The following is a 113298-nucleotide window of genomic DNA, read 5'->3' on the forward strand; positions in this document are numbered from 1 at the left end:
CTTGCCCTGTGCGTCCTCGCCGTTGTCCCAGGAGTCGGTGACGTAGACGATGTAGCCATCGGCGCGGCGGTCCACCCACAGGCCGTAGGGCTTGCGCAGGTCGTCGGCACCGAAGGTGGCCAACGGCGTGAAGTCCGGCAGCGAAAGCACCTGCACACGGTGGTTGTCGCGCTCGACGATCCACAGCAGGTCATCGATCACCGCGATGCCATTGGGGCGATCGAACTGGCCCAGATCGGTGCCGGTGCTGCCGACATCACGCAGGTGCTGGCCAGTGCTGCCGTCGTAGACCACCAGCTTGTCGGTGGCCTTGGCCGTGGCGATCAGCCAGGTCTTGCCATCCGGTGCCTGCCAGGAAGCCGGCGAATCGATGTTGTCGGCCGGGGTCATCGGAGTCAGGAACGCCTCGGCGATGGTCGCCACCTTGCGCTCGACCGGTGCCACAGCGCCCGTCGCTGCAGCCACGGCCGGCGCCTTGTCCGCTGCCGGCGTGCAGCCGGCGGCAAGAACGGCGGCCAGAGAGGCGGCCATCAGGGTCATGCCGCGCACCATCACAGTGCCACCTTCAGGCCTACGGCGTAGGTACGGCCATACTCTTCCAGCTGCAGGGTGCGCGAGCGCGTGCCCTGGTACAGCTCCAACGGCTTGTCCAGCAGGTTCTGCGCTTCGAAGTACAGGCTCACGTTCGCGTTGAACTTGTAGTCCAGCGAGAAGTCGAGCTGGGTGTTGGGTGCCACGTAGATATCGAATGCACGGCCCTTGCCGATGGTGTCCAGGTACTCGCTGCGGTACACCGCCGCAAGGCGCGTGCTGAGGCCGTACTTTTCATAGCCGATGTGTGCGCTGTACACGTGCTTGGAGGCGCGCGGCAAGGTGAAGTCCTCTCCGGCGCGATCCTCGATGCCCGCGTCGAATTCGGTGTCCAGCCAGGTGCCGCTGGCGCCCACCAGCAGGCCGTCCAGGCCGGCGGGCAGGAAGGCCAGCTGCTGCTGCCAGTTCAGCTCCGCACCACGCACCGTCGCCTTGCGGCCGTTGATCGGCTGGGTCACGTCGAAACCGCCGTACGCCGGATCGTTGGTGCGTACCGTCTCGACGATGTAACCGTCGATGGACTTGTGGAACAGACCGAGCGAGACGATGCCGGTGCTGCCGAGGTACTTCTCCACCGACAGATCGATGTTCTTCGACTCGTACGGGTCCAGCTCCGGGTTACCCAGGCGCACTTCCTCGTCACCACGGCTGTAGCCGACGCGCGGCGAGATATCGCCGAAGGACGGGCGCGAAACAGTCTTGTTGGCCGAGGCACGCAGCACCCAGTCATCGGCCGCGTCGTAGCGCAGGTGCAGGCCCGGCAGCACGTTGGTGTAGCTGCTGTTGGCAACGCGCGGGGTTACGGTGTAGCTGCGGCCGTTGGCAGCCACATCGACCTGGTTGCCCTCGGCCTTGAAGCGGGTGTTCTCCACGCGCACGCCGCCGATGATGCGCAGCGCACCGACATCCCAGGTGCCCATGGCGTAGCTGGCGAAGATGTCTTCGCTGGCGGTGTAGTCCTCTTCCAGCGAGGTCATCGCATTGGCACCGACGTCCTGAGGACGGGCACTGAACTGGCCGCCGTTGGCCGCCCAGTACGCGCGCATGGCATCCGAATCCATGCCATCGCCCAGCGTGCCATGACGGTAGTCGGGCGAGCCGGTGGTCCAGCTCGACAGCGCGACCTTCGGGCCGACACGCAGTTCGCTTTCGTCGACGTTGACGTCGCGGTCGCGCCAGCGCCCCAGCAGGCCGAACTTGATGCTGCTGTTGTCGCCGTCGAAGCGCACGTTGACCTGCGCGCTGTGTTCCTTGTCGTTCACCTGCTTGGGCGAGATCACGAAGCGATCGAACGCGTAGTTGCCGTTGTCCAGCCACTGCGGATTGTCGAAGCTGTAGCTGGGCAGGCGGCTGCTCTGGTCCAGCGTGCCGTTGAACGCCTTGCCGTTGAGCTTGAAGCGCGCCTCCATCTCATCGTTCACCCGCTCTTCGGTCCGGGTGAAGCCGAGCTTGTAATCGACCACGGCGTTGGTCAACTTGTTCTCGCCGCCCACGCTGGCCGCGAAGGTGTTCTCTTCCTTGGTGCGGTAACGCATGCGCTTGTCGATGGAATCCTTCGGCATGCCGTCCAGGCGGTACTGGTCGGCACCGGTCTTGACCATCTTCGCGTCGTCGAAGTTGAAGATCACGCGCTGGCGGGTTTCGGCGTCGTCGAACTGGCTGTACAGCGCACGCAGGTAGTACTTGCTGTCCTCGTTCGGGCGCCAGTCCAGGTTGAGGTTGGCGCCGATGCGCTTGCGCTCGATCTCATACTTGCGGTGCTGCAGGTTGATCGCGGTGACGTCGCCCGGCGCGGCATCGTCTTCGCCGTCGTACTCCACTTCGGTGTTGTCCGATTCGAACTTGCGCTTCTGGTAGTTCACGCCCAGCGCCACGCCGAAGGTGTCATTGAACACTTCGCTGTAGTTGAAAGCGGCCTTCGGGCTGGTTTCGCCGGACAGTTGCTGGTGGCTGGCTTCGATCTTGCCGCGCAGGCTGCGGCCGTCACGATCGAAGGCCGAGGCCGATTCAACCAGGATCGCGCCGCCGATGGCGTCGCCCGGCATGTCCGGGGTCGGCGACTTGACCACGCGCAGGCGCTCGGTCGAATCGGACGGAATCACATCCAGAGGCGCGGCACGGCTGGAATCTTCCGGGGTGCCGATGGCGATGCCGTCGACGCTGACGCTGTTGAGGTTGGCATCCAGGCCACGCACCACCACGAAACGGCCTTCGCCCTGGTCGCGGGTCACGCTGATGCCCGGCAGGCGCTGCAGCGACTCGGCCACGTTCTTGTCCGGGTACTGGCCCAGCGCGTCGGAGGACACGGCGTCTTCGATGGCGTCGCTGCTGCGCTTGAGGTCAACCGCGCGCACCTGCGATTCCAGCTGCGCACGTACTTCGATGCGGTCCAGATCGGTCGCCGCAGCGCCGCCGCCGGTCGCTGCAGCAGTTTCGGCTGCCAGTACCGACGGGCTGGCCGTCACCAGCAGCGAGAGGCTGATTGCCAGGCCCAACGTGTTCTTCTTCTGCACAGCTATCCCCAACGGTGTAAAGATTGGGTCAGCACGGTATGTCCGCGAGGTTTCATGGGCATGACACCGGTGGAGCCTGGCCTGCCGGCCCCGGCTCGGCACCATCGCGCATTCCGCTTAAAATGGGGCTCTCCCCTTCTGCCAGACCCTCCCATGAAGATCGTCGAAGTGCGCCACCCGCTGGTGCAGCACAAGATCGGCCTGATGCGCAACGCCGCGCTCAGCACCAAGGATTTCCGCGAACTGGCCAACGAACTTGGCACGCTGCTGGCCTACGAGGCCACCGCCGACCTGGAAACCGAGCCGCACACCCTGCCGGGCTGGTCCGGCCCGGTCACCGTGCAGCGCATCGCCGGCGCCAAGATCACCGTGGTGCCGATCCTGCGCGCCGGCCTGGGCATGCTCAGCGGCGTGCTGTCGCTGATCCCGGCCGCCCGCGTCAGCGTGGTCGGCCTGCAGCGCGATGAAGAAACCCTGCAGCCGGTGCCCTACTTCGAGCGCCTGACCGGCCGCCTGGAAGAGCGCGACGCGCTGATCCTCGACCCGATGCTGGCCACCGGCGGCACCCTGATCGCCACCATCGACATGCTCAAGCGCGCCGGTGCCCGCCGGATCAAGGGCATCTTCCTGGTTGCCGCGCCGGAGGGCATCGAAGCAGTGAAGGCCGTGCACCCGGACGTGGAGATCTACACCGCCGCGATCGACGCGCAGCTCAACGACAAGGGCTACATCCTGCCGGGTCTGGGTGATGCCGGCGACCGCATCTTCGGTACCCGCGTGGGCTGAGATCAACCCAGGTCGGAGCGCTTTCGAAAGGAAGTGCTCCACCTGCTCCAGGCACCTTCACGCCGGCTTTGCGGCGACGGGCGAATGCTCCGCGCACCCGCCCTGCCCTGGAGCCACCATGAAAGCATCATTCCTGCTCGCCGCCGCCCTGCTGCTCAGCCTCCCGCTTGCCGCCAACGCCGGCACCCCGCAGCAGCAGCGCATGGCCGACTGTTCGGCCAAGAACAAAGGGCTGAAAGGCGACGCCTACAAGTCCGCGCAGAGCACCTGCCTGAGCTCGCACGCAGCCGCCCCGGCAGCCCCCACCACGCCGCAGGAACGCATGAAGAAGTGCAACGCCGACGCCGCCACCAAGAAGCTAGCCGGCGACGCCCGCAAGACCTTCATGAGCAGCTGCCTCAAGGCATCGTAAAAGCAGCGAAGAAAGGCCCATCCACGCATGGCGTGGATCTACTGACCGTCGTTGAACGGGATCAGAGCCCGATAGATCCAGCGGGTGTCCCATCCGTCACCTGGAACCTGTCGAAGGCGGGGCGGTGTCGGATTGCGGGGCATCCGCGCCATGGATGGCGCGGCTGAGCCTACAAGGACGTACTTGCGGCGTCCCCGCAATCCGACACCGCCCCGCCACCCCACGGATAGCCCGCTGTTGCTGTTGCTGTTGCTGTTGCTGTTGCTGTTGCCGTTGCCGTTGCCGTTGCTGCTGCCGTTGATTCGGCAGGTGCAGGGCGCAGCCCTGCCGGCAAACCTCACCCCAACGCCCGCGCCTTCAGCTCGCCCTGCTCATGCAGCGTAACGAAACGCCCCTTCTCATCCCGCCCGACCTGCGCCAGCGCCACCTGCGGATCATGGGTAAAGAACAGATGCACGTTGCGCGCCAGCTTGTCTTCCAGGAACTGCCGCTTCTCGTCGATCAGCAGCTCGGCATTGCGGTCGTAGCCCATCGTGATCGGCACGTGCACCCACGAACGACCGGGAATCAGATCGGCGCAGAACACCACACCGCCGTGCGCCCCTGCGCCTGCGCGCCCCTGCCCTACGATCTCGGCCAGCATCAGCCCCGGCGTGTGGCCGTCGCTGTAGCTGAAACGCACGCTGTGGCCGAGCACTTTCGAATATTCACCGTCCACCACTTCCAGGCGCCCACTGGCCTGCAGCAGGCCCGGCAGTTCCGGAATGAAGCTGGCACGGTCGCGTGGGTGCGGCTGCAACGCGCGCTGCCAATGCTGCGCACCGACCACGTACGTCGCATTGGGGAACAGCAGTTCCGGTTCACGGCCTTCGCGCCACGCCGCCAGCAGGCCACCGGCATGGTCGAAATGCAGATGGCTGAGCACCACCACATCAATGTCTTCGTGCTCGAAACCGGCTTCGCGCAGTGAATCGATCAGCACATGCTGGCTTTCCTGCACGCCATAGCGCTCGCGCATGCGCGGATCGAAAAACGCACCGATGCCGGTTTCGAACAGCACCGTTTTGCCCTCAAGCGGGCTCGCCAACAACGCACGACAGGCCAGCTCGATGCGGTTGAGCTCGTCCGGTGCTGCCCATTTCTCCCACAACGCACGCGGTGCATTGCCGAACATCGCACCGCCATCCAGGCGCTGGGTATTACCGCGGATCGACCATAGTTTCATGGCGCAATTATCGGTCGCTGCTCGTTAAATAATCGCTAGCCGGGAAATGAAAAACCCCGCCGTTGCGGGCGGGGTTCTCAGGTCTGCGTCCGCTGGGCATGGCCCGGCGCTACAGCCGGATCAGGGAGCCGGCACGACCTGGGCGCTGCCGACCGGGTTGCGCGGATCGCTGCCGCCAAACAGCTTGTTGGCCTTGCGGTCCCACTCCACCGTCTGCAGGTTGCCCCACACATGGCTGGAACCACGACCACCGGCGGCGACCTCGCCCGGCAGGTCGATCTTGTGGCCCATCGCCTGCAGCTGCTTGATGGTGCCAGCGTCGAATGCGTTGCTCTCGGCCTCGATCAGGTCCGGCAGCCACTGGTGGTGGTAGCGCGGCAGCGCGGCGACCTGCTGCGCATCCAGGCCAGCGTCGTAGCCGAGGATGCCCAGCAGCACCATGGTGATGATGCGGCTGCCACCAGGCGTGCCCAGCACGATCACCTTGTCGTCGTTCTCCATGAACGTCGGCGTCATCGAGCTGAGCATGCGCTTGCCCGCTTTCGGTGCATTGGCGGCGTAGCCCATCACGCCAAAGGCGTTTGGCGTGCCCGGCTTCAGCGCGAAGTCGTCCATCTCGTTGTTCAGCAGCACACCCGTTCCCTTCGGAATCAGGCCCGAGCCGTACAGCAGGTTGACGGTCTGGGTGGCGCCGACACGGTTGCCGTCACGGTCGATGATCGAGAAATGGGTGGTCTCGTCATCTTCCAGCGGCGTCGGGTTGCCCGACAGCAGGTCGCTGGGGGTGGCCTTTTCCGGGTGGATGGTCGCACGCAGGCCCTGCGCGTAATCCTTGCTGGCCAGCACCTTCTGCGGGATCTGCACGAAATCCGGATCACCGAGGAAGAAGGTGCGGTCGCGGTAGGCACGGCGCATCGACTCCACCACCAGATGGGTGCGGTGCGCCGCATCCATCTGCTTGATGTCCCAGCCTTCCAGGATCTGCAGCATGCTGGCCAGGGCGATGCCACCGGAGGACGGCGGCGGCGCGGTGGTGATCTTCCAGCCGTTGTAGTTGAAGACGATCGGCGCGCGCTGCTTGACGCGGTAGCCGGCCAGTTCCTCGGCAGTCCACTTGCCACCGGCCTGCTTCACGCCGGCCAACAGCAGCTTGCCGGTCTGGCCCTTGTAGAAGCCATCGAAGCCACCGGCTGCCAGGCGCTCCAGGGTCTGCGCCAGTTCCGGCTGCTTGAACAGGTCACCGGTGGCGATCGGCTTGCCGTTGCGCAGGTAGACCTCGCGCGTACCGGGATAACGTTCCATCACTTCGCGGCGCGAGGCATAGCCCTTGGCCATGCGCTCATAGACCGGGAAGCCTTCACGCGCGATGCGGATCGCCGGCTGCAGCGAGGCCGCCAGCGGCAGCTTGCCGTGCTTGGCCGACAGTTCGACCAGCGCCGCCGGCAGGCCGGGAATGCCGGCCGACCACGGGCCGTTGACCGAACGATCGCGGTCCAGGTCGCCCTTCTTGTCGAGGAAGGCCTGCGGCGTGGCCGCGGCCGGTGCGGTCTCGCGCGCGTCCAGCATCACGTCCTTGCCGGTGGCCGCATCGTGCAGCAGGAAGAAGCCGCCGCCGCCCAGTCCAGAACTGATCGGCTCCACCACGGCCAGGGTGGAGGACACCGCCACCGCCGCATCGAAGGCGTTGCCGCCCTGGGCCAGGATGTCGACACCGGCCTGGGTGGCCAAAGCGTGGCCGCTGGCGATCGCGGCGCCATCAGGGCGCTCGGCGCGGACCGGGGCATCAGCCCAGGCAAAGGGGCTCAGCAGCAGGCCGAGCAACAACAGGGGGCGGGCGAACGGCTTCATTCGGATGGGGGCTCCGCATAGAGTTCGGGATGATCGTGCTGCAGTTGGCGCAACTTGGCCAGCAGCTCGATTTCGGTTTCGACGATGTCCGGATCGGGGTCGATGCATTCGACCGGGCACACGACCACGCACTGCGGTTCGTCGAAATGGCCCACGCACTCGGTACAGCGGGCGGGGTCGATCACGTAGATGGTTTCACCCATCGTGATGGCCTGGTTCGGGCAGGCCGGCTCGCATACGTCACAGTTGACGCAGAGCTCATTGATTTTCAGCGACATGGCGATACTCCACGCCCGCGCCTTGGGACAAGGACCGGCCTGCGCGGGCGCGCGGGCCGGTCAGGTCATCAGCGGCGCCCATCGCAGGGCGCCGCCCGGGTCGTGCCGAAGCACGACCGCCTCGGCTCGGTCTTACTTGGCTTCGACGAAAATGTACTCGGCACCGGTCGGCTGGACCACGGCCTGGACGCGGGCGTTGTCGGCGGACTGGCCGATGAACACGACGCGCACGCCCTTCATCGAATCCGGCGAGACGTCCTTGAACACGACCTGGATCATGTCAGCCATCTTGCCCGAGGCCGATGAACCGAAGGCCAGCATGTTGCCCGGCTGCACGCCACGGGCCACGGCCTGGGTCGCGCTCTCGGTCTGGCGCTCGTACTTGGCCTGGAAGTCCGGGTCGGTTTCCGGCGAGAGGTAGTACAGGAACGGGCTGTTGGTGATGTTGCCCATGTTCTGGATGGCCACTTCCTGCAGGTACTTCTTCCAGCCTGCGTCGTCTTCCTTGGCCGGGGCGACCAGCGCCTGCTTGGCTTCGTCGACCGGAGCGGCTTCTTCCTTCTTGCAGGCGGTGAAAGCCAGGGCAAACGAGGCGATCAGCATCGCGCGCATGGTGTTGTTCATGGGTTTCCTCCCGGAATGTTGCGTGTTGGTGTGCGTAATGGGGTGCGTGGTACTACAGGATCTACTGCTGGGCAGGGCTTACGACTGCGCCGACTTCGCTTCGCGGACCTTGCGCAGCGCCTCGAGCACGGCGGCCGGCACGAAGCCGGACACATCGCCACCCAGGCGTGCGATCTCGCGGACCAGCGAGGACGAGATGAAGCTGTGCTGCTCGGCCGGGGTCAGGAACAGGGTCTCGACCTCCGGAATCAGGTGGCGGTTCATGCTTGCCATCTGGAACTCGTATTCGAAATCGGACACCGCGCGCAGGCCGCGCAGCAGCACCCCGCCCTGCACCGAACGTACAAAATGGGCCAGCAGCGTATCGAAGCCGATGACCTCGACGTTGCTGTGGTGGCCCAGGGCGCCACGCGCCAGCTGCACGCGCTGTTCCAGCGGCAGTGCCGGTCCCTTCGAGGGGCTCTGCGCCACGCCCACCACGACCTTTTCAAACAGCGGCGCGGCCCGGCTCACCAGGTCGATGTGACCGTTGGTGATGGGGTCGAACGTGCCGGGATAGACGGCGATGCGGCGGTTGGCCACGGTCATGGGCGGTTGCAGATGTTCAGATGAGGTCAAAGTGTAGCAGCGGCACGGCGGTACAGGGCAAAGCGCACCTCGCGGGTGCTGCCCTCGCGGTGCAGCAGCCATTCCGGGGGCAGCACCGGCACGTGGCTGGCTGGCGACTCCAGGTACAGCCAGGCATCGGCGGCCAGATGCCGCGGCAGCTGGGCCAGCACGTCCTGCCACAGGCCGTCGGCGAACGGCGGGTCGATGAACACCAGATCGGCCTGCTGCGCCGGCGCGGCCTGCAGCCAGCGCAGCGCGTCGGCTTGGGCGACCGTGACGCTGTCGCCTGCCTGCAGTTTGGATACGGCCGCGGACAGATTGCGCGCGAGCTGCGGATCGCGTTCGACCAGGGTGGCATGCGCGGCACCGCGCGAGACGGCTTCCAGGCCCAGCGCACCGCTGCCGGCGAACAGGTCCAGCACGCGTGCCCCGCCCAGCTTGGGCGTCAGCCAGTTGAACAGGGTTTCGCGCACCCGATCGCTGCTGGGCCGCAGGCCCGGCAGCGTCGGCACCGGCAGCCGGGTATTGCGCCAGCGCCCGCCGATGATGCGGACCTGGCCGTCATTGCCACCACGGCCGCTCATCGGCGCCCCGGGCGGGAGGTATTCGAGAATTTCAGCATGAGCGGGATTGTAGTTCGGCCGGGCTGCGCCCGGCACCCACAGAAGCCACAGCAACGGCCGAAGCAACGGCAAAAGCCTGCTATCCGTGGGTTGGCGGGGTGGGTCCGGTTGAGGGGGCCGCTGCAAGTACGTCCATGTAAGCTCGGTCGCCGCATCCATGCGGCTCACGCCCCCTCAACCGGACCCACCCCGCCTTCGACAGTTTCCTGCGATCTGCAGTAGATCCACGCCATGCGTTGATGAACATCTGTCAGGTATCGAAGGAATTGATGAAATCAGATGCCCAGCCGTTGTCACCGTCACCGGGAAACTGTCAGAGGCGGGGCGGTGTGGGTTGGCAGGACCGTTGGCGCTATGGGCCCGAGGCATGCCTCGGGCGGGTTGGGCAGGATGCCCAACCCCGGTCTTGCCGTGTGCGCAGGACAGCGCACACGAGCAAGGCGCCATCGAGCCCCCATGGATGGGTTTACGGCGTGTCCTGCCCACCCACACCGCCCCGCCATCCCATGGAATGCCCGCTGTTGCTGTTGCCCTGGCCTCTGCGGGTGCAGGGCGCAGCCCTGCCAGAACAACCCCTTGATTTCGGGACAATCACCCTTACCCCTTGGCGAGGCCGCACGCGCTGACGCGGCACCGCACATGGAGCCCTACCCGATGACCGAAACCGTCCAGACCGAAACCCTTGGCTTCCAGACCGAAGTCAAGCAGCTGCTGCAGCTGATGATCCACTCGCTGTACTCCAACAAGGAGATCTTCCTCCGCGAGCTGGTCTCCAATGCCGCCGACGCTGCCGACAAGCTGCGCTTCGAAGCCCTGACCCAGCCCGAGCTGCTGGAGGGCGACAGCGAACTGCGCGTGCGCGTCAGCTTCAATCCGGCCGCCCACACCATCACCATCGAAGACAACGGCATCGGCATGAGCCGCGCCGATGCCATCACCCACCTCGGCACCATCGCCAAGTCCGGCACCGGCGACTTCCTGCGCCAGCTGTCCGGCGACCAGAAGAAGGATTCGCAGCTGATCGGCCAGTTCGGCGTCGGCTTCTACAGCGCCTTCATCGTCGCCGACGAAGTCGAAGTCACCTCGCGTCGCGCTGGCCTGGCCGCCAATGAAGGCGTGCGCTGGACCTCGCGTGGCGAAGGTGATTTCGATGTCGCCACCATCGACAAGGCCGAGCGCGGCACCCGCATCGTCCTGCACCTGAAGGATGGCGAGCACGACTTCGCCGACGGCTGGCGCCTGCGCAGCATCCTCAAGAAGTACTCCGACCACATCGGCCTGCCGATCCAGATGCCCAAGGAAGGCGGCGAAGAAGGCGCCGCGATCGAGTGGGAAACCGTCAACCGCGCCAGCGCGCTGTGGACCCGCCCGCGCACCGAGATCAGCGATGCGGAGTACACCGAGTTCTACAAGCACGTCGCCCACGATCACAGCGATCCGCTGGCGTGGAGCCACAACAAGGTTGAAGGCAAGCTGGAGTACACCTCGCTGCTGTACGTGCCGGGCCGTGCGCCGTTCGACCTGTACCACCGCGATGCGCCCAAGGGCCTGAAGCTGTACGTGCAGCGCGTGTTCGTGATGGACCAGGCCGAGCAGTTCCTGCCGCTGTACCTGCGTTTCATCAAGGGCGTGGTCGATTCCAACGACCTGTCGCTGAACGTCTCGCGCGAAATCCTGCAGTCGGGCCCGGTCATTGATTCGATGAAGGCCGCGCTGACCAAGCGTTCGCTGGACATGCTGGAGAAGCTGTCCAACGACAAGCCCGAACAGTACGCCACGTTCTGGAAGGAATTCGGCCAGGTGCTGAAGGAAGGCCCGGCCGAGGACTACAACAACCGCGAAAAGGTCGCCGGCCTGCTGCGCTTTGCCTCCACCCGTGGCGAGGCCGATGCACAGACCGTGTCACTGGCCGACTACATCGGCCGCATGGCCGAAGGCCAGGACAAGATCTATTACCTGACCGGCGAGAGCTACAGCCAGGTACGCAACAGCCCGCACCTGGAAGTGTTCCGCAAGAAGGGCATCGAAGTCCTGTTGCTGACCGACCGCATCGACGAGTGGCTGATGGGCTACCTGACCGATTTCGACGGCAAGGGCTTCGTCGACATCGCCCGTGGCGACCTCGACCTGGGCGCGCTGGAGAGCGAAGCGGACAAGCAGGAACAGGAAGCAGCAGCGAAGGACAAGCAGGGCCTGGTCGAGCGCCTGAAGAACGTGCTCGGCGATGACGTGGCCGAAGTGCGCGTGTCACACCGCCTGACCGATTCGCCGGCGGTGCTGGCCATCGGCGAACAGGACCTGGGCCTGCAGATGCGCCAGATCCTGGAAGCCAGCGGCCAGAAGGTGCCCGACAGCAAGCCGGTACTGGAGATCAACCCGGGTCACCCGCTGATCGCCAAGCTGGATGCCGAAGCCGATGGCGCACGTTTCGACGACCTGGGCCGGGTGCTGTTCGACCAGGCTGCACTGGCCGCCGGTGACAGCCTGAAGGATCCGGGTGCTTACGTGGCGCGTCTGAACAAGCTGCTGCTGGAGCTGTCGGCCTGATTGACGCCGGTATCGCCCAGACTGGTGGGTGCCAACCCCGGTTGGCACCGCCATTGCCCTGGTAGGTGCCAACCTTGGTTGGCGCTTGGTTCGACTGCAAATGCGTGCCAACCAAGGTTGGCACCTACCAGAGCGGATCGCGGTTGTCCCCCGAAGCACGGCGAGGTTGATATTCCGCAGGAGCACGCCACGGTTGCCCAAGGCCAGCCACCGGGCCCGCCCAGAGCCGGTCGGATCAGGCCTGCCGGTCCAGCAGCGAGCCCACCATCTGGTCCTCGCGGCGGATCAGCGCAGCGTTGGCAGCAAAGGCCACCACCTCGGCCTTGGCAGCCAACAGGTCACCCAGCGGCGCGGACGGGTCGGTGTCACTAGTGGAGATCACGCGGGAGTCCACCCCGCCCTGCGCTGCGGCTTCGCGCTGCAGCTGCAGGCGCGGTGCATCCGCGGTCGCCAGGTTGGCCACGTTGTGCGCGGCCACCTGCACGCCCCGCTGGGCCGCACGCATCCCGCTGAGGGCAATACCGGTCACATCGTTCATCGGGGGGTCTCTCAGGCCACCCAACGCAGCCTTCCGCACCGGTTAACGGCCGCGCGGCTGCGACCTTGAGTCCACGCCGGCCAGACAGGCCCGGGTGGTAGCATATCCCTCTGATTTCAGCGCCTTTTGCCAATGCTCAGTTTTTTCCGCCGCAAGAAGCCCCAGGACGCCGCCACACCGGACGCGCCCAAGACCCAGCACTACTCGGCTGAAGAGCTGGCGGCGGCATTCCCGTCGGCCGCGCCGCCCGAGCAGGCCCCGGCCGCACCGGTAGCCCCGCCCGTGGCGGAAGCGCCGGTGCCAACCGTCACGCCAGAAGTCGTCGCGCCCGCAACGTCAGCAGCGCAGGCAACGCCGGACGCGCCGCAGGAAACCACTGCCGAAGCCCTGCCGGAACGCGTGCTGGCACCGGAGAACTTCGCCGCCGAAGCGGCCGCCGCCGCTGCGGTCCTCGCTCCGCTGGCCCCGGTCATCCCCGCGCAGGAACCGGCCGCCCCGGCCGCCGACCTGCCGGTGCTGGTCGATGCCCCGCCTGCCCCGGCCGACAAGCCCGGCTGGCGCGAGCGCCTGCGCAACAGCGCATTCGCCCGCAGCTTCGGCGGCCTGTTCTCGCGCAATCCCAAGCTCGATGACGACCTGCTGGACGAGATCGAGACCGCGCTGCTGACCGCCGACGTCGGCGTTGCCGCCACCACCGACCTGATCGCCGACCTGCGCAAGCGCATGAAGGCGCGCGAGTTCATCGATGCCAATGCCCTGCTGGCGGCACTGCGCGCTGACCTCATCGCGATCCTGCAGCCGGTGTCAAAGCCCCTGGTCATCGACCGCAACGCCAAGCCCTTCGTGGTGCTGACCGTCGGCGTCAACGGCGTCGGCAAGACCACCACCATCGGCAAGCTGGCCAAGCGTTTCAAGGACGAGGGCCACAGCCTGATGCTGGCCGCCGGCGATACCTTCCGCGCCGCTGCCGTGGCCCAGCTGCAGATCTGGGGCGAGCGCAACGGCGTGGCCGTGGTCGCGCAGGGGCAGAACGCCGATGCCGCCTCGGTTGCCTACGACGCGTTGCAGGCCGGCAAGGCCCGTGGCACGTCGGTACTGATCGCCGATACCGCCGGCCGCCTGCACACCCAGTCCGGGCTGATGAACGAGCTGGGCAAGATCCGCCGCGTGCTCGGCAAGATCGACGAAAACGCGCCGCACGAAGTGCTGATGGTGATCGACGGCACTACCGGCCAGAACGCACTTTCGCAGCTGCGCCAGTTCAATGCCGCGGTCAAGGTGACCGGTCTGGTGGTGACCAAGCTGGACGGCACCGCAAAGGGCGGCGTGGTGTTCGCACTGGCCCGTGAGTTCGGCATTCCGATCCGTTTCGCCGGCATCGGCGAGCGCCCGGAAGACCTGCGCGTGTTCGATCCGGAAGCGTTCGTCGACGCCCTGTTGCCCGAAGCGCTGGGCGCCTGATACACCGTGCAGCCACGCATGGCGTGGCTCTACTGCAACCCGGTAGAGCCACCCCATGGGCCACCGGCCGCTGCCGTAGTAGAGCCACCCCATGGGTGGCTGCCTTTTGGAGTACCAATGCCCCGCCAGCCGAACGCCAGCGCCATGCCAGCCCCCGAGCACGGCTTCGTCGCCCGCCTGCTGCACTGGTTTGACGACCACGGCCGCCACGACCTGCCCTGGCAGCATCCGCGCAGCCCGTATCGGGTCTGGTTGTCGGAAATCATGCTGCAGCAGACCCAGGTGGCAACGGTCATTCCGTACTTCCACCGTTTCCTGCAGCACTTCCCCACCCTGCCCGACCTTGCCGCCGCCAGCAACGACGCGGTGATGGCGCAGTGGGCCGGGCTGGGTTACTACGCCCGTGCGCGCAATCTGCATGCCGCCGCCAAGCGCTGCGTGAGCGAGCATGGGGGCGAGCTGCCGCGTGATTTCGATGCCCTGCACGACCTGCCCGGCATCGGCCGCAGTACCGCCGGCGCGATCCTCAGCCAGGCCTGGAACGACCCGGTCGCGATCCTCGACGGCAACGTCAAGCGCGTGCTCAGCCGCTATCACGGCGTCGAAGGCTTTCCTGGCCTGCCCGCCGTCGAAAAGCAGCTGTGGGCCATCGCCGAAGCGCAGGTCGCGCAGGTGCCGGCGGGGCGCATGGCGGACTACACCCAGGCGCAGATGGACCTCGGTGCGACGGTCTGCAGCCGCGCCAGACCAGCCTGCGTGATCTGCCCGCTGCAGGCCGATTGCGTGGCCCGTCGCGAAGGCCGCACGGCCGAGCTGCCAACAGCAAAGCCGAGCAAGGTGCTGCCCGAACGCGAGGCGGTGGCCCTGCTGCTGCGCGACAAGCAGCAGCGCGTGCTGCTGCAGAAGCGGCCGGATACCGGCATCTGGGCGCAGCTTTGGACGCTTCCGCAGGCAGATGCGGGCAGCGAGCTCCAGGACTGGTTCGACGTGCACGTCGATGGTTCACTGGAAGATGCCGAGGAACTACCGGTGCTGCAGCACACCTTCAGCCACTACAAGCTGCATCTGCAGGTATTGTCACGGCAGGTGCACGGCCTGCGCGTGGAAGAACCCACGCTGCGCTGGGTCGGCGCCGCCGAACTGTCTGCACTGGGCCTGCCGGCCCCCATCCGAAAACTGCTTGATGGCACGCCCATCAAGGCCCCGAAGCGAACCTCCGCAAAATCCCGCAACCACGAGTGAGTGCCATGCCCCGAACCGTCTTCTGCCAGTACGAACAACGCGATGCCGAGGGCCTGGACTTCGTGCCTTACCCGGGTGAGCTGGGCCAGCGCGTGTTCAACCACATCGGCAAGCCGGCGTGGACCGCATGGCTGGCACACCAGACCATGCTGATCAACGAGAACCGCCTCTCCCCGCGCAAGCCGGAGCATCGCGCATTGCTGGAAACGGAACTGGTGAAGTTCCTGTTCGAGAAGGACGCGGAGAAACCTGCTGGTTTCACCCCGGAAGCCTGATCTGGAGGTAGCGCCGGGCCATGCCCGGCGTTCCCGCATCCGCCGGGCATGGCCCGGCGCTACCGGCCTAGTTCGTGGACTCTTCGCGCTCCTGCACCTGCGCCTGGCGCATCTCCTTCTCCTCCGCCCGCAGCGACTTCACGTCCAGCTTGCGGATGGTCTTGATGAAGCACGGCATGCGCGGGCCGTTGGTCGGGTCGCGCACCAGCACCTTGTCGAACGGTGCCGAGACACGGCCCATGTGGCTGGTCAAGCCGATCGCTGGCGCGTAGGACAGATCCGGGCACGGCCCGCTCAGCTCCAGCAGGTAGGCCTCGCTGGGCTTGGTCCAGACCGCCAGCGCGCTGTCGCCCAGTTCGGTCCAGCCATTGAGGCTGCCGAAGAACTGCATGTCCTTCTGGGGGGCCCCGGCGTGGGCACGATACAGCTCCAGCTTCTCGGCACTGCCCAAACGGCCAGTGGTTGCACAGCCAGCCAGAGCCAGGCACAGCCCGGCGATCAACAACGGGGTCTTCATGGCGATCTCCACGGGAACTGTGCCGATCATGCACCCGCCGGGGTGGTGCCGGCGCAACGGCCGGCAGCCCAGTTCAGCCGTTGGTCGGCGGCATCCCAACCGACCAGGGCCGGCATCCAATTCGGTAGCCGCCAACCTTGGTTGGCGCTTGGCCTGCGTGGGCCATCCGCAGCCGACCAAGGTCGGCATCTACCAAAGCAGATCCCGCGCCGGACTCCGGTAGTCGCCAACCTTGGTTGGCGCTCAGACGTCGGCGTGGGCCAGCGCGTGCAGGCGCCCTTCGCGCAGCTCCAGCACCCGGTCCAGGCGCCGCGCCAGCGAGCGGTCATGGGTGACCAGCACCAGGCTGGTGTGACGGGCACGGTTGAGCTCGAGCATCAACTCGAACACGGTCGCCGCCGTGCGGTCATCCAGGTTGCCGGTCGGCTCGTCACCCAGCACGCAGGCCGGGTGATTGACCAACGCGCGCGCCACTGCAGCACGCTGGCGTTCGCCACCGGACAATTCGCCGGGCTTGTGATCCAGGCGATGGCCGAGGCCGACCGATTCCAGCAGCGCAGTCGCACGCGTGCTGGCCTCCGCCACTGCGGTACCGGCCAGCATGACCGGCATCATCACGTTTTCCAGCGCGGTGAATTCCGGCAGCAGGTGGTGGAACTGATAGACAAAGCCCAGCGCCTGGTTGCGCAGCAGGCCGCGCGAAGTGTCCGACAGCGCAGACATGCGCTGGCCGGTGACATAGACCTCGCCTGCGGTGGGCGTATCCAGCCCGCCCAGCAGGTGCAACAGCGTGCTCTTGCCGGCACCGGAGGCGCCGATGATCGCAACCGTCTCGCCTGCGGTCACCGTCAGGTCCAGGCCATCGAACACCGGGGTCTGCATGCGCCCTTCAGCGTAGGTCTTGCCCAGCGCTTCGGCACGGATCACTTCATCGCCGCGATTGAAGACCTTATTCATAGCGCAGGGCCTCCGCCGGCTGGGTGCGTGCTGCCCGCCAAGCGGGGTACAAAGTGGCCAGGAAGCTCATCAACAGCGCGATCAGGGTGATCACCACGATGTCGCTGGTCTGCATGTCGGTAGGCAGGCCGGTGATGTAGTACACATCCTCCGGCAGCAGCTTGATCTTGAACACCGCTTCGATCGCGCCGAGGATGCGCTCCAGGTTCAAGGTCAGGGTAATGCCGCCGATCAGGCCTGCGAGGGTGCCGAAGATGCCGATCAGCGAGCCCTGCACCATGAACACCTGCATCACTCCGCCCGGGGTCAAGCCAAGGGTACGCAGGATCGCGATGTCGGCCTGCTTGTCGGTCACCAGCATCACCTGCGAGGACACCAGGTTGAACGCGCCCATGGCGATGATCAGCGAGAGCAGGATGCCCATCACCACTTTTTCCATGCGCAGCGAGTGGTACAGGTTGGCGTTCTGCTGGGTCCAGTCGCTGACCCGATACGCGCCGCCGAGGTTCTGCGCCAGGTCCACGCCCACCTCCAGCGAGCGGTCCATGTCATGCAGTTTCAGGCGGACGCCGGTGGCGCCATCGGAACGCAGTACGCGCTCCAGGTCTTTCATGTTGGCAAAACCCACACCGCGATCGACTTCGTTGTAACCGGCCTCGAAGATGCCGCTGACGGTGAAGCGTTTCATCCGCGGCACCGCGCCGGCCGGCGTGCCCTGCACTTCCGCGAAGGTCACCAGTACCTGGTCACCGACGTCCACGCCCAGCCAGACGGCCAGTTCCTTGCCCAGCAGCAGGTTGAAGCTGCCCGGGGTCAGGCTGCCGTAGCTGCCTTTGGTGACCTTCTTGTCGATCACCGACACCTTCGGCTCCAGCGCCGGGTCGATACCCTGGATGATCGCACCCTGCACGCGCGGGCCACTGATCATCGACTGGATCTCGATATACGGCGCAGCACCGGCCACGCGCGGATCCTTGCTGGCCACATCGACCACGCGCATCCAGTCCGGCATCGGTTCGCCGTCGCGGCTGATCGTGGTGTGCGCGGTCATCTGCAGCAGGCGGCTGCGGATCTCCTTCTGGAAACCGCTCATCACCGCCAGTGTGGTGATCAGCACCGTCACCCCGAGCGCGATGCCCAGGATCGATGCCATCGAAATGAAGGAGATGAAGCCGTTGCGGCGCTTGGCGCGCAGGTAGCGCAGGCCAATGGCCACGGGAATGGGTTTGAACATGCAGGCACGCCAGTCGATTCAGCCTATGGTGCCACCGACCGGGGCTGACGGGAAACGCCGCGTGCGGATACGGCCAGTCGCAGTTCACGTCGCTGCCCGCGATCGAGCACGTCCGGCCAGAACAACAGCCGTCGACGGTGCCAGCCCTCGCGCCACTGCAGCAGCAGCCAGGGCCCGCGCACCACCAGTCGCGGCTCGGCAATGTCCTGCCCGTCCACGCGCAGCGGCTCAGGCAGGGGCGGCAGCTGCAGCAACGCGCGGGGCCGCCGCAGGCGCCAGGCCAGTTCGGCCAGGCCCAGCACCCAGACCCCGATCAGTACGGGAACGAGGTGCTCCGGCGGCAGATCCGAGGCGCGCAGCAGCCACGGCGCGGCGAGCAGTACGGCCAACTGAGCACCGGCCTGAAGCCGCGACGGGCGCCACTCAAGGCTTGAGGGCGAGGATCTTGTGCATGAGGGGGATGGCGTGCGCATGCGGGCAGGCCTCGTAGCCCATGAACCAGCGCCACAGCTTATCGTCCTCGCAGTCGAGCAGGAACAGGAAAACCTCGCGCTCTTCGGTCGGCGCACTGCTCCATTCGCGGTCCAGGTAGCGACCGAACAACTGGTCCAGTTCGCGCATGCCGCGCCGGCAACGCCAACGCAGCTTCTTCAGCAGAACATCTTCTTCCATCGTGTTTCTCCAGATACAGCAAAGCCACGCATGGCGTGGCTTTGCTGGGGTCATGCAGCTACCCGGCGCCGTATCAGGCGCGGCGTTCCATCATCAGCTTCTTGATCTCGGCGATCGCCAGCGCCGGGTTCAGGCCCTTCGGGCAGGTCCGGGCGCAGTTCATGATGGTGTGGCAGCGGTACAGCTTGAACGGATCTTCCAGATCGTCCAGGCGCGCACCGGTGTCCTCGTCGCGCGAATCGATGATCCAGCGGTAGGCCTGCAGCAGGATCGCCGGGCCCAGGTAACGCTCGCCGTTCCACCAGTAGCTCGGGCAGCTGGTCGAGCAGCACGCGCACAGGATGCACTCGTACAGACCATCAAGCTTCTTGCGGTCTTCCGGCGACTGCAGGCGCTCACGGTCCGGCGGTGCCGGGGTCTGTGTGCGGATCCACGGCTTGATCGAGGCGTACTGCGCATAGAAGTGGGTCAGGTCCGGAACCAGATCCTTGACCACGTTCATGTGCGGCAGCGGGTAGATCGGCACTTCCTTCTTGCCGCAGTCCGAGATGGCTCGGGTGCAGGCCAGGGTGTTGGTGCCGTCGATGTTCATCGCGCACGAACCACAGATGCCTTCGCGGCAGGAGCGGCGGAAGGTCAGGGTCGGGTCGATCTCGTTCTTGATCTTGATCAGCGCGTCCAGGACCATCGGGCCGCAGGCGTCCAGATCGACATCATAGGTATCGGTGCGCGGATTGCTGTCGTCGTCCGGACTCCAGCGGTAGATCTTGAAGGTGCGCACGTTCTTGCCGCCGGTCTTGGCGGGGAAGTGCTTGCCCTTCGTGATCTTGGAATTCTTGGGGAGTGAAAACTCGGCCATGGCTGCTCTCGTTGGCTCAGGCGGCCCGCGCCCGAGGGCGCGGATTGCATGTTAGGCGGGGTCGGATCAGTACACGCGCGGCTTCGGCGGCACCACGGACACGTCATCAGTCAACGTGTACATGTGCACCGGACGGTAGTCGAAGCTGCACTTGCCCTTCTCGTCCACGCTGACCAGGGTGTGCTTCTGCCAATTGACGTCGTCGCGGTCCGGGAAGTCCTCGTGCGCGTGTGCGCCGCGGCTTTCCTTGCGCTGCTCGGCCGAGTTGATCGTCGCCACCGCATTCAGCAGCAGGTTGTTCAGCTCGTAGGTCTCGATCAGGTCCGAGTTCCAGACCAGCGAACGGTCGGAGACCTTCACGTCCTGGAACGAGTCGAAGATCTTGTCCATCTTCTCGCAGCCTTCCTTCAGCGTCTGGCTGGTACGGAAGACCGCCGCGTCAGCCTGCATGGTGCGCTGCATGCGATCGCGGATGACCGACGTCGGCGTATCGCCGTTGGCGTGACGCAGCTTATCCAGCAGGCCCAGCGCCTTGTCGCAGGCGTCGGCCGGCAGGGTCTTGTGCGCCGCGCCCGGGGTGATCGTCGCAGCGCAACGATTGGCCACCGCACGCCCGAACACCACCAGATCCAGCAGCGAGTTCGAGCCCAGGCGGTTGGCACCGTGCACCGAAACGCAGGCCGCTTCGCCGATGGCGTACAGGCCCGGCACGACCGCATCGGGGTTCTCGCCGTCCTTGCGCACCACTTCGCCGTGGTAGTTGGTCGGAATGCCGCCCATGTTGTAGTGCACGGTCGGGATCACCGGGATCGGCTGCTTGTGCACGTCGACGCCAGCAAAGATGCGGGCGCTCTCGGCGATGCCCGGCAGCTTGTCGTCGATCACGCCCGGGCCGAGGTGGGTCAGGTCGAGCAGGATGTGGTCCTTGTGCTCGCCGACGCCGCGGCCTTCGCGGATTTCGATGGTCATCGAACGGCTGACCACGTCACGCGACGCCAGATCCTTGTAGTGCGGTGCGTAGCGCTCCATGAAGCGCTCGCCGCTGCTGTTGCGCAGGATGCCACCTTCACCGCGGACACCCTCGGTGATCAGGCAGCCGGCGCCGTAGATGCCGGTCGGATGGAACTGCACGAACTCCATGTCCTGCATGGCGATGCCGGCGCGCATGGCCAGGCCGCCACCGTCGCCGGTGCAGGTGTGCGCCGAGGTGGCGCTGAAGTAGGCACGGCCGTAGCCGCCGGTCGCCAGCACCACGCCCTGGGCGCGGAACAGGTGCAGCGTGCCGTCGGACATGTCCAACGCCAGCACGCCGCGGCAGGCACCTTCGTCATCGAAGATCAGGTCGAGTGCGAAGTACTCGATCATGAAGCGTGCGTCGTGCTTCAGCGACTGCTGGTACAGCGTGTGCAGCATCGCGTGGCCGGTACGGTCGGCCGCCGCGCAGGTACGCTGCGCCGCCGGGCCTTCGCCGTACTGGGTGGTCATGCCACCGAACGGACGCTGGTAGATCTTGCCTTCGGCGGTGCGGCTGAACGGCACGCCGTAGTGCTCGAGCTCGATGATCGCCGGAATCGCTTCACGGCACATGTACTCGATGGCGTCCTGGTCGCCCAGCCAGTCCGAACCCTTGATGGTGTCGAAGAAGTGGTAACGCCAGTCGTCCTCGCCCATGTTGCCGAGCGCAGCGGAGATACCGCCCTGGGCGGCGACGGTGTGCGACCGGGTCGGGAAGACCTTGGTCAGGCACACGGTCTGCAGGCCCTTGGCGGCCAGGCCGAACGTGGCACGCAGGCCGGCGCCGCCGGCGCCCACCACGACCATGTCGTACTTGTGTTCGGTAATCTTGTAAGCGGACATCTAGTCTGGATTCCTGTCTTGGCGCCTGGGCTCAGGCAACGCCGAGGGCGATGCGGCCCACCGCAAACACACTGACGATCATGCCGAGCACGGCGACGAACTTCACCGCGGTCTGCAGCACCAGGGCCAGCAGCGATTCGTGGATGTAGTCCTCCAGCACGACCTGCAGGCCGAGCTGGGCGTGCCAGAACATGGCGATCAGCAGGCCGATCATCGGAACGGCGTTCCACGGCTTGGCGATCGCGGCAGTGGCGGTCACGTAATCCGAGCCCAGCAGGCCCAGAACGAACACCAGGAACCAGATGCCCAGCACCACCAGTGCGGCGGCAGTCAGGCGCTGATGCACGAAGTGCTCGGTGCCGGTCTTGGCTGAACCGAGACCACGCACGCCCTTCAACGGGGTACGGAACTTGCTCACGCGGCACCTCCGAACATCACATAGGCCCACACCGCCAGGGTGATCAGCAGGCTGCCGATCACCGACATCCAGCTGCTGCGGATGAAGGTGGCAATGCGGAATCCGATCGCGAAGTCCTGCACGATATGGCGGATGCCATTGCACAGGTGATAGGCGAACGACCATGTCCACGCGAACAGGAACACGCGGCCATACCAGGCCCCGGCATGGCCGGTGAAGCAGTTCCAGGATTCGGGCCCCATCATCAGAGCCAACAGGCCTCCGGCGATGATGAGGGCACCAACAGACAGAAAGACGCCAGTGGCTCGATGCAGGATCGAGGTGGCCATCTGAATCTGCCAGCGATACACCTGAAGGTGCGGAGAAAGGGGACGTTGTCTGGTCGCCATTCGCTGGGCTCGTTGTCTCGGCTGGGCGGCATAAGGCCGCGTTGGCTCAATGCTGGATCAGAAATCGATGCAGCGTCCGTTTTTTTCCCAATCGCCATACCGCACCGGATCGAGTCCGCCGCGGCCACCGAATTCTTCTTCCACCTCTGGTTGTTCCACGGGCACAGGGACCGGGGGAACCAGCGGGGCTTCAGCTTCGGCGTCGGGAGTGGGGGTTGTTTGGCCTATCATGATGGGTCTCGCAACGCACAAATTTTAGACCTCGTTCACGTGCCTGACAACCTTCCCCCTGCTTTCGTCGCATATCCGCGCCTGCCCGGCCATCAATTGCTGAGCCTGCAGGGCGTGGATGCGGCGGCTTTTGCCCATGCCCAGTTCAGCAGCGATGTGACCGCCCTGCCCCTGCTGCACTGGCAGTGGAGCGCGTGGCTGAGCGCCAAAGGCCGCACCCTGGCAGTGTTTCAGCTGCTGCGGCTGGCCGATGACCATGTGCTGCTGGTGCTCGCCGACGGCGATGCCGATGCGATTGCGTCGCAACTGCAGCGTTTCGTGTTCCGCCGCAAAGTGAAATTGCAGGTGCATGCCGACCTGGCAGTGGCCGGGGCCTTTACTGCGCCGGAAGCCGCTACCGGCGCTGCCATCGCGCTGGCCGGCAGCCACGGCTGGGAGCTGGACCTGGGCAGCGACGCACTTCCCCGCACGCTGCGCATCGGTCCGGTCGAGGCCTTCGAGGCCAGCGACGAAGCCGGGGACGCCGCCTTTGCTCTGGCCTGGCGCCAGGCCGACCTGCGCTTTGGCCTGCCGCGACTGGAAGCGAGCCAGCGCGAGGTGTGGACCCCGCAGCAGCTGGGCCTGGACCGCCTCAACGGCTACAGCGTGAAGAAGGGCTGCTACCCCGGTCAGGAAATCGTCGCGCGCACCCATTTCCTCGGCAAGGCCAAACGCGCGGTGCAGCTGCTGCACACCGCAGCACCGGCGCAGGCCGGCGATGGCGTGCAGCAGGACGGGGTCGCGCTCGGCACCCTGGCCAGCGTGGCCGGCGACCTGGCGCTGGCCGTGCTGCCGCTGGAGACCGGCGACAGCGAATTGCAGGTGGGTGATGCGCCCGCACAGCGGATGCCGCTGCTGGACGGGTTGGCGCGCTGAGGCGTCTATCCGGCACGTCATCCACGCATGACGTGGATCTACTGAACCCTTAGGGAAAGGTAGTGCCGGCCGCTGGCCGGCACCACCGTTTACAGGCGCTCGCCGGTTTCCGGGTTGAAGAAATGCAGGCCCTGCGGGTGGATCGCCACCCGGATGTCCTCGCCCACGCCCGGCAGCGACTGCGGCGCCACGCGCATGGTCAGCGCGTGCTGGCCGCTGCTCATGTTGACGAAGATCTCGTTGCCGACCGGCTCGATGCCTTCGATGCGCGCGGTGAACGCATGCGTGTCTTCGCTGCCTGCCGGCTGCAGGTGCTCGGGACGCACGCCCACCGCGATCGGCTTCTGCAACCACGCCGGATCGATCGTCGCCTGCCCCAGCGGAGCCTGCCACGCGCCATCAACCACGGTCACGCCACCGGCATCGCCCTGCAGCGTACCGCGCAGCACGTTCATCGCCGGGCTGCCGAGGAAGCCGGCCACGAACAGGTTGGCCGGACGGTCGTACAGCGCCATCGGCGTATCGATCTGCTGGATGATGCCGTCCTTCAGCACCACGATGCGCTGGCCCAGGGTCATCGCTTCAACCTGATCATGGGTCACGTAGATCATGGTGGTGCCCAGCTTGCGGTGCAGCTGCGCGATCTCGGTGCGCACGCTGTGGCGAAGCTTGGCGTCAAGGTTGGACAGCGGCTCGTCGAGCAGGAACACCGCCGGCTCACGCACCAGCGCACGGCCCAGTGCAACACGCTGGCGCTGGCCGCCGGACATCGCCTTGGGCAGCTTGTCCATCATCTCGGTCAGGCCCAGCGTCTGCGCGGCTTCGCTGATGCGCTTGTCGATGGTCGCCTTGTCATGCCCGCGCAGCTTCAGGCCAAAGGCCAGGTTCTCGGCCACGGTCATGTGCGGGTACAACGCGTAACTCTGAAACACCATCGCGATGTCGCGATCTTTGGGCGCCACGTCGTTGACCACGCGATCACCGATGGTCAGCGTGCCGCCGCTGATCTCTTCCAACCCTGCCACCATCCGCAGCAGAGTCGACTTGCCACACCCGGACGGGCCGACCAGCACCATCAGTTCGCCGTCGGCCACCTCGAACGTGGCGTCCTTCACCGCGACCTGGCCGTTGTCGTAGACCTTGCGCACACCCTGCAACTGCACTTTTGCCATTTCACTCATCCAGTCCGCCCGACGCCGGGCTGTCTTTTGGGACTGCCTCGGCCCTCCCGATGGCAGTGATGATTGCGCGGTTGCCGCATGACGGCGACCACTGCAATCGAATACAGTTGCCCATTCTGCCATGTAAACGTTTTCACGTGGCACTATCCGAACGTCGGTGCGCGCCGACCTGCATCGTCGACCGAACGAAGGGTTGCCGCTGTAGTGGTTTCGATTGGAACGGTGCTCCGGCAACCCGGAAAGCCGATCCAGATGAGCCTCGGACAGGCAGTTGCGCGGATGTCCCCCGAACCCAGCCATGAAGCGATTGACAACGATGTCACCCGGATCTGAAACTCGAGCGATGCACGACACACTCTTCCTGTTTGGTGCCACAGGTGATCTGGCCCAGCGCTACCTGTTCCCTTCGCTGCTGCGCCTGCTCGGCGACGGCCTGCTGCCGGAGGATTTCCGCATCCGTGCGCTGGCCCTGTCCGGCCACGACACCGAAGCCTTCCATGACATCCTGCGGCCACGACTGCAGCAGGCGATGCCGATGGCCAGCCAGGAGGACATCGCCTCTCTGCTGCGTCGCATCGACTACCGCTCGGTCGACCTGCGCGACGTCGACTCGGTCGCCGCCGCGGTATCCGACCTCGTCGACCGCCGCTGCGTGAGCTACCTGGCGATCCCGCCGGGCCTGTACATCTCCACCTGCGAAGGCCTGGCCAAGGGCGGCGCATTGGCCGCACCGGCGCGCCTGATGCTGGAAAAGCCGATCGGCAGCGACAGCGAAAGCGCCGAGGAGATCATCACCACCATCGGCCAGTGGATCGACGAAGACCGCGTGTTCCGCCTCGACCACTACCTGGGCAAGGCGGCGGTACAGAACCTGATCGCGCTGCGCTTCGGCAACACGCTGCTGGAAGCGGTGTGGAACCGCAACTACATCGAATCGGTGCACATCCTGGTCGCCGAAAGCGAAGGCGTGGATGGCCGCGATGCTTACTACGCGCGCTCCGGCGCCCTGCGCGACATGGTGCAGAGCCACATTCTGCAGCTGCTGTGCATGGTGGCGATGGAGCCGCCGGCGTCGTTGGAAGCCGACCGCATCCGCGACGAGAAGGTCAAGGTGCTGCGTGCGCTGCGCCCGCTGGATGCCAAGCACGCAGCGCGTGACAGCGTGCGTGGCCGCTATACCGCCGGCAGCATCAACGGCCAGCCCGCACAGGCCTACCAGCCACCGGAAGGTAGCGATGTGGAAACCTTCGCAGGCGTCACCGCGCACATCGACAACTGGCGCTGGAGCGGCGTGCCGTTCCACCTGGTCACCGGCAAGCGCCTGCCCGAGCGCACCACCCGCGTGGTGGTGACCCTCAAGCCGGTCACGCACTGGTTGTTCGAGCGTCCGCAGCGTGCGCAGGCCGCACCGAACCGTCTGGTGTTCCAGCTGCAGCCGCAGGAGAACATCGAGCTGGGCCTGATGAGCAGCCTGGCCGGCCCGGAATGGGGCGCGCTGGAACTGCAGCCGCTGGAACTGGAACTGTCGGTGCCGACTGGCCTGCATCGCCGTATCGCCTACGAACGCCTGTTCCTGGACGCCTTCAACGGCAACCACACCCTGTTCGTGCGCGATGACGAAGTGCGCGCCGCCTGGGCCTGGATCGACAGCGTCGCCGATGCCTGGAAGGCGGCCGACCTGCCGCTGGAACCCTACCCTGCCGGCCAGTGGGGCCCGGCCAACGCGGTCGACTTCCTGCCGCAGGGCGTGGATGCGCCGGATAGCGGAGCGTCGGAATGAGCGCCAGCTCGCAGCCGGTGCTGGTCGCCGACATCGGTGGCACCAATGCCCGCTTCGCCCTTGCCGACACCTCGCAGGACGCCCCGCTGCTGAAAGAGAGCATCCGCGAGTACGCAGTGGCGGAGTTCCCGTCGCTGGGTGATGCCGCGCGCCACCATCTGGAACAGATCGGCGCCACCGCAAGCCGTGGCGTGTTCGCAGTCGCCGGTCGTGTCGATGGTGACGAAGCCCGCATCACCAACCATCCGTGGGTGATCTCGCGCAGCCGCACAGCCGCGATGCTGGGTTTCAACGAACTGCACCTGATCAACGACTTCGCCGCGCAGGCGATGGCGATCTCGCTGCTGCAACCCGATGACGTGGTCCAGGTCGGCGGTGCCGCCTGGGTCCCAGGCAAGCCGGGCCAGCCGCGCAACTACGCAGTGATCGGGCCGGGTACCGGCCTCGGCGTCGGCGGCCTGATCCTTCGCCACGGCCGCTGTTACCCGCTGGAAACCGAAGGCGGCCATGTCAGCTTCCCGCCGGGAACGCCGGAAGAGATCCGCATCCTGGAGATCCTGTCCGAGCAGTTCGGGCGCGTCTCCAACGAGCGGCTGATCTGCGGCCCCGGCCTGGTCAACATCCATCGCGCAATCTGCGAGATGGCGGGTATCGACCCGGGCCAACTGCAACCGGTGGACGTGACCGCCCGCGCCCTGCACGGCGATCCACAGGCGATGCGTACCGTGGATGTGTTCTGCGCGGTGTTCGGCGCCATTGCCGGTGATCTGGTGCTGACCCAGGGCGCCTGGGACGGCGTGTTCCTGACCGGCGGGCTGACTCCGAAGATGCTCGATTCATTGCAGCACTCCGGTTTCCGCCAGCGCTTCGAACACAAGGGCCGGTTCTCTTCGATCATGGCGCGGGTGCCGTCGCTGGCCGTGATGCATCCCCACGCCGGACTGCTGGGCGCCGCTGCCTATGCCGCCGACGCCGAACGTGACGCACCAGGAGTTGCCGCATGAGCCCCACCTTCCACGACGACCGTATCGAGTTCATCAACCATGGCGATGCCGATGGCTGGATCGAAGCGGTCGCTGCCGAAATGGCACAGGCGATCAACCACGACATCAACGAGCTGGGCCGCGCACGCATCCTGTTGTCCGGCGGTACCACGCCGGCACCGGTGTACCAGGCGCTGGCCGAGTTGGACGTGCATTGGGACCGCGTTGAAGTGAGCCTGGCCGACGAGCGCTGGTTGTCGCCGCAGGATCGCGACAGCAATGCATGGCTGGTACGCGAGAACCTGCTCACGCGTGCCGAAGGCGCGCACTTCGATCCGCTGGTGCGGATCGGCAAGCCGCTGCCCGAGTGCGTGTACACCGCCAACCTGCAGGCCCAGCACAGCCAGCGGCCAAGCCTGGTCGCACTGGGCATGGGCAATGACGGCCATACCGCCTCGTTGTTCCCGGGCTCGAAGGACCTGACCCGCGCGCTGGAAAGCACCCTGCCGTATGCCGCGCTTGATGCCACCGGCTGCCCCGGTGCCAACCAGTGGCCGCTGCGCATCACCCTGACGCCGCGCGGCCTCGGCCAGTGCCGCCAGCGCCTGCTGCTGCTGCGCGGCAAGCAGAAGCTGCAGGTGCTGCGCCAGGCATTGGACAGCAACGACCCCCAGCAGTATCCGATCCTCAACGCGATCAACCTGGACGGCGCGCGCCTGCGCGTCCACTGGGCTGATTGATGTCGGCGGCGGCGCCCTGCCGTCGCCCGCCTCTCGCCACCTCGAACGCCGGTAGCCAATGAGCCTCCATCCGCAACTGCAAGCCATCACTGAGCGCGTCATCCGCCGCAGCGCCGCCTCGCGCGCCGCCTATCTGGCAGCGATCGACGCCTCCCTGCGCGATGGCCCGTTCCGCAGCCGCCTCAGCTGCGGCAACCTCGCCCACGGTTTCGCCGCCTGCGGTGGCACCGACAAGAGCCGCCTGCGCGGCGGCGTGACGGCCAACCTGGGCATCATCACCGCCTACAACGACATGCTGTCGGCACACCAGCCGTTCGAGACCTATCCCGAACAGATCCGTGCGGTGGCCCGCGAACTGGGCGCGACTGCACAGGTGGCCGGTGCCGTGCCGGCGATGTGCGACGGTGTCACCCAGGGCCGTGGCGGCATGGAGCTGTCGCTGTTCTCGCGTGATGTCATTGCCCAGGCCACCGCGATCGGGCTCAGCCACGACATGTTCGATACCACCGTGTACCTCGGTGTGTGCGACAAGATCGTGCCGGGCCTGCTGATCGGCGCCCTCGCCTTTGGCCATCTGCCCGCCGTGTTCGTGCCGGCCGGCCCGATGACGCCGGGCATTCCCAACAAGCAGAAGGCCGAAGTGCGCGAGCGCTACGCCGCCGGCGAAGCCACCCGCGAAGAACTGCTGGAAGCCGAATCGGCCTCCTACCACGGCGCGGGCACCTGCACCTTCTACGGCACCGCCAACTCCAACCAGGTGCTGCTGGAGGCGATGGGCGTGCAGCTGCCGGGCGCGTCGTTCGTCAATCCGGACACCGCGCTGCGCGATGCACTGACCCGCGAAGCCACCGAGCGTGCGCTGGACATCACTGCGCTGGGCGACGATTTCCGTCCGCTGGGCCGGATCATCGACGAGCGCGCGATCATCAACGCGATCATCGCGCTGATGGCTACCGGTGGCTCGACCAACCACACCATCCACTGGATTGCCGTGGCCCGTGCGGCCGGTATCGTGTTGACCTGGGATGACTTCGACGAGCTGTCGCAGCTGATTCCGCTGCTGGCGCGCGTCTATCCGAACGGCGAAGCCGACGTGAACCGCTTCGCCGCTGCGGGTGGCCCGGCGTTCGTGTTCGGCGAACTGATCAAGGCCGGCCTGATGCATGGCGACCTGGTCAGCGTGGCCCGTGGCGGCATGGCCGACTACGCCCGCGAACCGCAGCTGCGCGAGGGCAAGCTGGTGTATCTGCCGGGCCTGGAACGCAGCGCAGATGAAGAAGTGGTGCGCGGTGTCGACAACCCGTTCGAGAGCCAGGGCGGCCTGCGCCTGTTGCGCGGCAACCTCGGCAAGTCGCTGATCAAGCTGTCAGCGGTGAAGCCGCAGTACCGCACCATCGAAGCCCCGGCCGTGGTGGTTGATGCACCGCAGGTATTGAACAAGCTGCACGCCGGCGGCCTGCTGCCCGAGCATTTCGTAGCCGTGGTGCGTTATCAGGGCCCGCGTGCGAACGGTATGCCGGAACTGCATTCGCTGGCACCGCTGCTGGGCCTGCTGCAGAACCAGGGCCGGCGCGTGGCACTGGTCACCGATGGTCGCCTGTCCGGCGCGTCGGGCAAGATTCCGGCGGCGATCCACGTGACCCCGGAAGCCGCACGCGGTGGTCCGCTGGGCAAGGTGCGCGAGGGCGACATCATCCGCCTGGATGGTGAAGCCGGCACGCTGGAAGTGCTGGTGGACGCGGCCGAATGGGCGGCGCGTACGCATGCGCCGAATACGGCGCCGGCCGCCAATGACCTGGGCCGCAACCTGTTCGCGATCAACCGGCGCGTGGTGGGTCCGGCGGATCAGGGCGCAATCTCGATTTCGTGTGGTCCGGCGGCGGCTGACGGTGGGCCGTGGGATTACGACGCGGAGTATGAGCTGGGGCACGATGCGGCGGCGGCGGCGGCGCCGCATGAGGCGAAGGACGCCTGAGGGATTGAAGAGCGTTGCGGGTTTGTCGCAGCGGTAGATTTCCTGGCTGAGGGCGCGGTCAGCCCCAGCCGGGGCACGCCGTAAACCCATCCATGGGGGCTCGGTCGCGGCATCCATGCCGCTCACGGTCCCGTCTGGGGCTGACCGCGCCCTCCTGACACTCTCCGGCGCTTCAACGCCGCGAAGTGATCATTGAAAGCACAACAAGAGCGAAAGCAAAGGCAGAAGCAGAGCTATGGGTATCGAACAACATCAGGTGCGGGCGGCGGAGTTGCTGCATGCGGCCGGCATCCTGCCGGTGGTGACGATTCATACGCTGGACCAGGCGCGTGCGGTCAGTGCGGCGTTGCTGGAAGGCGGATTGCCGGCCATCGAGCTGACCCTGCGGACGCCGGTGGCGATGGAAGCGCTGGCGATGCTCAAGCGCGAGCTGCCGGATGTGGTGGTCGGCGCCGGTACGGTGCTGACGGTGGAGCAGATGCAGCAGTCCATCGATGCGGGCGCGGATTTCCTGGTGACCCCGGGTACGCCGCCGGTGCTGGCCGATGCACTGGCTGCGGCACCGCTGCCGGTAGTACCGGGTGCGGCAACGCCGACCGAGCTGCTGTCGCTCTACGCGCGCGGCTTCCGTGTCTGCAAGCTGTTCCCGGCCACGGCCGTGGGTGGCCTGGCCATGATCAAGGGCGTGGCCGGCCCGATTGCCGATCTCAAGCTGTGCCCGACCGGTGGCATCACCGAGAACACGGCGGCCGAATACCTCGAGCAGAAGAACGTGGTCTGCATCGGTGGCTCGTGGATGGTGCCGGGCAACTGGATCGACGCCGGCCAGTGGGACAAGGTGCGCGAAAGCGCGGCGCAGGCCGCGAAGATCGTCAAGCGCGTACGCGGCCACTGATGCATTACGGGGTCAGAGCCCTTTCCCGCCGGGAAAGGGATCCGACCCCAGTCTACGAGCGCGCAAAGCGCGCGACCTGCTCCTGCCGTTCTTTTCTTCATTCCGCGGTTGCGGTGCACGGAACCTGTCCGTGGCCGGGCGGATGGGTTGCGCAGGGGCGTGAGCCGCATGGATGCGGCGACCGAGCTTACAGGGACGTACTTGCAGCGTCCCCTGCGCAGCCCATCCGCCCGGCCAACTCCATGAAACCAACCGCACACCGCGAGGGGCTCAGCCGTTGGCCGAAACCCTTACAGCGGCCGTGCCGGATCCACCAACCCATACTGGCTGGCCATCCGCGCCAACGCGATGTTGTCGTGGATTCCCATCTTCTCGAACAACCGCGCCTTGTGCGTGTTCACCGTCTTCGCACTCAGGCTCAGGCGCCGCGCGATGTCTTCCTGGCGCAGGCCCTGGGTCAGCAGCAATGCCACTTCCAGCTCACGCGGCGACAGGTTGTCGAACGGCGAGCCGTTGCCTTCCACGGTGGACAACGCCAGGTTCTGCGCGATGCTCGTGCCCAGGTAGCGCCGTCCGGCGGCCACGTCGCGCACCGCGCGCAGCAGTTCCTGTGCATCGCAGCCCTTGCCGATGTAACCGGCAGCGCCCGCTTCGAGCAGGCGCTTGGGCAGCGGACCGTCCTCCAGCACCGACACGATGACCACCCGCGTGCTGCGGTGGCCACGGACGATGCGCTCGGTCACTTCCATTCCGCTCACCCCGGGCAGATGCAGATCACACAGCACCACGTCCGGTTGCAGCTGGCGGATCGCGGGCAGCGCGTCTTCGCCGGTCTCGGCCTCGCCCACCACTTCAATGTCGGTTTCACTCGACAGTATCATCTTCATCCCGGTGCGGACCAACGCGTGGTCATCCACCAGGTAGACTCGAATCGTCATTCACGTACCTCTTCGAATGCGGCCAATACGGGTCAACCTAGGCAGGAGCACCTGACCACTGCAAGCGCGGATGTTGCGCAATTCCGGCGTTCTGCCTTGCGCATCACATTCTTCACGCACTGATCGTGCCCCTTGCCCTGCAGAACCCGTTACAACGAAACAACCCGTCCCTCAGGTAGACGCCCTTGGGAGGGCATCCACGTCACTCCCCTTGCGTGATCGCTTCGCTGGCCGTCGCTGGCGGCGAACCGTGCCGTCGCCATGGATGACGGCGGCTGAACATGACCAGATAGCACCCTACCACCCAAACCAGCGCGGCACACCATCCGGCCAGGATGTCCGAGGGGTAATGCACCCCCAGATAGACCCGGGAAACGCTTACCAGCAGGCTGAACGACGGCGCCAACAGCAGCACCGGCCAGCGCCAGCGGGTATTCCAGGCCAGCAGCACCAGGGTGACCGCCAGGGTCATCGAGCCCATCGCGTGGCCGCTGGGGAAACTGAACGTGGATTCCGGCGCGATCGATTCCCACAGGCTGGGCCGGTCGCGCTGGAAGAAGTGCTTGCTGCCCATGTTCAGCAGCGCCGACCCGACGAAGCTCACGGCCACGAAGGTCGCTTCACGCCAACGCCGGTGCCAGGCCAATGCGCCGACAATCAGCACGTCGGCCGGGATCAGGAACCACTCGTAACCCAGTTTCGACAGCAGCACGAAGATGCGGTCCAGCCACGGCGAATGCAGGCCGTGCATCTGCCACAGCAGCGGCGCATCGAAGTGGAAGGACTCGAACTCGTGCACTTCGTCGGCCAGGGCGACGAATCCGGCCAGCGGCAGCAGCACACCGGCAAACAGCAACAGCAGCCGCCAGGCATTGCGCGCCATCCAGTGGCGGAAACCGGAGGCTGGCTCCGGCGCAGCGAGGATCGTCGGCTTACCCGGCGCTTCGGACATAGGTGCGTTCAACGTAATCATCGATCAGGGCGACGAATTCCTGGGCGATGTTCTCACCACGCAGGGTCACCTTCTTCTCGCCATCGACGAACACCGGTGCCGACGGTGCTTCGCCGGTACCCGGCAGCGAGATGCCGATGTTGGCATGCCGCGACTCACCGGGCCCGTTGACCACGCAGCCCATCACCGCCAGGGTCATGTTCTCCGCACCCGGGTGCTGGATCTTCCACAGCGGCATCTTTTCGCGCACGTGGTTCTGCACCACCTTGGCCAGTTCCTGGAAGAACTCCGAGGTGGTACGGCCGCAGCCCGGGCAGGCCGTGACCAGCGGGGTGAACGCGCGCTGGCCGGTGGTCTGCAGCAGTTCCTGGGCGACGATCACTTCCTGCGTACGCGACTGGCCCGGTTCGGGCGTCAGCGAAATGCGGATGGTGTCGCCGATGCCTTCCTGCAGCAGCACGCTCAGCGCCGCCGCCGAGGCGACGATGCCCTTGCTGCCGATACCGGCTTCGGTCAGGCCCAGGTGCAGGGCGAAGTCCGAACGCTGGGCCAGGTCGCGGTAGACCGCGATCAGTTCCTGCACGCCGCTGACCTTGGCCGAAAGGATGATGCGGTCGCGCGGCAGCCCCAGCTCGACGGCCTGCTCGGCCGAATCCAGCGCCGAACGGATCAGTGCCTCGCGCAGCACGCGGCCGGCATCCCAGGGCTGCTCGCGATGGTTGTTCTCGTCCATCAGCTTCGCTGCCAGGGCCTGGTCCAGCGATCCCCAGTTGGCGCCGATGCGCACCGGCTTGTTGTAGCGGATGGCGAACTCGATCAGCTGGGCGAACTGCAGGTCCTTCTTCTTGCCGAAGCCCACGTTGCCCGGGTTGATGCGGTACTTGGCCAGCGCTTCGGCACAGGCCGGTTCGGCCGTCAGCAGCTGATGGCCGTTGTAATGGAAGTCGCCGATCAGCGGTACATCGATGCCCATCATCGCCAGCTTGTCGACGATGCGCGGGATCGCCGCGGCCGCTTCGACCGTGTTGACGGTCAGGCGCACCATTTCCGAGCCGGCGCGCCAGAGCTCGGCGACCTGCTTCACGCTGGACGCCACATCGGAGGTGTCGGTGTTGGTCATCGACTGCACCACCACCGGCTTGCCACCGCCCACGGTGACTCCACCGATCTGGACCGATTGGGTCAGGCGACGGGGCCAAGCAGTGGCATCGGAGGGGGCTGTAGGGCGGGTGACGGCGTCATGCATGCGGGCATTCTAACGCCCGCCCCGACCTTGCGGGTGTGTCGCATTCAGGCGGCAGTGCGGCTGCGGCCGATTGTCGCAGGCAGGCTTGCCTGCGAACGCATACGATGGGCGCGAATGACCGGTCCCGACGCCCCGTTTCTCCGAACCCTGTGCAGCCTGCGCTGGTTGGCCGTGGCTGGCCAGGCGGCCACCATCCTGGTCGCCACCTGGGTGCTGGGACTGCCCTTGCCGCAACTGCCGTTGTGGTCGGGCGTGGCCGTGCTTGCCGTGTTCAACCTGTATACGCAGCTGCGGCCGGAGCCGGCCGATACCGCGCCGCTGACCGCCTTCGGCCACATCCTGGTTGACGTGATCATCCTCACCTGGATGGTCAGCTGGAGTGGCGGCATCGCCAATCCGTTCGGCTCGCTGTTCCTGATCCTGATCGCCCTGGCCGCCTTCGCCCTGCCCCTGCGCTGGGCCCTGGCCGTGGCCAGCGCCTGCCTGCTGGGCTATGCCGCCAGCGGACTGTTCGGCCAACCGCTGCCGGCCGGCTACTTCAACGCACTGGACCTCAATCGCTGGGGCATGATCGCCACCTTCCTGCTGTCCGCTGCGGTGGTGCTGATCTTCTCCACCCGGCTGGCGATCGCCCTGCGCGAGCGCGAGCTGGAACTGTCGGCGCTGCGCGAACGCTTCGCGCGCAACGAAGGCATCGTCGCCCTGGCCACGCATGCGGCCTCGGTGGCGCACGAACTGAACACGCCGCTGGCGACGATGACCCTGCTTGCCGACGACGTGGCCGAGCGCAGCGAAGAGCCGGAAGTACGCGAGGACATGGAGACCCTGCGCGAGCTGCTGGTGCAGTGCCGCGAGCGCGTGCTGGCACTGGCCGCGCCGGCTTCCAACGACCGCCCCGGGCGCGCCCACTCCACGGCCCAGCAGGTGCTGGAGCAGTGGCGGCTGGTGCGCCCGACCATCGACCTGCATCGCAACGACGACGCACCGCTGCGCCTGCCGCTGGACCCGGGCGTCGGCCACCTGCTGATGGTGCTGCTGAACAATGCTGCCGATGCCGGCGAGCAGGCTGGACGACCGCGCGTTGACCTCAGCCTGCGCATCGAAGGCGACGACTTGATCGGCGAAGTACGCGATTACGGCCATGGCTTCGATGCCCGCGCCGCCGTCCTGCCGGGCAAGCTGTTCGGCAGCAGCAAGAGTGAAGGCATGGGCGTCGGGCTTGCCCTGTCCCATGCCACCATCGAACGCCTGGACGGCGAGATGTGGATGCGCCCGGCCCAAGGGGCCGGTAGCCGCGTCGGCTTCCGCCTGCCGTTGGCCCCCCGCGAGGAATGACCATGACTGCTTCTACCCTCGGCCTGCTGGTCGACGACGACGAACTCTACCTGCGCACGCTGCAGCGCAGCCTGGCCCGCAAAGGGCTGGAGACGCAGACCGCACAGGATGCCGCCAGCGCACTGGCATTGGCGCGCCAGCGTCCGCCAGCGTTCGCACTGATCGATCTGAAGCTGGGCAGCGATTCCGGCCTGGCGCTGATCCAGCCGCTGCGCGCGCTGCGTGCGGACATGCGGATCCTGCTGGTGACCGGCTATGCCAGCATCGCCACCGCGGTGGAGGCGATCAAGCTCGGCGCCGACGACTACCTGCCCAAGCCGTCGACGGTGCCGATGATCCTGCGCGCGCTGGGCGAAGAAGACGATGGCCCGGCCGATGACGGAGAGATGGAAGTGCCCGATGCGATGACCCCGATCAGTCGCCTGCAGTGGGAGCACATCCAGCAGGCGATGCATGAAACCGGCGGCAACGTGTCGGCGGCCGCGCGCCTGCTCGGCATGCACCGGCGTTCGCTGCAGCGCAAGCTGGCCAAGCGGCCGAGCCCGGAGCGCGATCCGAGCCGGTAACGCGGCGTCATATCCGCCGGGCATGGCCCGGCGCTACCGGCGTAACGAAGGGTAGCGCCGGGCCATGCCCGGCGGCATTCCCCGCCCGCGTCAGCCCTTCAGCTGGGCCAGCAGCTCACGGGTCAGCGGGTCGTTGACCTCGACATCCTCACCCTGCAGAGCGGGCAGCAGGCCGCTGGCCAGCTGCTTGCCCAGCTCGACGCCGAACTGGTCGAAGGCGTTGATGTTCCAGATCACCGACTGCACATACACCGCGTGTTCGTACATCGCGATCAAGGCGCCCAGCGCCTGCGGGGTCAGCGCGTCGAGCAGGATCATCGTGCTCGGGCGGCCACCCGGGTAATCGCGGTGCGGATCGTCGCTGCCCTGGCCGTTGGCCAGCGCTTCGGTCTGCGCCAGCAGGTTGGCCATCAACGCCTGGTGGTTGACCGTATACGGATCGTCGTTGTGCACGCAGCCGATGAAATCGGCCGGAATGATGCTGGTGCCCTGGTGCAGGGCCTGGAAAAAGCTGTGCTGCACGTCGGTGCCGGCACCGCCCCACCACACCGGCACGGTGTCGGTGGTGACCGGCTGGCCATCGCGCTGCACGCGCTTGCCCAGGCTTTCCATCACCAGCTGCTGCAGGTACGCCGGCAGCAGCGCCAGGCGCTGGTCGTAGGTCATCACCGCGTGCGTGGCATGGCCCAGCAGATTGCGGTTCCAGATGTCGGTCAGGCCGTGCAGCACCGGCAGGTTGCGCTCCAGCGGCGCGTCCAGTGCATGCGCATCCATTTGCGCGGCACCTTCCAGCAACTGCTCGAAGCGCTCAAAGCCGATGGCCAGTGCGATCGGGAAACCGACGGCCGACCACAGCGAATAGCGGCCGCCCACCCAGTCCCACATCGGCAGCACGCGCTCGGCGGCAATGGCGAAGGCCTTGGCGGCGCGTTCCGGATTGGCGCTGACCGCGTACAGGCGTTCGCTCCCCCCCAGCCAATCGTGCAGGATCTGGCCGTTGAGCAGGGTTTCCTGGGTACCGAAGGTCTTGGAAATGAGGATGCCGGCGGTCTTCGCCGGATCCAGCGTGGCCAGCGTGCGCTGCATGGCGGCGCCGTCCACGTTCGACACGAAATGCACGCGCAGGCGTGCACCCGTGACCGGACGCAGCGCGTCGGCGACCAGGCGCGGACCGAGATCGGAACCGCCGATACCGACGCTGACCACATCGGTCACGCCACTGTCTTCCAGCGCGCGCACCAGCACACCCATGCGCTGGCGGATGCCGCGCGCGGTGGCATAGGCCTCGGCCGCCACCGGCGCATCGACCACATCACCGCGCAGCGCGGTATGCAGCGCGGCGCGGCCTTCGGTCAGGTTGACCTGCTCGCCACGGAACAGGCGCGTGATGGCACCGCCGACATCACGTTCGGCAGCCAGCGCCAACAGCGCCTGCAACGCCGCGGCATCGTATTTCTGCCGGGCGAAGTTGACATACAACGGACCGACCCGCAGCGCCAGATCCTGTACACGACCGGGTTCGGCGGCGAGCAGGTTGGGAATGCTTGCGCCCTTCAGGCGCTGGGCGTGGGAATGCAGCGAGTCGAATCCGTTGTTCGTTGTCATGCGGCCTGGGTCGGGATCGTGTCGTTGGTGTGGGAGATCTGGTTGTTGCCATCAACGTACACCAGCTTCGGCTTGAAGCTGTCGGCTTCCTGCTCGGTCATGCTGGCGAAGGCGGCAATGATGATGATGTCACCGACCTGCACGTGGCGCGCGGCGCCACCGTTGAGCGAGACGATGCCGCTGCCGGCTTCGGCGCGGATCGCATAGGTCGAGAAGCGCGCACCGTTGGTCACGTCCCAGATGTGCACCTGCTCGAATTCACGGATGCCAGTGGCGGCCAGCAGGTTGTCATCGATGGCGATCGAGCCTTCGTAGTTCAGCTCGGAATGGGTGACGGTGGCGCGGTGGATCTTGGTCTTGAGCAGGGACAGGTGCATGGGGGCGCTGCAACGGCAAAGGAAAGAGCGGATTCTAGCACCCGCTTGGCCGTCATCAGGGGGCTGGGACGGGACGCTGAAGACCGTTCAGGCGCCCTCGACCGGTAGCGCTGACGGGGCATGCCCGCAGGCGCCCTGCAGTGATAGGCCGAACACCGTATGGAAGGCCAGCCCGGCGACCAGGCCGAAGCCGCCCGCGGCCAGCACCGACAGGCCGTAGCTGATCACGTCGAAGGTATCGACATAGCGCAGGCGCTGCAGCAGCGGACCATTGTCCGCGCCCGGCCAGGCACAGGTCGCCATGGCAAGCGCGCCCAGACCGAACCCCACGAGCAGGAAGGCGGTCCGGCGCAGACGCCGCTGGGACTGCAGGATCAGCGCCATCGGCAGCAACACCGCGATGGCGTTGCACACGCCCAGCACGAACATCAGCGCACCGCCGGTGAGTGCCGGTACGGGCGTACGCGCGAAGTCGAGCGCGAACAACAGGCCGCCCATCAGCTGGGCAGGCACCATGCCGGCGGCCAGTACCGCCAGGATCGAGGCCCGGGCAAGACAGCCGGTAGTGGTGGGGGTATTCATTTCCGGTCTCCCGTCCATGGGAAGGTGAGAGGCGCCCGCTGCGGGCGCCCCTGAGCCGCATGCGGCTCAGAACTCCAGGTTGTCGATCAACCGGGTGGTGCCCAGGCGGGCGGCGATCAGGGCCACGCGGCCACCGCCATCAAAGGTCGGTTCAGCCAGCTCCGGGGTGCGCAGCACCGCGTAATCCACCTGGAAGCCGGCCGCCTGCAGCGCCGCCGTGGCTTCGGCCTCGATCTGCGTGCGCGTCTGCCCGGCCACGTAGCCTTCGCGCATGCCCAGCAGGGTGCGATGAAGGGTGGTCGCCAACGGGCGCTGCTCGGCGCTGAGGTACTGGTTGCGCGAGCTCTTGGCCAGGCCATCCTCATCCCGCACGATCTCGGCACCGACGATCTGGATCGGGAACGACAGCTCGGCCACCATCTGCTTGATGACCGCCAGCTGCTGGTAGTCCTTGCGACCGAACACGGCGACGTCCGGCTGCACCTGCAGGAACAGCCGCGCCACCACCGTACACACGCCATCGAAATGGCCCGGGCGGCTGGCGCCTTCCAGCACTTCACTGACGCCGGGCGCATGCATCCGCGTGGTCTTGTCCACGCCCAGCGGGTACATCGCTTCGACGCTGGGTAGCCACACTGCATCGCAGCCTACCTGCTCCAGCCCGGCCACATCGGCTTCGGGGGTGCGCGGATAGCGGCTGAAATCCTCGTTCGGCCCGAACTGCGTCGGGTTGACGAAGATGCTCGCCACGACCTTGTCGGCGTACTGCTTTGCCAGGGTGATCAGCGCATGGTGCCCGCCATGCAGGTTGCCCATGGTCGGCACCAGCGCCACGCGCAGGCCCTCGCCCTTCCATTGCGCGATCTGCGCGCGCAGTGCACCGAGTTCGTTGAAGGTCTGGATCATTGGGCGTACGCGTGCTCTTCGTCGGGGAAGCTGCCATCGCGCACGGCATCGGCGTAGGCGCGGGTGGCACCGGCCACCGAGCCACCTTCGGCCAGGAAGTCCTTGACGAACTTCGGACGACGGTGGCCACTGTCCAGGCCAAGGAAGTCGTGCAGCACCAGCACCTGGCCATCGCACTGCGGGCCAGCACCGATACCGATGGTCGGCACGGGAACGGCAGCGGTGACGGCAGCGGCAACCGGCGTCGGCACGCATTCGAGCACCATGATGCTGGCGCCCGCCTCGGCAACGGCCTTGGCGTCTTCCACCAGCTGGCGCGCGGCATCGCCACGGCCCTGGATCTTGAAGCCACCCAGGCGCAGCACCGACTGCGGGGTCAGGCCCAGGTGCGAGCAGACTGGAATCTCACGCTCGACCAGGTAACGGATGATGTCGACCTTGAAGCCTGCACCTTCGATCTTGACCATCTCCGCGCCTGCCTGCAGCAGCTGCAGCGAAGCATCCAGCGCGCGTTCCGGGGTCGCATCGGCACCGAACGGCAGGTCAGCGATCAGCAGCGCGCGCTGCAGCACGCGAGCGACCGCGCGGGTGTGGTAGACCATGTCGGCGACGGTCACCGGCAGGGTCGAATCGTGGCCCTGCACGACCATGCCCAACGAATCGCCGATCAGGATCAGGTCGACACCATTGGCATCGAACGTGCGGGCGAAGCCTGCGTCGTAGGCGGTCAACATGACCAGCTTCTGACCATTGCGCTTGGCCTCGGCCAGGGCGGGAACGGTCCAGGGCTTGCTGTCTGCGTGGGTGCTCATGTGCTGATAACCGGGGGAGATAACCCGGGCATTATCACCCTAACGGCGCGATCCCGCAGGCATCCACCCGCATCACTGCATCCCGCACGCGGCCATGGCCGGGAATGGCCAGATCGGCGGCGATTTCGGCCAACGGCACCAACACGAACGCCCGCTCGTGCAGGTAGGGATGCGGCACTTTCAGCTCGGGCAGGTCCAGCACCTGCTCGCCGAACAGCAGCAGGTCCAGATCCAGCGCACGCGGGCCCCAGTGCACGGCAGGGTCGCGTACGCGGCCGAAGCGCTGCTCCAGCACGAGCATGGCCTGCAGCAGTTCGACAGCGGAAAGATCAGTGTCGACCGAGGCCACCGCGTTGACGAAGGGTGGCTGGTCCTCGTTTCCCCATGCCGGCGTCGCGTACAACCGCGACGCCTGCGTCAGCCGGGTTCCGGGCAGGTCGCCCAGCGCGGCGATGGCCGCGCGGACGGTGTTGGCTGCCTCGCCAAGATTGGCGCCCAGCCCGATCCAGGCACCGGTCATGGATTACTCGGCAGCACCGGCAGCTGCGCCGTCCGGACGACGACGGCGACGACGACGCTTGCGCGGCGCCCCACCCTCCTCATCGCCGGCCTCGCTATGCAGCGAATCCAGCGACGAATCCAGCTCATGCCCGGACTGCGCCTGCGCTTCGCGCCAGAACGCGACGTCGGCTTCGTGCTCTGCCGATGCCACCTGGCGCAGGGCCAGGAAATCGAAGGCGGCACGGAAACGGGGATGGCTGAGCGTGCGCATCACGCGCTTGCGCTGGCGCGAACTGAAGCGCGCCTGCAGCAGCCAGATCTCCTGCATCGGCAGCGAGAAACGGCGCGGCAATGCAATGGTGCTCAACTGCTGCACGGTGACGCGGTCGGCGGCGCGACGCTGCGCCTCTTCCGGTGCCACGCCCTGCTTGAGCAGGGTTGCCTGCGCGCGGCAATAGGCCGGCCACAGCAACAGCGCGAACAGGAACGCCGGCGACACAGGCTCGTCGTTGGCCACGCGTGCGTCGGTGTTGGCCAGGCCCTCGATCAGCATGCGGCGCAGCGCGCCGGTACGGTTCGACTTCAGCGCCTTGGCGCTTTCCGGGAACAACACGTCGAACAGGCCATAGCGTTCCAGTCCTTCGAAGCTGGCCACGCCGTGCCCGGACAGGAACAGCTTCAGGACTTCTTCGAACAGGCGCGCCGGTGCGGCTTCATTGAGCAGGCCGGCCAGCTGCGGGATCGGTGCAGCGGTGCCCTCTTCGATCTGGAAGCCGAGCTTGGCCGCCAGGCGGACCGCACGCAGCATGCGCACCGGGTCTTCCTGGTAGCGCTGCACCGGGTCGCCGATGAGCTTCATCAGGCGTGCCTGCACGTCTTCGAAGCCGCCGGTGTAGTCACGCACCGAGAAGTCCTCGATGGCGTAGTACAGGGCATTGCAGGTGAAGTCGCGGCGGATGGCGTCGTCTTCGATGCTGCCGTACACGTTGTCGCGCACGAGCATGCCGTTTTCCATCTCGCGGTCGCCGCTGCCGTCATCGATGTTGGCACGGAAGGTGGCGACTTCGATGATCTCGCGGCCGAACACAACATGGGCCAGGCGGAAACGGCGGCCGATCAGGCGGCAGTTGCGGAACAACTGCTTGACCTGTTCGGGCGTGGCATCGGTGGCCACGTCGAAATCCTTGGGTTGGCCATTGACCAGCAGATCGCGCACCGCGCCGCCGACAAGGTAGGCGCCGAAGCCGGCATCGCGCAGTCGATAAAGCACGCGCAAAGCGTTCGGGCTGATGTCCTTGCGGGAGATCGTGTGCTGGTCGCGCGGGATGACGCGCAGGCTGAACGGTGATGTAGCAGAGGAAATGATGTTGGCGCTTCCGGTTGAAGTTTCGGGATTGCCCAATGGCATCGAGGTGCATATACTAGCGCTCCTGCACCGGCAGCGACACACTGCTCCCTTCGTCTAGTGGTTAGGACGTGGCCCTCTCAAGGCTAAAACAGGGGTTCGAGTCCCCTAGGGAGCACCAGTCGCCGCAGCAGGAACCGAAAAAGCCCGCCTTGTGCGGGCTTTTCTGTTTTCCGGATTCTCGATTCCAACCGGCGTGGTCGCTTTTGCGCCTCCCTGTTCCTGCGCGGGAGGGGGCGGGCCACCCTTTCCTGGACACGCCAAAGCCCATCCATGGTGCTCGATGGCGCCATCCTTGGCGCCAACGGTCCAGGAAAGGGTGGCCCGCCCCCTCCTGACAATTTCCCGCGACGGCGGCAAGAACAGCCTCGCTCCTCCGAAACAAATTCAACCCCGACGCGCTTGCCTGCGTCCGCTATCCGCTATCCGCTATCCGCTATCCGCTATCCGCGATCTGTCGAGAGGCGGCAGGCCGGCCGCTCCAGGACCGTTGGCGCCATGGATGGCGCCATCGAGCCCCCATGGATGGGTTTACGGCGTGTCCTGGAGCGGCTGGCCTGCCGCCTCCCCTCGGAACAGGGAGGCGCTGAAACCCAGGCCGAGCCGTCAGCCTTCCATCTGCTCCAGTTCCTTGCCCTTGGTCTCGCGCACGTGGCGGATGACGAAGATGATCGAGAGGATCGCGGCGACGGTGTAGATGCCGTACGCACCGGCCAGGCCGATGCCGGCCAGCAGCATCGGGAAGGTCACGGTGATCGCGAAATTCGACGTCCACTGCGCCGCACCGGCCACCGCCAACGCTGGGCCGCGGATCTGGTTCGGGAACATCTCGCCCAGCATCACCCACATCACCGGGCCCCAGGACATGTTGAAGAACACCACGTAGACGTTGGCCGCTACCAGCGCCAACCGGCCCATGCCGTCGGACAGCTGCAGGCGACCATCGGCCAGGCTGCCACTGGCGAAGGCGACCACCATCAGCACCAGCGCCACCGACATGCCGACCGACCCGACCCACAGCAGCGGCTTGCGGCCGATGCGATCGATCAGCACCACCGTCAGCAGACAGGCACCGATGCTCAGCGCCCCGGACAATACGTTGATCAACAGCGCGTCGCTTTCCGAGAAACCCACCGCCTGCCACAGCACGGCGCCGTAATAGAACACCACATTGATGCCGACCAGCTGCTGGAACATCGCCAGGCCGATGCCGACCCAGACGATGGGACGCAGCTTGCCGGTGGCCTTGTTGAGCAGGTCGCCGAAACGCGGCTTGTGCTGGTCCTGGGCCAGGCTCGCTTCGATCTCGGCCTGCTTGTTCACCGCGGCGCGTTCACCGTACAACCGGCCAAGCACCACCCTCGCCTGCGCCGGCCGGCCCTTCATCACCAGGAAGCGCGGGCTCTCCGGAATCACCAGCAACAGCAGCAGGAACAGCAGCGACGGCAGTGCCTGCATCCAGAACATCCAGCGCCATGCCTGCTGCCCCAGCCAGAGCGGCTCGGTCGAGGCGCCTGCGGTCCTGGCCAGCAGATAGTTGCTGAGGAACGCCGCGAACAGGCCGCAGATGATCGCCATCTGCTGCACGGTCGCCAGCCGGCCGCGATAGCGCGCCGACGCGACCTCGGCGATGTAGGCCGGCGACATCACGCTGGCCGCACCGACGGCGAATCCGCCGAGCACGCGCGCGCAGACGAACAACCAGGACGCATGTGCGGCGCCGGCACCCAGCGCGGACACCAGAAACATCACGGCCGCCCCGATCAGCACGCCACGACGTCCCAGCCGATCACCCAGCCAGCCGGCTGCGAACGCGCCGATCGCGCACCCCAGCAGCATCGAGGCCACCTCGAAGCCGAGCGCGGCCTCGCTGGAGTTGAAGGCCTGGCGCAGACCGTCGACGGTGCCATTGATGACGCCACTGTCGAAGCCGAACAGGAAACCACCAAGAGTGGCGGCGCAACTGATCAGGACGATGAAGGCCGTGTTCTCACCGCCATTGGAGGCGGCACCGGGCTGGACTGGCGACATGAAGGATCCTGCAAGGAAGGGGGCCGACCGAAGCGGGCCGGCGGCCTTGGCAGCGTCGCACAGGGCGGGCATGCCGCCAAATGGGCATTAGGGGCGCCAATCTGCCCCACTTTCACACGGCAACCGACACCGGGGGCCAACCTGTTCTAGAATTGGCAGGTTCAGAAAGCGATTCGCCCCCTACCCATGCCCTTTGTCGTCACCGAAAACTGCATCAAGTGCAAACACACCGATTGCGTGGAAGTGTGCCCCGTGGATTGCTTCCACGAAGGCCCGAACTTCCTGGTGATCGACCCGGACGAGTGCATTGACTGCACCCTCTGCGAACCCGAGTGCCCGGTCAACGCGATCTTCCCGGAAGACGATGTTCCCGCTGGCCAGGAAGGTTTCGTCGCCCTCAATGCAGAACTGGCGAAGGAGTGGCCGGTACTGACCGTGCGCAAGGACCCGCCGGCCGATGCCGGTGAGTGGGACGGCAAGCCCGACAAGCTGAAGCTGCTGGAGCGCTGAGGCGCCGGCAACGCTGCTTTGGTAGCTGCCAACCTTGGTTGGCATGCAGGCGCCGACCAAGGTCGGCCTCTTCCACGACAGGCACCAACCAGCAGGCAATGAAAAGGGCGCCCAGGGCGCCCTTTTCCGTTCTTGCCTTGGTAGCTGCCAACCTCGGTTGGCACAAAGCGCCGACCAAGGTCAGCCTCTACCACGGCAGGCACGAACCCGCAGGTCCGTACCCACCGGCCCAGCCATTACGGGGCCAGCTTCGCCTTCAGTGCGGCAATCAGCTTCACCGGCGCTGCGGCGGTGGCCGGCAGGCCACGCGGGTCGACTGCGGAGATGTACGCACCGGCGTCGACGGCGACCACGCGGACCAGGAAGTTGCTGCCTTCATAGGCCACGTCGTACGAGCCCAGCAGCTGCGCGCGGGTGGCAATGGTCAGGCCTTCCACGCCTTCCAGCGCGGTACCGACCTTGGCGAAGGCGTCTTCCTTGGTGCCGGCAATGGTGAAGCCGGTGGCGCTGACCGCCGGAGCGGCGGCGGCCGGAGCGGCCGGCTTGGTCGCCGAGCTCAGGGTCGGCACCTGGTTGTTGCCGGCGCCTGCCGGCAGGTTCAGGTCCGGCGGCACTTCCAGCGGACGCACTTCCGGGGCCAGGGCGTAGTCGCCCTTGACGCCACGCTTGAAGCAACCGGTGGTGCCGGCAGCAGTGGCGACGGCAAGGAGCGCGAAGGACAGCACGCGGACGGCAGAAACGGATTGGCGCATGTGAATCTCCTGGATCAGACCAAGACGGAAGGTCAGTGGCTGGAAAGGGCTTCGAGGGCGGCGATATCGCCGGCGAGATGGTCGGCGGCAGGCGTGTGTGCAGCCGAAAGCGGCAGCAGCGGCAGGCGCAGATCGTGACCGATGCCGATCCGACGCAACAGCGCCTTGACCGGAATCGGGTTGGATTCGACACCGCAGAAGTCATGGAACGGCTGCAGGCGCGCATCCCAGGATTCGACGGCTTCATGGTCGCGGGCAGCGGCCAGGTCGCACATCCGGCGGTAGGCGCCGGGCAGCACGTTGGAACCGACCGAGATCAGGCCGTCCATGCCGGCCTGGATCGAACGTGCGGCAGTGCCGTCATCACCGGTGAGCACGGCGAAGGTCGCGCTGCGCAGGTCCAGCAGCGCGCGCACGCGGCCGGTATCACCCACCGCTTCCTTGATGCCGACGATGTTCGGATGGCTGGCGAGCTCGGCCACGGTCTCCGGCAGCATGTCGCAGCCGGTACGGCCGGGCACGTTGTACAGCACCACCGGCAATCCGGCCTGGTCAGCGACCGCGCGGTAATGCGCGATCAGGCCAGCCTGGGTCGGCCGCACGTACGGCGGGGTGACCACCAGCGCATGGGTGGCACCGAGCGCGGCGGCGCGGCGGGTCTGCTCGATGGTCTTGGCGGTGCCCGACAGGCCGGTGCCGGCCAGGACCGGAACGCGGCCGGCGATGCGTTCGACCGCGCTGGCCAGCAGCTGGTCGTACTCCGCATCGGACAGGGTGGCTGCCTCGCCGGTGGAGCCGGCAACGACAACGCCTTGGACGCCGCCCTCCAGCTGCAGGTGCAGCAGGCGCTGCCAACCGTCGGGGTCGAGTGCGCCGTCGGCCCGGAAGGGGGTCGCCAGCGCGGTGATGAGGCCGGAAAGGGACAAGGACGTGCTGCTCTTGGCTGGGGAGGGAAAACGCCCGCCACGAAAGGCCGGGGGCGATCTGAATGTTACTTGCGGCGCGAAAGCACGGGCAAGTATGCTGGACACCGGTGGATCCCCGCCTCTGGCGGGCATTCAGACTAACGCATGCATTACCCGGAATCGCCTTGACCGACACCACCCCGCGCCCAGCGCCGAGCGAAAACCACCTCCTGATCAACGCCTATACGACGCATCCGGAGTCCCCCCTGTTGTCCGTCACCCGCCGCATCGCCGACAGCGGGTGCAATCTGGTGGATGCACGCCTGGCCACCGTGGGCCGCGATGTCTCGGTGACCGCGCTGGCCACCGGCTCCTGGGATTCGGTCGCCAAGCTGGAAGCGATGCTGACCCGGCTCGAGCGCGAGGAAGGCCTGAAGCTGGTCTGGTACCGCACCGAAGCCAAGCAGGCGCAGTCCAACCTGCTGCCGTACATCGTCGAGGTGATCGCCGCCGACAAGCCGGGCATCCTGTTCCAGCTGGCCGATTTCTTCGATCGCCAGGGCATCACCATCGAGACCCTGCAGAGCACGCGTTACCGCGCCATGCAGACCGGTGCGGAGATGTTCAGCGCACAGGTCACCATCGGCGTGCCGGCCAACATGCACATCGCTGCCCTGCGCGACGATTTCCTCGAGTTCTGCGACCACTTGAACCTGGACGCGATCATGGACCCGATGAAGTTCTGATTGAAACCCGGATTTTTCGCGCGCTCCTCACGGGCGCGTGGCGTTTCATGCAATTGTCGTAGAAAGAACCCAGGCTCGACAGAAGGACCTCATGAACAACGGCGATACCCTGGACAGCACCACCCTCTCCCTGCCGCTGGCACTGTCCGGCGGCGCCCAGGCCACCCTCGGCGATTACGCCGGCCAGTGGCTGGTGCTGTACTTCTACCCCAAGGACAGCACCCCGGGCTGCACCACCGAGGGCATCGACTTCAACGCACTGCTGCCCGACTTCAGGAAGGCGGGCGCGGCCGTGCTTGGCGTCTCCCGCGACTCGGTGAAGTCCCACGACAACTTCTGTGCCAAGCAGGGCTTCGCGTTCCCGCTGGTCAGTGATGCCGACGAAGCGCTGTGCACCGCCTTCGACGTCATCAAGATGAAGAACATGTACGGCAAGCAGGTACGTGGCATAGAGCGCAGCACCTTCCTGATTTCCCCCGACAGCCGCATCGTGCATTCATGGCGCAAGGTCAAGGTCGCCGGCCATGCCGACGCCGTGCTTGCCGAACTGAAGGCCCATCCCTCCAAGTGAGTCCCATCGCCCACTTTGTCCGCCACCACCCTGCCCTGCAGCAGGTCGTGGTGGTTTTTCCCTGTCCGTAACCAGGAACCGATGATGACCCGAGGCAAGCGCATCTACGTGCTGGATACCAACGTGCTGATGCACGATCCCACCGCGCTGTTCAAATTCGAGGAGCACGATGTCTACCTGCCCATGCAGGTGATCGAGGAGCTGGACAACGGCAAGAAGGGCACGACCGAAGCGAGCCGCAATGCGCGTCAGGTCAGCCGCTTCCTCAACGAGCTGGTACAGGCTTCGGGCCTGGACAACCTGGCCGAGGGCATTCCGCTGCAGCGGCCGCAGGGCCTGCAGCTGCGTGGCAAGCAGAGCGTGGGCAAGCTGCGCTTCCAGACCAGTCATTTCGACGCGGGCAAGAGCTTTGGCAAGGTCATCCCGGACAACGCCATCCTCGGCGCGATCCTGGCGCTGAAGGAAGAAACGCCGGAAATCCCGGTGGTGTTCGTCTCCAAGGACATCAACCTGCGGATCAAGGCGGCCATCGCCGGCATCGTTTCGGAAGACTACGAGAACGACCGTGCGCTGGACGATTTCAGCCTGCTCTACACCGGCGCCACCGAGCTGCCGGAAGACTTCTGGAAGCGCCACGGCGAGGATCTGCGCAGCTGGAGCGACAAGGGCCGCACCCATTACGAAGTGCTCGCCCAGGACGGCGAAGAGTGGTACCCGAACCAGTACGTCTACCTGCCGGGCGAAGACGAAGTCGAGCTGCGTGTCAGCAAGATCGTCGGCGATGGCAAGGTGGTGCTGTCCCTGGTCGATGACTTCCGCCATGGCAGCCACGCCGTGTGGGGCATCAGCGCGCGCAACCGCGAACAGAACTTCGCGCTCAACGCACTGATGGACCCGGAAATCGACTTCGTCACCCTGCTCGGCACCGCCGGTACCGGCAAGACCCTGCTGGCGCTGGCCGCCGGCCTGGCGCAGACGATGGACCAGCAGCGCTACCGCGAGATCATCATGACCCGCGCCACGGTCAGCGTCGGCGAGGACATCGGCTTCCTGCCCGGTACCGAGGAAGAGAAGATGACGCCGTGGATGGGCGCGTTGACCGACAACCTGGAAGTGCTGACGCACAACCAGGAAGGCGGCACCTGGGGCCGCCAGGCGACCAACGACCTGCTCGCCAGCCGCATCAAGATCCGCTCGATGAACTTCATGCGCGGCCGTACGTTCCTGTCGCGTTACCTGATCCTGGACGAGGCGCAGAACCTGACGCCCAAGCAGATGAAGACGCTGATCACCCGTGCTGGCCCCGGCACCAAGATCGTCTGCCTGGGCAACGTCGAACAGATCGACACCCCCTACCTGACCGAAACCACGTCGGGCCTGACCTACGCCGTGGACCGCTTCAAGAACTGGCCACACAGCGCGCACATCACGCTGCGTCGCGGTGAACGCTCGCGGCTGGCCGATTACGCGTCGGAGGTGTTGTGAACCGTTGCACCCGTCTGCTGCTGCCATCGATGGCGGTCGCCATCACCACGCTGCTCGGTGCCTGCGCGACCACGCAGGGACCGGCCAGCGTGCCGACCACCGAACGCAGTGGCCAGTCCTGGGTGGTCACCCGCCCGATCATCGCCGCGCAGGTGCTCGACACCTGCTCGCGCCCCAGCCCCGGCCGCGAGGCCGGGCGGGTCAGCGGCTACTGGGCACCGAGCCGGCAGCAGGTGGACCAGCTGGAAGCGAAGCTGTCAGCGCTGGAAACGCAGGTGCCGCATGTCATGGACTTCGATCGCCAGTACGTCGGCATCGAACTGGACGGAAAGCGGGTGATCTACATCAACGCGTTCCACCTGCCTGAAGACAACCGTCTGCGGCCCGCCCGCGAAGCGGTGCGGGTCTGCGATGGTGGCGCGCAGTTCTGGGGCGCGGTCTTCGATCCGGCCAGCGGCACCTTCAACGAGCTGCAGTTCAACGGCGGCTTCGGCGGGCCCTGAGGGCCTGCCATGGGAATCCGCCTGCCCACCTGGGTCTGGATCGGCGCGGTCGCGCTGTCGTGCGTGGCCGGCATGGTCAATGTGGTCGGCTTCCTGGGTTTTGAACACCAGGCGGTCAGCCACATGACCGGCAGCACCAGCCAGCTTGGCATGGCGCTGGCGCAGGGGGATTGGCGCGCGGTCGGCCACCTGTGGGGTCTGCTGATCGCGTTCTCACTGGGCGCGATGGTCAGCGGACTGCTGATCCAGGACAGCGCACTGCAGCTCGGCCGCCGCTACGGCGTCGCGCTGGCGTTGGAATCACTGCTGCTGCTGGCGGCCATTCCGCTGTTCAAGCAGCATCAGATCTGGGGCGCACTGGCGGCCGCGATGGCCTGCGGACTGCAGAATGCGATGGCCACCACCTTCAGTGGTGCCGTCGTACGCACCACCCATCTCAGCGGCATGTTCACCGATCTCGGCATCGGCCTCGGCCACCTGCTGCGCGGACTGCCGCTGCAGATACGACGCCTGACCCTGAGCGGCCTGATCATCAGCGGCTTCCTCGCAGGCGGCGTCATCGGCGCCTGGCTGTTCGTGCGCTGGCAGTACGACGCCCTGCTCGCCCCTGCCCTGCTGACCGGATTGACCGGCCTGGGCTATGTGTTCTACCAGCAGTGGGCACGCTGGCGGCGCTGAGCATGGCGTCACCCACGCATGGCGTGGATCTACGTTGTCCCTCCGATCATTTCCGCGATATCCACGCATGGCGTGGATCTACTGCAGGACGCCGTCAGAGGCGGGGCGGTGTCGGATTGCGGGGTGTCCGCGCCATGGATGGCGCGGCCAAGCCTACAGGGACGTACTTGCGGCGTCCCCGCAATCCGACACCGCCCCGCCTCCCGCGCAGAAATCCAGAGCCGCTGTTGCTGTTGCTGTTGCTGTTGCTGTTGCCCCGGCTTCTGCGGGTGCCGGGTGCAACCCGGCCGGCACTACCCCCACACTGGGCAGCACGGCACAATCACCGCATGAGCCCGACCACCCCCGCTTCCGCCCTCACCATCGCCGGCTCCGATTCCGGCGGCGGCGCCGGCATCCAGGCCGACCTGAAGGCCTTCGCCGCGCATCGCGTGCACGGCCTGTCGGTGATCGCCGCACTGACCGCGCAGAACACCCGCGGCGTCAGCGCCGTGCACGTACCACCGATCGACTTCCTGCGCGCGCAGATCGAGGCCTGCTTTGACGACTTCGACATCCACGCAGTGAAACTGGGCATGCTGGCCAACGCCGAGGTGATCCACGCCGTGGCCGATGCACTGGAACGCCATCGACCACCGCACGTGGTGCTGGACCCGGTGATGGTCGCCACCAGCGGCGCTCGCCTGCTGGAGGACAGCGCGCTGCAGGCAATGCGCGAACGGCTGCTGCCATTGGCCACCCTGGTCACCCCCAATGCACCGGAAGCGGAGCTGCTGGTCGGCCGCAGCATCACCAATGGCAACGACGCAGAGCAGGCCGCCGCCTCACTCCTTGATCTGGGTGCCGGCGCGGTGCTGCTGAAGGGCGGCCACCTGCATGAAGGCAACCGCGTGGTCGACCGTTACTTCGATGGCGTCAGCAGCGAAGAATTCATCCATGCGCGCCTGCCATTGGATGCGCACGGCACAGGCTGCACGCTGGCCTCGGCCATCGCCGCGCAGCTGTGCAACGGGCTGAGCCTGGCCAACGCCTGCGAAGCCGGCATCGATTACGTAGCGCGCGGCTTGCAGCAGGGCTACGCGCCCGGCCGCAGCGAGGTGCTGGTACTCGACCACTTCGGCGCGGCACCGCACGCATGAGCGATTCGCCACGCGCACTCGCCGTGGACAGCGGCGATGGCCACCGTTACGAGGTCATCGCCTGCGTGCCTGCACAGCCGCTGGCGCGGTTGTTGTGGCTGCCGGCGCTGGGCGTGGCCGCACGCCATTACCTGGCCCTTGCGCAGGCACTGGCCGCCAGGGGCGTGGCGGTCTACCTGCACGAATGGCGCGGCAATGGCAGCAGTTCGCTGCGCCCGTCACGCGCCCAGGATTGGGGCTACCGGCAGATCCTCGACCACGACCTGCCGGCCAGCCAGGCACTGCTCGCTGATGCCGATGCTGGCCAGAACGCGCTGCCATGGATCATCGGTGGTCACAGCCTGGGCGGCCAACTGGCCTGCGTGCACGCCGGGCGCCAGCCGCAGGCATTCGATCGATTGTGGCTGGCCGCCAGCGGCACCCCGTTCTGGCGCACGTTCCCGCCACCACGCGGCTGGTTGCTGCCACTGATCTATCGCTTCCTGCCATGGATCGCGCGACGTCAGGGCGTGCTTCACGGGCGCCGATTGGGCTTCGGTGGCACCGAAGCACGTGGATTGATCGCCGACTGGGCGCGCGTAGGGCTGAACAATCACTACGCTGCCGTCGGCATGGACGAGGATCTGGACGCGCAGATGGCGCGTGTGCATGGCAGTGCGCAGGCGGTGCTGATGGAACACGATTGGCTGGCGCCTATCGGATCGATGCAGGCGCTGCTGGCGAAACTGCCGAATGTCGCCTCACAGCTGCGCGTGCTTTCTGCGCAGGACCTGGGTACGCGAGCTGACCACTTCGCGTGGATGAAACACCCGGAGGCTGTCGCAGAGGCGTTTTTCATTCAGTTGGGTGAAAATTTTCACAAAAGCGTTGACGACTCGCGCCGACATCCGCATAATTCCGCTCCTGTCGCAGGGCGCCCGTAGCTCAGTTGGATAGAGTACCTGGCTACGAACCAGGCGGTCGGGAGTTCGAATCTCTCCGGGCGCACCACTCGACAGACCTTCAGCATCCGCCGCTGGAAGTGCAGTAAAATAGAGAAGCAAGTTGATTGTGTACCGCGCGCCCGTAGCTCAGTTGGATAGAGTACCTGGCTACGAACCAGGCGGTCGGGAGTTCGAATCTCTCCGGGCGCACCACACACGATCAACACAACAAGTTTATGTAATTGGCGCCCGTAGCTCAGTTGGATAGAGTACCTGGCTACGAACCAGGCGGTCGGGAGTTCGAATCTCTCCGGGCGCACCATTACACCGAAACAGCAGGCCTCGGCCTGCTGTTTTTTTTTGTGTTTTTTGGCAGGGCTGCGCCCTGCACCTGCAGAGGCAACAGCAACTGCAGAAGCTGGCATTCCGTGGGGTGGCGGGGCGGTATGGGTAGGCAGGACACGCCGTAAACCCATCCATGGGGGCTCGATGGCGCCATCCATGGCGCCAACGGTCCTGCCTACCCATACCGCCCCACCTCTGACAGTTTCCCGCGATCTGGTAGATCCACGCCATGCGTGGATGACTCCATCAAATTCGAATACTTCGACAATTGAACGAAGAGCATCCACGCATGGCGTGGATCTACGTGTCGACCAAGGTCGACACCTACCAGCCGCACAGAACGCCATCCCGACAGATTGCGGAAATCTGTCGAAGGCGGGGTGGGTCCGGTTGCGGGGGTGTAAGCGCCATGGATGGCGCGCCCAAGCCTACAGGGACGTACTTGCGGCGTCCCCCGCAACCGGACCCACCCCGCCATCCCACGGAATACCCGCTGTTGCTTTGGCTTTGGCTTTGGCTTTGGCTGTTACCGTTGCTGTTGCTGTTGCCTCGGCGGGTGCAGGGCGCAGCCCTGCCGAACCCTACCCCTCTGCCATCGTCTGCCACCACTGCGCCAGCAGCTCCGGCCGTCGCAGGCGTTCGCGCCACCAGCGCAGGGCCGCGCCATCTTCGCCGGTGCGCCACGCCAGCCAGAAGGTCTCTTCCGGCTTGTGCTCCTCGACCTCACGGATCACCAGCTGGCCACGTGCCACCGCCGCGCGCGCGCAGGGCTCGGGCAGGAAACCGAATCCCAGCCCCTGGCACTGCAGCTTCAACTTGCTGGCCATGTCCGGCACGGTCAACGTCTCCTGGCCCATCAACAGGCCCACCGTTCGTGGCAGCAGCCGCCGTGCCGAATCGGATACCGCGATCGCGCAGTACGGCGCCAACTGCTCGCGGCCCAGCACACCCGGCACGGTCGCCAGTGGATGCTCCGGCGCCACCGCAAACACGAAACCCACGCTGCCCAGCGGCTCGACCACGTAGCCCCCGCCACTGGGACCCTCGCCCGGTGCACCGACCAACAGGTCGGCGCGCCGGTCCAGCAGTGCTTCCCAGGTTCCGGACAACGCCTCGCCAAACAGGCGCAATCGGGTCGGCGCCGCCACCTCACGGAATGCAGCAATATCCGGCCCCAACAGCCAGGTCGGGAACACCGAATCCACCGCCAGGGTCAATTCCGCCTCCCAACCCGAGGCTACGCGCCGTACCCGCAGTTCCAGCTCCCGGGCCGCACGCAGCAGGTGCCTGCCCTCCTCCAGCAACGCGCGCCCGGCCTCGGTCGGCTCCGCCCGTGGGCCGATCCGGTCGAACAGCTGCACCCCAAGGTCCTCTTCCAGCTTGGCCACGGTGTAGGAAATGGTCGAGGGCACCTTGTGCAGGGCCTTGCCGGCGCCGGCGAATGAGCCTCGGCGGTCGATCGCGTCCAGGATCTGCAGGGCATCGAGGCTGAGCTTGAGCATTCGAAATTTTCGATGATGACTTTCAAAACTATCCGTTTTTCAAACCCAAGGTGCAAGCGGATACTTCTCACCAACGGGGAAACACAGGGGTTACCAACCCACCCCGCCCCATCGAAACCATCGAACAAGGAGATTCCATCATGCTGCAGATCCGCAAGAGCGCTACCCGTGGCCTGGCCGAGCATGGCTGGCTGTCCTCGCGCCACACCTTCTCATTCGCAAACTACTACGACCCCCGTTATGTGAGCTTCGGCCCGCTGCGGGTCATCAACGAAGACAAGGTGACCGGCGGCCAGGGCTTCGGCACCCACAGCCACAGCAACATGGAGATCGTCTCCTACGTGCTGGGTGGCGCGCTGGAGCACAAGGACTCGATGGGCACCGGTTCGGTGCTGCGCTACGGCGACGTGCAGCGCATGAGCGCCGGCAGCGGCGTCAGCCACAGCGAGTTCAACCATTCGGCCACCGATCCGGTGCATTTCCTGCAGATCTGGATCTTCCCGCAGACCGAGAACATCACGCCGTCGTATGAAGAGACCCACTTCACGCCGGAGAGCAAGCGCGGCCAGCTGCGCCTGATCGCCTCGCCAGATGGCGCCGATGGCTCGCTGCACATCCACCAGGATGCGCGCATCTTCGCCACCATCCTCGATGGCGAGCAGAAGCTGCATCACGCCCTGGCTGCCGGCCGCGGCGCGTATGTGCAGGTGGCGCGTGGCCAGCTGCAGGTCAACGGCATCACCCTGGAAGCGGGTGACGCGCTGCAGGTCAGCGACGAGGCACAGCTGACCCTAGAAAACGGCAACGACGCCGAAGTGCTGGTGTTCGACCTGCCGCTGTAACCCACACGCCCGCGATGCCGTCCGGCATCGCGGGCGTGTCAGGTCGCAACGCGATCAGAACTTGTACGTCACCGCCAGCCGCACGTTGCGCGGCTCGCCCCAGGTGTAGGTGCTGTACCAGCTGAAGATCGTGTAATAGCGCTTGTCCAGCAGGTTGTTGACGTTGACGGTGGCCGACAGGCGATCATTGAACTGGTAGCGCGCCATGGCATCCAGCAGCCAGTACGGCTGGGTGCGATGGACCACCGACGCACCATTGGCCGGGTTGGTGATGGTGCCGAACGTGGAATCCTGCCAGCGCGCGCCGCCACCGACGGTCAGCCCCTGCCAGTCGCCGCGCAGGCGGTAGCTGGTATGCAGGCTGAACTGGTTTTCCGGCTCCAGCGTGGACACCTTGGTCCCGGCCTGGCGGGCGATCTTGTGCGCAAAGCCGCCCTGCACCTGCCAGCCCTCGGCCAGCTGTCCGGACAACTCCAGTTCGTAGCCCTTGGTGCGCACGCCCATCAATCCGCGGTAGGCGATATCGCCGGTCGGCGTCTTGCCACCGGTAGGCTGGGCGAAATTGTCCTGGTCAAGCTGGAACAGCGCCGCGCTGGCATTGAAGCGGCCGTCGAAGAACTCCGCCTTCAGACCCATTTCATAGCTGCGGCCCTCCAGCGGATCCAGCGTCCTGCCCTGTTCGTCGCGCTCACCCTGCGGCTTGAAGATGGTGCTGTAGCTGGCATACACCGAATAGTGCTCGCCGAGGTCGTAGACCACGCCGGCATACGGCACGAACACGCCGGTCTCGCGCGTCTGCGGCGAACGGTAGCTGGCCAGGCGGCTGCCGACGATCACCTTCAACGGGTCGGCCACATCGAAGCGACCGACCACGTACAGGCCGTTCTCGCGGGTCACTTCATTGTTGCCGTAACCGCGCTGCCATTCCGGTTCCGGGATATCACCCTTCCAGCTGTTGTAGTCGGCAACGGCGGTCGGATAGCCGGGCTGCGGCGAATAACCGGTGTTGGTCCAGCGCTTGCGCGACGCGCTGCCGCCGACCACCAGTTCATGCTGACGACCGAACAGGCCGAAGTTGCCGCTCAGGTAGAAGTCGGCAGCGTTGCTGACCGTCTTGCCGACGTACTTGCCCAGCCACAGCGAGACGCCTTCGCCGGTGACCGGATCGGGATTGCCACCGGCCGCACCCGCCAGCGCTGCATCGTAGCCGTTGACCTGGTGGTTGAGCTGCAGCTTGGCCACCCAGTCGTTGTCGAACGTGTGTTCCAGCGTGGCAAAGCCGGTGCGCACGTACTGGCGCCAGCCACTCCAGCGGGTACCGTTGTTGAACGAGCGCGGCATGTCATTGAAATCGCCCTGGCTGTCCAGCAACGGAATACCGCCCCAGGTCGAGCCCTTGGGATCGCTCTCCAGCACGTCGCCACCCACGGTCAGCAGCGTGCGTTCGCCCAGATCGGCTTCCAGCACGGCATAGCCGACCTTGCTGGTGCGCTGGTAGAAGTCCAGATTGGAATGCTTGTCCTGCCAGGCACCTACCGCACGCCCACGCACGCGGCCATCGGCGGTCAGCGGGCCGCCGACATCGACTTCGGCGCGGTAGTCGTCCCAGCGGCCGACGCCGAGCGTCGCACTGCCGGCAAATTCCTTGCCCGGCTTCTTGCGCACCAGGTTGATGGTCGCGCCGGGATCGCCCATGCCGGTCAGCAGGCCGGTGGCACCCTTGAGCACTTCGATGCGGTCGTAGATCGCGGTATCGCTGAGCGTATTGCCGGCCGAGTAGGCCGAGTCGCGCGACATCGGAATACCGTCGTACTGGAAGTTCTGCACGGCAAAACCACGTGCGTAGTACTCGGTACGCTCACTGTCGTAGGTAACGATGCTGATGCCCGGGGTCACCCGCATCACATCATCGATGCCGTCCAGGCCGAAGTCATCCATCTGCGCACGGGTGATCACGCTGATGGTCTGCGGGGTCTGCCGCGGCGTCAGTACCAGGCGGGTAGCGGTGGCGATGGTGCCCGGCGTGTAGGCGCCGCTGCCTTCGGTGATGGTGCCCAGCTGGTTGGCGGTGACCTGCACGGTCTGCAGTGTCTGCGAGGGCGTTTTGCCCTCTTCTTCAGCCGGTGCGGATTGCGCCGAGGCGGCGCCGGCAGCGGCCACTGAGGTCAGCAGAAGACCATGGGCAAGAGCCCTCGCCAACGGGCGACGACGCAGGGAGAGGACGGAAAAACGAACAGGCACGGACGACACGACGGGACCTCCACGAAGGGGTGGGATCCTCTGGCGGCGGCTCGAGGGAAAGGGGGAATGGCGGCCAAGGGCCGCAGGCGCAGGAGTTTACTCTCCTGCGCTTCCGCTGTCGTGGGTGGCGCCCGGGCCTGAGCAGGCGCTGCCCCGTGGCAAACGTCAGCCGTCGACGGACGCCACCGCCTCCAGGATCAGTGCCGCCACCTCGGCCGGATGCGAGGCCAGCGAGGCATGGCTCGCTTCCAGCTGCAGCAGGCGCTTGGGCTGCAGGCGTTCGGCCATGGCCTTCTGGTTCTGTGGCGAGATCATCCGGTCCTGGCTGGAAAGCTGGTACCAGCTCGGCTTGTGCTTCCACGCCGGATCGCTGATTGCATCGCCGAAGGTGCTGGCCAGCGGCGCCTTCTGGGTCACCGCCATCACCCAGCCTTCGTCGGCGCTGAGGTCCTGGCAGAAGCTCTCATGGAACTTGTCCGCGCGCAGCCACAGATAGCCATCGCTGTCCGGGGCAAGGTTCGGTGCCGCTTCGGGCAGGTGCTGCTGGGTAATGCCGCCCGGGCTCTCACCGCTGTCCGGCGCAAATGCAGCGATATAGACCAGGCCCTGCACGTTGGGCTGGTTGCCGGCTTCGGTGATCACCGCGCCCCCGTAGGAGTGCCCGACCAGCACCACCGGGCCATCGATCTGGCGGATCATCCGGCGCGTCCGCTCGGCGTCGTTGACCAGCGAGGTCAGCGGCAGCTCGACCGCCTTCACCTGGTCGTGGCCCTTGCGGTGCAGTTCCAGGATCACCTTGGCCCAGTGTGCGGCCCCGCCCCAGAAGCCATGGACGAGGAGGATGGTCGGTGTGGTGCTCATGCGCTGATCTCCGGCAGCGGCCGGGCGGAATGCCGACCGTCGGGCTACTCTCCACCGATGGCGTTAATCAACGGTGACGCATCCGGCCCACTGCAATCGTATGCGTCGCCCGATGTCACGCATGGCACTTGCCCGGCGCGTCTGAAAACGTTTTCATGAGGGCGATCCTCTGGAGCCTTCCTCGCGCATGACGCCTTCTTCTCCCCGCGCCCAGCAGCACGCGACCCGCGCTGCCTTCTTCATTCCCGGCTTTGCCACTGCTGCCTGGGCACCGATGGTGCCGTTCGCCAAGGCCAAGGCCGGGTTGTCCGATGCCAGCCTCGGCGGGCTGCTGCTGTGCCTGGGACTGGGCTCATTGCTGGCGATGCCGCTGGCAGGTGCGTTGACCGCGCGCCTGGGCTCACGCCGCTTGATGATCGCCACCACGGCGTTGATTCTGCTCGCCCTGCCACTGCTGACGCTCGCCCCCACGCCGCTGGCACTGGGGGCGACGCTGTTCGTGTTCGGTGCGGGTGTGGGCGCGATGGACTGCACGATGAACATGCAGGCGGTGGCCGTCGAGCGCGATGCGGGCCGCCCGATGATGTCCGGCTTCCACGCGTTCTACAGCATTGGTGGCTTCGTCGGCGCAGGCTGCATGACCGGCCTGTTGGTGCTCGGCACTCCGCTGTGGCTGGCGTCACTGATCGCCGTGGCGGCCATGCTGCTGGTGGCCCTGCTGTCGGCCCCGCACTGGCGCCCGCAGCGCATCCTGCATGATGGCCCGATGCTGGCCGTGCCGCACGGCGTCGTGCTGTTCATCAGCGTGCTCGCCTTCGTGGTGTTCCTGGCCGAGGGCTCGATGCTCGACTGGAGCGCGGTATTCCTGGCCGAAGTGCGCCAGGTGCCGCGCGACCAGGCCGGTGCCGGCTTTGCGGTGTTCACGCTGGCGATGACCGCGATGCGCCTGTTCGGCGATGGCATCGTCGAGCGCCTTGGCCGCACCCGCACCATCGTCATTGGCGGCATCACCGCAGCAGCCGGTTTCGCACTGGCCACGCTGGTGCCCTCCTTCGCGATGGCACTGGTCGGCTACGTGCTGGTGGGGCTGGGCTGTGCCAACATCGTGCCCGCCCTGTTCTCGATGGCCGGCCAGCAGCGCGCGATGCCGGAGAGCATTGCGATCACCGCAGTCACCACGCTGGGCTATGCCGGCATCCTTGCGGGCCCCGCAGCGATCGGCGCGCTCGCCCACGCCACCAGCCTGGGCTTTGCCTTCCTGTGCGTGGCGGCGATGCTGCTGGGCGTGGCGGCGTCGGCGCGTTCACTGGCCCGCCGCCTGCCCTGAGGGCTCAGCTGCGCGCTGGGGTCTTTGCCGGAGCATCGACGCCGTGCACCAGCCACTCGGCCTGAGCCGGCAATTGGGGCGCTGGGCACGCGGACTTCGGGTGGTGTTCGTCGCGCGCCATCCAGTCATCGACCACCCCGGCCAGCAGGTCCAGCCGCAGCGGCAGGGTGATGTGATCTTCGCCGCGCATCTCGATGTAGTGCGCACGCGGGTTGGCCTGTGCCAGCGCACGCCCCTGGCTGACCGGAATGTGCTGGTCGCCCTGTCCGTGCAGCAGCAGCACGCAGGCACGGGTATCGGCCAGCGCGCGTGCCACGTCCACCTGGTCCAGGTCCACGTCGATGCGGCGGCTGGCGGCGGCCACCACCTGGTTGATGTCCTGGCCGCCGTAGCGCCAGCGTGCATACGAGGCGATGGCCTGTGCCTTCAACCCTTCCGGCTGCAGCGCCATCAGATGCGGAATCATGGTGCGGATCGCTACGCCGGCATTGGCGAACGATTCCATCGCCACCACGCCGGCCACCTGGTCGCCCAGCTTGTCGGCGGTGAACAGTGCGGTGGCCGCGCCATAGGAAACACCGAACAGGTACAGCGGGCCAGTCACTTCGCCGCGCGCGCGCAGCGCAGCGATGACATCCACCACATCGTCCGATTCATAGGTGCCGTAGCCGGAGGGGCCGGCGCCGGACTGGCCATGGTTGCGCAGGTCCAGGGTGACCACGCGGTAGCCCGACTCGGCCAGCTGCAGCGACCACGGCAGCATCGAATCGCCGTTCATCATCCAGCCGTGCAGCAGCACCACGGTGCCACGCGGCGCCTGCGCGCGGAACGGTTGCGGTACCGCCAGGCTCAGCCCGGTATCCAGCGGCAGGCCGTTCTGGTGCTGCTGCGGCAGGTAGTGGTAGCGCGCGCCATAGTCGCCCGGATCGAAAGCACGCCAGAAGATCGGCACGCCATCACGGCCCGCAGCGAAACCATGCCGGTTCGGCAACGCAGCCACCGCTGCGGCGATACGCGGCTGATCAAGCAGGGTCGAAACGCCACCGGGCGCGATCAGGCGGTCGCTGAGCGAGGTGGACGAGGCGGTCATCGAAGAAGAGCATGCAGCCAGCCACAGGCCGGCGCACGCCAGCAAAAGCAGCAGCAGGCGCTTCATGGGCAGTCAGGGGAAAAGTGCGACAGCGTGGGAGGTTAGCGATCACGCCCGACGCCATCTATCGCAGCTGGATGACGGGTTGATGACAGCGCAGGATCGATTCAGCTTGTCACAATGTAGCGACCGGCCAAAGCATTGATCCGGATCAATGAACGCCATCGCACGAATGGCCACAGTGCCAGCATGCGCACCCCGCTCAAGCTCGCCATTGCCTTGGCCGCCACATTGGCCGCCGCCTACGGCATCGCCCGCAGCACACCGTACTGGTTCGCCCCACGGCAACAGGCCGAGGTCGATATCCACGACCCGACCCTGATCGAGCAGGGCCGGTATCTATCGCGTGCCGCCGACTGCGCCGCCTGCCATACCGCACCCGGCGGCAAGCCCTTCGCCGGTGGGCTTGGCATGCAGACACCGATGGGCACGCTGTACTCGACCAACATCACCCCGGACCCGGATACCGGTATCGGCGCGTACGACTATGCGGATTTCGAGCGCGCGGTGCGGCGTGGCATCCGCCATGACGGCCAGCCGCTGTATCCGGCAATGCCCTACGCCTCGTACGTGATCGCCAGCGATGCCGAGATCAAGGCGCTGTATGCCTACTTCATGGGCGCAGTGCAGCCGGTCCGGCAGGACAACGCTGACAGCACCATTCCATGGCCGGCCAACATGCGCTGGCCGCTTGCCTGGTGGCAGCTGCTGTTCGCGCGCCCGCGCAGTTTCATCCCTGATCCAACCCTGGATGCCGGCCAGCAACGCGGCGCCGAACTGGTCGAAGGCCTGGCCCATTGCGGCGCGTGCCATACCCCGCGCGGGCTGGCCTTCCAGGAAAAGGCGATGGCCGATGATGGCAGCCGCCAGTTCCTCTCCGGCTCGGTGCTGGAAGGCTGGTATGCGAAGAACCTGCGCAACGAATCAACTGGCCTCGCCAGCTGGAGCGAAGCCGAGATCGTCGAGTTCCTGCGCACCGGCCGTACCGATCGTTCCGCGGCCTTCGGTGGTATGGCCGATGTGGTCGAGCACAGCACGCAGTACCTGTCCGACGCCGATCTGCTGGCGATGGCGCGGTATCTGAAGCAGCTGCCAGCACGCGAAGGCCGCAGCGCGCAGTGGACGCCGGGCAGCGACACCACCACCGCCGCACTGCGCGGCGGCGACTATCGGGTGGCCGGTTCGCTGGCCTACGCCGAACACTGCCAGGCCTGCCATCGTGCAGATGGCCGTGGCATGCCACGGATCTACCCTGCCCTGGCCGGCAACTCCATCGTGTTCGCCGACGATCCCAGTTCGCTGGTGCAGGTGACCCTGATCGGTGGGCGTACGCCGCACACGCCGCATGACCGGATGGCGTTCACCATGCCGGGCTTCGAGCAGCTGCCCAACGCGCAGCTCGCCGACATCCTCACCTTCATTCGCAACAGCTGGGGCAACCAGGCCAGCGCGGTCAGCGAACTGGACGTGGCGCGCATGCGCCGGGTGGTGCGTGACAAGCCGGTGCATGTGGTCCCGCAGGAGACGGCGCAATGAGGCGTTCGAAGAAGCGTTCCAGAGCGTTGGTCGCCGGCGCAGTGGTTGCGGTGCTGCTGGCCGGTGCCGGTACGCTGCTGTACCAGCACCTGTACCCGGACCTGGATGCGGAGGTGGCAAGGACCCTGGACATCCTCGACGGCCACGGCCAGGTGGTGGGCCAGTACCACGTGCCCAGTGCCGAAGAAATCGCCAGCCTCGGCAACGCCGACGCGGTGATGTTCGGCCGTCGCCTGCTCAACGAGACCGCACGCCTGCTGCCGGACAACGTCGGCAACGATCTGAACTGCAACTCCTGCCACATGGCCGAAGGCAAGCGACCGTTCGGCAATCACTACTTCAACACCGGCGGCGGCAGCTACCCGCGCTACATGCCGCGCCCGGGCAGGGAAATCGGTCTGGCCGAGCGCATCAACGGCTGCCTGCAGCGTTCGATGAACGGCAAACCGCTGGCCAAGGATGCACCGGAGATGCGCGCGATGCTGGAATACATGGCGTGGCTGAGCCGCCCGGTACCGGAGGGTGCACGCGTGGCCGCGCCCAGCGAAGGGCCGGTCGACAGCACGCTGACGCCGGACCCGATACGTGGGCAGGCGCTGTATGCCGCGCAGTGCGCTGCCTGCCACGGCGACAAGGGCGAAGGCCAGCGCGATGCCAGCGGCGATATCGCGTTCCCGCCGTTGTGGGGGGAGCGCAGCTTCAACATCGGTGCCGGCATGGCGCGGTTGTACAAGGCCGCTGGCTTCGTCAAGCACAACATGCCGCCGGCAGTGACCCGTGAACCGCCACTGGGCCAGCAGGTGATGCCCGACCAGGATGCGGTGGATATCGCCAGCTACTTCATCCACCAGCCGCGCCCGGACTTCGCCGGCAAGGCCAAGGACTGGCCACGCGACCCGAAACCGAAGGACGCACGCTACTGAGGGACGCCGCCGGTGTTGCCGGCCGTCACACAACACACTCCCTGCATCTGCGCGTCACCGCCATGTCATCGGCGCTGCCGACACTCCCGGACTTTCCTCCCCTGAAGGTCCGGTTTCGATGCGAACGATTGCGCGCTTTCCCCGTATCTCGCTGCTTGCCCTGCTGATTGCTCCCGCACTGGATGCCCTGGCTGAAGCTCCGCAGGGCGATGCAGCCGATACGCGAAGCGCCGACGCGCGGACCCTGGACCAGGTGCAGGTGATCGGCCAGGCCACCAGCTATGCCAAGACCTCGGTGCGCCAGGAAACCTTGAACCGGCAGACCGTGCTGAGCAGCGTCAATGGCGCGCTCAACGAAGTGCCTGGCGTGGTCGTCAGCGAAGCCGATGCCACTGGCTCGTCGGTCTGGGGCACGCAGATCAGCATGCGCGGCTTCGTCACCAACCGCGATACCCAGCAGATCGGCACCACCATCGACGGCCTGCCCAATGGCGGTTCCGGTTATGGCGGCGGCTCGCTGGCCAACCGCTACATCGACACGCTCGACCTGGAGACGGTAGAGGTGAGCCAGGGCACTGCCGATATCTCCTCGCGCTCGAACGAAGCGCTGGGCGGCACCCTGAACTTCCTCACCAGCGATCCACTGCAGGAACAGCGCCTGCGCATGGTGGTGGGTGCCGGTGACAATGAAGCACGCAAGTACTACGTACGCTACGACACAGGCCTGCTGGGCGGACACACCCGCGCGTGGATCAGCGCATCATCGGCGCGCGTGCATGACTGGATCGATGGCACTGGTCACACCAGCAACGACAACATCGCCGGCAAGTTCATCACCGAGCTGGACCGCTGGACCCTGACCGGCTACCTGTCCTACAACGATGCCGACGAGCCGGAATACACCAGCGTTTCACCGAAGGGCTTCGCCACCAACCCGGACCGGGATGGCCTGGTCGGCACCCTGACCGGCATTCCGTATCTGGACCAGAACTACCGCTCCGGTTCGCGCGCACTGCGCGAGAACACCTTCGGCTACCTGCGCGCGGCCTTCGATGGCGGCAACGGTTTCAAAGCCTCGACGGCTGCGTACGGGCACCGCATGCAGGGCCGCGGTGACTGGCTGCCGCCGTACCTGGCCGATGTCAGCGACGATGGCGCCGGTCGCCCGCAGTCGGAATACCTCGGCGGCAGGACGGTCTACGGCGGCAGCAACCGCGGCCAGATCTACTTCGTGAACCCCGATGGCAGTTCCGCCCAGCGTCTGGCCAACTGCACGCCGCGACTCGGCTTCAGCGCCGAGTACGACCCCAACTGCTACGCCGGCAATGTGCAGGGCGCGCAGTCCTACCGCCATTCCCACTACGACAACGATCGCATGGGCGTCACCGCCGACGTCGAATGGCGGCAGACCTTTGGCGCGATCGACAACACGATCCGCGGTGGCCTGTGGGTCGAGAAGCTCGATCGTTCCGTGCGCCGCGACTGGCACCGCCTGCTCAACGTCGGCCAGGACATCGCCTTCGACCACCAGCCCTACTGGGTGCAGTTCGAAGACAAGTACAAGGTCGATGAGCAGATGTACTACGTCGAGGACGTGGCCCGCTTCGGCCCGTTCAGCGCACGCCTCGGCGTGAAGCAGTTCTTCGTCGACCAGTCGCGTCGCCGTGTGATCGGCGCCGCCGAGAATGTGAAGTCCGATTCGAAGTCCGATCCGCTGCTGTCCACCGGCTTCACCTGGGCTCCGGGTGTGGAGGGCATGGAGCTGTTCGCCGGCTACTCGCAGAACTTCGCCGCGATCCCCTCCGGCGTGCTGGGTGAAACCGATCCGCAGCGCTTCCGCAATGTCGAACCGGAAACCGCCGACAACATCGAACTGGGCATGCGCATCAGCCGCTGGCCGCTGACCGCCTCGGTCACCCTGTACAACATCAAGTTCGACAACCGCATCGTCTACCTGCCGGCCGGTCTGGTCAGCGGCATCGACTACCTCGGCGAGACCGATGGCGTCTACGAGAACTTCGGCGGCGTGGAGAGCAACGGCCTGGAAGCGGCCTTCGGCTACGGCTGGGACAATGGCTGGCGCATCAATGCCGCCTACACCTACAACCGCTCCAAGTACCTGGGCAGCGGCAACGACGCGCGCGACACGCAGCTGGGCATCGTCGACGGTGCCAAGGTGATCGGCCAGCCCGAGCAGATCCTGGTGGTGTCGGCCGACTGGCAGGGTGAGAACTGGAACTTCGGCCTGTCCGGTCGCTACCTCGGCGAGCGCTACCTGGATGCGGCCAACGTCAACAAGCTGCCTTCGGCCACCGTGTTCAACGCCAACATCGGTTTCGACCTGCAGGGCCTGTCGCCGCGCCTGAAGGGCATGGGCGCCAACCTCGTGGTGAGCAACCTGACCGACAAGCGCTATCTTGCAGGGGTGGACGGCCGCGACAACGCCTTCATCGGCGCCCCGCGCACCGTCGGCATCTCCTTCCGCGTGGACTTGTGAGTGTGACCCTGTGACCGATACCGGCCGACGCCGACTGTTGCAGGCCGGCGTCGCCGCCGGCCTTTCGCCGCTGCTGCCCAGCATCGCCCGGGCAGCAGCGATCGCCCCTGCTTCGCGCACGCGCAGCCTGCAGGACCTGCAGCACATCGTGGTGTTCATGCAGGAGAACCGCTCGTTCGACCACTACTTCGGCACGTTGCCGGGCGTCCGTGGCTTCGGTGACCGTTTCGTTGCGCCGGCATCGCCGCTGCCCGGTGGTGACCACCCGCGCAGCCTGTGGCTGCAGCCCGATGCCAGCGGCCAGCGCGCGATCGCCCCTTTCCCGTTGGATACTGCTGCGCACTTCGGCTACATGCGGGTGGAAGGCACGCCCCACACCTGGCCGGATGCACAACAGGCGTGGGACCACGGACGCATGGCGCACTGGCCCAAGGCCAAGCAGGACCATTCGATGGGCTACTTCCAGCGCAGCGACATGCCGTTCCAGTTCGCCCTGGCCGATGCGTTCACCCTCTGCGATGCCTACCACTGCGCGATGCAGGCCGGCACCAACCCGAACCGCGTGTTCCTGTGGACCGGCCACAACGATGCCCAGGCCCGCGCAGGCGGCCCGGTGATTGCAAACTCGCACGACAATTTCCCCGAGCAGGGCGGCCATCCGGAGTCGTATCGCTGGACCAGCTATGTCGAGCGACTGCAGCAGGCCGGTGTGTCCTGGCAGATCTATCAGGACATGGCCGACAACTTCACCGACAACCCGCTGGCCGGGTTCGAGGCCTTCCGCCAGGCGCACCGCGGCGACCCGGGGCATGACCCGGAGCTGCGCGCACGCGGCGTCAGCACCCGTGGCCTGGCGCAGCTGCGCGAGGACGCGATCAGCGGCCGCCTGCCGCAGGTCAGTTTCATCATCGCCGATGCGGCCGGCAGCGAGCATCCGGGGCCGTCCAGCCCCGCGCAGGGCGCCACCTATACTGCGCGCCTGCTTGATGCATTGACCGCCGATCCCGAGGTGTGGAGCCGCACCGCCCTGCTGTTGATGTTCGATGAGAACGATGGCTTCTTCGACCATGTACCGCCACCGGCACCGCCCTCACCGCTTGGCGACGGCTGGGCCGGTGCGTCGGCGGTCAGCACCGAGGGCGAATACCACCGCAACCCGGCACCGGGCGACGGGAAATACGATGCCGCCGGGCTGCGCGGTCGTCCCTATGGTCTCGGCCCGCGTGTCCCGTTGTATGTGATTTCGCCGTGGAGCCGTGGCGGCTGGGTCGACTCGCAGGTCTACGACCACACCTCGGTGCTGCGCCTGATCGAGCGTCGCTTCGGCGTGGCCGCGCCGGACATCTCGCCGTGGCGGCGTGCGGTCTGCGGTGATCTCAGCAACGCCTTCGACTTCGCCCAGCGCGACACCCGCCCCTTCGTCAAGGCGCTGCCGGATGTCACCGCCGTCGCAGCGCGCGCCGCCGCCCTGCCCGGCCGTACCGTGCCTGCGCTGCCCGATGGCCTGCATCCGGCCCGCCAGGAGCCGGGCGTGCGTCCGGCGCGGGCACTGCCCTATCGGCCGCAGGTGCAGGCCACGTCGGTGGATGGCGAGGGCCTCACCCTGCAGCTGGCCAGCGATGGCGCCACGGCCGTGCTGCATGTCTACGACCGCTTGCAGCTGGACGCCATCCCGCGCCGTTACACCGTAGTACCGGGTGCCCCGTTGCAGGATCGTTGGCCGCTGGATGCACAGGGTCGTTACGACCTCTGGCTGCTGGGGCCGAATGGGTTCCATCGCCACTATCGCGGCGCGGGCACGCTCGCGCCGCTGTATGCACAGGTGGAACGCGCGGACGGCCAGCTGCGGCTGGTGCTGCGCAATCCATCGCCTTCAGCGCGCAGGGTCAAGGTGCAGGGCGGCGCCTACGCGGGCCACATGCCGGTACAGGAACTGCAGCTGGTGGCCGGCGCGGAAACCGTACTGGCCTGGGACCCGACACCGACCGCAGGCTGGTACGACCTGATCGTGCGCTCGGAGGGCGTCGAGCAACGCTTGGCCGGCCGTGCCGAAGATGGCCGCCCTGGTACGAGCGACCCCGCCATGGGCACCGCACCGCTGCGCTTCGAACACGGATGAACGCACTTCGTAGTGCCGGGCGCGTGCCCGGCTCTACAGGGCAGGACAGCCGGCTCAGGCCTCCTGCAACCCCGGTCGGCCGTGCTCCACCGCATAGCGCTTCCAGCTCTGCAGCGCGCCGTTCGGCCGCATGACCGTATCGAGCGTCTTCATGTCACCGATCCAGGCATCACGGGTGACATCACACAGCACGTAACCGCGCTTGTCCGTCGTCGCTTTCAAGTGGGGGCTGTGCCGCAGCTGGTTCTCTGCATAGGCATCCACGCCCTGCCCGTCAGCGCCCGAGCTGATCGACGTCGCCAGGAACTCGCTGGAAATCACCCCGGAATCGACGTTGTCCTGCACCAGGTCGCTGGCATAGTGACGGTGTGCATCGCCACAGGCGGTCACCACGTTACCGAAGCCCACCTTCTGGATGTGATCGAGCAAGCGCCGGCGGCTGGACAGGTAGCCGGACCACTGGTCATCGGAAGATTGCACCACGCCGTCCTTCTCGCGCATGTAATTGCCCAGTGAGACCTGGTGCGCGATCGCGTGCCAACGCGGCGCGGCATCGGCCAGGCCATCGAACAGCCATTGCTCCTGCTTCGCACCCACAATGCTGCGCTCGGCAGATTCCACCTGTCCGCGCTGCGCCATGTCCACCTGCTTGCTGCGGTACTGGCGGGTATCGAGCAGGTGCAGGTCCAGCAGCGTGCCGTAGCGTGCGCGACGGAACATCTGCATATGACCCTCGCGCGGGAACGACGAAGCGCGCAACGGCATGTTCTCGTAATACGCCTGGAACGCCTGTGCGCGGCGCAGCAGGAACAGTTCGCTGGGCGTACCGTCCTGGTCTTCGGCACCCGCCCAGTTGTTGTCCACTTCATGGTCGTCGAACGTCATGAACCACGGTGACGCGGCGTGCGCGGCCTGCAGGTCCGCATCGGTCTTGTACTGCGCATAGCGGCGGCGATAGTCGTCGAGCGTATAGGTCTGTGGGCCAACGTGGTTGCGCAGGTTGGTGAACGGCTGACCGTTCATCTTCCGCACGCCGGGCTGGCTTTCTCCCTCGTAGATGTAGTCGCCGTAATGGAACACGAAATCGAGTGGTTGCTCGGCAATGTGCCGCCAGGCCGTGTAGTGCCCTTCCTCGAAATGCTGGCAACCGGCCACCGCGAAGCGTACGCGCTTGATCGGCGCGTTCGCCGCAGGCAGGGTGTGGGTGCGTCCGATCGCACTGGCATGGCCTCCCACGGTGAAGCGGTACCAGTACGGCCGCCCAGGCAGCAGGCCGTCCAGTTCCACGTGCAGCGCATGGCCAAGTTCGGGGTGGGCCAGCGAGGTTCCCTGCCGCACCACGGTGCGCATGGTCTCGTCGGTGGCCACCTGCCATCCCACCACCATCGGCCGGGTGGGCATGCCGCCACCGAACATCAGGGGCTCGGTGGCCAGCCGCGTCCACAACACCATGCCGTCGGCTGACGGATCACCGGATGCCACGCCGAGGGTGAACGGCGTACTGGCAAAGCGCGGCGCGGCCAGCAGATTGCGCGGATTCAACGCCGCCGCGTCGTTCTGCGTAGCCAGCGCACGCGCAGTCCCGGCCCACGCACCCAATGCGGAAAGTCCCGACAGGGCGAGGAAGCGCCTGCGATTGATCGTATCCAAGACGGCCGCCCTCAGTTGTAGATGATGTGGAAGTAGAAGAAGCGACCGTAGTCATCGATCTCGGTGCGGAAGCGTCCGTTCGGACCGGTGCTGTAGGTTGGCTGGGTATTGAACAGGTTCTTCGCCTCGTACTTCAGCGTCACGTGCTTGCTGACCTTGTGGCTGAAGGCCAGGTTGAAGGTCATGTACGGGTCGTAGTACGAGTCCAGCCACTGGGTATCGCCGAAGTCGACCAGCATGCGGCTGCGGTAGGTACCTGACACGCGCAGCTGCGAGCTCTTCCACGGCATGCGCCAGATCACCGAGCCGTTCACCGACCAGTCCGGCTGGTACAGCAGGCGGTCCAGGCGGCGCTCGCTGCCATCACTGATACGGTAGTTGGTCTGTCCGTCCAGTCGGGTGGCATTGAGGTACATGTCGAAGCGCTGGCGGCCCCACTGCAGATTGCGGTTTGCCACCGCGAACTCGACACCGCGCAGCGTCGACTCATCGGTGTTCATCGGCTGGGTGACGCGATAGCGGACGTCGCCGATGTTCTCGAACGTGGTCAAGGTATAGATGTCGTCCTTGATGACCTTGTCGAACAGCGCCACCGAGACCAGGCCGTTATTGCCATTGAAGTACAGGTCCCAGGCCAGGTCGAGATTGGTCGAGCGGCGCGGCTGCAGCGAGGCATTGCCCTGCTTGATGGTGCAGAAGCCTCCGCCCAGTTCGTCATCGCCACAGCTGGTGCTGGTGGCCTGGGCGATGTTGCTGGGTGTCGGCCGCCCCAGCGTGCGGCTGGCGGAGAAGCGCAGGCGCTGGTTCTCGCTCAGCTTGAAGGTCGCATTCAATGACGGCAGCAGGTTGTTGTAGCCGCCACTGCTCTTGCGGAATGCCGAGGTGTAGGTGGTACCGCCATCATCGCTGAACGGGCTGAACGCATCGAAGGTAGTGTGGTCATAGCGCAGGCCACCGATCAGCAGCAGCCGCTCCCAGGCGTAATGCGCCGAGACGTAGGCGTTGGCGATGTCCTCCACGTACTTGTAGTCGCTGGTGAAATCGGCATTCGGGTAGGCCGCATCGTTGTTGCCCAGCTTCGGGTACAGCTCGTCATGCCACCTGCGGTTGTCGATCAGCGGGAAGCCGGGGACGCTGCCAAGCAGCGTCGAACCGGGATACAGATAGTCGTTCAGGGTCGCGCTGGTCTTGTAGTAGTCGAAATCGATGTCCTGCCAGATCTTCAGGTGGCGATACTCGGCACCGGCGGCGAGACCGAAGCCGCGCGCATCGGCATCGATGTTGTAGCTGAAGTCGGCACGCAGGTTGTCGATGCTCTCCTTGGCGTCGCGCGGCGAGATGTAAGCCTGCGCGGGATTGAGCTTGAACGCCGAGCTGGTCAGCAGGCTGGAGTCCGAGACACCCACCGCGTTCGGAAAGCCATGGCTGTCGTTGGCATAGTCGACGAACAGGTTGCTCGGGTACGCGCGTACGCCCCAGTAGACCTGGGTGTTGTGGAAGGTCTCTTCGGTGTGGCCGGCGCGCAGGGTCAGCCGCGAAAGGTCGCCGATATCCCAGTTGAAGCTGGCGATCGCACCGCGATTGCTGCGGTCCCAGCGGTCATGGCGGTTCTTGATGTAGATGCTGTTGATCTGGGTGGTGCCGCCGTCCTCGCTCTGGTTGCGTATCGGGAACTTGGCGTTGCCATACAGATCGGTCTTGTTCATCGTCGAGTTCTCGTAGAACCGGTACGAGTACAGCAGCAGCGAGGCGTAGAACGGATCGTCCGACGGCTTCCATTCCAGCTTGGCCGAGCCACCGAAGTTGGTGATGTAGTTGGTGTAGGTGCCGGTGCTGAAGTTGCCCGGCGCGCGCAGGCCGTTCCAGCCTTTCGCCTCGTCCGGGCCGGTGGTGCCATCGGTTAGGTACTTGCCGGCATCGTTGTAGTAATAGTTCGATTCCACCCAGCGCTTGACGCTGTTGCGCGAGCGCTGTTCATAGCGCGCGACAGCGACGATGCCGAACTGGTCATCGGCACCGAACTGGTTGGAGAACACCGCTTTGGCGCTCTTGCCGAAGTGCCCCAGGGTCTTGTGGTCGCCACCCGCGCTGCGCCCCACATTGGTCTCGGCCGTGGAATAGATGCCGGCCACGTCGGCGAACACATACTTGCCGGAGCGGTCAAAGGCACTGCGGCTGATGATGTCGATCACACCACCAATGGCATCCGGTGCCTGCTCGGCGCTGAAACTCTTGTAGATGTCCGTGCGGGTGCCGATGTCGCTGGGAATCAGCTGCAGGTTGTTCATGCGCTCGCCGGAGCCACTGCCACCCACGCTTGCGATCGCGATGCCGTCGATGGTCGTGTAGTTGAGATTGGCCTGCACGCCGCGCACGGTCACATAGCGCGGTTCGCCCGCATCTTCCACCGCACTCAGACCGGGCGCGGCCATCAGGCTCTCGGCCAGCGTCTCATCGCCGTAGCTGTCCATCTCATCGTAGATCACCGAATCCTTGATCACCGGCGAGGTTTTCTTCTGATCGATCACCTCATGGGCGGCGATCACCTTGATCGTTCCCAGCGTCGGAGCGACCACGGCTTGCGGCTGCTGCGGTGCCGGTGCGGCCGGCCCGGTTTCGCGCTGTGCCGGTGCCGCATCGATGGCGATCACGTTGCCGTCCAGCACCGTGTAGCGCAGGCCGGTGCCGGCCAGCAGCGTGTCCAGCGCCTGCTTGACGGTGGCCCCCCGCGGTACCGCGCCCGCCATGGGTGCATTGCCCGCGCCGGCATACAGGAACTGCACGCCGGAGCTGCGTGACAGCTGCTCCAGTGCCTGGCTCAAAGGCTGCGCGGCGATCGCTGCAGTGACCTTGGTCTCAAGCCCGTTGGACGACACCGCCTGCGCATGTGCGCCCAGGCAGGGAGACAAGGCCAGTACCACCGACAGATAGAGCTTCTTGCGCATCACGGTTCCTTGCAGGAGAGAGGACTGCTGCTGCCGCATCGGCATTCGACAGCGGTTTCTCCCAAGTAAGAGCCTGCATCGGCGGAAGTGGAGAACGCCGATTCGATGAATTTTTTCTGACAGCCCATCGCCCAACCGGGATCAGCGGCTGGAGACCCATACCGTGTCCTGTTCGCGGCGGATGACGAAGCGCGCGTCCCGCTGCAGGAATGCCTGCAGCGCAGCAACCCGGTGCGCCTCCAGGCTGCCCGACAGGCGCGCCGCCCGCGCCACATCATCGGTAACCCGCACCTGCACTTGGTTGTGCCGGTTGAACGCAGCCGCCACCTCGTCCAGCCGCTCATCACGGAACGACACCTGGCGCTGCTGCCAGTCCAGCAGCATGGACATCGGTATTTCCAGCGGCTGCACCGCATGGCTGAGATGATCGACCTGGACCACCCGCCCGGCAGGCAGCTGCGCCAATCGGCGTTGCCCATCACCGGCGGTCCAGACCTCCACCTCGCCGGATACCACGCCGATACGCGTGCTCTGCAACCGGCGCGACACATCGAACACGGTGCCGATGTCACGGATCTGCAGATCACCGACCCGTACCTGGAAGGGCCGGCGATCCGCTGCGATATCAAATGTGGCCTCGCCCTGCAGCAGTTCGACGCGGCGGCTGAACCAGCCAATCTTCACCCGCAGACGGCTGTCTGCATTCAGCCGCACCTGCGTCTGGTCAGCCAGCAGCACCTCACGCAGTTGCCCGTGCCCAGCGACCAGCATCTGTTCGCGCGGCATCAGCCACGGCAGCAGACCGGCCACCAGCAACAGTCCGCACGCCACCGCAGCCACCCGCCTCCAGAGCGGCCGGCGCGTTCGTGTTGCAACCACGGCGCGCGGCGCGGGCACGGGCGCGGCAAACAACGGCACCACTTTCGCCGTTGCCGGCAGCATCGGCAGTGTTGCCCTGCTTTCGTGCTGCTGCGCGTGCACCGACATCGCCGCGCCGACCTGCCGGTGCAGATGCAGGGCATGCAGGTACGCGCGCACGTGCTCGGGCGAGCCCTTCATCCACGCCATGAACTCGGCGCGCTGCGCAGCGCTCAGGTCACCCTCGCGGTTGCACAGGAACCAGTGCGCAGCCTGTTCGGCCGCCTCGTCATCCATCGCTGCAGGCTCCTTCTGGTTCATCCGTCCTTCCCGGCGCCCAGCGCCTTCCTGCAGGCTTCCAGCCCCTTGCCGATGTGCTTGCGCACCATGTGCACCGACACGTCCAGCTGCGCCCCCACCTGATGGCAATCCAGTCCTTCGCGGTAGTGCAGCTCCATCACCCGCCGCGTCGTGGGCGGCAGTTGCGCGATGGCGCCACGGATTCCGCTCCAGCGCTGCGCCCGCTCGAAATCAGCCTCGATGTCCTCTTCGCTGCTGAGTACCTCGGCCAGCAGGTCGACGTCCTCGATCTGCGGCAGGCCGGAGCGCGAGCGTGCCTGTTCACGGGCCAGGTTGGCTGCCACCGCGAACAGATAGGCTTCAGGGTTCTCGATCGCCGCGGCGTCTTCGCCGGTGCTGCGCAGCAGGCGCAGATAGACCTCCTGGGCCAGATCCTCGGCATCGGCAGCGTGTGAACCACGCCGAAGGAAGAAGCCACGCAGCAGGCGGCGCCGCAAGGCGTAGCTCTTCTCCCAGATTCTGACGCTGTTCACAACCGACCAACCACCCCGAGGCTGGAAAACCCAGCAGGGTGCACACCGACGATGACAACCGCATTGCAGCGGCGCCGGGCAAAGCGCAGGTTCGCGCAGACCCAACCCTCACCTGTCTACCGGCCAACCCATGCGCCGCCTACGCTTGTCTCCCCGGCAGCCACCAAGGCCGCCCCCGCGCCACGGCCCTGCCGGCGCGATTCCGCTCCAGAGCTGTCGCCCTGCCGGCGGTGTCGCGCAGATGCCGGCCGGCGCTCTCTGGAGACGCAGCATGAACCAGGCACACTTCCCTCTCGACACCGATCCGCAGGAAACCCGCGAATGGCGCGAGTCCCTGCACGCGGTGATCAAGGCTGGCGGCCGCCCCCGCGCGCACTACCTGCTGGACCAGCTCGATGAGCTTGATGTGCAGCAGCATGGCGACCTGCACACCCGCGCATGGACCGCCTACACCAACACGATTCCACCCGAGCGACAGCCCGCCTACCCGGGCGACCTGGCCATCGAGCGTCGGTTGAACGCGATGATCCGCTGGAACGCCATGGTGATGGTGCTGCGCGCCGGCAAGCATTCCAATGTCGGCGGCCACATCGCCACCTACCAGTCCGCCGCGGTCATGTATGACGTGGGCTTCGATCACTTCTTCCGTGGCCGTACCGACACCTTCGACGGCGACATGATCTACATCCAGGGCCATTCCGCACCGGGCATCTATGGACGTGCATTCGTGGAAGGCCGCATCAGCGCCGAGCGCATGGACAACTTCCGCCGCGAAGCCGGGCGTGAGGGCCTGTCCTCGTATCCGCACCCGCGGTTGATGCCGGAGTTCTGGCAGTTCCCTACCGTATCGATGGGCCTGGGCCCGCTGACCGCGGCCTATCAGGCCCGTTACATGCGCTACCTGGAATACCGCGGGCTGAAGCAGCACCAGGGCCGCAAGGTCTGGGCCTTCCTCGGTGATGGTGAAATGGATCAGCCCGAATCGCTGGCGGCCATTTCACTGGCCGGGCGCGAGCGCTTGGACAACCTGGTGTTCGTGGTCAACTGCAACCTGCAGCGCCTGGACGGACCAGTGCGCGGCAACGCCAAAGTGATCCAGGAACTGGAAGGCACCTTCCGTGCCGCCGGCTGGAACGTGATCAAGGTGATCTGGGGCGGTGGCTGGGACGACCTGCTGGCACGCGATCACAGCGGCTTGCTGCGCCAGCGCATGATGGAATGCGTCGATGGTGACTACCAGACCTTCAAGTCACAGAGCGGTGCCTATGTACGTGAGCATTTCTTCGGACGCTACCCGGAACTGCTGGCGCTGGTCGCGCACATGAGCGACGACGAGATCTGGGCGCTGGCACGTGGCGGCCACGATCCGCAGAAGGTTTACGCCGCCTACCAGCAGGCAGTGAACACCGCGGGCCGACCGACCGTGGTATTGGCCAAGACGGTGAAGGGCTTCGGCATGGGTGAGGCCGGCGAAGGCCAGAACATCAATCACCAGTTGAAGAAGATGAGCACCGATGCGGTGCGCGCTTTCCGCGACCGTTTCGATCTGCCGGTCAGCGATGAACAGCTGGAGGAAATGCCGTACCTGCGCCCGGCGCAGGGCAGCCCGGAGGCGCTCTACTTCGCGCAGCGTCGCCAGGCGCAGGGTGGCCAGCTGCCGGCACGATTGGCACAGGTCGATCCGCTGCCACTGCCGCCGCTGTCCACGTTCAACGTCCAGCTGCAGGGTAGTGGTGATCGCGGCCAGTCCACCACCATGGGCTTCGTGCGCATCCTCACCACCCTGCTCAAGGATCCCGAGCTGGGCAGGCTGGTGATCCCGATCGTGCCCGATGAATCGCGCACCTTCGGCATGGAAGGCCTGTTCCGCCAGATCGGCATCCACTCTTACCTCGGCCAGTTGTACACGCCGCAGGACGCTGGCCAGCTGAGCTATTACAAGGAAGCCAAGGATGGCCAGATCCTGCAGGAAGGCATCAACGAATCCGGCGCGATCTGTTCGTGGATCGCCGCCGGTACCGCGTACGCCAACCACGGCCTGGCCACGATTCCGTTCTACATCTTCTATTCGATGTTCGGCCTGCAGCGCGTCGGCGACCTGGCCTGGGCAGCAGCCGACGCGCGCACCCGCGGCTTCCTGCTTGGTGCCACCTCGGGCCGCACCACGCTGATGGGCGAAGGCCTGCAGCACGACGATGGCCACAGCCACGTGCTGTCCTCGGTGATTCCCAGCTGCGTGTCCTATGACCCGACCTACAATTTCGAGCTGGCGGTGATCATCCACGATGGCCTGCGCCGCATGTACGTGGACCAGGAAGACATCTACTACTACATCACCCTGCTCAACGAGAACTACCCGCACCCGGCCCTGCCCGACGGCGCCGAAGCCGGCGTCCTGAAGGGCCTCTATCTGCTGCGCCCCGCCGCTGCCGACACCATTGCACGGCCTCGCGTGCAGTTGATGGGCAGTGGCTCGATCCTGCGCGAAGTGCTGGCCGCCGCCGATCTTCTGCAGCAGGATTTCGGTATCGCCAGCGACGTCTGGAGTGCTACCAGCCTGACCGAACTGCGCCGCGACGGCCTGGCTGTCGAGCGCTGGAATCTGCTGCATCCGGCCGACGAGCCGCGCGTTCCCTACGTGCAGCAGTGCCTGCAGGACCACGCTGGCCCAGTGGTGGTGGCGACCGATTACATGAAGATCGTCGGCGACCAGATCCGCCCCTTCATCAGCGATCGTCGCTTCATCGCACTCGGCACCGATGGTTTCGGCCGCTCGGATACACGCGAATCGCTGCGGACGTTCTTCGAGGTCGATCGCCACTTCATCGTGCTGGCCGCACTGAAGGCCTTGGCCGATGACGGACATGTCGAACGGAGCCTGCTGCAGCAGGCGATCGACCGGTACGGGATCGATACCGGCAAGCGCGACCCCGCCGCCGCATGAGCCCGCAGCAACGGTATCCGCAGAGCCCGCCTCTGCGGGTGTCGCTGCATCACACGGCTACGGCAAGCGCTTGAACAGGTTGGTCTGCAGGATCGGCGTGCCGTCATGACCGAAGAACGCCTTGGTTTCGGTCATCGTTGAGCGATCGGCGGCCACCGTATACACACGGGTGGACGCCGGCGCACCGTGATCGACCAGTTGCATCACCAGCGTATTCGGCGCCGGCAGTTTCAGCGTCGCCTGGTTGGCGCCGTAGCTGCCTATCAGCGATGCGGGCGTGCCATCCAACGCCAGCGTACCGTCGGATTTCATCGTCTTGCCGTCATGCAGGACGATATCCACGTGCGAGCTCCACCTGCCCGCGCCGGCATCCTTGAATTCCAGCACGACCTGTTGCGGACGCTGTGCTTCAGGCAGCGCGGACGTGGCGATATCCAGCGACCAGCGGCCGAGCAGCGGCGAGGACTTCGGGCTCTCGGCCAGGGCAGGCATCGCCTGCAGCAGGGCCACGGACAGCAACGCGGCGGACAACAGCTTCATGCGAGGCTCCTTTCGAGTGGAGAAAGTGCTGCAGGGTGCGGTCTGGGGTACCGGCAATGGCCGATGCTGCGCGCCAAAGTCCGGTCGTGCAAGCGACCACGCTGCCGGCGATGGCCAGGCCCAATCTCCCCCTGCGCCGTCCCCCTCCGGCTTGTGAACCTAAATAGTTACGTTATAACATTTCACATTATTTTCACGGAGTGCGTCATGCGTCGTCACCTGCTTGCTGCAGCCATCCTGTTCGTCGTCCACAACGCCCATGCCAGCGACGACCCCACCCTGCCCGCCGTCCAAGTCGAGGCAAGCAAGCCCTCCCGGATCGACAGCATCGTCACGGTCGAGGCCTCGCAGGCCCAGAACCGCACCCTCGGCGGCATGCTTGAACATGTCTCCGGCGTGCAGAACAGCGCCTTCGGGCCCAACGCCGGCGCACCGGTCATCCGCAGCCTCAGCGGCAACCGCGTGCAGATCCTGGAGGACGGCCAGTCCATCCTCGGCATGAACGCCTTCAGCGGCGACATCAACATTCCCTTTGACCCGCTGTTCGTGCGCAGCGTCACCGTCAACAAATCCTCCGATACCGTCCGCTACGGCGGCAACGCCATCGGCGGCAGCGTCGACATCGACTCCGGCCTGATCTCGCGCACGATGGAGGGCAAGGACCAGTCGATGGAACTGGTCCTGCGCAAAGGTTTCAACGCGGCCGATGCGCAGGGTTTCCGCATGAACTTCAACAACCAGCGGAATGTCTCGACGAACCTGCAGGTCTCTCGGCAACGCATCTCGTACTACGACATTCCCGGCAACAGCAAGGCCGGCGTCTGCAACACCCGCCTGTTCCCGGCCACCGGCGGTGTCAATTCGGCGCTGGCCGACAGCTGCCAGAAGGAAGCGCGCGTCCAGCAGCTCTACAACAAGGCCTCGCAACCCTACATCGACCAGTTCATGACCGAGAACCCCGATTGGGCCGATGGCGATTTTTCCTTCTACACCAACAGTCCGACCTCGGTCTGGCAGCGCCGCACCTACATCAATCCAGTCAACCCGGCCTATGTCGCCGGCACGCCTTCGTACGTACAGAAACAGATCAACAACGATGTGACCCCCGATTACCACCATCGGCTGGGTAACAGCTACTCACGCAGTTCGCAGGTGGCACTCGGCTCGACCTGGTTCTTCGATCGCGGTTACGTCGGCGTCAGCATCGATGCCAAGGACAGCGAATACGGTGTGCCGGGCTTCTCGATGCAGAACCTGTCCTTCGGCGCGAACCCTGCCGACGGCCTGCCGGTGGGCGTGGTGATCAAACAGCAGCGCTACGCCCTGGAAGCATTGCTGCGGGACCCGCTGCCGCACGTCGAACGTGCCGAACTGCGGGTTTCAAAACTGGACAACACCTCGGGCGAGCGCCTGGGCTCGACCAGGGCCAACGACTACGACTTCCAGAGCACCCAGGCCGAACTGCTGCTGGCACATCAACCCGTCGGGCCGCTCAGCGGCGTGCTGGGCCTGAGCCATCAGGCGCGCGACGTCACCGGCAGCGGCGCGCTGCGCTACCTGCCTGATGTGGAAACGCGCAGCAACGCGGTGTTCCTGAAGGAAACCCTCGACGTCGGCTGGGCGTCCTTCGATGCCGGCGTCCGCCATGAACGCGTGGACCATGACCTGCAGCCCAGCCGCTTCAAGACCTCGCGCAATGCTGCCAACACCACGCTGCAGGACCGCTCCTATCGTCTCAACAGTTACACCCTGGGTTCGTATATCGAACTCGGCCCGCTGTTCGCCGCCAAGGTGCGCTATTCGTCCTCGCAGCGCGCACCGGAGATCAACGAGCTGTATGCCAGCAACGCGCATTACTCGGTAATGACCCAGGAAGAAGGCAACCAGAACCTGCAGCCGGAACGCGCGAAGAACTTGGAGTTGACCGGACTGTTCCACCTCGGTGGCTTCGCGCTGTCGGCCACCGCCTACCGGATGAAGTACGAAAACTACCTCTACCAGGGCCACTCCGGCATGCAGATGGCCAACCGCCTGCCGCTGAAGTACTGGAAGCAGACCGACACCACGGTGAAGGGGTTCGAGATCGATGCCTCGCAGGCGCTCGACCTTGGCGGCTACGGGAAATTGAATCTGTCCGCCTTCGCCGATCTGGTCAGGAACCAGGCCGATCGTCCGGACACGCTGCGCGCGCACAACGACGGCGAGTACCTGCCGAACATGCCGACCAACCGCTATGGCGCCACCCTGCAATGGCAGCGCGACAGCTGGAAGGTACAACTCTCCAGCACCTACTACGACAAGCAGAAGTACCTGGGCCGCAACGTCAGCGAAGAGATTCCGCTGGATGCATTCAACCTGGTCGATCTGCAGGTCAGCCGCGAGCTGCCAGTACGCAATGCGTACATCGCTGGGATGGAAGTGTTCGTCAACGGCAGCAACCTTCTGGACGACGACGCCCGCCCACACAACTCGCCGTTGAAGTACATCGCACCGCTGCCCGGTCGCGGGTTCCAGGTCGGCGTGACCGTAAGGCTTTAAGCGAGCTGAAAAGAAAAACGCCTGCAGATCGAGGATCTGCAGGCGCTTCTTTGTATCTGGCGGAGCGAGAGGGATTCGAACCCTCGATAGAGCTTTTGACCCTATACTCCCTTAGCAGGGGAGCCCCTTCAGCCGCTCGGGCATCGCTCCGGGGTTTTCTCCGCGTCTGGTGCGTTGCACCTCAGCGGGGCGTGAATCATAACGTTAATCACGCGCGAAGGTAAAGCCTTATTCCGCAGAATTTTCACCACCGGTGCTGCCGGCTTCGTCACCACGCTGGATGCGCTGGTAGATCTCTTCGCGATGCACAGCGACGTCCTTCGGCGCAGTGATGCCGATACGCACCTGGTTACCCTTGACGCCAAGCACGGTGACGCTCACCGAGTCACCGATCATCAGGGTTTCGCCGACGCGGCGAGTCAGGATCAACATTTTTTTAAGTCTCCATGGAACCGTGTGGAAGGGTATCCCCCACCGGCTTGACGCTCCGTCAAGAAGCGCGCCCACGACAAAGGGAAAAGATTCGCAATGGTACCGTCAGCCGTCCCGCTCCTACAAGGAGGGGGACGGCAGGGGTTCATCACAGGCGGGGGCTGACCCATTCGACGACCGCAGCCAGCGCGGTGGCAAGGGCGGGCCCGTCCTCGCCACCACCCTGGGCGAGGTCCGGGCGTCCGCCGCCCTTGCCCCCGATCTGACCGGCGATATGGGACAACAGTTCCCCGGCCTTGACCTTGCCCATTGCACTGCCGTTCACGCCCGCGACCAGGGCTGCCTTGCCGTCCTGGGCACCGGCCAGCACGATCACCGCGTTGCCCAGCTGCTGCTTCAGGCGGTCCATGGCATCGCGCAGGGCCTTGGCATCGAAGCCTTCCAGACGGACGGCCAGCACCTTCACACCGGCGACCTCGACGGCCTGCCCGGACAGATCAGCCGTGGCGCCGGCAGCGACCTTGGCCTTCACGGCCTCCAGTTCGCGCTCCAGCTGCTTCTGGCGCAGGCCCAGCGCACGGATCTTTTCGACCACGTCGGCAGCGCTGCCACCCAGCAGTTCCGCGGCCTCGGCCAGGCGCGCCTCCTCGGCGTCCACGTAGTCCAGCGCGCCCTGGCCGGTGACGGCCTCGATACGACGCACACCGGCCGATACGCCGCCCTCGGAGGTGATCTTGAACAGACCGATGTCACCGGTCCGGTTGACGTGGGTACCACCACACAGCTCAGTGGAGTAATCACCCATCTTCAGCACGCGCACGTTCTCGCCGTACTTCTCGCCGAACAGGGCCATCGCGCCGAAGTCCAGCGCCTCCTGCATGCCCATGTTGTGCACTTCCACAGCGTTGTTGACGCGCACCTGCTGGTTGACCTTGCGCTCGATGATCGCCAGTTCCTCGGCGCTGATCGGCTGGAAATGCGAGAAGTCGAAGCGCAGGCGGTCCGGCGCCACCAGCGAGCCCTTCTGCTGCACGTGGGTGCCCAGCACTTCGCGCAGGGCAGCATGCAGCAGGTGGGTGGCCGAGTGGTTGAGGATGGTGGCGCCCCGGCGCTCGCCATCAACCTGGCCGGACAGTACATCACCGATCTTCAGGTTGCCCTGGGTGAGCTTGCCGACGTGGCCATGGAACTGGCCCGCGAACTTCTGGGTGTCGCTCACCTGCATCTGCACGCCGGCAGCGGACAAGATGCCGGTGTCGCCGACCTGGCCGCCGGATTCGGCGTAGAACGGGGTCTGGCTGGTCAGCACGATGACCTCGTCACCGGCCTGGGCAGCGTCCACCGGGCGGCCATCCTTGAGGATCGCGACCACGTTGAGGCCATCGGCCTGCAGGCGGTCGTAGCCGAGGAAGACGGTCGGCTTGAGCGTGGCGACCAGATCGGCCGACAGGGTCACGCCGCCACCGAACTTGCCGGCGGCACGCGCGGTCTCGCGCTGCGTTTCCATCGCGGCGTTGAAGCCCTCGATGTCCACGGTCAGGTCACGCTCGCGGGCGATGTCCTGGGTGAGGTCGAGCGGGAAGCCGTAGGTGTCGTACAGGCGGAAGGCGTCCACGCCCGGAATCACGCCATTGCTGACCTTGGCGGCGACGTCGTCGAAGATCTTCATGCCCGAGTCGAGTGTTTCAGCGAAACGCTCTTCTTCGGCCTGCAGTGCACGCACGACGGTATCGACCTGCGCCGGCAGTTCCGGATAGGCCTCGCCCATCTGCTCGACCAGGGTCGGCACCAGCTTGCTGAAGAACGGCTGGCGCACGCCCAGCATCCAGCCGTGTCGCAGCGCGCGGCGGATGATACGGCGCAGCACATAGCCGCGGCCTTCGTTGGACGGCAGCACGCCATCGACGATCAGGAACGAACAGGCGCGGATATGGTCGGCGATCACCCGCAGCGACTTGTTTTCCAGATCGGCGGTGCCGGTCAGTTCCGACGCCTTGCGGATCAGCGCCTGGAACAGGTCGATCTCGTAGTTGGTATGCACGTGCTGCAGGATCGCGGCCAGGCGTTCCAGGCCCATGCCGGTGTCCACGCACGGCGCCGGCAGCGGCATCAGCGTGCCGTCCTGCTGACGATCGAACTGCATGAACACCAGGTTCCAGATTTCGATGAAGCGGTCGCCATCTTCATCCGGCGAGCCCGGGGGGCCACCGGCGATATGGTCACCGTGGTCGTAGAAAATCTCGGTACACGGACCGCACGGACCGGTATCGGCCATCTGCCAGAAGTTGTCCGAGGCGAACGGCGCACCCTTGTTGTCGCCGATGCGAACGATACGTTCTTCCGGAATGCCGATCATGTCGCGCCACAGCGCGTAGGCCTCGTCGTCGGTCTGGTAGACCGTGACCAGCAGGCGCTCGGCCGGCAGCTTCCAGACCTGGGTCAGCAGCTCCCAGGCCCAGGCGATCGCATCCTTCTTGAAGTAATCGCCGAAGGACCAGTTGCCCAGCATTTCGAAGAAGGTGTGATGGCGGGCGGTGTAGCCCACCTGGTCGAGATCGTTGTGCTTGCCACCGGCACGCAGGCAGCGCTGGACGTCGGCCGCGCGCACGTAGCTGCGCTTTTCCGCGCCCAGGAACACGTCCTTGAACTGCACCATGCCGGAGTTGGTGAACAGCAGGGTCGGATCGTTGCCCGGCACCAGCGGCGCCGACGGCACGATGGTGTGGCCTTTGCCCTTGAAGAACTCAAGGAAGTCGCTGCGGATCTGGGATGTCGTGAATTTGGCGGATGCGTTCATGGGGGCTGGCAGTCTGCGGGCCGGGGCCCGTGCCGCCGGCCGCAGTGGCCAGGGTCGAACGGACCGCCGAAACCCCAAAGGGTATCAGGCCCGGCGCCATCAGTCTCAGTCGTCCGGATCGTAACGGGTCGCACGGCGGATGCTGTCGCCATCAAAGCCCCGGCGAGCCAGCAGATCGGCGGCCTTGCGACGCTGCGCCAGGTCCTGCGGGCCAGCCTCACCGAAGCGGCGACGGACCAGATCCCGGGCGTTCTCCGTCCAGTCGCCTTCAAAGGTCTCCATGGCGGCAGCGATCTGCTCGCTGTCCAGTCCATGGGTGCCCAGTTCGGCACGCACATGGATGGGGCCGTAGCCGGTATTGGCGCGCATGCGCACCAGATTCTCGGCAAACCGGGTGTCGTCCTGCCAGCCAGCCTCGGTCAGCTTGTCGACCGCGGCCTGCGCCGCCTCGCCCTCGATACCCCGGGAGGTCAGCTTGCGGGTCAACTCCTTGCGCGAATGCTCACGCCGCACCAGCAACCCCAGGGCGCGCTGGACAGGCGTCTGTTCGCGCACGCGGCGCTTGCGGCCGGGTGCCGGGGCGTCGGAATCGTTCATGCTCGCCTTCAATCAAATGCGCCGTCCCTGGCGCGTCCCCCGTCGGGGAAACCGAATCTGCAGGACAGGGCGACGTCACTGACGGCGCCGCCCTGCCCCACAGCAAGCCTTACTCGTCGTCGCCTTCGTCTTCGCCTTCCTCACGGACGGCTTCGGTCGGCTGGAACTTTTCGCGCAGCTCGGCCTCGAGCTTGGCCGCAACCTGCGGGTTGTCGCGCAGATAGCCACGGGCGTTGTCCTTGCCCTGGCCGATGCGCTCTTCACCGTAGCTGTACCAGGCACCGGCCTTCTCGACCAGCTTGGCCTCCACGCCCATATCGATCAGTTCGCCTTCACGGCTGATGCCCTCGCCGTACAGGATCTCGGTGATGACCTGCTTGAACGGCGGAGCCAGCTTGTTCTTGACGACCTTGATCTTGGTCTGGTTGCCGATGATCTCGTCGCCCTTCTTGATCGCACCGATACGACGAATGTCCAGGCGCACCGAAGCGTAGAACTTCAGCGCGTTGCCGCCGGTGGTCACTTCCGGGCTCTGGCCCGGCATCATCACGCCGATCTTGTGACGCAGCTGGTTGATGAATACCACCAGCGTATTGGAACGCTTGATGTTGCCGGTCAGCTTGCGCAGTGCCTGGCTCATCAGACGGGCCTGCAGACCTGGCAGCTGGTCGCCCATCTCGCCTTCGATTTCAGCCTTCGGGGTCAATGCGGCCACCGAGTCGACCACCAGGATGTCGACCGAGCCGGAGCGGACCAGCATGTCGGCGATTTCAAGCGCCTGCTCACCGGTATCCGGCTGCGACAGCAGCAGATCGTCAACGTTGACGCCCAGTTTGCCTGCGTAGATCGGGTCCAGCGCGTGCTCGGCATCGATGAAGGCGGCCGTACCGCCCAGCTTCTGGCACTCGGCAATGGCCTGCAGGGTCAACGTGGTCTTGCCGGAGGATTCCGGTCCGTAGATTTCAACCACGCGGCCCTTGGGCAGGCCACCAATGCCCAGTGCGATATCCAGCATCAGAGAACCGGTCGGAATCGCCTCGACGGGCTCGACCACACGGTCGCCCATGCGCATCACCGAGCCCTTGCCGAACTGCTTTTCGATCTGGCCCAGAGCTGCAGCGAGGGCGCGCTTCTTGTTCTCGTCCATCGGATTGGTCCTTGCAGAGGTCACGTCGTTGGAGGTGCTGTCTTTGGAAGTCTTCTTGGCCATGGGTTCACTTTAAGGCTGGCGTATCGCACAGGCTGAGATTCTGCCCGGCGTTCGGAAAAAAATTATCGGACATCCGTACCAACCTCAGCAGAACCAGAGAATCGCCACAAAAGACCGCGGGAATTGCAGGGTGAATCGTCAACGGTTCGGTCGCAGCAGCCCGCAGTACAGGCCCTCGATCGAGAAATCCTGGTCAGGAAGCACGTCGATCGGTTTGTAATCGGGATTGCGCGGCAGCAACCGGATCCGGTCCTTGGCGATCTTCAACAGCTTGACGGTGATCTCGTCATCGATGCGGGCCACCACGATCTGCCCCGAATGGGCGTCACGGGTGCGGTGCACACCGATCAGGTCGCCATCGAAGATGCCTTCGTCGATCATCGAGTCGCCCTGCACCTTCAGCAGGTAGTCCGGCGCCGGCGAGAAGAACACCCGGTCCAGCACCACGAAATCATCCGAGCCGATGTCGGCGCCGATCGGCAGACCCGCCGCGACCCGTCCCAGGATCGGCAGGCGCAGGACGCTGTCGGGCAGGCCCGGCTCGGCAACCTTCTCCACCGGTGGTGCCTGCACCAAGCGGATGCCGCGTGCCTGGCCCGGTACGCGGCGGATCGCCCCGGCCTGCTCCAGCGCCTCCAGGTGGTACTGCGCTGCTCGCACCCCCTTGAAGCCGAAGGCACGTGCGATTTCAGTCTGCGAAGGGGGCGCCCCTTCGCTCTCGATACGCTCGGCGATCAACTGCAGGATCGCCTGCTGGGTGTCGGTCAGGTCCATGGTTAGTAGTATTACTACTAACATCCGGGACTGCAAGTGCCGGGGGCGATTGCGGGAAGCGCGAATACCGCCGGGCATGGCCCGGCGCTACCGGGAATGCGGCGTGACGGGTCGGGGGTGGCAGAAGCGAAAGCAGCCGACCAGCGGTCGGCTCTACAGGAATCGCTGCGCGACTCCGCGGTTCCCGGCGGGAATCACCGCGGCAAGCGCACTACGTGTGCTTGCCGCTTCTCCAGATCGAGAACAGGATCCACACCCCGCAGAACCCTGCGCCGATGAAACCGCACACGCCCAGCGCCAGCAGCCAACGGCTGGAGACGCCGCCTACGCTGTGCATCACGATCGAAGAACCGATGATCAGGGCCGCAGTGACGATGCCCATCACCATCCGGTTCGCGGCGCGATTGACCTGGTCGCCGAAGCCCTGCAGCGCGCTGGTCTCGACCTTCAGCTGCAGGCGGCCCCGGCGCGCAGCCTGCACCAGCTTGCGCAGATCCCGCGGCAGTTCACCGGCAAAGTCGATCATGCCCAGCAGACTGCGCCGGCCACGCTTGAACAGCGCCCGCGGCGCATAGCGCTGCAGTACCACCCGCTCCAGGAACGGGCGTGCTGAGCTGGCCATGTCGAAGTCCGGGTCGAGCTGGCGGCCCATGCCCTCCAGGGTCAGGAAGGCCTTGATCATCAATGCCAGATCCGCCGGCAGGGTCAGGTTGTAGCTGCGCAGCAGCTGGGTGATGTCGCCCAGCATCAGGCCGATCCGCAGGTCCTTCAGCGGCACGCCACGGTACTGGTCGACGAACAGGCTGATGTCGTGCTGCAACCGGTTCTCGTCCACTTCCACGCCACCCGCCCAGTCCAGCAGCACATCGGCCACGCCCTGCGGGTCCTGTTCCACCAGACCATGCAGCAGCTGCGCGACCTGGAAGCGGCGCACCTCCGACAAGGCGCCGACCATGCCGAAATCGATCACACCGATGCGGCCGTCACGCAGGTAGATGATGTTGCCCGGGTGCGGATCGGCGTGGAAACTGCCGTCCTCCAGCACCATCTTCAATACGATGTCGGCACCACGCCGGGCCAGTTCACGGCGGTCGAGTCCGGCCGCATCGACACCGGCCAGATCACGTCCCGCAATGCCGTCGACGAAGTCCTGCACGTTCAGGCTTTCGCAGGTCCATTGCCAGTGCACCGCCGGAATCAGGATATCGTCCCGCCCTTCGAAGTTGCGTGCGATGCGCTCGGCATTGCGGCACTCCGCGGCGAAATCCAGCTCGCGCCGCAGCGACACGGTGAACTGCTGCACCACCTCGGCGGGCCGGTAGCGGCGCAGATCCGGCAGGCGGGCTTCGACGATCTCGGCCAGCCGTGCCAGCAATCGCAGATCGGCTTCAACCACGTCACGGATACCGGGACGACGCACCTTCAACACCACTTCGCGGCCATCGCGCAGCCGCGCACGATGGGCCTGGGCCAATGAAGCAGCGGCCATCGGGGTTTCATCAAGGAAGGCGAACACCTGCGACGGCGGTGCACCGAGGTCGGCCTCCAACTGGTCGCGGATCTTCTCGTAGGGCAATGCAGGGACCGCGTTCTGCAGCTCGGAGAGTTCGGCGATCCAGTCCGGCGGCAGCAGGTCGACGCGGGTGGCGAGCACCTGGCCCAGCTTCATGAAGGTCGGCCCGAGATCCTGCAGGGCGCTGCGCACGCGTACCGGCGCAGTCATCCGCAGCATTTCCTGCCGTTCCTCGTTCCAGTGCAGCAGGCGGCCGGTACGCTCCAGTACCGTGGCCAGGCCGATGCGCCGCACGACATCGCCGAAGCCGTAGCGGATCAGGACGGCGGCGATTTCCTGCAGCCGACCAAGGTCACGGACAGTGCCCAGCGTCTCCCACATCGTTGCCTACTCCGGTTGATTGCCGGAGCAGCATGTCACAGCTGGGCGTCGATACCGTGCAATGCCGCCGCTACGGTTTGCCGGCGGATGGCTTCACGGTCACCGTCGAACTGGAACAGCTCGGCACGGGCATAGCCGCCGCGTCGCTTCCAGCCGATCCAGACACTGCCGACCGGCTTGTCCGGGCTGCCACCGCCCGGCCCTGCGATACCGGTCACTGCCACCGCGATGCCGGCGCCGGAATTGACCAGCGCCCCGGACACCATCTCCAGCACGGCTTCGCGGCTGACCGCACCGAACTGTTCCAGCGTCTGCGCGCGCACGCCGAGCAGGCGCTGTTTCGCTTCGTAGCTGTAAACCACCATGCCGCAGTCGAAGAACGCCGAGGAACCGGCGATGTCGGTCATGCACTTGGCGATCCAGCCACCGCTGCAGCTTTCAGCAGTCACCAGCTGCAGCGAAGCCTGCTGCAGGCGCTGGCCCAGCGCAGCGGCCTGGGCGTTGAGTTCGGCGTCGGTCGGGAAGGACATCGGGGTAGCTGAAAGGTGAAGAACCTGCACGTTGTACCGCAGATCGCAAGGTGGTGTCGCGGCACGGGGCCGCAGGAACTGCCGGCCAGCGGCCGGCACTACCTCACCATTCGGGCAGCTTTTCCGGCAGCAGGGCCCGGATCGGCTCGCCATCGGCGCTGGCCGCCAGCTTCTCGGCCTCGGCGATGGGAAGATCGACCTGCAACAGCCAGCCTTCTTCATCGGCCTGTTCACTGCGGACCACTTCCAGCTGGTGCAGGCGCGCGCGCAGGCGGCCGGCACTGGGCGGCAGGCGCAGCTCGCCGGTGACGTGCTGCAGACCCAACCGCTTGCCGAGCACGGCCTGCAACAGCTCGATGCCCTGCCCGTCGCGTGCGGAAATCCACACCCGCTCACGCCGCGATTCATCCGGCACACCGTCCTGGCCATCGTGACGCACGTCGGCACCCTCGATGCGGTCGATCTTGTTGAACACCAGCAACTGCGGCAGGTCGCCAGCACCGACGGCGGTCAGCACTTCGTCGACCTGGGCGATGCGCTCCTCGCGGTGCGGATCGGCGGCATCGACAAGGTGCAGCAGGAAATCCGCTTCCCGCGCTTCAGACAGGGTCGAGCGGAAGGCCGCCACCAGGTCATGCGGCAGGTCGCGCACGAAACCAACCGTATCGGCCAGCACGACGTTGCCACCGGGCACGGCGATCCGGCGCACGGTCGGATCCAGGGTCGCGAACAACTGGTCAGCCGCATAGGCCTCGGCGCCGGTCATCGCATTGAACAAGGTCGATTTGCCGGCATTGGTGTAGCCCACCAGGGCCACCCGCGGCAATTCGCTGCGCACACGCGCACGGCGCATCTGGGTGCGCTGTACTTCGACTTTTTCCAGCCGCTTCTGCAGTTGTTCAACCCGCTTCTGCAGCAGGCGACGATCGGTTTCCAGCTGGGTTTCACCCGGGCCGCGCAGACCGATCGAACCACCACGCTGGCGCTCCAGATGGGTCCAGCCACGCACCAGGCGCGTCGCCATATGGCGCAGCTGGGCCAGCTCGACCTGCAGTTTGCCTTCATGGCTGCGCGCACGCTGGGCAAAGATGTCCAGGATCAGACCGGTACGGTCGATCACCCGACGCTCCAGGAAACGTTCCAGATTGCGTTCCTGGCCCGGGCTCAACGCGTGGTTGACCAGGATCAGGTCTGCGCCGGTTGCTTCGGCGGCGGCCTTGATCTCATCCAGCTTGCCGCTGCCGAGCAGGGTCGATGGATTGGGACGATCCAGGCGCGCGGTGATGGTCACCGCGATGCTGGCCCCAGCCGAGCGGGCCAGATCACCGAATTCTTCCAGCACATCGTCTTCCAGCTTGCCGAAATGCGGCTGGATCAACAGGGCGTGTTCGCCCTTTTTCGAGCGGTCAAACATTCACCGCTCCAACATCATTCGTCTGCTTCATCACCCGCCTGACCATCCTCACCTGATTGCACGTACCCACCACCCGGGCCGACCTTGACGTTGCGCGCCGGCACCACGGTGGAAATGGCGTGCTTGTAGACCATCTGGCTGACGGTGTTGCGCAGCAGGACCACGAACTGATCGAACGATTCGATCGTGCCCTGCAGCTTGATGCCGTTGACCAGGTACACCGAAACCGGCACGCGTTCGCGCCGCAGTGCATTCAAGAAAGGATCCTGCAGCGATTGCCCCTTGGACATTGCACACTCCTGATTATTGTTCTTATTGGTAGCCGGCGGTTGCCGCGGCCCCCGAGCCGCTTGCCGGCCCATGATGGTACACGGCCAGCGTCGGTTCAGCGTGCAACGAAGGTCGACACCGCGCCTGCCAGGCGCTCCCTATCCATATGGGGGTCGAACCAGCGCGCATCAAGCTCGCCGCGCAGCCAGGTCAGCTGGCGCTTGGCCAGTTGCCGGGTGGCGAAAATGGACTTGTCACGGAAGCGGGCCTCGTCCCCCTCGCCGTCCAGGTATTCCCAGGCCTGGCGATACCCAACCGCGCGGACGGCTGGCAGGTCCAGCGGCGTGGCGACCGCCTGCATGTCCGGCAACGCACGCAGCGCGCGCACTTCATCGAGAAAGCCCTGGGCGAGCATGGCGTCGAAACGCGCCTCGATGCGGTTGTGCAGCACGGCGCGGTCGCGCGGCGCCAGAATCAGCTTCAATGTACGCACCGGCAACGGGGCGACGCCGGGGCGACGCTGCCATTCACTGATCGGCGTGCCGGTCAGGCGGTAGACCTCCAGCGCCCGCTGGATGCGTTGCGGATCGGTGGCATGGATGCGTGCAGCGGCGGCGGGATCGACGGTGGCAAGTTCGGCATGCAGGGCGGCCCAGCCACGCTCGGCAGCCTCGGCGCTCAGCACGTCGCGCATCGCCGGGTCTGCTTCCGGCATCGGCGACAGCCCCTGCAGCAGCGCACGGAAGTACAGGCCCGTGCCGCCGGCCAGGATCGGCGTCTTGCCCCGGGCGACGATGTCGGCCACCACGCGGCCGGCATCGGCGGCGAACTCGGCGGCCGAATAGGTCTGCCAGGGATCGCGCAGGTCCAGCAGGTGGTGCGCTGCCTGCGCGCGTTCGCCGGCATCAGGCTTGGCTGAACCGATATCCAGCCCGCGATAGACCAGCGCCGAATCGACGCTGACGATTTCACCATCCAGCTGCTGCGCCAGCGCGATCGCGGTCGCGGTCTTGCCGCTGGCGGTCGGGCCCATCACGGCGATCGCCAGCGGCCGCTGATCCACTGCCATCAGTCTTCGTCCGGCCAGCGGAGGGTCGGTTTGGCATCTACCCGAACAGCAGGCACCGCGTCGACCGCCTGCCAGACCTTCAAGGCATCGACCGTAGCTGCAACGTCGTGCACTCGCACGATACGGGCACCGCGCTGCACGGCGATGAGGTGTGCGGCCACGGACGCAGCGACGCGCTCGGCCGGTGACTCGCGACCGGTCAGCTCGCCCAGGCTGCGCTTGCGCGACAGCCCGGCCAGCATCGGCACGCCCAGCTCGAGAAAGCGCTCGGAGCGGGCCAGCAGGGTGATGTTGTGCGCGGTGCTCTTGCCGAAGCCGAAGCCAAGATCGATCAGCAGATTCTTCTTGGCGATGCCGGCCATCTCGGCGGCGAACAAGCGCTGCACCAGGAAGCCATGCACCTCGGTGACGACATCGTCGTACTGCGGGTCGGCCTGCATGTGGCCCGGCTCGCCCTGCATGTGCATCAGCACCACTGGCACGCCAGTGTCTGCCGCGGCCTCCAACGCGCCATCCTGGCGCAGGCCGAAGATGTCGTTGATCATCCCGGCCCCTGCAGCCACTGCGGCACGCATCACCTCCGGCTTGAAGGTGTCGATGCTGATCGGCACCGGCGTGCGCGCAGCCAGCTGCTCGATGACCGGAACGACACGACGCAGCTCTTCGTCGATCGACACCGGCGCCGCGCCCGGGCGGGTGGATTCGCCGCCGATATCGAGCAGGTCGGCGCCCTCCTCCACCAGCTTCAGGCCGTGCGCGACCGCCGCTTCGGTGGTGTCATGGGCACCGCCGTCGGAGAACGAATCCGGGGTGACGTTGACGATCCCCATGACCCGAGCACGGTCCAGGCGCAGGATGCGGCCGGCGCAATCGAGCTGGGGAGAGATATCGAACATGGCAGATCCTGCGGGCAACGAAGGGTAGTTTACGGCGGCAGGGCTGCGCCCTGCACCCGCAGAGGCCAGGTCTGGAGCAACAGCAACAGCGGGTTTTCGTGGGATGGCGGGGTGGGTCCGGTTGTGGGGGACGCCGTGAACCCCCAGACCTGCCCAGCCGCTGGCGGCTGTGCGTTCGGGCGCTTGCGAAGCAGTGCTTCGCAAGCAAAGCGCCCTCACCCATGGAGGCTTGGCCGCGGCATCCATGCCGCGGACACCCCCGCAACCGGACCCACCCCGCCTTCGACCGTTTTCCGGCGGCCAGTAGATCCACGCCATGCGTGGATGAATCTCCAGCGGAATCGAACATCTCGACAATTGAACGAAGAGCATCCACGCATGGCGTGGATCTACGTGTCGACCAAGGTCGACACCTACCAAAAGCAGCCCAACAGCAGCGGGAAATTGTCGAAGGCGGGGCGGTGTCGGATTGCGGGGTGTCAGCCGCATGGATGCGGCTGCCAAGCCTCCATGGGTGAGGGCGCTTTGCTTGCGAAGCACTGCTTCGCAAGCGCCCGAACGCACAGCCGCCAGCGGCTGGGCAGGTCTGGGGGTTTACGGCGTCCCCGCAATCCGACACCGCCCCGCCATCCCCAGGAAGCCCAGCTGTTGCCGTTGCTGTTGAGGTTGCCGGCCAGCGGCCGGCACTACCGCCTCTGCAGGTGCAGGGCGCAGCCCTGCCGCAGAACCCTACCTGCGACGGCGCTTCCGGTCCACGTACAGCGTCTTGATGATGCTCAGCAGGATGCCCACTGCGATACCCACGCCACAGCCCAGCAGCAGATTGTCCACGGTCAGGCCAACAGCGACGCCGACCACGGTGGCGATCACCATCTCGGCAGTGTGGGAAATCGGTTCAGGCTTGGGGGCGGACATGCGGACTCCAGCGGACTGTCGGGATCGGATGGGCCAGGGCCCGGAAACAACAAGGCCGGGTTGCCCCGGCCTCGTCTTGCATTGCGCACGGCAGGCCGTCAGATCGATTCGGCCGGACCGGCGATCGGCGGCAGCGGACGGGCGTCGCCACCCTTGTCATTGCCGCCATCGTCCTTGCTCGACTTGGTCCAACCCATCGGCGGCGGCGGATCGCGGCCTTCCATGATGGCGTCGATCTGCGGCGCGTCGATGGTTTCGTACTGCAGCAGCAACTGGGTCATCGCATGCAGCTTGTCGACGTTGGCGGTCAGCAGTTCGGTGGTCCGGGCATAGGCCTTGTCCAGGATGCTGCGCACTTCCTCATCGATGCGGCGCGCCGTGTCGTTGGACACGCTCTTGTGCTGGGTGACCGAACGGCCGAGGAACACTTCATCGTCCTCTTCACCGTAGGCGATCGGGCCAAGGGTCTCCGACAGGCCCCACTTGGTGACCATGTTGCGGGCCATCTTGGTGGCGCGCTCAATGTCGTTGGACGCACCGGTGGTGACCTTGTCCGGCCCGAAGATCAGCTCTTCGGCGACACGACCGCCATACAGCGAGCACAACTGCGAGTTGATCGCCACGCGGTTGATCGAGTACTTGTCGCCTTCCGGCAGGTACATGGTCACACCCAGCGCACGGCCGCGCGGAATGATGGTGACCTTGTAGACCGGATCGTGCTCGGGCACCAAGCGGCCGACGATGGCGTGACCGGCTTCGTGGTAGGCGGTGAGGGTCTTCTCCTCCTCGCTCATGGCCATCGAGCGGCGCTCGGCGCCCATCAGGATCTTGTCGCGGGCACGATCGAAGTGGTCCATGCGGACCTCCTTCTCGTTGCCACGGGCGGCGAACAGGGCGGCCTCGTTGCAGAGGTTGGCCAGGTCGGCACCGGAGAAGCCCGGAGTACCACGCGCGATCACCATCGGCACGACGTCGTCGGCCAGCGGCAGCTTGCGCATATGCACCTTGAGGATGTGCTCGCGGCCCTTCACGTCCGGCAGACCGACCACCACCTGGCGGTCGAAGCGGCCCGGACGCAGCAGCGCCGGGTCCAGCACGTCCGGACGGTTGGTGGCTGCGATCACGATCACGCCTTCGCCGCCTTCAAAACCGTCCATTTCGACCAGCAGCTGGTTCAGGGTCTGCTCGCGCTCGTCATGGCCGCCGCCCAGGCCGGCACCACGGTGACGGCCGACGGCGTCGATTTCATCGATGAAGATGATGCACGGCGCGTGCTTCTTGGCCTGCTCGAACATGTCGCGCACACGGCTGGCGCCGACGCCGACGAACATTTCCACGAAGTCCGAACCGGAGATGGAGAAGAACGGCACCTTGGCTTCGCCGGCGATGGCCTTGGCCAGCAGCGTCTTGCCGGTACCCGGCGGGCCGACCATCAGCACGCCGCGCGGAATCTTGCCGCCGAGCTTGGTGAACTTGGACGGGTCACGCAGGAAGTCGACCAGTTCGCCGACTTCTTCCTTGGCCTCGTCGCAGCCGGCAACGTCGGCGAAGGTGACCTTGATCTGGTCTTCGCCCTGCAGCTTGGCGCGCGACTTGCCGAAGGACATCGCGCCCTTGGCGCCGCCGCCACCGCCCTGCATCTGCCGCATGATGAACAACCAGAAGCCGATGATCAGGATGACCGGCAGGAAATTCATCAGGATCGCGCCGAGGGAGATGCCGCTGGACGGCTCTTCCTGCACGATCTCGACATTCTTGGTGCGCAGCACGTTGATCAGGTCGCGATCGAACGGCGCGGTGATGGTGGACGACTGCCCACCCCGGGTGGTGTAGGTGATCTGGCTGGTACCGCCGCGCGTATCGCCGCCGAAGGCGACCTTCTGCACGTTGCCGGTGTCCACCTGGTCCAGGAACTGCGAGTACGAAGCGCCCTGCGCCCCGGCCCCCGAGGTCTTGGGCGAGAAGCTCTGGAAGACCACCATCAGCACGACGGCGACGACCACCCATAGCAGGAGGTTCTTGGTCAAGTCGTTCATCCTCATTGGCTCCGGTGTTCCTCTTAGTGCTGGCGTTGCGTTGGGGTCGAACTTACGGGGTCGAGCTTACTTCATGTGGGCGCGTTTTCCCTGACCCAAGGCATACACCTCGGGAGAGCGCTTGCGCGAGGCTTCCGGCTTGCGGATGGAGACCTTGTCGTACCGGCGGCGCATATCACGCACGTAGTCGTCAAAGCCTTCGCCCTGGAACAGCTTGATCAGGAATGCCCCACCGGTCTTGAGGTGGTTGTCGGCAAAATCCATGGCCAGCTCCGCCAGGTGCATCATCCGCGGCTGGTCGACCGCGCCCACACCACTCTTATTGGGGGCCATGTCCGACAGCACAAGGTCTACCGGCTGATCCCCGAGCATGGCTTCAAACTCCGATAGGACGGTTTCTTCCCTGAAGTCACCATGAAGGAACTCCACACCGGCCAGCGGCGGCATGTCCAGGATGTCCAGGGCAAGCACGCGGCCGGTATCGCCGATCTGTCTCCGAACCTGCTGAGACCAGCCGCCCGGTGCCGCGCCAAGGTCAACCACCACCATATGCGGCTTCAGCAGCCGGTCACGTTCGAGCAGCTCTTCAAGCTTGTAGGCCGCACGGGAGCGCATGCCTTCGGCCTGCGCCTTCTTCACGAAGGGGTCGGAGAAGTGTTCCTTGAGCCAGCGCTGGCTGCTTTTGCTGCGGGTAGCCATTGTAAATAGGGGCTGAGGGGGTCGCCATGATACCCTGATCGTCCCATTCAACCGTGTTTTCTGCATGCCCACTGCCTTGACCCCTTCCCAGACCCGTTTCCTGCGCGGCCAAGCCCACGACCTGAAGGCCCTGCTGCAGACCGGCGGCAAGGGCGTCACACCGGCCTTCCTGACCGAGCTGAACGAAGTGCTGGAGCGCCACGAACTGGTCAAGGTGAAGGTTGCCGCCGAAGACCGTGACGCCCGCGACGTGATGATCGGCGAGATCGTGCAGGCCACCGACAGTGCGCTGGTGCAGCGTATCGGCCATGTGGCCGTCCTGTATCGCCCGAGCAAGGAACACCGCCAGATCGTGCTGCCGCGCGGCTGATCGGTCCCTGCCATGCAGCTGAACCACGAACTGCCCGACTACGCCTACAGCCTGCGCGCCGCTGACGGTCGCTCGGCACGGGTGAATGATCGCGTTCTGGGCCGCAGCTTCTTCCTGACGCCAGATCAGCTGGTCGAGCTGTGGCCGGTGACCGACGTCACGACGCTGCAGGTTGCGGACCTGGAGCCGATCCTGGCACTGAAGCCGGCGTTGATACTGCTCGGCACCGGCGAGCGCCAGGCGTTCCCGCCGGCGGTTGTGATGGCCGCCTGCCTGTCGCGTGGTATCGGCCTGGAAGTAATGAACAATCCGGCTGCCGCGCGCACCTTCAACATCCTTGCCGGCGAAGGCCGCAAGGTAGCGGCCGCCTTCATTCTGGAAGGCTGAGGTCTGAAGCCGCCGGGCATGGCCCGGCGCTCGCATCGATCACGCCCCATTCGCAGCGCCCGAGCCGATGCTCGCGCGGCGCCGTGCAGCGACGGAAAGGCAGCCGAGCATTGGCTCGGCTCTACAGATCAGCATGCCGGGCATGGCCCGGCGCGCTGCGCCGGGCCGGGGATCCGCCCGGAAGGCGAATGTCCGATTACTTCGCCGGCAGATACTGCTGCGGGTCGACCGGCTTGCCGTTGTAGCGGATCTCGAAGTGCAGCATGTCCCGGTTGGCACCGGTACGGCCCATCTCGGCGATCTGCTCGCCGGCCTTCACGCTCTGCCCTTCATTGACCAGGCGCTTGCGGTTGTGGCCATAGGCCGACAGCCACTGGTCGCTGTGCTTGATGATGATCAGCTCGCCATAGCCGACCAGACCGGCGCCGGAATACACCACAACGCCATTAGCGGTGGCTTTCACCGGTGCGCCGCTGGTGCCGGCGATGTCCACACCCTGCTTGGTCGCGTCGCCGGCCACGTAGCGGCCCACGACTGCGCCATCGGCCGGCCAGCGCCAGGCGATGTTGCTCTTGACCGGACCGGCCGGACCCGGCGTCGGCGCGGTACTGCCGCCGGACGTGCTGCCACCCGGACGCGGTGCGGTGACCACGGTGGTCGGCGCACGGCCGCCGCCGGAGCCAGCCGGATACAGGCGGATCACCTGCCCCGGGTAAATGGTCGACGGATTGTCCAGGTTGTTCCAGGCGATCAGGTCGGCCGGGGTGATGTCGTGGATGCGTGCCAGCGCATAGATGGTGTCGCCCTTGCGCACGACCACGTTCTGCCCCGGCTTGGGCACCGACGTCTTCGGCGTGCTGACGCCACTGCCGCCACTGCCACTGGGCCGGACCACGGTGGCGGTGCCACAGGCGGCCAGGGTGGATACCAGCAACGCCAGTGCGCCGATGCGCACTCCCTTGCTCAGACGATCTGCACTCATGCGAACTTCGACCTCCATACAAGCCAGGCGATCAGCACCACCACCAACGCGGTGGCGATCCAGCCCAGCGGTTCAATCCATCGGCGCAGCACTGCTTCGGCGCGCGCACCACCGATACGGATGACCGCGGCCAGCACGAACACGCGCTTGCCACGACCGATCAACATGCTCAACAGGTACTGCGGCATCGGCACACCGACGATACCCGATGCCCACGTGAAGACCTTCATCGGAATCGGCATGAAGCCACCCAGCACTAGGAAGGTGAACACCGCCCACGGCGACTCCACCATCTTGGCCTGCACGGTAGCAATGCCCTGCTCGATCGCCGGCAGCATGCCCAGCGCCTCGAACAGCGGCTTGACCGCCTCGAACGCGTAGTGGCCCAGCGCGTAACCGACCACCGCGCCAACCATCGAGCCGGCCAGGCTGAGGGTGGCGAACCACCAGCCGCGCTTGGGCTGGGCCACGCACATCGGCGCCAGCATCACTTCCGGCATCACCGGGAAGATGATGGCTTCGAAAAAGCTCAGCACCATCAGATAGGTCGGCGCGCGCTCGTGCGCGGCCCACTTCATCGCCCGCTCGTACAGCGGTCCGAAAATCTTCATGCAACCCTGCTCCGTGGATTCAATCGAGCATGCCAGACAGCAGCGGCACGAAGGTGACCGGCGCCAGCACGCGTTGTTCGATGCTGCCGTCGTCCTTGCGGTCAAGCTGCACCAGCGACTGTGCGCCCGCGCCACCGACCGGGGCGACCAGGCGGCCCCCTTCGGCCAGCTGCTCGACCAGGGCATCAACCAGCGCCGGTGCGGCGGCGGTGACCACGATGGCGTCGAACGGGCCATGCTCGGCCCAGCCAACGCGGCCGTCGTCGTGCTTGGTGCGGATGTTCATGCCCAGCGCGCGGAAACGCTTGCGCGCCTGCCGCAGCAGGTCACCGATGCGCTCGACGGTATAGACCTCCAGCCCCAGCGCACCAAGCACCGCCGCCTGGTAGCCAGAACCGGTGCCCACTTCGAGCACCTTCTTGGGTGCCACCTGCAGCACGGCCTCGGTCATCCGCGCGACCACCCACGGCTGCGAAATGGTCTGGCCGTGGCCGATCGGCAGCGCGGTGTCTTCATACGCGCGCGAGGCCAGGGCCTCGTCGATGAACAGATGACGTGGCACCACCCGGATCGCGTTCAGCGTCGACTCGTCGACGATGCCGGCCTCGCGCAGGCGGTCGACCAGACGGTCACGCACGCGCTGCGAGGTCATGCCGATGCCGACCGCTTCCGGCTGCAGGCGCAGGCGTGGGCTCATGCCGGCTGGTCCAGCGCAGCGGTAAGGCCGCCGACCCAGCTGGCGACCTTTTCCAGCGCCTGGTAGCGGGTCAGGTCAACCTGGATCGGGGTGATCGAAATGTGGCCGGTGCGCACCGCATGGAAATCGGTGCCCGGGCCGGAGTCCTGCTCGCGGCCGGCCGGACCGATCCAGTACACCTCGTTGCCGCGCGGGTCTTTCTGCGCGATGCAGCCTTCGGCGCGATGGCGGTTGCCCAGGCGGGTGACTTCGAAGCCCTTGACCTCGCTCCACGGCAGGTCCGGCACATTGACGTTGAGGATGGTGTCGGCCGGCAGCGGATCGGCCTTGAGGCGGGCAACGATCTCCACTGCGGCACGCGCCGCCGTCTCGAAATGCTTCGGGTCGTGGTTGCGGGTCACCAAGGACACCGCGACTGCGGGCAGGCCGAGGAAACGACCTTCCATCGCCGCCGAGACGGTGCCGGAATAGATCACGTCATCGCCGAGATTGGCGGCATTGTTGATACCGGACACGACAATGTCAGGCTCGAACTCCAGCAGGCCGGTCAGCGCAAGGTGCACGCAGTCGGTAGGCGTGCCGGCCACCGACACGGTGTAGTGGTCGATGCGCTTGAGCCGGATCGGCAGATCCAGGGTCAGCGAATTGCTGGCGCCGGAGCGATCGCGGTCGGGTGCGACCACCGTGACTTCGTGCCCGGCCTCGCGCAGCACGGATGCAAGCATCCGGATGCCTGCCGCGTCGACACCGTCATCATTGCTGACCAGGATGCGCATCTTCGATTTAACCGCTTGATTTTCCAAGAATTCGATCCCGTCACCTTGCATCGTGGGCGAAGCCGACCCGTCTCCTCCAAGGAGGAGGCAGCTCCGCAAGTGCGCCGACTATTGTGCCGCAAGCGGGCGCTGGGTCCTACCCTGTCTACGGTCACGGCCGGCATCAAACGGTCATAGGCAGACCCGCGCAGCCGGTTTAACCTGTGCGCATGTCGCACCCTGAAGACGAAGATCCGGCTGCATTGTTCCGTGCAGCCATCGGCGAAGTGACGCCGCTGCGCAAGGAAGTGGAGCCCGCGCCTGCCGCGCCGCGCCCCAAGCCGCGCGCGCGCATGGCCGAGCGAGACGACGCAGAAGCCGCCGGTGAGTTCGCCCGGCTGCTGCGCGACAACGCTCCCCTCGAAGCCGGCGACGTTGCCAGCTATCGGCGCGACAATCTGCCGCCACGTCTGTTCCAGCGCTTGAAGCGCGGGCAGTACTCGGTGCAGGACGAACTGGACCTGCATGGCGCCACTGCCGCGCAGGCCGAGGCGATGCTGCGCCAGTTCCTGCTGGAGGCGCATGCCCACGAGTACGGCTGCGTGCGCATCATCCACGGCAAGGGCCTGCAGTCCGATGGCAGTGCGCCCGTGTTGAAGAACCTGGTGGATCGGCTGCTGCGCCTGCGCAACGACGTGCTGGCGTTCCATTCCGCCCCGACCGGGCAAGGCGGCACCGGCGCAGTGCTGGTGCTGCTGGCGCGGCGCTGACGTTCTGGCGGCTGGATTCATCCACGCATGGCGTGGATCTACTGACGATTCATCCACGCATGGCGTGGATCTACTGACGATTCATCCACGCATGGCGTGGATCTACTGGGGCGAGCGGAAGCAAGTAGATCCACGCCATGCGTGGATGCTCTTCGCCTCCGCCCCCCTTTTTCTGTCAGGCCTGCGACGCGTCTTCGACTGGCCCGAGTTCGTGCAGGACCGCCGTGGCGTAGCAGCCCGGCGGCAGTGCGAAGGACAGCTCCAGCACGTCAGCGGCCAGCCACTGATGCTGCAGCAGCGCCGGACGCAGCCGCAGCGCGCGTCGCTCCTGCTTCAGCCGCGCCTCTTCCAGGCCTACGCGCAGCGCCTTGGATTCATCATCATCCAGCGCCGCCAGTTCCAGCTCACGGGCGGCGTCACTGCTGCGCAGCTCACCCTCGCCCCACAGCGGGGCGCTGGGGTGGATGTCGAAGCGCGCCAGGCGCTCGGCCAGCACGTCGCTGTACGGCTCGGGACCGAACACGCTGCGGCTGCCGTCCAGCATCCACACTTCACCCTGCAGCGGCTGGTCCCAACTGCCCTGCTCCACGCGCGCGGCCAGCACCCGGTTGAACAGCGCCGAACGGGCGGCCGACAACAGCAGCGAACGCTGGTCCTTGCGCATGCGGCGGCCCCCGAACATCGCCAGCGCCGCCGGCACATTGCCACCATCACGACCGAAGCGCTGCTCGCCGAACCAGTTCGGCAGGCCGCGCGTGGCAATCTGCTGCAGGCGCTCGTCGATTGCCGCGGCGTCACCCTGCACATCGCGCAGCACCAGCTTGAAGCGGTTGCCCGCCAGCGCACCGCGCTGCAGCTTGCGGTTGTGCCAGGTGGACTCGATCAGCTCGATCTCGTCACTGGCCAGTTCGGCCAGGTCCGGCGCGACGCGCTTGGGCAGATGCACACTGAAGCGTTGGGTGGTGACCGCATTGCGATCCTTCATGCCGGCATAGCTGACCGCCATTTCCGGCAGGCCCGCCCACTTGGCCAGCACCTTGGCCACGTGCACCGTGTTCGCGCCGCGCTTGCGGATATGCAGCAGCAGGTGCTCGCCTTCACCGGTGGCCTCGAAGGCCGGCAGCTCATCGACCTGGAAGTCTTCCGGCGTGGTGCGGATGCGCGCCTGCAGCAACGGCGCGCCGAACGCGAGCGGCAACGGGATCATGCGGCCACCAGCAGGACGACCGCCTGCGCGGCGATGCCTTCGCCGCGGCCGGTGAAGCCCAGCTTCTCGGACGTGGTGGCCTTGATGCTGACCGCATCCAACGGCAGCTGCAGCAGTTCACCGATGCGCTCACGCATGGCCAGGGCATGCGGGCCGACCTTGGGCCGCTCGCAGATCACAGTGATGTCGGTGTTGCCGACACGCCAGCCGCGCTCGCGCAGCAGGCTGTCGCAGTGGCGCACGAACTCGCTGCTGTCCGCGCCCTTCCAGCGGTCGTCGCTGGGCGGGAAGTGCTGGCCGATGTCACCCAGCGCGATCGCGCCAAGCATGGCGTCGCACAGCGCATGCAGGATCACGTCGCCATCGCTGTGCGCGAGCACGCCGCAGCTGTGCGGTACCGCAACGCCGCCGAGCATGATGTGGTCGCCTTCACCGAAGGCATGGACGTCGTAGCCCTGGCCGATACGGACGGGCGGGAACGGGGAGGTGCTCATGGATGCAGCCCTTGCAGCAGGGCCGCGCGGGCGATCAGCCGGCGCGGCGGGAGAGTACGAATTCGAAACGATCGAGATCGGCCGGGGTGGTGACCTTGAAGTTGTCCTCGCTGCCTTCCACCAGCAGCGGGCGCTGGCCCTGGCGCTCCATGGCCATGGCGTCGTCGGTGACGTCGACGCCGGCAGCAGCCGCTTCGGACAAGGCGCGGATCAGCTGGTGACGACGGAACAGCTGCGGCGTCAGTGCGCGCCACAGGCGCTCACGCGGCTCGGTGCCATCGATACCGCCATCGTCACCGGCGCGCTTGAGGGTGTCGCGCACGGGGGCGGCGAGGATGGCGCCGACCGGGTCGGTACGCCCTACTTCCAGCAGGCGGCCAAGATCGGCCTGCGACAGGTTCGGACGCGCCGCGTCGTGCACCAGCACGAATTCATCGGCACGCACGCTGTCCGGCAAGGCCTGCAGCCCCGCCAGCACCGAGGCGGCGCGGGTGGCGCCACCGGTGCAGGTCAGCACCGGCTTGCCGGCCCATTCGGTCCAGCCCGGCCAGTCAGCATCGTCCGCGCCGATCACCACCATCGCCCCGGCCACGGCCGGGTGTGCCAGCAGCGTGTCCAGGGTATGGGCGAGCAGGGTCTGCCCGCCTGCCTGCAGGTACTGCTTGGGCAACGGCGCACCAAAACGCGTGCCGCGCCCTGCGGCCGGAACCACCACCCAGATCGCCGCGCTCATGGCACGTCCGCCGGATGGTCACCGGCCTGGGCCGTGACCGGCGCAGGCTGCGCCGGACGCGTTGGTGCATCTTCCACGACGCGATAGAACTTCTCGCCAGGCTTGATCATGCCCAGCTCGCTGCGCGCGCGTTCTTCGATGGCGGACTGGCCTTCCTTGAGGTCCTTCACTTCAGCGGCAAGCGCATCGTTGCGCTGCCGCAGACCGTCATTGTCCCGCTCCTGGTTGGCGACCTGGGCTTCGAGCATCATCACTTCACCCGAATTGCCCGGGCCGAACCAGAAACGGTACTGCAGCCATGCCAGCAGCAGGGCCAGCAACAGCAGCAGCCAGCGCCAGTCGCGCATCGGCTCAGCGCTTCAGCGACACGAACGCGTCACGACCCGCGTAACGCGCGCCGGCACCGAGAGCTTCCTCGATGCGCAGCAGCTGGTTGTACTTGGCCACGCGATCGCTGCGGCACAGCGAGCCGGTCTTGATCTGGGTGGCGGTGGTGGCCACCGAGATATCGGCGATGGTGGTGTCTTCGGTTTCACCCGAACGGTGCGAGACCACGGCGGCGTAACCAGCACGGTCGGCCATGGCGATCGCTTCCAGGGTTTCGCTGAGGGTGCCGATCTGGTTGACCTTGATCAGGATCGCGTTGGCGGTGCCCGAATCGATGCCTTCCTGGAAGATCTTCGGATTGGTGACGAACAGATCGTCGCCGACCAGCTGCACCTTCTTGCCGATGCGATCGGTCAGCAGCTTCCAGCCCGCCCAGTCGTTCTCGGCCAGGCCGTCTTCGATGGTGATGATCGGGTACTGCGCGGCCCAGTCGGCGAGGAAGTCGACGAACTGCTCGGAGGTCAGGCGCTTGTTCTCGCCGACCAGGTTGTACTTGCCGTTCTCGAAGAACTCGCTGGAGGCCACGTCCAGGCCCAGCAGCACGTCTTCACCGGCAGTGTAGCCGGCCTTGCCGATGGCTTCGAGGATGGTGTCCAGCGCTTCGACGTTGCTGCGGAAGTCCGGCGCGAAGCCGCCTTCGTCGCCCACCGCCGTGCTCAGGCCATGGCCCTTCAGCACCGACTTCAGCGAATGGAAGATTTCGGTGCCGGCACGCAGCGCTTCGGAGAACGAGGTGAAGCCGACCGGCAGCACCATGAACTCCTGGAAATCGACATTGTTGTCGGCGTGCGCGCCGCCGTTGATGATGTTCATCATCGGCACCGGCAGCGACGGGGTCGCGCCGGTCTTGCCGGCCAGGTACTGCCACAGCGCCTGCTTGCTGGAGGCAGCAGCGGCATGCGCGGCGGCCATGGAAACACCCAGCAGTGCATTGGCGCCCAGGCGGCCCTTGTTCTCGGTGCCATCCAGATCGATCAGGCGACGGTCCAGGCCGGCCTGGTCGGTGGCCTCGAAGCCCTTCAGTGCGTTGGCGATGGCGCCGTTGACGTTGTCGACGGCCTTGCGCACGCCCTTGCCGAGGTAACGGGTCTTGTCGCCGTCACGCAGCTCCACCGCTTCCTTGGTGCCGGTCGATGCGCCGGAGGGAACCGCGGCGCGACCGAACGAACCGTCCTCCAGGGTGACTTCGGCTTCCAGCGTGGGGTTGCCACGGCTGTCGAGGATTTCACGGGCATGGATGCTGCGGATCGTACTCATGGTCGGGCCGGTTACCTGTATGGAGAGGGGGCGACAAAAACGAATGCCGCGTGATTATCCCCGGCTACCCCTCACTTGCCAAATGGCCTGAGCGGCATCAGCCCCAGCTGGACCCGATCACGATCATCACCAGCGACACCAGCATCACCAGCAACGCACCGGCAATGGCCGCGCACACAGGTCCGCGCCGCCGTCGCCAGGCCATCACCATCGCGCCCAGGCTGCCTGCGAAAGACAGCACCAGCGTAACCAACGCGCCCAGCATCCAGTACTGCACAGCCTGCACGCCGTTGTTGCCATCCCCCGGCGGCCGGAAGCTGGCGGCGAAGGCCAGCACGCCCAGCAGCAACGCGCCCCAGGCGAGCACCGACAGCAACAGGGCGATCAGGCCCCAGGGGCGACTGCGCGAGGGTTCAGGTGTCGTATTCATCAAAGCAGATCGTGCAGCAGGATGCCCACCCACAGCGACAGCAGGACCATCGCCAGTGCAGCGGTGACCCTGCCCCGGTTCAGGCGCCAGCCGAGCACCGCGGCGCAAAACCCTGCGGAAATGGTCAGCACTTCGGCCACCGCCAGCGCGATGACGAAGGGCAGCAGGTTCACTACCGGGCCGCCCGCACTGGACGGACGCATACCGGCACCAAACAGCATGCCGATGGCGAATACGCCGGATACCGAAAGCAAGGCCAGACCGAGTGCAATCGGGCCCCACGGCCACTGCCGCCAGTGCCGGCGACGACGCTGGATCTCCAGCGCCGCCTGCGGGTGCTGACTCACGCGAAGCGCGAGAAGCCGTGCTTCTTGGTCACCGCGTCAAGCTCCATCAGGGTCTCGAGCAGGGCTTCCATCTGGTCCAGCGGCCACGCGTTGGGGCCATCGGACAGCGCCTTGGACGGGTCCGGATGGGTCTCGGCGAACAGGCCGGAGATGCCCACGGCAACCGCGGCACGCGCCAGTACCGGCACATGCTCGCGCTGGCCACCGGAACTGGTGCCCTGCCCGCCCGGCAGCTGCACCGAATGGGTGGCGTCGAACACCACCGGGCAGCCGGTATCGCGCATCACCGCCAGCGAACGCATGTCGCTGACCAGGTTGTTGTAGCCGAAGCTGGCGCCACGCTCGCAGACCATGATCTGCTCGTTGCCGGTGGCCTTGGCCTTCTCCACGACAGGCTTCATGTCCCACGGCGCCAGGAACTGGCCCTTCTTGATGTTGACCGGCTTGCCGGCCGAGCACACCTTGCGGATGAAGTCGGTCTGGCGGACCAGGAACGCCGGGGTCTGCAGCACGTCCACCACCGAGGCCACTTCGTCCATCGGGGTGTACTCGTGCACGTCGGTCAGCACCGGTACGCCGATCTGCTTCTTGACCTCGGCCAGCACCTTCAGGCCCTCTTCCATGCCCGGGCCACGGAAGGCCGTGCCGGAGGTGCGGTTGGCCTTGTCGAAGCTGGACTTGAAGATGAAGTTCACACCGAGCTTGTCGGTCACTTCCTTCAGCTTGCCGGCGGTATCCAGCTGCAGCTGCATCGACTCGATCACGCAGGGGCCGGCGATCAGGAACAGGGGCTGGTCCAGCCCGACCTCGAATCCACACAGTTTCATGGCGTTTCCTTGTTGTCCGCTACACCGGCAGTGCCGGTGCGCTGGGGTTGAAGCGAGCAAGATGGGGGCCAGCGGCCCCCATGACAAGTCAGGCGCGCACTTCCTGCAGCAGCTTGCCACCAGCCTTGCGCTCGCGCGCGGCACGGATGAAGCCGATGAACAGCGGGTGGCCATCACGCGGGGTGGACAGGAATTCCGGGTGCGCCTGGCAGGCCAGGAACCACGGATGCTGGTCGCGCGGCAGTTCGACCACTTCCACCAGGGTGTCGTCCATGGACTTGCCGGCGATCACCAGGCCTGCGTCTTCCAGCTGGGTGCGGTAGCGGTTGTTGAACTCGTAACGGTGGCGGTGACGCTCGGCGACCACGTCCTTGCCGTACAGCTCGCGGGCCAGCGTGCCCGGCTTCAGGCGCTGCTCCTGCAGGCCCAGGCGCATGGTGCCGCCCAGGTCGCTCTTGTCGTCACGCTTTTCCACGTCGCCGGTGGCGGTGCGCCACTCGGTGATCAGGCCGATCACCGGATTCGGCGACTGACGATCGTTCTCGGTGCTGTTGGCGTCTTCCAGGCCCACCACGTGGCGCGCGTAGTCGACCACGGCAGCCTGCATGCCGTAGCAGATGCCGAAGTACGGCACCTTCTGCTCACGGGCGTACTGCGAGGTGAGGACCTTGCCTTCGAAGCCACGGTCGCCGAAACCACCCGGCACCAGGATGCCGTCGACATCGGCCAGCGCGGACATGTCGCTGCCTTCCAGGTCCTGCGCTTCCAGCCACTTCAGGGTGACCTTGGTGCGCTGGCGCAGGCCACCGTGCTTGAGTGCCTCGCCGACCGACTTGTAGGCGTCCTGGTGGTCGATGTACTTGCCGACCACTGCGATGGTCACCGCATCCAGCGGATGCAGGGTGGCATCGACGGCGTCTTCCCACATCGACAGGTCGGCCGGGCCGGCCTTGTCGGCCAGCTTTAGCTGGTTGATGACGATCTCGTCCAGGCCCTGTGCGTGCAGGCCCATCGGAATGCGGTACAGCACATCGACGTCGGGCACGCTGATCACCGCGCGCTCGGAGACGTTGGTGAACTGGGCGATCTTGCGACGCTCCGAATCCGGCACCGGCTGTTCCGAGCGGCACAGCAGCACGTCCGGCTGGATGCCGATCGAGCGCAGTTCCTTCACCGAGTGCTGGGTCGGCTTGGTCTTCAGTTCACCGGCAGCGGCGATGTACGGCACCAGGGTGAGGTGCATGAACAGTGCCTTTTCCGGGCCACGCTCGGTGCGCACCTGGCGGATCGCCTCCAGGAACGGCAGCGACTCGATGTCACCGACGGTGCCGCCGATCTCCACCAAGGCCACGTCGAAGCCCTCGGTGGCTTCGTCCATGCAGCGACGGATCTCATCGGTGATGTGCGGAATGACCTGCACGGTCGCGCCCAGGTAGTCGCCGCGGCGCTCCTTGCGGATCACTTCTTCGTAGATGCGACCGGTGGTGACCGAGTTCTTGCGGCTCAGGCGGGTGCGCACGAAGCGCTCGTAGTGGCCCAGGTCGAGATCGGTTTCGGCGCCGTCGTCGGTGACATACACCTCACCGTGCTGGAACGGGCTCATGGTGCCCGGATCGACGTTGATGTACGGATCGAGCTTCATCATCGTGACCTTCAGGCCACGCGCTTCGAGAATGGCGGCCAGTGACGCGGCGGCAATACCTTTGCCGAGCGAGGACACCACGCCGCCGGTTACGAAAATCAAGGGAGTCATGGCTGCAAGCATCCTGTCTGGAAATGGAAAACGGCAGCGCCACGCCTGCCCGGGGGGCGGGCGTGGAGCAGAAAGGGGGTTTTCCGGTTCGCTGGAGCAGCGAGGGAGGTGCGGGCCCGGCCGGCGCCAGGCGCCAACGGGGAACCACCCTGCGAGGTCGGGGCGGCCGTGCCGGTCACTTCGACCGTCACCTGCGACCCGCTTTGCTGGAGGCCACGCTTGGCCGTGCCAGCCCATTCGCAAATGGTGGACACGCACTTACTCCCGGAAAGCCATAGTTTACAGATAGATGGCCGCCAACCCAAGGGGCAGATGGCGCGATCGGCAAAAAGAAACGCCCCGCTGGGCGGGGCGTTCAACGCTGAAACCCTTGTGGCAAGGGCTTCGGAGGGGCAGAAGAATTACTTCTTCTTGCGTGCCTCTTCCTCTTCTTCCTGCTGCGGCACCGGCTGGCCCTTGGCCTTCATCTCGGCATTGGCCTGCGCGCGGCGCTTGGCCTTGGCGTCGGCTTCGGACTGCGCCTTGTCGGCCTGGTCACCCTGCTGCGGAGCAGGCTGGCCGGCGTTCTGCGCCAGCACCATCGGCACTGCAACAGCGGCGGCAGCCAGGATCGCAATGGTCAGCAACTTCTTCATGGAGTCCTCCTCGCGGTATGGCTCGGATGTGGGGGGCGCCGGTGTTCGGTTCCAGCGGCTGCCATTTTACCCCCTCCCCGCCAACGAGGCTGAACCGCAGGCGTGCAAATTCCCGGTCCAGACCGCACACTTGCCCGTCGCTCCACGCTTTCGAAGACAGATGAACGCCCGCTATAACGCCGCCGATATTGAAGTCCTGTCCGGCCTTGACCCGGTCAAGCGCCGCCCCGGCATGTATACCGACACCGCGCGCCCGAACCACCTGGCGCAGGAAGTGATCGACAACTCGGTGGACGAGGCCCTCGCAGGCCATGCCCGCTCGATCGAGATCACCCTGTTCAAGGACGGCAGCGTGGAGGTCAGCGATGACGGCCGCGGCATGCCGGTGGACATCCATCCGGAAGAGAAGATCCCGGGCGTCGAGCTGATCCTTACCCGCCTGCATGCCGGCGGCAAGTTCAACAACAACAACTACACCTTCTCCGGCGGCCTGCATGGCGTCGGCGTCAGCGTGGTCAATGCGCTGTCGACCCTGGTGGAAATCCACATCAAGCGCGAAGGTGCCGAACACCGCATCACCTTCCGCAACGGCGACCGCGCCTCGCCGCTGGAAGTGGTCGGCACCGTCGGCAAGAAGAACACCGGTACCCGCCTGCGCTTCTGGCCGGACCCGAAGTACTTCGATACGCCCAAGTTCGCCGTGCGCGCGCTCAAGCACCTGCTGCGCGCCAAGGCCGTGCTGTGCCCGGGCCTGACCGTCAAGCTGACCGACGAAGCCACCGGTGAAGTCGACACCTGGTACTACGAAGACGGCCTGCGCGATTACCTGAAGCTGGAACTGGGCGATCGCGAGATGCTGCCGGCCGAGCTGTTCGTCGGCAACCTGAAGAAAGACACCGAGATCGTGGACTGGGCCGTGGCCTGGCTGCCGGAAGGCGAACTGGTGCAGGAAAGCTACGTCAACCTGATCCCGACCGCGCAGCACGGCACCCACGCCAACGGCCTGCGCACCGGCCTGACCGAAGCGCTGCGCGAGTTCTGCGACTTCCGCAACCTGTTGCCGCGCGGCGTCAAGCTGGCCCCGGAAGACGTGTGGGACCGCGTGTCGTTCGTGCTGTCGCTGAAGATGACCGACCCGCAGTTCAGCGGCCAGACCAAGGAACGCCTGTCTTCGCGCCAGGCCGCAGGTTTCGTCGAAGGCGCCGCGCACGATGCGTTCAGCCTGCTGCTGAACCAGAACGTGGAGCTGGGCGAGAAGATCGCGCAGATCGCCATCGAGCGCGCCAGCGCGCGCCTGAAGACCGAGAAGCTGGTTGTCCGCAAGAAGGTCACCCAGGGCCCTGCCCTGCCCGGCAAGCTGGCCGACTGCATCAGCCAGGACCTGTCGCGCACCGAACTGTTCCTGGTCGAGGGCGACTCGGCAGGCGGCAGCGCCAAGCAGGCCCGCGACAAGGACTTCCAGGCGATCCTGCCGCTGCGCGGCAAGATCCTCAACACCTGGGAAGTGTCCTCCAACAGCGTGCTGGCCTCGGAGGAAGTGCACAACCTGGCGGTGGCCATCGGCTGCGACCCGGGCAAGGAGGACATCAGCGGCCTGCGCTACGGCAAGGTGATCATCCTCGCCGACGCCGACTCGGACGGCCTGCATATCGCCACCCTGCTGACCGCACTGTTCCTGAAGCACTTCCCGGCGCTGGTGGATGCCGGCCACGTGTTCGTGGCGATGCCGCCGCTGTTCCGCATCGACGTGGGCAAGCAGGTGTTCTACGCCCTGGATGAGGAAGAAAAGCGCTCGATGCTGGACAAGATCGAACGCGAGAAGATCAAGGGCGCCATCAACGTGACCCGCTTCAAGGGCCTGGGCGAGATGAATCCGCCGCAGCTGCGTGAATCCACCATCCACCCGGACACCCGTCGCCTGGTGCAGTTGACCGTCGACGATCGCGAGCAGACAAGCTCGCTGATGGACATGCTGCTGGCCAAGAAGCGCGCGTCGGATCGCAAGGGCTGGCTGGAGAGCAAGGGCGATCTGGCTTCGCTGGAAGCCTGACGCTCGCGGCCCTCCTGTAGAGCCGAGCCCACGCTCGGCTGCATTTCGCGCCGTGCCGGGCAGCCGAGCATCGGCTCGGCTCTACAGACATCACACCCCCATCGGCAAACCCTGCGGGTCCATAATGCGCGCTCATCCGCGTGGACGACCCCATTGCCCGCCAACTCGCTGCTGTTTCCCGGGCTGCCGCTGCACAGCGCGCGCCTGGTGCTGAGCCCCATCCGCCGCGATGACGCCGCGGCCCTGTTCGCCCTGCAGTCCGACCCGGACGTGATGCACTGGTGGAACCACCCGGCGTGGACGCGTCCCGCCGAAGCACGCGCGCAGATCGACGACGACCTCGCCGCACAGGCGACCGGCACGCAATTGAAGCTGGCCCTGCGCGAATCGGTGGACGGCCCGCTGCTGGGCATCTGCGTGGTGTTTGCGCTGGATCGCGACGCGGCGCGTGCCGAAATCGGCTATCTGCTGGCACCTGGCAGGCAGGGCCATGGCTACATGCATGAAGCGCTGCAGCGGGTGCTGGACTATCTGTTCAACACCCTGCAACTGCATCGGGTGGAAGCCGAGATCGACCCACGCAACCAGGCTTCGGCACATGTACTTGAGCGCCTGGGTTTCCACCGCGAAGGCCTGCTGCGGCAGCGCTGGCGCATCCGCGGTGAACTGGCGGACTCGGCCGTGTACGGGCTGCTGGCCGATGACGCTGCGCGAGCTGCCACCTCGGCTTGACCGGATCAGGCCGCAACGCGGGCCCATGCCTTTGGACACATACGGCAGGCGGCACCCCGCCCTAGCATCGGGGTCCCTTCCGCTGCCGTTCCGGTGCCATGAAGTTCCTGCTGCACTCTGCCGCGCTCTGCGTCGGCCTGCTGATCGCCCCTGCCTGCGTGGTGGCCGCTCCTGCTGCTGACAGCGCCTCTGAAACGAAAGAAGAAAAGACCGAGGCCGCTCCGCTGCCGGCCGATGCGTCGGCTCGGCAGAGCATGCGCCTGGCGGGCCGCACCCTCGACTACACCGCCACCGTCGGCACGCTGCCGGTACGCGATGCGAAGGGCAAGGTGATCGCCGATGTGGTGTTCACCGCCTACACGATGCCGGGCAAGGACCGGCCGGTGACCTTCGCCCTCAATGGCGGCCCCGGCGCGTCGTCGGTGTACCTCAACCTGGGCGCCATCGGCCCGAAGGTGGTGACCTTCGGTTCGGAAGGCGACAGCGCATCGGCGCCAGCGAAGCTGCACGACAACCCCGGCACCTGGCTGGACTTCACCGACCTGGTGTTCATCGACCCGGTAGGCACCGGCTTCAGCCGCGCGCGCATCGGCGATGACGAAGCGAAGAAGCAGCTGTACACCCCCAGCGCCGACATCGAGTACCTGTCGCGCTCGATCTACGACTGGCTGCTGCGCAACCAGCGCATGGGCGCGCGCAAGTACCTGACCGGCGAGAGCTATGGCGGCTATCGTGGCCCGCGCATCACCCACTTCCTGCAGACCCGCCTGGGCGTGGCGATGAACGGCCTGGTGCTGGTGTCGCCGTACCTGAGCCCGACCCTGGAAGACAACGCCGATGTTTCGCCGATGGCGTGGATGCAGACCCTGCCCTCGATCGCGGCCGCGCACCTGGAGCGCCAGGGCAAGCTGACCGACGCGGCGATGCGCGAGGTGGTCGAGTACACCCGCGGCGACTACGCCACCGCACTGATGAAGGGGCGCAGCGATCCGCAGGCGACCGAGGCGATGCTGCGCCGTGTGGCCGAGTTGACCGGCCTGGACCCGCAGTTCGTGCGCCGCGCTGGCGGTCGCCTGGAAACCCAGGCCTACCTGCGCGAGGTGTTCCGCGACAAGGGCACGCTGGGAAGCCGCTACGACTCCAACGTCACGGCATTCGATCCGTTCCCGAACGATCCGGAGCAGCGCGCCAACGATCCGCTGCTGGACAGCATCATCGCGCCGACCACCACGGCGATGGTCGACTTCGTCACCCGCGAGGTCGGCTGGAAGGTGGATGCGCGCTACCAGGCGCTGAACTACGACGTGAACCGTCTGTGGGATCGCAATGGCGACCTGCGCGAGGGTGCAGTGACCCAGCTGCGCCAGGCGGTGGCGATCGACCCGCATCTGCAGGTGCTGATCGTGCATGGCTGGAATGACCTGTCGTGCCCGTTCATGGGCTCGATCCTGACGGTGGACCAGATGCCGACGATGGGCAGCAATCCGGACCGCGTGCAGGTGCGCAGCTATCCAGGCGGGCACATGTTCTACAGCAGGGCTGACAGCCAGGCGGCGTTCCGCAGGGATGTGCAGGCGCTGTTCCAGCGTAATTGAGGGGTGTGTGGGCCGGGCCTGCGGCCCGGCACCCGCAGAATCAACGGCAACGGCAAAGGCTCGGTCTCTGGAGGGCGGCGGGATGGGGTGGGTGTGCAGGACACGCCGTAAACCCGTCCTTGGGGGCTCGATGGCGCCATCCATGGCGCCAACGGTCCTGCACACCCACCCCACCCCGTCGCTGGCAGGTTCACGCGACCTGCAGTAGATCCACGCCATGCGTGGATACGGGAAAATGATCTGCCATGAAAAAAGCCCGCCGGAATCCGGCGGGCTTTTTGATTTGCCGGGGTCAGATCCTTTTCCCGTAGGGAAAGGGCTCTGCCCTCAATGCCTCGGGCTTCAGGCCCAGCCGAACAGCTCGAACAGCTTCAGGATCAGGTAGGCGCAGCCGCCTGCCGCCGGGATGGTCAGGATCCAGGCCCAGACGATGCGCTCGATCACGCCCAGAC

At 66.1% G+C, this 113298-nt stretch carries 107 protein-coding genes and 5 tRNA genes (2 of these 112 cut by a window edge); 40 read left to right on the forward strand and 72 right to left on the reverse strand.

Annotated elements, in window-relative coordinates; all coding sequences use genetic code 11:
• Both HFK18_RS19435 and HFK18_RS19440 read right to left on the reverse strand, forming a co-directional pair.
• On the reverse strand, nucleotides 1-552 hold the beginning of the coding sequence (locus tag HFK18_RS19435; protein ID WP_180167539.1) for a phytase. 567 nt of this gene lie to the left of the window's left edge; the window shows 552 of its 1119 coding nt (coding positions 1-552); it begins with the start codon at nucleotides 550-552; its stop codon lies beyond the left edge, outside the window.
• On the reverse strand, nucleotides 552-3104 hold the full coding sequence (locus HFK18_RS19440; RefSeq protein WP_180167540.1) for a TonB-dependent receptor: 2553 nt from the start codon (nucleotides 3102-3104) through the stop codon (nucleotides 552-554). The genes HFK18_RS19435 and HFK18_RS19440 overlap by 1 nt, the downstream gene beginning before the upstream one ends.
• Before the next feature lie 153 nt (nucleotides 3105-3257).
• Here HFK18_RS19440 and upp point away from each other — a divergent pair, with 153 nt between their 5' ends.
• Nucleotides 3258-3890 (forward strand): uracil phosphoribosyltransferase, encoded by a 633-nt coding sequence (gene upp / locus HFK18_RS19445; RefSeq protein WP_025878832.1) that lies wholly within the window; start codon nucleotides 3258-3260, stop codon nucleotides 3888-3890.
• Nucleotides 3891-4008: 118 nt separating this feature from the next.
• A complete protein-coding gene (locus tag HFK18_RS19450; RefSeq protein ID WP_180167541.1) occupies nucleotides 4009-4302 on the forward strand; it encodes a PsiF family protein in 294 nt (97 codons plus the stop codon).
• Nucleotides 4303-4639: 337 nt separating this feature from the next.
• Here the strand turns inward: HFK18_RS19450 and HFK18_RS19455 are convergent, their stop codons facing one another.
• The 6 genes from HFK18_RS19455 to rsmD form a co-directional block, all read right to left on the reverse strand.
• Nucleotides 4640-5527: an MBL fold metallo-hydrolase gene (locus HFK18_RS19455; RefSeq protein ID WP_089240389.1), complete on the reverse strand. Its 888-nt coding sequence runs from the start codon at nucleotides 5525-5527 to the stop codon at nucleotides 4640-4642.
• Between the two features lie 120 nt (nucleotides 5528-5647).
• A complete protein-coding gene (gene ggt / locus HFK18_RS19460; RefSeq protein WP_180167542.1) occupies nucleotides 5648-7375 on the reverse strand; it encodes a gamma-glutamyltransferase in 1728 nt (575 codons plus the stop codon).
• A complete protein-coding gene (locus HFK18_RS19465; protein ID WP_025878828.1) occupies nucleotides 7372-7653 on the reverse strand; it encodes a YfhL family 4Fe-4S dicluster ferredoxin in 282 nt (93 codons plus the stop codon). The genes ggt and HFK18_RS19465 overlap by 4 nt, the downstream gene beginning before the upstream one ends.
• Nucleotides 7654-7785: 132 nt before the next feature.
• Nucleotides 7786-8277, reverse strand: a complete 492-nt coding sequence (locus HFK18_RS19470; protein WP_089240385.1) for a hypothetical protein — start codon at nucleotides 8275-8277, stop codon at nucleotides 7786-7788.
• Nucleotides 8278-8355: 78 nt separating this feature from the next.
• Nucleotides 8356-8865: a pantetheine-phosphate adenylyltransferase gene (gene coaD / locus HFK18_RS19475; protein WP_008267036.1), complete on the reverse strand. Its 510-nt coding sequence runs from the start codon at nucleotides 8863-8865 to the stop codon at nucleotides 8356-8358.
• A gap of 26 nt (nucleotides 8866-8891) precedes the next feature.
• On the reverse strand, nucleotides 8892-9470 hold the full coding sequence (rsmD, locus tag HFK18_RS19480; RefSeq protein ID WP_180167543.1) for a 16S rRNA (guanine(966)-N(2))-methyltransferase RsmD: 579 nt from the start codon (nucleotides 9468-9470) through the stop codon (nucleotides 8892-8894).
• A gap of 693 nt (nucleotides 9471-10163) precedes the next feature.
• On the opposite strand from rsmD, the gene htpG reads away from it, so the two are divergent.
• Complete coding sequence (htpG, locus tag HFK18_RS19485) at nucleotides 10164-12056, forward strand: molecular chaperone HtpG (protein WP_180167544.1); 1893 nt, start codon at nucleotides 10164-10166, stop codon at nucleotides 12054-12056.
• A gap of 235 nt (nucleotides 12057-12291) precedes the next feature.
• Here htpG and HFK18_RS19490 read toward each other — a convergent pair whose 3' ends face one another.
• Nucleotides 12292-12594 carry a hypothetical protein gene (locus HFK18_RS19490; protein ID WP_180167545.1) on the reverse strand — a complete coding sequence of 101 codons (303 nt, stop codon included), beginning with the start codon at nucleotides 12592-12594 and terminating at the stop codon, nucleotides 12292-12294.
• Nucleotides 12595-12726: 132 nt separating this feature from the next.
• On the opposite strand from HFK18_RS19490, the gene ftsY reads away from it, so the two are divergent.
• From ftsY to HFK18_RS19505, 3 genes are all read left to right on the forward strand, one after another.
• Complete coding sequence (gene ftsY / locus HFK18_RS19495) at nucleotides 12727-14055, forward strand: signal recognition particle-docking protein FtsY (RefSeq protein ID WP_180167546.1); 1329 nt, start codon at nucleotides 12727-12729, stop codon at nucleotides 14053-14055.
• A 117-nt stretch (nucleotides 14056-14172) separates the two neighbouring features.
• Nucleotides 14173-15297, forward strand: a complete 1125-nt coding sequence (mutY, locus tag HFK18_RS19500) for an A/G-specific adenine glycosylase (protein WP_180167547.1) — start codon at nucleotides 14173-14175, stop codon at nucleotides 15295-15297.
• Between the two features lie 5 nt (nucleotides 15298-15302).
• Complete coding sequence (locus HFK18_RS19505) at nucleotides 15303-15572, forward strand: oxidative damage protection protein (RefSeq protein ID WP_093820188.1); 270 nt, start codon at nucleotides 15303-15305, stop codon at nucleotides 15570-15572.
• Nucleotides 15573-15639: 67 nt separating this feature from the next.
• On the opposite strand, the gene HFK18_RS19510 is transcribed toward HFK18_RS19505, so the two are convergent.
• The 10 genes from HFK18_RS19510 to HFK18_RS19555 all read right to left on the reverse strand — a co-directional run bounded on the left by HFK18_RS19510 (nucleotide 15640) and on the right by HFK18_RS19555 (nucleotide 22706).
• Nucleotides 15640-16089, reverse strand: coding sequence for a DUF6491 family protein (locus tag HFK18_RS19510; protein ID WP_180167548.1), 450 nt, complete (start codon nucleotides 16087-16089; stop codon nucleotides 15640-15642).
• A gap of 243 nt (nucleotides 16090-16332) precedes the next feature.
• A complete protein-coding gene (gene lolD / locus HFK18_RS19515) occupies nucleotides 16333-17046 on the reverse strand; it encodes a lipoprotein-releasing ABC transporter ATP-binding protein LolD (RefSeq protein WP_089240372.1) in 714 nt (237 codons plus the stop codon).
• A complete protein-coding gene (locus HFK18_RS19520; protein WP_100464876.1) occupies nucleotides 17039-18280 on the reverse strand; it encodes a lipoprotein-releasing ABC transporter permease subunit in 1242 nt (413 codons plus the stop codon). The genes lolD and HFK18_RS19520 overlap by 8 nt, the downstream gene beginning before the upstream one ends.
• Before the next feature lie 23 nt (nucleotides 18281-18303).
• On the reverse strand, nucleotides 18304-18753 hold the full coding sequence (locus HFK18_RS19525; RefSeq protein WP_100552186.1) for a hypothetical protein: 450 nt from the start codon (nucleotides 18751-18753) through the stop codon (nucleotides 18304-18306).
• Nucleotides 18704-18952: a succinate dehydrogenase assembly factor 2 gene (locus HFK18_RS19530; RefSeq protein ID WP_100552185.1), complete on the reverse strand. Its 249-nt coding sequence runs from the start codon at nucleotides 18950-18952 to the stop codon at nucleotides 18704-18706. The genes HFK18_RS19525 and HFK18_RS19530 overlap by 50 nt, the downstream gene beginning before the upstream one ends.
• A 73-nt stretch (nucleotides 18953-19025) precedes the next feature.
• Nucleotides 19026-19811, reverse strand: a complete 786-nt coding sequence (locus tag HFK18_RS19535) for a succinate dehydrogenase iron-sulfur subunit (RefSeq protein WP_025878815.1) — start codon at nucleotides 19809-19811, stop codon at nucleotides 19026-19028.
• Nucleotides 19812-19877: 66 nt separating this feature from the next.
• Complete coding sequence (gene sdhA / locus HFK18_RS19540; protein WP_025878814.1) at nucleotides 19878-21668, reverse strand: succinate dehydrogenase flavoprotein subunit; 1791 nt, start codon at nucleotides 21666-21668, stop codon at nucleotides 19878-19880.
• A 31-nt stretch (nucleotides 21669-21699) separates the two neighbouring features.
• Nucleotides 21700-22086 (reverse strand): succinate dehydrogenase, hydrophobic membrane anchor protein, encoded by a 387-nt coding sequence (gene sdhD, locus HFK18_RS19545; protein WP_180167549.1) that lies wholly within the window; start codon nucleotides 22084-22086, stop codon nucleotides 21700-21702.
• Entirely contained in the window at nucleotides 22083-22475 is a 393-nt protein-coding gene (gene sdhC, locus HFK18_RS19550) for a succinate dehydrogenase, cytochrome b556 subunit (RefSeq protein ID WP_089240360.1), read from the reverse strand. The genes sdhD and sdhC overlap by 4 nt, the downstream gene beginning before the upstream one ends.
• 57 nt (nucleotides 22476-22532) lie before the next feature.
• Complete coding sequence (locus HFK18_RS19555) at nucleotides 22533-22706, reverse strand: DUF1674 domain-containing protein (RefSeq protein ID WP_080149151.1); 174 nt, start codon at nucleotides 22704-22706, stop codon at nucleotides 22533-22535.
• A gap of 39 nt (nucleotides 22707-22745) precedes the next feature.
• Between HFK18_RS19555 and HFK18_RS19560 the strand changes: the two genes are divergently transcribed.
• Entirely contained in the window at nucleotides 22746-23621 is an 876-nt protein-coding gene (locus HFK18_RS19560) for a folate-binding protein YgfZ (RefSeq protein WP_180167550.1), read from the forward strand.
• 89 nt (nucleotides 23622-23710) lie between these two features.
• Here HFK18_RS19560 and ugpC read toward each other — a convergent pair whose 3' ends face one another.
• Nucleotides 23711-24793 carry a sn-glycerol-3-phosphate ABC transporter ATP-binding protein UgpC gene (ugpC, locus tag HFK18_RS19565; RefSeq protein ID WP_100552183.1) on the reverse strand — a complete coding sequence of 361 codons (1083 nt, stop codon included), beginning with the start codon at nucleotides 24791-24793 and terminating at the stop codon, nucleotides 23711-23713.
• Between the two features lie 352 nt (nucleotides 24794-25145).
• Here ugpC and zwf point away from each other — a divergent pair, with 352 nt between their 5' ends.
• The 5 genes from zwf (at nucleotide 25146) to HFK18_RS19590 (ending at nucleotide 31175) form a co-directional block, all read left to right on the forward strand.
• A complete protein-coding gene (gene zwf / locus HFK18_RS19570) occupies nucleotides 25146-26582 on the forward strand; it encodes a glucose-6-phosphate dehydrogenase (protein ID WP_089240355.1) in 1437 nt (478 codons plus the stop codon).
• On the forward strand, nucleotides 26579-27586 hold the full coding sequence (gene glk, locus HFK18_RS19575; protein WP_025878808.1) for a glucokinase: 1008 nt from the start codon (nucleotides 26579-26581) through the stop codon (nucleotides 27584-27586). Before zwf ends, glk begins: the two co-directional genes overlap by 4 nt.
• Nucleotides 27583-28305 (forward strand): 6-phosphogluconolactonase, encoded by a 723-nt coding sequence (gene pgl, locus HFK18_RS19580; RefSeq protein WP_100552182.1) that lies wholly within the window; start codon nucleotides 27583-27585, stop codon nucleotides 28303-28305. The genes glk and pgl overlap by 4 nt, the downstream gene beginning before the upstream one ends.
• A gap of 58 nt (nucleotides 28306-28363) precedes the next feature.
• Nucleotides 28364-30280 carry a phosphogluconate dehydratase gene (gene edd, locus HFK18_RS19585; RefSeq protein ID WP_100464861.1) on the forward strand — a complete coding sequence of 639 codons (1917 nt, stop codon included), beginning with the start codon at nucleotides 28364-28366 and terminating at the stop codon, nucleotides 30278-30280.
• A 235-nt stretch (nucleotides 30281-30515) separates the two neighbouring features.
• On the forward strand, nucleotides 30516-31175 hold the full coding sequence (locus HFK18_RS19590; protein WP_099820140.1) for a bifunctional 4-hydroxy-2-oxoglutarate aldolase/2-dehydro-3-deoxy-phosphogluconate aldolase: 660 nt from the start codon (nucleotides 30516-30518) through the stop codon (nucleotides 31173-31175).
• Between the two features lie 290 nt (nucleotides 31176-31465).
• Here HFK18_RS19590 and HFK18_RS19595 read toward each other — a convergent pair whose 3' ends face one another.
• From HFK18_RS19595 to ispG, 3 genes are all read right to left on the reverse strand, one after another.
• Nucleotides 31466-32113: a response regulator gene (locus HFK18_RS19595; RefSeq protein ID WP_025878804.1), complete on the reverse strand. Its 648-nt coding sequence runs from the start codon at nucleotides 32111-32113 to the stop codon at nucleotides 31466-31468.
• Between the two features lie 202 nt (nucleotides 32114-32315).
• Nucleotides 32316-33065 (reverse strand): phosphatase PAP2 family protein, encoded by a 750-nt coding sequence (locus HFK18_RS19600; protein WP_089240345.1) that lies wholly within the window; start codon nucleotides 33063-33065, stop codon nucleotides 32316-32318.
• Nucleotides 33046-34311: a flavodoxin-dependent (E)-4-hydroxy-3-methylbut-2-enyl-diphosphate synthase gene (gene ispG, locus HFK18_RS19605; RefSeq protein WP_100552180.1), complete on the reverse strand. Its 1266-nt coding sequence runs from the start codon at nucleotides 34309-34311 to the stop codon at nucleotides 33046-33048. The genes HFK18_RS19600 and ispG overlap by 20 nt, the downstream gene beginning before the upstream one ends.
• 114 nt (nucleotides 34312-34425) lie before the next feature.
• Between ispG and HFK18_RS19610 the strand changes: the two genes are divergently transcribed.
• Both HFK18_RS19610 and HFK18_RS19615 read left to right on the forward strand, forming a co-directional pair.
• On the forward strand, nucleotides 34426-35646 hold the full coding sequence (locus HFK18_RS19610) for an ATP-binding protein (protein ID WP_180167551.1): 1221 nt from the start codon (nucleotides 34426-34428) through the stop codon (nucleotides 35644-35646).
• A complete protein-coding gene (locus HFK18_RS19615) occupies nucleotides 35643-36212 on the forward strand; it encodes a response regulator transcription factor (protein WP_180167552.1) in 570 nt (189 codons plus the stop codon). Before HFK18_RS19610 ends, HFK18_RS19615 begins: the two co-directional genes overlap by 4 nt.
• A gap of 90 nt (nucleotides 36213-36302) precedes the next feature.
• On the opposite strand, the gene pgi is transcribed toward HFK18_RS19615, so the two are convergent.
• The 7 genes from pgi to pcnB all read right to left on the reverse strand — a co-directional run bounded on the left by pgi (nucleotide 36303) and on the right by pcnB (nucleotide 42397).
• Complete coding sequence (gene pgi, locus HFK18_RS19620; protein WP_180167553.1) at nucleotides 36303-37817, reverse strand: glucose-6-phosphate isomerase; 1515 nt, start codon at nucleotides 37815-37817, stop codon at nucleotides 36303-36305.
• The gene (gene panD / locus HFK18_RS19625; protein ID WP_100552178.1) at nucleotides 37814-38194 is read right to left on the reverse strand and encodes an aspartate 1-decarboxylase; all 381 of its coding nucleotides are present in this window, start codon (nucleotides 38192-38194) and stop codon (nucleotides 37814-37816) included. The genes pgi and panD overlap by 4 nt, the downstream gene beginning before the upstream one ends.
• 87 nt (nucleotides 38195-38281) lie before the next feature.
• The gene (locus HFK18_RS19630) at nucleotides 38282-38776 is read right to left on the reverse strand and encodes a hypothetical protein (RefSeq protein ID WP_180167554.1); all 495 of its coding nucleotides are present in this window, start codon (nucleotides 38774-38776) and stop codon (nucleotides 38282-38284) included.
• A 66-nt stretch (nucleotides 38777-38842) separates the two neighbouring features.
• Nucleotides 38843-39682, reverse strand: coding sequence for a pantoate--beta-alanine ligase (gene panC / locus HFK18_RS19635; protein ID WP_180167555.1), 840 nt, complete (start codon nucleotides 39680-39682; stop codon nucleotides 38843-38845).
• Complete coding sequence (gene panB, locus HFK18_RS19640; protein ID WP_089240331.1) at nucleotides 39679-40494, reverse strand: 3-methyl-2-oxobutanoate hydroxymethyltransferase; 816 nt, start codon at nucleotides 40492-40494, stop codon at nucleotides 39679-39681. The genes panC and panB overlap by 4 nt, the downstream gene beginning before the upstream one ends.
• A gap of 34 nt (nucleotides 40495-40528) precedes the next feature.
• Complete coding sequence (gene folK, locus HFK18_RS19645) at nucleotides 40529-41014, reverse strand: 2-amino-4-hydroxy-6-hydroxymethyldihydropteridine diphosphokinase (protein ID WP_180167556.1); 486 nt, start codon at nucleotides 41012-41014, stop codon at nucleotides 40529-40531.
• A 3-nt stretch (nucleotides 41015-41017) separates the two neighbouring features.
• Complete coding sequence (gene pcnB / locus HFK18_RS19650) at nucleotides 41018-42397, reverse strand: polynucleotide adenylyltransferase PcnB (RefSeq protein ID WP_100552174.1); 1380 nt, start codon at nucleotides 42395-42397, stop codon at nucleotides 41018-41020.
• Between the two features lie 49 nt (nucleotides 42398-42446).
• Here pcnB and HFK18_RS19655 point away from each other — a divergent pair.
• Nucleotides 42447-42521, forward strand: a tRNA-Glu gene (locus HFK18_RS19655).
• 485 nt (nucleotides 42522-43006) lie between these two features.
• On the opposite strand, the gene HFK18_RS19660 is transcribed toward HFK18_RS19655, so the two are convergent.
• Entirely contained in the window at nucleotides 43007-44431 is a 1425-nt protein-coding gene (locus HFK18_RS19660; protein ID WP_180167557.1) for a sugar porter family MFS transporter, read from the reverse strand.
• 186 nt (nucleotides 44432-44617) lie between these two features.
• Here HFK18_RS19660 and fdxA point away from each other — a divergent pair, with 186 nt between their 5' ends.
• On the forward strand, nucleotides 44618-44941 hold the full coding sequence (fdxA, locus tag HFK18_RS19665) for a ferredoxin FdxA (protein WP_005409054.1): 324 nt from the start codon (nucleotides 44618-44620) through the stop codon (nucleotides 44939-44941).
• 236 nt (nucleotides 44942-45177) lie between these two features.
• Here fdxA and HFK18_RS19670 read toward each other — a convergent pair whose 3' ends face one another.
• The gene (locus HFK18_RS19670; RefSeq protein WP_100552172.1) at nucleotides 45178-45693 is read right to left on the reverse strand and encodes a hypothetical protein; all 516 of its coding nucleotides are present in this window, start codon (nucleotides 45691-45693) and stop codon (nucleotides 45178-45180) included.
• A 32-nt stretch (nucleotides 45694-45725) separates the two neighbouring features.
• Complete coding sequence (dapA, locus tag HFK18_RS19675) at nucleotides 45726-46619, reverse strand: 4-hydroxy-tetrahydrodipicolinate synthase (RefSeq protein ID WP_100552171.1); 894 nt, start codon at nucleotides 46617-46619, stop codon at nucleotides 45726-45728.
• 164 nt (nucleotides 46620-46783) lie between these two features.
• Between dapA and HFK18_RS19680 the strand changes: the two genes are divergently transcribed.
• From HFK18_RS19680 to HFK18_RS19725, 10 genes are all read left to right on the forward strand, one after another.
• On the forward strand, nucleotides 46784-47344 hold the full coding sequence (locus HFK18_RS19680; RefSeq protein WP_025879444.1) for a glycine cleavage system protein R: 561 nt from the start codon (nucleotides 46784-46786) through the stop codon (nucleotides 47342-47344).
• Nucleotides 47345-47435: 91 nt separating this feature from the next.
• Nucleotides 47436-47915, forward strand: coding sequence for a peroxiredoxin (locus tag HFK18_RS19685; protein WP_180167558.1), 480 nt, complete (start codon nucleotides 47436-47438; stop codon nucleotides 47913-47915).
• A gap of 84 nt (nucleotides 47916-47999) precedes the next feature.
• A complete protein-coding gene (locus HFK18_RS19690) occupies nucleotides 48000-49400 on the forward strand; it encodes a PhoH family protein (RefSeq protein ID WP_180167559.1) in 1401 nt (466 codons plus the stop codon).
• On the forward strand, nucleotides 49397-49903 hold the full coding sequence (locus HFK18_RS19695; protein ID WP_180167560.1) for a hypothetical protein: 507 nt from the start codon (nucleotides 49397-49399) through the stop codon (nucleotides 49901-49903). Before HFK18_RS19690 ends, HFK18_RS19695 begins: the two co-directional genes overlap by 4 nt.
• A gap of 9 nt (nucleotides 49904-49912) precedes the next feature.
• Complete coding sequence (locus HFK18_RS19700; RefSeq protein ID WP_180167561.1) at nucleotides 49913-50581, forward strand: YoaK family protein; 669 nt, start codon at nucleotides 49913-49915, stop codon at nucleotides 50579-50581.
• Between the two features lie 329 nt (nucleotides 50582-50910).
• A complete protein-coding gene (gene thiD / locus HFK18_RS19705; protein WP_180167562.1) occupies nucleotides 50911-51720 on the forward strand; it encodes a bifunctional hydroxymethylpyrimidine kinase/phosphomethylpyrimidine kinase in 810 nt (269 codons plus the stop codon).
• Nucleotides 51717-52643 carry an alpha/beta fold hydrolase gene (locus tag HFK18_RS19710; RefSeq protein ID WP_180167563.1) on the forward strand — a complete coding sequence of 309 codons (927 nt, stop codon included), beginning with the start codon at nucleotides 51717-51719 and terminating at the stop codon, nucleotides 52641-52643. The genes thiD and HFK18_RS19710 overlap by 4 nt, the downstream gene beginning before the upstream one ends.
• A tRNA-Arg gene (locus HFK18_RS19715) sits at nucleotides 52634-52710 on the forward strand. The genes HFK18_RS19710 and HFK18_RS19715 overlap by 10 nt, the downstream gene beginning before the upstream one ends.
• Nucleotides 52711-52779: 69 nt before the next feature.
• Nucleotides 52780-52856: transfer RNA gene (locus HFK18_RS19720), tRNA-Arg, on the forward strand.
• Between the two features lie 32 nt (nucleotides 52857-52888).
• A tRNA-Arg gene (locus HFK18_RS19725) sits at nucleotides 52889-52965 on the forward strand.
• 604 nt (nucleotides 52966-53569) lie between these two features.
• Here HFK18_RS19725 and HFK18_RS19730 read toward each other — a convergent pair.
• Nucleotides 53570-54490, reverse strand: coding sequence for a LysR family transcriptional regulator (locus tag HFK18_RS19730; RefSeq protein ID WP_100552164.1), 921 nt, complete (start codon nucleotides 54488-54490; stop codon nucleotides 53570-53572).
• A 140-nt stretch (nucleotides 54491-54630) separates the two neighbouring features.
• Here HFK18_RS19730 and HFK18_RS19735 point away from each other — a divergent pair, with 140 nt between their 5' ends.
• Nucleotides 54631-55332, forward strand: coding sequence for a pirin family protein (locus HFK18_RS19735; protein ID WP_180167564.1), 702 nt, complete (start codon nucleotides 54631-54633; stop codon nucleotides 55330-55332).
• Between the two features lie 54 nt (nucleotides 55333-55386).
• On the opposite strand, the gene HFK18_RS19740 is transcribed toward HFK18_RS19735, so the two are convergent.
• Nucleotides 55387-57582: a TonB-dependent siderophore receptor gene (locus tag HFK18_RS19740; RefSeq protein ID WP_180167565.1), complete on the reverse strand. Its 2196-nt coding sequence runs from the start codon at nucleotides 57580-57582 to the stop codon at nucleotides 55387-55389.
• Between the two features lie 156 nt (nucleotides 57583-57738).
• Nucleotides 57739-58434 carry an alpha/beta hydrolase gene (locus HFK18_RS19745; RefSeq protein WP_180167566.1) on the reverse strand — a complete coding sequence of 232 codons (696 nt, stop codon included), beginning with the start codon at nucleotides 58432-58434 and terminating at the stop codon, nucleotides 57739-57741.
• 187 nt (nucleotides 58435-58621) lie between these two features.
• Between HFK18_RS19745 and HFK18_RS19750 the strand changes: the two genes are divergently transcribed.
• Nucleotides 58622-59761: an MFS transporter gene (locus HFK18_RS19750; protein WP_180167567.1), complete on the forward strand. Its 1140-nt coding sequence runs from the start codon at nucleotides 58622-58624 to the stop codon at nucleotides 59759-59761.
• 4 nt (nucleotides 59762-59765) lie between these two features.
• Here the strand turns inward: HFK18_RS19750 and HFK18_RS19755 are convergent, their stop codons facing one another.
• A complete protein-coding gene (locus tag HFK18_RS19755; protein WP_100552160.1) occupies nucleotides 59766-60917 on the reverse strand; it encodes an alpha/beta fold hydrolase in 1152 nt (383 codons plus the stop codon).
• 183 nt (nucleotides 60918-61100) lie between these two features.
• Here HFK18_RS19755 and HFK18_RS19760 point away from each other — a divergent pair, with 183 nt between their 5' ends.
• The 4 genes from HFK18_RS19760 (at nucleotide 61101) to HFK18_RS19775 (ending at nucleotide 67986) form a co-directional block, all read left to right on the forward strand.
• The gene (locus HFK18_RS19760) at nucleotides 61101-62447 is read left to right on the forward strand and encodes a cytochrome c (RefSeq protein ID WP_180167568.1); all 1347 of its coding nucleotides are present in this window, start codon (nucleotides 61101-61103) and stop codon (nucleotides 62445-62447) included.
• A complete protein-coding gene (locus HFK18_RS19765; protein WP_180167569.1) occupies nucleotides 62444-63370 on the forward strand; it encodes a c-type cytochrome in 927 nt (308 codons plus the stop codon). Before HFK18_RS19760 ends, HFK18_RS19765 begins: the two co-directional genes overlap by 4 nt.
• 118 nt (nucleotides 63371-63488) lie before the next feature.
• Entirely contained in the window at nucleotides 63489-65867 is a 2379-nt protein-coding gene (locus HFK18_RS19770) for a TonB-dependent receptor (protein ID WP_180167570.1), read from the forward strand.
• Between the two features lie 10 nt (nucleotides 65868-65877).
• Nucleotides 65878-67986, forward strand: a complete 2109-nt coding sequence (locus tag HFK18_RS19775) for a phospholipase C, phosphocholine-specific (RefSeq protein ID WP_180167571.1) — start codon at nucleotides 65878-65880, stop codon at nucleotides 67984-67986.
• A 54-nt stretch (nucleotides 67987-68040) separates the two neighbouring features.
• Here the strand turns inward: HFK18_RS19775 and HFK18_RS19780 are convergent, their stop codons facing one another.
• From HFK18_RS19780 to HFK18_RS19795, 4 genes are all read right to left on the reverse strand, one after another.
• Nucleotides 68041-69636 (reverse strand): alkaline phosphatase D family protein, encoded by a 1596-nt coding sequence (locus HFK18_RS19780; protein WP_180167572.1) that lies wholly within the window; start codon nucleotides 69634-69636, stop codon nucleotides 68041-68043.
• Nucleotides 69637-69647: 11 nt separating this feature from the next.
• Nucleotides 69648-72581 carry a TonB-dependent receptor gene (locus HFK18_RS19785; RefSeq protein WP_180167573.1) on the reverse strand — a complete coding sequence of 978 codons (2934 nt, stop codon included), beginning with the start codon at nucleotides 72579-72581 and terminating at the stop codon, nucleotides 69648-69650.
• Nucleotides 72582-72722: 141 nt separating this feature from the next.
• Nucleotides 72723-73760, reverse strand: coding sequence for a FecR domain-containing protein (locus tag HFK18_RS19790; protein WP_180167574.1), 1038 nt, complete (start codon nucleotides 73758-73760; stop codon nucleotides 72723-72725).
• Nucleotides 73757-74272, reverse strand: coding sequence for a sigma-70 family RNA polymerase sigma factor (locus tag HFK18_RS19795; protein ID WP_180167575.1), 516 nt, complete (start codon nucleotides 74270-74272; stop codon nucleotides 73757-73759). The genes HFK18_RS19790 and HFK18_RS19795 overlap by 4 nt, the downstream gene beginning before the upstream one ends.
• Before the next feature lie 271 nt (nucleotides 74273-74543).
• Between HFK18_RS19795 and aceE the strand changes: the two genes are divergently transcribed.
• On the forward strand, nucleotides 74544-77216 hold the full coding sequence (gene aceE, locus HFK18_RS19800; RefSeq protein WP_180167576.1) for a pyruvate dehydrogenase (acetyl-transferring), homodimeric type: 2673 nt from the start codon (nucleotides 74544-74546) through the stop codon (nucleotides 77214-77216).
• A 57-nt stretch (nucleotides 77217-77273) separates the two neighbouring features.
• Here aceE and HFK18_RS19805 read toward each other — a convergent pair whose 3' ends face one another.
• Nucleotides 77274-77756, reverse strand: coding sequence for a LuxR family transcriptional regulator (locus HFK18_RS19805; RefSeq protein WP_100552151.1), 483 nt, complete (start codon nucleotides 77754-77756; stop codon nucleotides 77274-77276).
• A 207-nt stretch (nucleotides 77757-77963) separates the two neighbouring features.
• Here HFK18_RS19805 and HFK18_RS19810 point away from each other — a divergent pair, with 207 nt between their 5' ends.
• Nucleotides 77964-80294 carry a TonB-dependent receptor gene (locus HFK18_RS19810; RefSeq protein ID WP_180167577.1) on the forward strand — a complete coding sequence of 777 codons (2331 nt, stop codon included), beginning with the start codon at nucleotides 77964-77966 and terminating at the stop codon, nucleotides 80292-80294.
• Nucleotides 80295-80351: 57 nt separating this feature from the next.
• Here HFK18_RS19810 and HFK18_RS19815 read toward each other — a convergent pair.
• From HFK18_RS19815 to rlmE, 15 genes are all read right to left on the reverse strand, one after another.
• Nucleotides 80352-80444 (reverse strand) — tRNA-Ser (locus HFK18_RS19815).
• 78 nt (nucleotides 80445-80522) lie between these two features.
• Entirely contained in the window at nucleotides 80523-80726 is a 204-nt protein-coding gene (csrA, locus tag HFK18_RS19820; RefSeq protein ID WP_025878924.1) for a carbon storage regulator CsrA, read from the reverse strand.
• 148 nt (nucleotides 80727-80874) lie between these two features.
• Nucleotides 80875-83523, reverse strand: coding sequence for an alanine--tRNA ligase (gene alaS, locus HFK18_RS19825; protein WP_180167578.1), 2649 nt, complete (start codon nucleotides 83521-83523; stop codon nucleotides 80875-80877).
• A 105-nt stretch (nucleotides 83524-83628) separates the two neighbouring features.
• Nucleotides 83629-84120 carry a recombination regulator RecX gene (gene recX, locus HFK18_RS19830; protein ID WP_089240275.1) on the reverse strand — a complete coding sequence of 164 codons (492 nt, stop codon included), beginning with the start codon at nucleotides 84118-84120 and terminating at the stop codon, nucleotides 83629-83631.
• Between the two features lie 109 nt (nucleotides 84121-84229).
• Nucleotides 84230-85267: a recombinase RecA gene (gene recA / locus HFK18_RS19835; RefSeq protein ID WP_180167630.1), complete on the reverse strand. Its 1038-nt coding sequence runs from the start codon at nucleotides 85265-85267 to the stop codon at nucleotides 84230-84232.
• A gap of 201 nt (nucleotides 85268-85468) precedes the next feature.
• Nucleotides 85469-86104 (reverse strand): transcriptional repressor LexA, encoded by a 636-nt coding sequence (gene lexA / locus HFK18_RS19840; protein WP_089240271.1) that lies wholly within the window; start codon nucleotides 86102-86104, stop codon nucleotides 85469-85471.
• A gap of 211 nt (nucleotides 86105-86315) precedes the next feature.
• Complete coding sequence (ubiB, locus tag HFK18_RS19845; protein WP_180167579.1) at nucleotides 86316-87998, reverse strand: 2-polyprenylphenol 6-hydroxylase; 1683 nt, start codon at nucleotides 87996-87998, stop codon at nucleotides 86316-86318.
• A 35-nt stretch (nucleotides 87999-88033) separates the two neighbouring features.
• Nucleotides 88034-88528, reverse strand: coding sequence for a nicotinamide-nucleotide amidohydrolase family protein (locus HFK18_RS19850; protein ID WP_088101362.1), 495 nt, complete (start codon nucleotides 88526-88528; stop codon nucleotides 88034-88036).
• 103 nt (nucleotides 88529-88631) lie between these two features.
• Entirely contained in the window at nucleotides 88632-89942 is a 1311-nt protein-coding gene (gene hflX, locus HFK18_RS19855) for a ribosome rescue GTPase HflX (protein ID WP_089240267.1), read from the reverse strand.
• Nucleotides 89943-89956: 14 nt separating this feature from the next.
• Nucleotides 89957-90232, reverse strand: coding sequence for an RNA chaperone Hfq (gene hfq / locus HFK18_RS19860; RefSeq protein WP_025878916.1), 276 nt, complete (start codon nucleotides 90230-90232; stop codon nucleotides 89957-89959).
• A 95-nt stretch (nucleotides 90233-90327) separates the two neighbouring features.
• Entirely contained in the window at nucleotides 90328-91281 is a 954-nt protein-coding gene (miaA, locus tag HFK18_RS19865) for a tRNA (adenosine(37)-N6)-dimethylallyltransferase MiaA (RefSeq protein WP_180167580.1), read from the reverse strand.
• Nucleotides 91281-92177 (reverse strand): dihydropteroate synthase, encoded by an 897-nt coding sequence (folP, locus tag HFK18_RS19870; protein WP_180167581.1) that lies wholly within the window; start codon nucleotides 92175-92177, stop codon nucleotides 91281-91283. The genes miaA and folP overlap by 1 nt, the downstream gene beginning before the upstream one ends.
• Before the next feature lie 729 nt (nucleotides 92178-92906).
• Complete coding sequence (locus HFK18_RS19875; protein ID WP_176021091.1) at nucleotides 92907-93092, reverse strand: hypothetical protein; 186 nt, start codon at nucleotides 93090-93092, stop codon at nucleotides 92907-92909.
• 98 nt (nucleotides 93093-93190) lie between these two features.
• Nucleotides 93191-95128 carry an ATP-dependent zinc metalloprotease FtsH gene (gene ftsH, locus HFK18_RS19880; protein WP_162292006.1) on the reverse strand — a complete coding sequence of 646 codons (1938 nt, stop codon included), beginning with the start codon at nucleotides 95126-95128 and terminating at the stop codon, nucleotides 93191-93193.
• A 66-nt stretch (nucleotides 95129-95194) separates the two neighbouring features.
• Nucleotides 95195-95827, reverse strand: a complete 633-nt coding sequence (rlmE, locus tag HFK18_RS19885) for a 23S rRNA (uridine(2552)-2'-O)-methyltransferase RlmE (protein WP_100552143.1) — start codon at nucleotides 95825-95827, stop codon at nucleotides 95195-95197.
• A 64-nt stretch (nucleotides 95828-95891) separates the two neighbouring features.
• Between rlmE and yhbY the strand changes: the two genes are divergently transcribed.
• Both yhbY and HFK18_RS19895 read left to right on the forward strand, forming a co-directional pair.
• Complete coding sequence (gene yhbY, locus HFK18_RS19890) at nucleotides 95892-96197, forward strand: ribosome assembly RNA-binding protein YhbY (RefSeq protein ID WP_025878910.1); 306 nt, start codon at nucleotides 95892-95894, stop codon at nucleotides 96195-96197.
• A 12-nt stretch (nucleotides 96198-96209) separates the two neighbouring features.
• Entirely contained in the window at nucleotides 96210-96584 is a 375-nt protein-coding gene (locus tag HFK18_RS19895; RefSeq protein WP_180167582.1) for an Mth938-like domain-containing protein, read from the forward strand.
• Nucleotides 96585-96780: 196 nt separating this feature from the next.
• Here the strand turns inward: HFK18_RS19895 and HFK18_RS19900 are convergent, their stop codons facing one another.
• Genes HFK18_RS19900 through surE form a run of 4 tightly spaced genes read right to left on the reverse strand, consistent with a single transcriptional unit; the run spans nucleotide 96781 to nucleotide 99650 of the window.
• Nucleotides 96781-97566: a peptidoglycan DD-metalloendopeptidase family protein gene (locus HFK18_RS19900; protein WP_100552141.1), complete on the reverse strand. Its 786-nt coding sequence runs from the start codon at nucleotides 97564-97566 to the stop codon at nucleotides 96781-96783.
• On the reverse strand, nucleotides 97563-98177 hold the full coding sequence (locus tag HFK18_RS19905) for a DedA family protein (protein WP_180167583.1): 615 nt from the start codon (nucleotides 98175-98177) through the stop codon (nucleotides 97563-97565). The genes HFK18_RS19900 and HFK18_RS19905 overlap by 4 nt, the downstream gene beginning before the upstream one ends.
• Before the next feature lie 19 nt (nucleotides 98178-98196).
• Entirely contained in the window at nucleotides 98197-98874 is a 678-nt protein-coding gene (locus tag HFK18_RS19910) for a protein-L-isoaspartate(D-aspartate) O-methyltransferase (RefSeq protein ID WP_089240249.1), read from the reverse strand.
• The gene (gene surE, locus HFK18_RS19915) at nucleotides 98871-99650 is read right to left on the reverse strand and encodes a 5'/3'-nucleotidase SurE (protein ID WP_089240247.1); all 780 of its coding nucleotides are present in this window, start codon (nucleotides 99648-99650) and stop codon (nucleotides 98871-98873) included. The genes HFK18_RS19910 and surE overlap by 4 nt, the downstream gene beginning before the upstream one ends.
• A 209-nt stretch (nucleotides 99651-99859) precedes the next feature.
• Between surE and HFK18_RS19920 the strand changes: the two genes are divergently transcribed.
• Entirely contained in the window at nucleotides 99860-100399 is a 540-nt protein-coding gene (locus HFK18_RS19920; protein ID WP_099820096.1) for a Smr/MutS family protein, read from the forward strand.
• Between the two features lie 175 nt (nucleotides 100400-100574).
• On the opposite strand, the gene truD is transcribed toward HFK18_RS19920, so the two are convergent.
• The 10 genes from truD to HFK18_RS19970 form a co-directional block, all read right to left on the reverse strand.
• The gene (truD, locus tag HFK18_RS19925) at nucleotides 100575-101606 is read right to left on the reverse strand and encodes a tRNA pseudouridine(13) synthase TruD (protein ID WP_180167584.1); all 1032 of its coding nucleotides are present in this window, start codon (nucleotides 101604-101606) and stop codon (nucleotides 100575-100577) included.
• On the reverse strand, nucleotides 101603-102100 hold the full coding sequence (gene ispF, locus HFK18_RS19930) for a 2-C-methyl-D-erythritol 2,4-cyclodiphosphate synthase (RefSeq protein WP_180167585.1): 498 nt from the start codon (nucleotides 102098-102100) through the stop codon (nucleotides 101603-101605). The genes truD and ispF overlap by 4 nt, the downstream gene beginning before the upstream one ends.
• 34 nt (nucleotides 102101-102134) lie before the next feature.
• A complete protein-coding gene (gene ispD, locus HFK18_RS19935; protein ID WP_100464707.1) occupies nucleotides 102135-102833 on the reverse strand; it encodes a 2-C-methyl-D-erythritol 4-phosphate cytidylyltransferase in 699 nt (232 codons plus the stop codon).
• Nucleotides 102830-103180, reverse strand: coding sequence for a cell division protein FtsB (gene ftsB / locus HFK18_RS19940; RefSeq protein ID WP_180167586.1), 351 nt, complete (start codon nucleotides 103178-103180; stop codon nucleotides 102830-102832). The genes ispD and ftsB overlap by 4 nt, the downstream gene beginning before the upstream one ends.
• A 4-nt stretch (nucleotides 103181-103184) precedes the next feature.
• On the reverse strand, nucleotides 103185-104477 hold the full coding sequence (gene eno / locus HFK18_RS19945) for a phosphopyruvate hydratase (protein ID WP_176021100.1): 1293 nt from the start codon (nucleotides 104475-104477) through the stop codon (nucleotides 103185-103187).
• Between the two features lie 97 nt (nucleotides 104478-104574).
• Nucleotides 104575-104907: a hypothetical protein gene (locus HFK18_RS19950; RefSeq protein WP_180167587.1), complete on the reverse strand. Its 333-nt coding sequence runs from the start codon at nucleotides 104905-104907 to the stop codon at nucleotides 104575-104577.
• A complete protein-coding gene (locus HFK18_RS19955; protein WP_180167588.1) occupies nucleotides 104907-105254 on the reverse strand; it encodes a hypothetical protein in 348 nt (115 codons plus the stop codon). Before HFK18_RS19955 ends, HFK18_RS19950 begins: the two co-directional genes overlap by 1 nt.
• Entirely contained in the window at nucleotides 105251-106081 is an 831-nt protein-coding gene (gene kdsA / locus HFK18_RS19960) for a 3-deoxy-8-phosphooctulonate synthase (RefSeq protein WP_014036736.1), read from the reverse strand. Before kdsA ends, HFK18_RS19955 begins: the two co-directional genes overlap by 4 nt.
• An 88-nt stretch (nucleotides 106082-106169) precedes the next feature.
• On the reverse strand, nucleotides 106170-107834 hold the full coding sequence (locus tag HFK18_RS19965) for a CTP synthase (protein WP_100464696.1): 1665 nt from the start codon (nucleotides 107832-107834) through the stop codon (nucleotides 106170-106172).
• A gap of 401 nt (nucleotides 107835-108235) precedes the next feature.
• A complete protein-coding gene (locus HFK18_RS19970; RefSeq protein WP_089240228.1) occupies nucleotides 108236-108469 on the reverse strand; it encodes a hypothetical protein in 234 nt (77 codons plus the stop codon).
• Nucleotides 108470-108629: 160 nt separating this feature from the next.
• Between HFK18_RS19970 and parE the strand changes: the two genes are divergently transcribed.
• The 3 genes from parE (at nucleotide 108630) to HFK18_RS19985 (ending at nucleotide 112846) form a co-directional block, all read left to right on the forward strand.
• Entirely contained in the window at nucleotides 108630-110519 is a 1890-nt protein-coding gene (gene parE, locus HFK18_RS19975; protein WP_099820086.1) for a DNA topoisomerase IV subunit B, read from the forward strand.
• Between the two features lie 153 nt (nucleotides 110520-110672).
• A complete protein-coding gene (locus tag HFK18_RS19980; protein WP_099820085.1) occupies nucleotides 110673-111251 on the forward strand; it encodes a GNAT family protein in 579 nt (192 codons plus the stop codon).
• A 98-nt stretch (nucleotides 111252-111349) separates the two neighbouring features.
• On the forward strand, nucleotides 111350-112846 hold the full coding sequence (locus HFK18_RS19985) for a S10 family peptidase (RefSeq protein WP_180167589.1): 1497 nt from the start codon (nucleotides 111350-111352) through the stop codon (nucleotides 112844-112846).
• A gap of 342 nt (nucleotides 112847-113188) precedes the next feature.
• On the opposite strand, the gene HFK18_RS19990 is transcribed toward HFK18_RS19985, so the two are convergent.
• A protein-coding gene (locus HFK18_RS19990; protein ID WP_089240221.1) for an inorganic phosphate transporter crosses the window boundary here: on the reverse strand, nucleotides 113189-113298 show its 3' portion. Its footprint extends 1012 nt past the window's final position; 110 of the gene's 1122 nt are visible here — the last part of the coding sequence; the start codon falls outside the window, past its right edge; its stop codon occupies nucleotides 113189-113191.

Origin of the sequence: Stenotrophomonas sp. SbOxS2 (assembly GCF_013416715.1) — a bacterium.
Lineage (GTDB): Bacteria > Pseudomonadota > Gammaproteobacteria > Xanthomonadales > Xanthomonadaceae > Stenotrophomonas > Stenotrophomonas lactitubi.

Bases quoted from the DNA above. Each gene is read 5' to 3' on its own strand.
- HFK18_RS19770 (WP_180167570.1), top strand. From the start codon at position 63,489: ATGCGAACGATTGCGCGCTTTCCCCGTATCTCGCTGCTTGCCCTGCTG.
- rsmD (WP_180167543.1), bottom strand. From the start codon at position 9,470: ATGAGCGGCCGTGGTGGCAATGACGGCCAGGTCCGCATCATCGGCGGG.
- HFK18_RS19900 (WP_100552141.1), bottom strand. From the start codon at position 97,566: ATGAGTGCAGATCGTCTGAGCAAGGGAGTGCGCATCGGCGCACTGGCG.
- miaA (WP_180167580.1), bottom strand. From the start codon at position 91,281: ATGGCAGTGGATCAGCGGCCGCTGGCGATCGCCGTGATGGGCCCGACC.
- HFK18_RS19965 (WP_100464696.1), bottom strand. From the start codon at position 107,834: ATGACTCCCTTGATTTTCGTAACCGGCGGCGTGGTGTCCTCGCTCGGC.
- HFK18_RS19610 (WP_180167551.1), top strand. From the start codon at position 34,426: ATGACCGGTCCCGACGCCCCGTTTCTCCGAACCCTGTGCAGCCTGCGC.
- HFK18_RS19735 (WP_180167564.1), top strand. From the start codon at position 54,631: ATGCTGCAGATCCGCAAGAGCGCTACCCGTGGCCTGGCCGAGCATGGC.
- HFK18_RS19950 (WP_180167587.1), bottom strand. From the start codon at position 104,907: ATGAATACGACACCTGAACCCTCGCGCAGTCGCCCCTGGGGCCTGATC.
- HFK18_RS19970 (WP_089240228.1), bottom strand. From the start codon at position 108,469: ATGAAGAAGTTGCTGACCATTGCGATCCTGGCTGCCGCCGCTGTTGCA.
- HFK18_RS19810 (WP_180167577.1), top strand. From the start codon at position 77,964: ATGCGTCGTCACCTGCTTGCTGCAGCCATCCTGTTCGTCGTCCACAAC.
- ftsH (WP_162292006.1), bottom strand. From the start codon at position 95,128: ATGAACGACTTGACCAAGAACCTCCTGCTATGGGTGGTCGTCGCCGTC.
- ispG (WP_100552180.1), bottom strand. From the start codon at position 34,311: ATGCATGACGCCGTCACCCGCCCTACAGCCCCCTCCGATGCCACTGCT.
- upp (WP_025878832.1), top strand. From the start codon at position 3,258: ATGAAGATCGTCGAAGTGCGCCACCCGCTGGTGCAGCACAAGATCGGC.
- eno (WP_176021100.1), bottom strand. From the start codon at position 104,477: ATGAGTACGATCCGCAGCATCCATGCCCGTGAAATCCTCGACAGCCGT.
- aceE (WP_180167576.1), top strand. From the start codon at position 74,544: ATGAACCAGGCACACTTCCCTCTCGACACCGATCCGCAGGAAACCCGC.
- HFK18_RS19450 (WP_180167541.1), top strand. From the start codon at position 4,009: ATGAAAGCATCATTCCTGCTCGCCGCCGCCCTGCTGCTCAGCCTCCCG.
- thiD (WP_180167562.1), top strand. From the start codon at position 50,911: ATGAGCCCGACCACCCCCGCTTCCGCCCTCACCATCGCCGGCTCCGAT.
- zwf (WP_089240355.1), top strand. From the start codon at position 25,146: ATGCACGACACACTCTTCCTGTTTGGTGCCACAGGTGATCTGGCCCAG.
- HFK18_RS19660 (WP_180167557.1), bottom strand. From the start codon at position 44,431: ATGTCGCCAGTCCAGCCCGGTGCCGCCTCCAATGGCGGTGAGAACACG.
- HFK18_RS19690 (WP_180167559.1), top strand. From the start codon at position 48,000: ATGACCCGAGGCAAGCGCATCTACGTGCTGGATACCAACGTGCTGATG.
- HFK18_RS19805 (WP_100552151.1), bottom strand. From the start codon at position 77,756: ATGAAGCTGTTGTCCGCCGCGTTGCTGTCCGTGGCCCTGCTGCAGGCG.
- HFK18_RS19630 (WP_180167554.1), bottom strand. From the start codon at position 38,776: ATGAATACCCCCACCACTACCGGCTGTCTTGCCCGGGCCTCGATCCTG.
- HFK18_RS19760 (WP_180167568.1), top strand. From the start codon at position 61,101: ATGCGCACCCCGCTCAAGCTCGCCATTGCCTTGGCCGCCACATTGGCC.
- HFK18_RS19670 (WP_100552172.1), bottom strand. From the start codon at position 45,693: ATGCGCCAATCCGTTTCTGCCGTCCGCGTGCTGTCCTTCGCGCTCCTT.
- coaD (WP_008267036.1), bottom strand. From the start codon at position 8,865: ATGACCGTGGCCAACCGCCGCATCGCCGTCTATCCCGGCACGTTCGAC.
- HFK18_RS19785 (WP_180167573.1), bottom strand. From the start codon at position 72,581: ATGCGCAAGAAGCTCTATCTGTCGGTGGTACTGGCCTTGTCTCCCTGC.
- HFK18_RS19510 (WP_180167548.1), bottom strand. From the start codon at position 16,089: ATGAAGACCCCGTTGTTGATCGCCGGGCTGTGCCTGGCTCTGGCTGGC.
- HFK18_RS19465 (WP_025878828.1), bottom strand. From the start codon at position 7,653: ATGTCGCTGAAAATCAATGAGCTCTGCGTCAACTGTGACGTATGCGAG.
- rlmE (WP_100552143.1), bottom strand. From the start codon at position 95,827: ATGGCTACCCGCAGCAAAAGCAGCCAGCGCTGGCTCAAGGAACACTTC.
- HFK18_RS19750 (WP_180167567.1), top strand. From the start codon at position 58,622: ATGACGCCTTCTTCTCCCCGCGCCCAGCAGCACGCGACCCGCGCTGCC.
- truD (WP_180167584.1), bottom strand. From the start codon at position 101,606: ATGATCCCGTTGCCGCTCGCGTTCGGCGCGCCGTTGCTGCAGGCGCGC.
- htpG (WP_180167544.1), top strand. From the start codon at position 10,164: ATGACCGAAACCGTCCAGACCGAAACCCTTGGCTTCCAGACCGAAGTC.
- kdsA (WP_014036736.1), bottom strand. From the start codon at position 106,081: ATGAAACTGTGTGGATTCGAGGTCGGGCTGGACCAGCCCCTGTTCCTG.
- hflX (WP_089240267.1), bottom strand. From the start codon at position 89,942: ATGTTTGACCGCTCGAAAAAGGGCGAACACGCCCTGTTGATCCAGCCG.
- ugpC (WP_100552183.1), bottom strand. From the start codon at position 24,793: ATGGCAAAAGTGCAGTTGCAGGGTGTGCGCAAGGTCTACGACAACGGC.
- HFK18_RS19535 (WP_025878815.1), bottom strand. From the start codon at position 19,811: ATGGCCGAGTTTTCACTCCCCAAGAATTCCAAGATCACGAAGGGCAAG.
- HFK18_RS19590 (WP_099820140.1), top strand. From the start codon at position 30,516: ATGGGTATCGAACAACATCAGGTGCGGGCGGCGGAGTTGCTGCATGCG.
- panB (WP_089240331.1), bottom strand. From the start codon at position 40,494: ATGAGCACCCACGCAGACAGCAAGCCCTGGACCGTTCCCGCCCTGGCC.
- HFK18_RS19595 (WP_025878804.1), bottom strand. From the start codon at position 32,113: ATGACGATTCGAGTCTACCTGGTGGATGACCACGCGTTGGTCCGCACC.
- HFK18_RS19455 (WP_089240389.1), bottom strand. From the start codon at position 5,527: ATGAAACTATGGTCGATCCGCGGTAATACCCAGCGCCTGGATGGCGGT.
- HFK18_RS19765 (WP_180167569.1), top strand. From the start codon at position 62,444: ATGAGGCGTTCGAAGAAGCGTTCCAGAGCGTTGGTCGCCGGCGCAGTG.
- HFK18_RS19985 (WP_180167589.1), top strand. From the start codon at position 111,350: ATGAAGTTCCTGCTGCACTCTGCCGCGCTCTGCGTCGGCCTGCTGATC.
- alaS (WP_180167578.1), bottom strand. From the start codon at position 83,523: ATGAACGCATCCGCCAAATTCACGACATCCCAGATCCGCAGCGACTTC.
- folK (WP_180167556.1), bottom strand. From the start codon at position 41,014: ATGACCGGTGCCTGGATCGGGCTGGGCGCCAATCTTGGCGAGGCAGCC.
- HFK18_RS19700 (WP_180167561.1), top strand. From the start codon at position 49,913: ATGGGAATCCGCCTGCCCACCTGGGTCTGGATCGGCGCGGTCGCGCTG.
- HFK18_RS19745 (WP_180167566.1), bottom strand. From the start codon at position 58,434: ATGAGCACCACACCGACCATCCTCCTCGTCCATGGCTTCTGGGGCGGG.
- lexA (WP_089240271.1), bottom strand. From the start codon at position 86,104: ATGGACCTGACCGACACCCAGCAGGCGATCCTGCAGTTGATCGCCGAG.
- ubiB (WP_180167579.1), bottom strand. From the start codon at position 87,998: ATGTGGGAGACGCTGGGCACTGTCCGTGACCTTGGTCGGCTGCAGGAA.
- glk (WP_025878808.1), top strand. From the start codon at position 26,579: ATGAGCGCCAGCTCGCAGCCGGTGCTGGTCGCCGACATCGGTGGCACC.
- HFK18_RS19470 (WP_089240385.1), bottom strand. From the start codon at position 8,277: ATGAACAACACCATGCGCGCGATGCTGATCGCCTCGTTTGCCCTGGCT.
- HFK18_RS19920 (WP_099820096.1), top strand. From the start codon at position 99,860: ATGTCGCACCCTGAAGACGAAGATCCGGCTGCATTGTTCCGTGCAGCC.
- panD (WP_100552178.1), bottom strand. From the start codon at position 38,194: ATGCACCTGTCCCTGCTCAAGACCAAGATCCACCGCGCCACCGTCACC.
- HFK18_RS19850 (WP_088101362.1), bottom strand. From the start codon at position 88,528: ATGTCCTTCCCGACCGACGCCGAACTCAACGCCCAGGCCGCTGCGCTG.
- HFK18_RS19895 (WP_180167582.1), top strand. From the start codon at position 96,210: ATGCAGCTGAACCACGAACTGCCCGACTACGCCTACAGCCTGCGCGCC.
- HFK18_RS19490 (WP_180167545.1), bottom strand. From the start codon at position 12,594: ATGAACGATGTGACCGGTATTGCCCTCAGCGGGATGCGTGCGGCCCAG.
- HFK18_RS19730 (WP_100552164.1), bottom strand. From the start codon at position 54,490: ATGCTCAAGCTCAGCCTCGATGCCCTGCAGATCCTGGACGCGATCGAC.
- folP (WP_180167581.1), bottom strand. From the start codon at position 92,177: ATGTTCGATATCTCTCCCCAGCTCGATTGCGCCGGCCGCATCCTGCGC.
- lolD (WP_089240372.1), bottom strand. From the start codon at position 17,046: ATGAATAAGGTCTTCAATCGCGGCGATGAAGTGATCCGTGCCGAAGCG.
- HFK18_RS19685 (WP_180167558.1), top strand. From the start codon at position 47,436: ATGAACAACGGCGATACCCTGGACAGCACCACCCTCTCCCTGCCGCTG.
- panC (WP_180167555.1), bottom strand. From the start codon at position 39,682: ATGATCCAGACCTTCAACGAACTCGGTGCACTGCGCGCGCAGATCGCG.
- HFK18_RS19555 (WP_080149151.1), bottom strand. From the start codon at position 22,706: ATGATAGGCCAAACAACCCCCACTCCCGACGCCGAAGCTGAAGCCCCG.
- ispF (WP_180167585.1), bottom strand. From the start codon at position 102,100: ATGAGCACCTCCCCGTTCCCGCCCGTCCGTATCGGCCAGGGCTACGAC.
- pgl (WP_100552182.1), top strand. From the start codon at position 27,583: ATGAGCCCCACCTTCCACGACGACCGTATCGAGTTCATCAACCATGGC.
- HFK18_RS19790 (WP_180167574.1), bottom strand. From the start codon at position 73,760: ATGAACCAGAAGGAGCCTGCAGCGATGGATGACGAGGCGGCCGAACAG.
- csrA (WP_025878924.1), bottom strand. From the start codon at position 80,726: ATGTTGATCCTGACTCGCCGCGTCGGCGAAACCCTGATGATCGGTGAC.
- HFK18_RS19520 (WP_100464876.1), bottom strand. From the start codon at position 18,280: ATGTTCAAACCCATTCCCGTGGCCATTGGCCTGCGCTACCTGCGCGCC.
- HFK18_RS19600 (WP_089240345.1), bottom strand. From the start codon at position 33,065: ATGTCCGAAGCGCCGGGTAAGCCGACGATCCTCGCTGCGCCGGAGCCA.
- ftsY (WP_180167546.1), top strand. From the start codon at position 12,727: ATGCTCAGTTTTTTCCGCCGCAAGAAGCCCCAGGACGCCGCCACACCG.
- HFK18_RS19615 (WP_180167552.1), top strand. From the start codon at position 35,643: ATGACCATGACTGCTTCTACCCTCGGCCTGCTGGTCGACGACGACGAA.
- sdhC (WP_089240360.1), bottom strand. From the start codon at position 22,475: ATGGCGACCAGACAACGTCCCCTTTCTCCGCACCTTCAGGTGTATCGC.
- ftsB (WP_180167586.1), bottom strand. From the start codon at position 103,180: ATGCGCGACTGGCGCTGGCTGCTGCTGTTGCTGGCCCTGCTGCTGGCA.
- sdhA (WP_025878814.1), bottom strand. From the start codon at position 21,668: ATGTCCGCTTACAAGATTACCGAACACAAGTACGACATGGTCGTGGTG.
- recX (WP_089240275.1), bottom strand. From the start codon at position 84,120: ATGAACGATTCCGACGCCCCGGCACCCGGCCGCAAGCGCCGCGTGCGC.
- hfq (WP_025878916.1), bottom strand. From the start codon at position 90,232: ATGTCCAAGGGGCAATCGCTGCAGGATCCTTTCTTGAATGCACTGCGG.
- HFK18_RS19710 (WP_180167563.1), top strand. From the start codon at position 51,717: ATGAGCGATTCGCCACGCGCACTCGCCGTGGACAGCGGCGATGGCCAC.
- recA (WP_180167630.1), bottom strand. From the start codon at position 85,267: ATGGACGAGAACAAGAAGCGCGCCCTCGCTGCAGCTCTGGGCCAGATC.
- surE (WP_089240247.1), bottom strand. From the start codon at position 99,650: ATGCGCATCCTGGTCAGCAATGATGACGGTGTCGACGCGGCAGGCATC.
- ggt (WP_180167542.1), bottom strand. From the start codon at position 7,375: ATGAAGCCGTTCGCCCGCCCCCTGTTGTTGCTCGGCCTGCTGCTGAGC.
- mutY (WP_180167547.1), top strand. From the start codon at position 14,173: ATGCCCCGCCAGCCGAACGCCAGCGCCATGCCAGCCCCCGAGCACGGC.
- yhbY (WP_025878910.1), top strand. From the start codon at position 95,892: ATGCCCACTGCCTTGACCCCTTCCCAGACCCGTTTCCTGCGCGGCCAA.
- HFK18_RS19505 (WP_093820188.1), top strand. From the start codon at position 15,303: ATGCCCCGAACCGTCTTCTGCCAGTACGAACAACGCGATGCCGAGGGC.
- fdxA (WP_005409054.1), top strand. From the start codon at position 44,618: ATGCCCTTTGTCGTCACCGAAAACTGCATCAAGTGCAAACACACCGAT.
- HFK18_RS19530 (WP_100552185.1), bottom strand. From the start codon at position 18,952: ATGGAAGAAGATGTTCTGCTGAAGAAGCTGCGTTGGCGTTGCCGGCGC.
- HFK18_RS19755 (WP_100552160.1), bottom strand. From the start codon at position 60,917: ATGAAGCGCCTGCTGCTGCTTTTGCTGGCGTGCGCCGGCCTGTGGCTG.
- edd (WP_100464861.1), top strand. From the start codon at position 28,364: ATGAGCCTCCATCCGCAACTGCAAGCCATCACTGAGCGCGTCATCCGC.
- HFK18_RS19525 (WP_100552186.1), bottom strand. From the start codon at position 18,753: ATGCGCACGCCATCCCCCTCATGCACAAGATCCTCGCCCTCAAGCCTT.
- HFK18_RS19875 (WP_176021091.1), bottom strand. From the start codon at position 93,092: ATGTCCGCCCCCAAGCCTGAACCGATTTCCCACACTGCCGAGATGGTG.
- pgi (WP_180167553.1), bottom strand. From the start codon at position 37,817: ATGACAACGAACAACGGATTCGACTCGCTGCATTCCCACGCCCAGCGC.
- HFK18_RS19910 (WP_089240249.1), bottom strand. From the start codon at position 98,874: ATGAGCCCACGCCTGCGCCTGCAGCCGGAAGCGGTCGGCATCGGCATG.
- HFK18_RS19905 (WP_180167583.1), bottom strand. From the start codon at position 98,177: ATGAAGATTTTCGGACCGCTGTACGAGCGGGCGATGAAGTGGGCCGCG.
- ispD (WP_100464707.1), bottom strand. From the start codon at position 102,833: ATGAGCGCGGCGATCTGGGTGGTGGTTCCGGCCGCAGGGCGCGGCACG.
- parE (WP_099820086.1), top strand. From the start codon at position 108,630: ATGAACGCCCGCTATAACGCCGCCGATATTGAAGTCCTGTCCGGCCTT.